The organism is Citrobacter sp. ANG330 (assembly GCF_047467925.1).
Classification (GTDB): Bacteria; Pseudomonadota; Gammaproteobacteria; order Enterobacterales; family Enterobacteriaceae; genus Citrobacter_A; species Citrobacter_A amalonaticus_G.
Window position 1 is genome coordinate 1 of the sequence record NZ_JASJUI010000010.1, and the last position, 115,343, is coordinate 115,343.

General features: G+C 54.7%; 108 protein-coding genes (1 of these 108 running past the window's edge). 42 read left to right on the top strand and 66 right to left on the bottom strand.

Translation table 11 applies throughout. The features are described 5' to 3' along the window. Positions 1-118 precede the first annotated feature (118 nt). The 26 genes from nikR to QNN88_RS18720 all read right to left on the bottom strand — a co-directional run bounded on the left by nikR (position 119) and on the right by QNN88_RS18720 (position 22,710). A complete protein-coding gene (nikR, locus tag QNN88_RS18595; RefSeq protein WP_042323093.1) occupies positions 119-520 on the bottom strand; it encodes a nickel-responsive transcriptional regulator NikR in 402 nt (133 codons plus the stop codon). Between the two features lie 12 nt (positions 521-532). Then, positions 533-1,333, bottom strand: a complete 801-nt coding sequence (gene nikE, locus QNN88_RS18600) for a nickel import ATP-binding protein NikE (RefSeq protein ID WP_414241521.1) — start codon at positions 1,331-1,333, stop codon at positions 533-535. Beyond that, positions 1,330-2,094: a nickel import ATP-binding protein NikD gene (gene nikD / locus QNN88_RS18605; protein ID WP_414241522.1), complete on the bottom strand. Its 765-nt coding sequence runs from the start codon at positions 2,092-2,094 to the stop codon at positions 1,330-1,332. Before nikD ends, nikE begins: the two co-directional genes overlap by 4 nt. After that, positions 2,094-2,927, bottom strand: a complete 834-nt coding sequence (gene nikC / locus QNN88_RS18610) for a nickel ABC transporter permease subunit NikC (protein WP_414241523.1) — start codon at positions 2,925-2,927, stop codon at positions 2,094-2,096. The genes nikD and nikC overlap by 1 nt, the downstream gene beginning before the upstream one ends. Continuing rightward, entirely contained in the window at positions 2,924-3,868 is a 945-nt protein-coding gene (gene nikB, locus QNN88_RS18615; protein WP_414241524.1) for a nickel ABC transporter permease subunit NikB, read from the bottom strand. The genes nikC and nikB overlap by 4 nt, the downstream gene beginning before the upstream one ends. Next, the gene (gene nikA / locus QNN88_RS18620; protein ID WP_414241635.1) at positions 3,868-5,442 is read right to left on the bottom strand and encodes a nickel ABC transporter substrate-binding protein; all 1,575 of its coding nucleotides are present in this window, start codon (positions 5,440-5,442) and stop codon (positions 3,868-3,870) included. The genes nikB and nikA overlap by 1 nt, the downstream gene beginning before the upstream one ends. 136 nt (positions 5,443-5,578) lie before the next feature. Further along, a complete protein-coding gene (acpT, locus tag QNN88_RS18625) occupies positions 5,579-6,163 on the bottom strand; it encodes a 4'-phosphopantetheinyl transferase AcpT (protein ID WP_414241525.1) in 585 nt (194 codons plus the stop codon). A gap of 1 nt (position 6,164) precedes the next feature. After that, a complete protein-coding gene (locus QNN88_RS18630; protein ID WP_414241526.1) occupies positions 6,165-7,394 on the bottom strand; it encodes a beta-ketoacyl-ACP synthase in 1,230 nt (409 codons plus the stop codon). Continuing rightward, positions 7,391-8,122 carry a 3-ketoacyl-ACP reductase FabG2 gene (locus tag QNN88_RS18635; protein ID WP_414241527.1) on the bottom strand — a complete coding sequence of 244 codons (732 nt, stop codon included), beginning with the start codon at positions 8,120-8,122 and terminating at the stop codon, positions 7,391-7,393. Before QNN88_RS18635 ends, QNN88_RS18630 begins: the two co-directional genes overlap by 4 nt. After that, complete coding sequence (locus tag QNN88_RS18640; RefSeq protein ID WP_414241528.1) at positions 8,119-8,595, bottom strand: 3-hydroxy-fatty acyl-ACP dehydratase; 477 nt, start codon at positions 8,593-8,595, stop codon at positions 8,119-8,121. Before QNN88_RS18640 ends, QNN88_RS18635 begins: the two co-directional genes overlap by 4 nt. Beyond that, a complete protein-coding gene (locus QNN88_RS18645; RefSeq protein WP_414241529.1) occupies positions 8,592-9,761 on the bottom strand; it encodes a beta-ketoacyl-[acyl-carrier-protein] synthase family protein in 1,170 nt (389 codons plus the stop codon). The genes QNN88_RS18640 and QNN88_RS18645 overlap by 4 nt, the downstream gene beginning before the upstream one ends. A gap of 1 nt (position 9,762) precedes the next feature. Next, positions 9,763-10,419: a DUF3261 domain-containing protein gene (locus tag QNN88_RS18650; protein ID WP_414241636.1), complete on the bottom strand. Its 657-nt coding sequence runs from the start codon at positions 10,417-10,419 to the stop codon at positions 9,763-9,765. Continuing rightward, the gene (locus QNN88_RS18655) at positions 10,419-12,737 is read right to left on the bottom strand and encodes an MMPL family transporter (protein ID WP_414241530.1); all 2,319 of its coding nucleotides are present in this window, start codon (positions 12,735-12,737) and stop codon (positions 10,419-10,421) included. Before QNN88_RS18655 ends, QNN88_RS18650 begins: the two co-directional genes overlap by 1 nt. After that, on the bottom strand, positions 12,706-13,311 hold the full coding sequence (locus QNN88_RS18660) for a LolA family protein (RefSeq protein WP_414241531.1): 606 nt from the start codon (positions 13,309-13,311) through the stop codon (positions 12,706-12,708). Before QNN88_RS18660 ends, QNN88_RS18655 begins: the two co-directional genes overlap by 32 nt. Then, on the bottom strand, positions 13,308-13,730 hold the full coding sequence (locus QNN88_RS18665) for an acyl-CoA thioesterase (RefSeq protein WP_042998503.1): 423 nt from the start codon (positions 13,728-13,730) through the stop codon (positions 13,308-13,310). The genes QNN88_RS18660 and QNN88_RS18665 overlap by 4 nt, the downstream gene beginning before the upstream one ends. Positions 13,731-13,733: 3 nt before the next feature. Continuing rightward, entirely contained in the window at positions 13,734-15,425 is a 1,692-nt protein-coding gene (locus tag QNN88_RS18670; protein ID WP_414241532.1) for a glycosyltransferase family 2 protein, read from the bottom strand. Then, positions 15,416-15,769 carry a hydroxymyristoyl-ACP dehydratase gene (locus QNN88_RS18675; protein WP_414241533.1) on the bottom strand — a complete coding sequence of 118 codons (354 nt, stop codon included), beginning with the start codon at positions 15,767-15,769 and terminating at the stop codon, positions 15,416-15,418. Before QNN88_RS18675 ends, QNN88_RS18670 begins: the two co-directional genes overlap by 10 nt. After that, positions 15,756-17,117: an AMP-binding protein gene (locus QNN88_RS18680; protein ID WP_414241534.1), complete on the bottom strand. Its 1,362-nt coding sequence runs from the start codon at positions 17,115-17,117 to the stop codon at positions 15,756-15,758. The genes QNN88_RS18675 and QNN88_RS18680 overlap by 14 nt, the downstream gene beginning before the upstream one ends. Next, positions 17,114-17,686 (bottom strand): hypothetical protein, encoded by a 573-nt coding sequence (locus QNN88_RS18685; protein ID WP_414241535.1) that lies wholly within the window; start codon positions 17,684-17,686, stop codon positions 17,114-17,116. Before QNN88_RS18685 ends, QNN88_RS18680 begins: the two co-directional genes overlap by 4 nt. Positions 17,687-17,692: 6 nt before the next feature. Continuing rightward, the gene (locus tag QNN88_RS18690; RefSeq protein WP_195296128.1) at positions 17,693-17,944 is read right to left on the bottom strand and encodes an acyl carrier protein; all 252 of its coding nucleotides are present in this window, start codon (positions 17,942-17,944) and stop codon (positions 17,693-17,695) included. A gap of 12 nt (positions 17,945-17,956) precedes the next feature. Then, on the bottom strand, positions 17,957-18,214 hold the full coding sequence (locus QNN88_RS18695) for a phosphopantetheine-binding protein (protein ID WP_206164044.1): 258 nt from the start codon (positions 18,212-18,214) through the stop codon (positions 17,957-17,959). Then, complete coding sequence (locus QNN88_RS18700; protein WP_414241536.1) at positions 18,195-19,028, bottom strand: lysophospholipid acyltransferase family protein; 834 nt, start codon at positions 19,026-19,028, stop codon at positions 18,195-18,197. Before QNN88_RS18700 ends, QNN88_RS18695 begins: the two co-directional genes overlap by 20 nt. Beyond that, the gene (locus tag QNN88_RS18705; RefSeq protein ID WP_414241537.1) at positions 19,007-19,729 is read right to left on the bottom strand and encodes a beta-ketoacyl synthase chain length factor; all 723 of its coding nucleotides are present in this window, start codon (positions 19,727-19,729) and stop codon (positions 19,007-19,009) included. Before QNN88_RS18705 ends, QNN88_RS18700 begins: the two co-directional genes overlap by 22 nt. A 54-nt stretch (positions 19,730-19,783) precedes the next feature. Then, positions 19,784-20,845, bottom strand: a complete 1,062-nt coding sequence (locus QNN88_RS18710) for a methyltransferase (RefSeq protein WP_414241538.1) — start codon at positions 20,843-20,845, stop codon at positions 19,784-19,786. 68 nt (positions 20,846-20,913) lie between these two features. After that, on the bottom strand, positions 20,914-21,291 hold the full coding sequence (locus QNN88_RS18715) for a hypothetical protein (RefSeq protein ID WP_156595093.1): 378 nt from the start codon (positions 21,289-21,291) through the stop codon (positions 20,914-20,916). A gap of 369 nt (positions 21,292-21,660) precedes the next feature. After that, positions 21,661-22,710 (bottom strand): AI-2E family transporter, encoded by a 1,050-nt coding sequence (locus QNN88_RS18720; protein WP_414241539.1) that lies wholly within the window; start codon positions 22,708-22,710, stop codon positions 21,661-21,663. Between the two features lie 98 nt (positions 22,711-22,808). On the opposite strand from QNN88_RS18720, the gene QNN88_RS18725 reads away from it, so the two are divergent. Beyond that, positions 22,809-24,059 carry an MFS transporter gene (locus tag QNN88_RS18725; RefSeq protein WP_414241540.1) on the top strand — a complete coding sequence of 417 codons (1,251 nt, stop codon included), beginning with the start codon at positions 22,809-22,811 and terminating at the stop codon, positions 24,057-24,059. A gap of 3 nt (positions 24,060-24,062) precedes the next feature. Here the strand turns inward: QNN88_RS18725 and QNN88_RS18730 are convergent, their stop codons facing one another. Then, a complete protein-coding gene (locus QNN88_RS18730) occupies positions 24,063-24,620 on the bottom strand; it encodes a DcrB family lipoprotein (RefSeq protein WP_414241541.1) in 558 nt (185 codons plus the stop codon). A 77-nt stretch (positions 24,621-24,697) separates the two neighbouring features. After that, the gene (locus QNN88_RS18735) at positions 24,698-25,363 is read right to left on the bottom strand and encodes a 7-cyano-7-deazaguanine/7-aminomethyl-7-deazaguanine transporter (protein WP_414241542.1); all 666 of its coding nucleotides are present in this window, start codon (positions 25,361-25,363) and stop codon (positions 24,698-24,700) included. Between the two features lie 304 nt (positions 25,364-25,667). Between QNN88_RS18735 and tusA the strand changes: the two genes are divergently transcribed. Continuing rightward, on the top strand, positions 25,668-25,913 hold the full coding sequence (tusA, locus tag QNN88_RS18740) for a sulfurtransferase TusA (protein WP_414241543.1): 246 nt from the start codon (positions 25,668-25,670) through the stop codon (positions 25,911-25,913). Positions 25,914-26,011: 98 nt separating this feature from the next. Here the strand turns inward: tusA and zntA are convergent, their stop codons facing one another. Both zntA and QNN88_RS18750 read right to left on the bottom strand, forming a co-directional pair. Then, positions 26,012-28,210, bottom strand: coding sequence for a Zn(II)/Cd(II)/Pb(II) translocating P-type ATPase ZntA (gene zntA, locus QNN88_RS18745; protein ID WP_414241544.1), 2,199 nt, complete (start codon positions 28,208-28,210; stop codon positions 26,012-26,014). 76 nt (positions 28,211-28,286) lie between these two features. Then, positions 28,287-28,913 carry a lysoplasmalogenase gene (locus QNN88_RS18750; protein WP_414241545.1) on the bottom strand — a complete coding sequence of 209 codons (627 nt, stop codon included), beginning with the start codon at positions 28,911-28,913 and terminating at the stop codon, positions 28,287-28,289. A 141-nt stretch (positions 28,914-29,054) separates the two neighbouring features. Here QNN88_RS18750 and QNN88_RS18755 point away from each other — a divergent pair, with 141 nt between their 5' ends. Further along, a complete protein-coding gene (locus QNN88_RS18755) occupies positions 29,055-29,414 on the top strand; it encodes a DUF2500 domain-containing protein (RefSeq protein ID WP_044327803.1) in 360 nt (119 codons plus the stop codon). Between the two features lie 61 nt (positions 29,415-29,475). Here the strand turns inward: QNN88_RS18755 and QNN88_RS18760 are convergent, their stop codons facing one another. Then, positions 29,476-29,745 carry a DUF1145 family protein gene (locus QNN88_RS18760; protein ID WP_042998484.1) on the bottom strand — a complete coding sequence of 90 codons (270 nt, stop codon included), beginning with the start codon at positions 29,743-29,745 and terminating at the stop codon, positions 29,476-29,478. Further along, positions 29,735-30,331: a 16S rRNA (guanine(966)-N(2))-methyltransferase gene (gene rsmD, locus QNN88_RS18765; protein WP_414241546.1), complete on the bottom strand. Its 597-nt coding sequence runs from the start codon at positions 30,329-30,331 to the stop codon at positions 29,735-29,737. The genes QNN88_RS18760 and rsmD overlap by 11 nt, the downstream gene beginning before the upstream one ends. A 125-nt stretch (positions 30,332-30,456) precedes the next feature. On the opposite strand from rsmD, the gene ftsY reads away from it, so the two are divergent. From ftsY to livJ, 6 genes are all read left to right on the top strand, one after another. Further along, positions 30,457-31,932 (top strand): signal recognition particle-docking protein FtsY, encoded by a 1,476-nt coding sequence (gene ftsY, locus QNN88_RS18770; RefSeq protein WP_414241547.1) that lies wholly within the window; start codon positions 30,457-30,459, stop codon positions 31,930-31,932. Positions 31,933-31,934: 2 nt separating this feature from the next. Further along, positions 31,935-32,603 (top strand): cell division ATP-binding protein FtsE, encoded by a 669-nt coding sequence (gene ftsE, locus QNN88_RS18775; protein WP_042998481.1) that lies wholly within the window; start codon positions 31,935-31,937, stop codon positions 32,601-32,603. Then, complete coding sequence (gene ftsX / locus QNN88_RS18780) at positions 32,596-33,654, top strand: permease-like cell division protein FtsX (RefSeq protein ID WP_414241548.1); 1,059 nt, start codon at positions 32,596-32,598, stop codon at positions 33,652-33,654. The genes ftsE and ftsX overlap by 8 nt, the downstream gene beginning before the upstream one ends. A 253-nt stretch (positions 33,655-33,907) precedes the next feature. Continuing rightward, a complete protein-coding gene (rpoH, locus tag QNN88_RS18785; protein WP_044327806.1) occupies positions 33,908-34,762 on the top strand; it encodes an RNA polymerase sigma factor RpoH in 855 nt (284 codons plus the stop codon). Positions 34,763-34,892: 130 nt separating this feature from the next. Then, entirely contained in the window at positions 34,893-36,158 is a 1,266-nt protein-coding gene (locus tag QNN88_RS18790; RefSeq protein ID WP_414241549.1) for a 4-aminobutyrate--2-oxoglutarate transaminase, read from the top strand. Positions 36,159-36,366: 208 nt separating this feature from the next. Then, positions 36,367-37,467 (top strand): branched chain amino acid ABC transporter substrate-binding protein LivJ, encoded by a 1,101-nt coding sequence (livJ, locus tag QNN88_RS18795; protein ID WP_142764811.1) that lies wholly within the window; start codon positions 36,367-36,369, stop codon positions 37,465-37,467. A gap of 97 nt (positions 37,468-37,564) precedes the next feature. On the opposite strand, the gene panM is transcribed toward livJ, so the two are convergent. After that, a complete protein-coding gene (panM, locus tag QNN88_RS18800; RefSeq protein ID WP_414241550.1) occupies positions 37,565-37,948 on the bottom strand; it encodes an aspartate 1-decarboxylase autocleavage activator PanM in 384 nt (127 codons plus the stop codon). A gap of 420 nt (positions 37,949-38,368) precedes the next feature. Between panM and livK the strand changes: the two genes are divergently transcribed. The 10 genes from livK (at position 38,369) to ugpQ (ending at position 48,554) form a co-directional block, all read left to right on the top strand. Next, positions 38,369-39,478: a high-affinity branched-chain amino acid ABC transporter substrate-binding protein LivK gene (gene livK, locus QNN88_RS18805; protein ID WP_414241551.1), complete on the top strand. Its 1,110-nt coding sequence runs from the start codon at positions 38,369-38,371 to the stop codon at positions 39,476-39,478. 170 nt (positions 39,479-39,648) lie between these two features. Beyond that, complete coding sequence (gene livH / locus QNN88_RS18810) at positions 39,649-40,575, top strand: high-affinity branched-chain amino acid ABC transporter permease LivH (protein WP_414241552.1); 927 nt, start codon at positions 39,649-39,651, stop codon at positions 40,573-40,575. Further along, complete coding sequence (livM, locus tag QNN88_RS18815; protein ID WP_414241553.1) at positions 40,572-41,849, top strand: branched chain amino acid ABC transporter permease LivM; 1,278 nt, start codon at positions 40,572-40,574, stop codon at positions 41,847-41,849. Before livH ends, livM begins: the two co-directional genes overlap by 4 nt. Next, positions 41,846-42,613 carry a high-affinity branched-chain amino acid ABC transporter ATP-binding protein LivG gene (gene livG / locus QNN88_RS18820; protein ID WP_042323002.1) on the top strand — a complete coding sequence of 256 codons (768 nt, stop codon included), beginning with the start codon at positions 41,846-41,848 and terminating at the stop codon, positions 42,611-42,613. The genes livM and livG overlap by 4 nt, the downstream gene beginning before the upstream one ends. Before the next feature lies 1 nt (position 42,614). Next, complete coding sequence (livF, locus tag QNN88_RS18825) at positions 42,615-43,328, top strand: high-affinity branched-chain amino acid ABC transporter ATP-binding protein LivF (RefSeq protein WP_414241554.1); 714 nt, start codon at positions 42,615-42,617, stop codon at positions 43,326-43,328. Between the two features lie 265 nt (positions 43,329-43,593). After that, on the top strand, positions 43,594-44,910 hold the full coding sequence (gene ugpB / locus QNN88_RS18830; RefSeq protein WP_414241555.1) for a sn-glycerol-3-phosphate ABC transporter substrate-binding protein UgpB: 1,317 nt from the start codon (positions 43,594-43,596) through the stop codon (positions 44,908-44,910). Between the two features lie 99 nt (positions 44,911-45,009). Continuing rightward, the gene (ugpA, locus tag QNN88_RS18835) at positions 45,010-45,897 is read left to right on the top strand and encodes a sn-glycerol-3-phosphate ABC transporter permease UgpA (protein WP_414241556.1); all 888 of its coding nucleotides are present in this window, start codon (positions 45,010-45,012) and stop codon (positions 45,895-45,897) included. Continuing rightward, entirely contained in the window at positions 45,894-46,739 is an 846-nt protein-coding gene (gene ugpE / locus QNN88_RS18840; RefSeq protein ID WP_414241557.1) for a sn-glycerol-3-phosphate ABC transporter permease UgpE, read from the top strand. Before ugpA ends, ugpE begins: the two co-directional genes overlap by 4 nt. 1 nt (position 46,740) lies before the next feature. Beyond that, positions 46,741-47,811, top strand: a complete 1,071-nt coding sequence (locus QNN88_RS18845) for a sn-glycerol-3-phosphate import ATP-binding protein UgpC (protein ID WP_414241558.1) — start codon at positions 46,741-46,743, stop codon at positions 47,809-47,811. Further along, positions 47,808-48,554, top strand: coding sequence for a glycerophosphodiester phosphodiesterase (ugpQ, locus tag QNN88_RS18850; RefSeq protein WP_414241559.1), 747 nt, complete (start codon positions 47,808-47,810; stop codon positions 48,552-48,554). Before QNN88_RS18845 ends, ugpQ begins: the two co-directional genes overlap by 4 nt. On the opposite strand, the gene QNN88_RS18855 is transcribed toward ugpQ, so the two are convergent. Then, the gene (locus tag QNN88_RS18855; RefSeq protein ID WP_414241637.1) at positions 48,538-48,915 is read right to left on the bottom strand and encodes a DUF2756 family protein; all 378 of its coding nucleotides are present in this window, start codon (positions 48,913-48,915) and stop codon (positions 48,538-48,540) included. The genes ugpQ and QNN88_RS18855 overlap by 17 nt on opposite strands. Positions 48,916-49,035: 120 nt before the next feature. Between QNN88_RS18855 and ggt the strand changes: the two genes are divergently transcribed. After that, positions 49,036-50,781, top strand: coding sequence for a gamma-glutamyltransferase (gene ggt, locus QNN88_RS18860; protein ID WP_414241560.1), 1,746 nt, complete (start codon positions 49,036-49,038; stop codon positions 50,779-50,781). Positions 50,782-50,863: 82 nt separating this feature from the next. Here ggt and yhhY read toward each other — a convergent pair whose 3' ends face one another. Next, positions 50,864-51,352, bottom strand: coding sequence for an N-acetyltransferase (gene yhhY / locus QNN88_RS18865; protein WP_414241561.1), 489 nt, complete (start codon positions 51,350-51,352; stop codon positions 50,864-50,866). 446 nt (positions 51,353-51,798) lie between these two features. On the opposite strand from yhhY, the gene QNN88_RS18870 reads away from it, so the two are divergent. From QNN88_RS18870 to gntU, 5 genes are all read left to right on the top strand, one after another. Further along, entirely contained in the window at positions 51,799-52,836 is a 1,038-nt protein-coding gene (locus QNN88_RS18870) for an oxidoreductase (RefSeq protein ID WP_414241562.1), read from the top strand. Positions 52,837-52,959: 123 nt separating this feature from the next. Next, on the top strand, positions 52,960-53,655 hold the full coding sequence (locus QNN88_RS18875) for a pirin family protein (protein ID WP_046498377.1): 696 nt from the start codon (positions 52,960-52,962) through the stop codon (positions 53,653-53,655). Positions 53,656-53,745: 90 nt separating this feature from the next. Further along, a complete protein-coding gene (gene gntR, locus QNN88_RS18880; RefSeq protein ID WP_414241563.1) occupies positions 53,746-54,741 on the top strand; it encodes a gluconate operon transcriptional repressor GntR in 996 nt (331 codons plus the stop codon). A gap of 139 nt (positions 54,742-54,880) precedes the next feature. Next, positions 54,881-55,408: a gluconokinase gene (gene gntK, locus QNN88_RS18885; RefSeq protein ID WP_042322982.1), complete on the top strand. Its 528-nt coding sequence runs from the start codon at positions 54,881-54,883 to the stop codon at positions 55,406-55,408. Between the two features lie 3 nt (positions 55,409-55,411). Then, positions 55,412-56,752, top strand: a complete 1,341-nt coding sequence (gene gntU, locus QNN88_RS18890) for a gluconate transporter (RefSeq protein ID WP_042998460.1) — start codon at positions 55,412-55,414, stop codon at positions 56,750-56,752. A 37-nt stretch (positions 56,753-56,789) separates the two neighbouring features. Here the strand turns inward: gntU and yhgN are convergent, their stop codons facing one another. Further along, complete coding sequence (yhgN, locus tag QNN88_RS18895) at positions 56,790-57,383, bottom strand: NAAT family transporter YhgN (RefSeq protein ID WP_414241564.1); 594 nt, start codon at positions 57,381-57,383, stop codon at positions 56,790-56,792. Between the two features lie 190 nt (positions 57,384-57,573). Here yhgN and asd point away from each other — a divergent pair, with 190 nt between their 5' ends. The 7 genes from asd to QNN88_RS18930 all read left to right on the top strand — a co-directional run bounded on the left by asd (position 57,574) and on the right by QNN88_RS18930 (position 69,202). After that, positions 57,574-58,680: an aspartate-semialdehyde dehydrogenase gene (asd, locus tag QNN88_RS18900; protein ID WP_414241565.1), complete on the top strand. Its 1,107-nt coding sequence runs from the start codon at positions 57,574-57,576 to the stop codon at positions 58,678-58,680. Positions 58,681-58,948: 268 nt separating this feature from the next. Continuing rightward, positions 58,949-61,135: a 1,4-alpha-glucan branching enzyme gene (gene glgB / locus QNN88_RS18905; RefSeq protein ID WP_414241566.1), complete on the top strand. Its 2,187-nt coding sequence runs from the start codon at positions 58,949-58,951 to the stop codon at positions 61,133-61,135. Then, the gene (glgX, locus tag QNN88_RS18910; RefSeq protein WP_414241567.1) at positions 61,132-63,105 is read left to right on the top strand and encodes a glycogen debranching protein GlgX; all 1,974 of its coding nucleotides are present in this window, start codon (positions 61,132-61,134) and stop codon (positions 63,103-63,105) included. The genes glgB and glgX overlap by 4 nt, the downstream gene beginning before the upstream one ends. A 17-nt stretch (positions 63,106-63,122) precedes the next feature. Next, positions 63,123-64,415 carry a glucose-1-phosphate adenylyltransferase gene (glgC, locus tag QNN88_RS18915; protein ID WP_414241568.1) on the top strand — a complete coding sequence of 431 codons (1,293 nt, stop codon included), beginning with the start codon at positions 63,123-63,125 and terminating at the stop codon, positions 64,413-64,415. A 2-nt stretch (positions 64,416-64,417) separates the two neighbouring features. Then, positions 64,418-65,851 (top strand): glycogen synthase GlgA, encoded by a 1,434-nt coding sequence (gene glgA, locus QNN88_RS18920; protein ID WP_414241569.1) that lies wholly within the window; start codon positions 64,418-64,420, stop codon positions 65,849-65,851. 19 nt (positions 65,852-65,870) lie between these two features. Further along, on the top strand, positions 65,871-68,318 hold the full coding sequence (gene glgP, locus QNN88_RS18925; protein ID WP_414241570.1) for a glycogen phosphorylase: 2,448 nt from the start codon (positions 65,871-65,873) through the stop codon (positions 68,316-68,318). Between the two features lie 128 nt (positions 68,319-68,446). After that, on the top strand, positions 68,447-69,202 hold the full coding sequence (locus QNN88_RS18930; RefSeq protein ID WP_414241571.1) for an IclR family transcriptional regulator: 756 nt from the start codon (positions 68,447-68,449) through the stop codon (positions 69,200-69,202). A gap of 51 nt (positions 69,203-69,253) precedes the next feature. On the opposite strand, the gene QNN88_RS18935 is transcribed toward QNN88_RS18930, so the two are convergent. The 4 genes from QNN88_RS18935 to glpD form a co-directional block, all read right to left on the bottom strand. Further along, on the bottom strand, positions 69,254-70,159 hold the full coding sequence (locus tag QNN88_RS18935; protein ID WP_414241638.1) for a dihydrodipicolinate synthase family protein: 906 nt from the start codon (positions 70,157-70,159) through the stop codon (positions 69,254-69,256). Positions 70,160-70,212: 53 nt separating this feature from the next. Then, on the bottom strand, positions 70,213-71,928 hold the full coding sequence (gene ilvD / locus QNN88_RS18940) for a dihydroxy-acid dehydratase (RefSeq protein WP_061076063.1): 1,716 nt from the start codon (positions 71,926-71,928) through the stop codon (positions 70,213-70,215). Further along, a complete protein-coding gene (locus tag QNN88_RS18945; RefSeq protein ID WP_414241572.1) occupies positions 71,925-73,256 on the bottom strand; it encodes an MFS transporter in 1,332 nt (443 codons plus the stop codon). Before QNN88_RS18945 ends, ilvD begins: the two co-directional genes overlap by 4 nt. A 408-nt stretch (positions 73,257-73,664) precedes the next feature. Next, the gene (glpD, locus tag QNN88_RS18950; RefSeq protein WP_414241573.1) at positions 73,665-75,173 is read right to left on the bottom strand and encodes a glycerol-3-phosphate dehydrogenase; all 1,509 of its coding nucleotides are present in this window, start codon (positions 75,171-75,173) and stop codon (positions 73,665-73,667) included. Positions 75,174-75,370: 197 nt separating this feature from the next. On the opposite strand from glpD, the gene glpE reads away from it, so the two are divergent. From glpE to QNN88_RS18965, 3 genes are read left to right on the top strand one after another with little or no spacing between them, the layout of a single operon-like run. Next, positions 75,371-75,697 carry a thiosulfate sulfurtransferase GlpE gene (gene glpE / locus QNN88_RS18955; protein WP_414241574.1) on the top strand — a complete coding sequence of 109 codons (327 nt, stop codon included), beginning with the start codon at positions 75,371-75,373 and terminating at the stop codon, positions 75,695-75,697. Positions 75,698-75,741: 44 nt separating this feature from the next. Then, the gene (glpG, locus tag QNN88_RS18960; protein ID WP_414241575.1) at positions 75,742-76,572 is read left to right on the top strand and encodes a rhomboid family intramembrane serine protease GlpG; all 831 of its coding nucleotides are present in this window, start codon (positions 75,742-75,744) and stop codon (positions 76,570-76,572) included. Positions 76,573-76,587: 15 nt separating this feature from the next. After that, positions 76,588-77,346 carry a DeoR/GlpR family transcriptional regulator gene (locus tag QNN88_RS18965; RefSeq protein WP_414241576.1) on the top strand — a complete coding sequence of 253 codons (759 nt, stop codon included), beginning with the start codon at positions 76,588-76,590 and terminating at the stop codon, positions 77,344-77,346. A gap of 46 nt (positions 77,347-77,392) precedes the next feature. Here the strand turns inward: QNN88_RS18965 and QNN88_RS18970 are convergent, their stop codons facing one another. The 6 genes from QNN88_RS18970 to QNN88_RS18995 form a co-directional block, all read right to left on the bottom strand. After that, positions 77,393-78,571 carry an acetyl-CoA C-acetyltransferase gene (locus tag QNN88_RS18970; protein ID WP_414241577.1) on the bottom strand — a complete coding sequence of 393 codons (1,179 nt, stop codon included), beginning with the start codon at positions 78,569-78,571 and terminating at the stop codon, positions 77,393-77,395. Continuing rightward, entirely contained in the window at positions 78,568-79,227 is a 660-nt protein-coding gene (locus QNN88_RS18975; protein ID WP_061069311.1) for a 3-oxoacid CoA-transferase subunit B, read from the bottom strand. Before QNN88_RS18975 ends, QNN88_RS18970 begins: the two co-directional genes overlap by 4 nt. Continuing rightward, a complete protein-coding gene (atoD, locus tag QNN88_RS18980) occupies positions 79,227-79,883 on the bottom strand; it encodes an acetate CoA-transferase subunit alpha (protein WP_414241578.1) in 657 nt (218 codons plus the stop codon). Before atoD ends, QNN88_RS18975 begins: the two co-directional genes overlap by 1 nt. A 90-nt stretch (positions 79,884-79,973) precedes the next feature. Continuing rightward, complete coding sequence (locus QNN88_RS18985; protein ID WP_414241579.1) at positions 79,974-80,273, bottom strand: hypothetical protein; 300 nt, start codon at positions 80,271-80,273, stop codon at positions 79,974-79,976. Next, positions 80,273-81,613, bottom strand: coding sequence for an acyclic terpene utilization AtuA family protein (locus QNN88_RS18990; protein ID WP_414241580.1), 1,341 nt, complete (start codon positions 81,611-81,613; stop codon positions 80,273-80,275). Before QNN88_RS18990 ends, QNN88_RS18985 begins: the two co-directional genes overlap by 1 nt. Positions 81,614-81,647: 34 nt before the next feature. Next, a complete protein-coding gene (locus QNN88_RS18995) occupies positions 81,648-82,952 on the bottom strand; it encodes a CitMHS family transporter (RefSeq protein ID WP_042998441.1) in 1,305 nt (434 codons plus the stop codon). Positions 82,953-83,368: 416 nt separating this feature from the next. Here QNN88_RS18995 and QNN88_RS19000 point away from each other — a divergent pair, with 416 nt between their 5' ends. Further along, positions 83,369-84,277: a LysR family transcriptional regulator gene (locus QNN88_RS19000; RefSeq protein ID WP_042998440.1), complete on the top strand. Its 909-nt coding sequence runs from the start codon at positions 83,369-83,371 to the stop codon at positions 84,275-84,277. Positions 84,278-84,304: 27 nt separating this feature from the next. Here QNN88_RS19000 and malT read toward each other — a convergent pair whose 3' ends face one another. The 6 genes from malT to QNN88_RS19030 all read right to left on the bottom strand — a co-directional run bounded on the left by malT (position 84,305) and on the right by QNN88_RS19030 (position 90,113). Continuing rightward, the gene (gene malT / locus QNN88_RS19005; RefSeq protein ID WP_414241581.1) at positions 84,305-87,010 is read right to left on the bottom strand and encodes an HTH-type transcriptional regulator MalT; all 2,706 of its coding nucleotides are present in this window, start codon (positions 87,008-87,010) and stop codon (positions 84,305-84,307) included. A 374-nt stretch (positions 87,011-87,384) separates the two neighbouring features. Then, on the bottom strand, positions 87,385-87,816 hold the full coding sequence (locus QNN88_RS19010; protein WP_414241582.1) for a DUF1240 domain-containing protein: 432 nt from the start codon (positions 87,814-87,816) through the stop codon (positions 87,385-87,387). A 27-nt stretch (positions 87,817-87,843) separates the two neighbouring features. Continuing rightward, the gene (locus QNN88_RS19015) at positions 87,844-88,275 is read right to left on the bottom strand and encodes a hypothetical protein (RefSeq protein ID WP_414241583.1); all 432 of its coding nucleotides are present in this window, start codon (positions 88,273-88,275) and stop codon (positions 87,844-87,846) included. 22 nt (positions 88,276-88,297) lie between these two features. Next, positions 88,298-88,729 carry a hypothetical protein gene (locus tag QNN88_RS19020; RefSeq protein WP_414241584.1) on the bottom strand — a complete coding sequence of 144 codons (432 nt, stop codon included), beginning with the start codon at positions 88,727-88,729 and terminating at the stop codon, positions 88,298-88,300. A gap of 9 nt (positions 88,730-88,738) precedes the next feature. Further along, positions 88,739-89,605: a hypothetical protein gene (locus tag QNN88_RS19025; RefSeq protein WP_414241585.1), complete on the bottom strand. Its 867-nt coding sequence runs from the start codon at positions 89,603-89,605 to the stop codon at positions 88,739-88,741. A 28-nt stretch (positions 89,606-89,633) separates the two neighbouring features. After that, positions 89,634-90,113 (bottom strand): Hcp family type VI secretion system effector, encoded by a 480-nt coding sequence (locus tag QNN88_RS19030; protein ID WP_414241586.1) that lies wholly within the window; start codon positions 90,111-90,113, stop codon positions 89,634-89,636. A 374-nt stretch (positions 90,114-90,487) separates the two neighbouring features. Between QNN88_RS19030 and malP the strand changes: the two genes are divergently transcribed. Next, a complete protein-coding gene (gene malP / locus QNN88_RS19035; protein ID WP_414241587.1) occupies positions 90,488-92,881 on the top strand; it encodes a maltodextrin phosphorylase in 2,394 nt (797 codons plus the stop codon). 9 nt (positions 92,882-92,890) lie between these two features. Next, a complete protein-coding gene (gene malQ / locus QNN88_RS19040) occupies positions 92,891-94,978 on the top strand; it encodes a 4-alpha-glucanotransferase (protein WP_414241588.1) in 2,088 nt (695 codons plus the stop codon). Between the two features lie 39 nt (positions 94,979-95,017). On the opposite strand, the gene gntT is transcribed toward malQ, so the two are convergent. From gntT to gntX, 3 genes are all read right to left on the bottom strand, one after another. Further along, positions 95,018-96,334, bottom strand: a complete 1,317-nt coding sequence (gene gntT / locus QNN88_RS19045) for a gluconate transporter (protein WP_414241589.1) — start codon at positions 96,332-96,334, stop codon at positions 95,018-95,020. A 334-nt stretch (positions 96,335-96,668) separates the two neighbouring features. Beyond that, positions 96,669-97,244: a Fe-S biogenesis protein NfuA gene (gene nfuA / locus QNN88_RS19050; protein WP_046491516.1), complete on the bottom strand. Its 576-nt coding sequence runs from the start codon at positions 97,242-97,244 to the stop codon at positions 96,669-96,671. 58 nt (positions 97,245-97,302) lie between these two features. Next, positions 97,303-97,986 (bottom strand): DNA utilization protein GntX, encoded by a 684-nt coding sequence (gene gntX / locus QNN88_RS19055; RefSeq protein ID WP_414241590.1) that lies wholly within the window; start codon positions 97,984-97,986, stop codon positions 97,303-97,305. 36 nt (positions 97,987-98,022) lie between these two features. Here gntX and bioH point away from each other — a divergent pair, with 36 nt between their 5' ends. Then, positions 98,023-98,793 carry a pimeloyl-ACP methyl ester esterase BioH gene (gene bioH / locus QNN88_RS19060; protein WP_414241591.1) on the top strand — a complete coding sequence of 257 codons (771 nt, stop codon included), beginning with the start codon at positions 98,023-98,025 and terminating at the stop codon, positions 98,791-98,793. A gap of 48 nt (positions 98,794-98,841) precedes the next feature. On the opposite strand, the gene QNN88_RS19065 is transcribed toward bioH, so the two are convergent. The 6 genes from QNN88_RS19065 to greB form a co-directional block, all read right to left on the bottom strand. Next, on the bottom strand, positions 98,842-99,804 hold the full coding sequence (locus QNN88_RS19065; RefSeq protein WP_414241592.1) for an Rpn family recombination-promoting nuclease/putative transposase: 963 nt from the start codon (positions 99,802-99,804) through the stop codon (positions 98,842-98,844). 188 nt (positions 99,805-99,992) lie between these two features. Continuing rightward, positions 99,993-100,229: a [Fe-S]-dependent transcriptional repressor FeoC gene (gene feoC / locus QNN88_RS19070; RefSeq protein WP_414241593.1), complete on the bottom strand. Its 237-nt coding sequence runs from the start codon at positions 100,227-100,229 to the stop codon at positions 99,993-99,995. 8 nt (positions 100,230-100,237) lie between these two features. Continuing rightward, entirely contained in the window at positions 100,238-102,559 is a 2,322-nt protein-coding gene (gene feoB, locus QNN88_RS19075) for a Fe(2+) transporter permease subunit FeoB (protein WP_414241594.1), read from the bottom strand. Between the two features lie 18 nt (positions 102,560-102,577). Further along, positions 102,578-102,805 (bottom strand): ferrous iron transporter A, encoded by a 228-nt coding sequence (gene feoA, locus QNN88_RS19080; protein WP_042998427.1) that lies wholly within the window; start codon positions 102,803-102,805, stop codon positions 102,578-102,580. Positions 102,806-103,178: 373 nt separating this feature from the next. After that, a complete protein-coding gene (locus tag QNN88_RS19085; protein ID WP_414241595.1) occupies positions 103,179-105,497 on the bottom strand; it encodes a Tex family protein in 2,319 nt (772 codons plus the stop codon). Between the two features lie 98 nt (positions 105,498-105,595). Continuing rightward, entirely contained in the window at positions 105,596-106,069 is a 474-nt protein-coding gene (gene greB / locus QNN88_RS19090) for a transcription elongation factor GreB (protein ID WP_414241596.1), read from the bottom strand. Between the two features lie 230 nt (positions 106,070-106,299). On the opposite strand from greB, the gene ompR reads away from it, so the two are divergent. Then, positions 106,300-107,019 carry a two-component system response regulator OmpR gene (gene ompR, locus QNN88_RS19095; protein ID WP_001157751.1) on the top strand — a complete coding sequence of 240 codons (720 nt, stop codon included), beginning with the start codon at positions 106,300-106,302 and terminating at the stop codon, positions 107,017-107,019. Next, entirely contained in the window at positions 107,016-108,368 is a 1,353-nt protein-coding gene (envZ, locus tag QNN88_RS19100; protein ID WP_414241597.1) for a two-component system sensor histidine kinase EnvZ, read from the top strand. The genes ompR and envZ overlap by 4 nt, the downstream gene beginning before the upstream one ends. A 48-nt stretch (positions 108,369-108,416) precedes the next feature. On the opposite strand, the gene pckA is transcribed toward envZ, so the two are convergent. The 5 genes from pckA to igaA all read right to left on the bottom strand — a co-directional run bounded on the left by pckA (position 108,417) and on the right by igaA (position 114,590). Then, positions 108,417-110,036 (bottom strand): phosphoenolpyruvate carboxykinase (ATP), encoded by a 1,620-nt coding sequence (gene pckA, locus QNN88_RS19105; RefSeq protein WP_414241598.1) that lies wholly within the window; start codon positions 110,034-110,036, stop codon positions 108,417-108,419. A 372-nt stretch (positions 110,037-110,408) separates the two neighbouring features. Next, a complete protein-coding gene (hslO, locus tag QNN88_RS19110; protein ID WP_414241599.1) occupies positions 110,409-111,287 on the bottom strand; it encodes an Hsp33 family molecular chaperone HslO in 879 nt (292 codons plus the stop codon). A gap of 24 nt (positions 111,288-111,311) precedes the next feature. Beyond that, complete coding sequence (gene hslR / locus QNN88_RS19115) at positions 111,312-111,713, bottom strand: ribosome-associated heat shock protein Hsp15 (RefSeq protein WP_058587475.1); 402 nt, start codon at positions 111,711-111,713, stop codon at positions 111,312-111,314. Between the two features lie 10 nt (positions 111,714-111,723). After that, complete coding sequence (yrfG, locus tag QNN88_RS19120) at positions 111,724-112,392, bottom strand: GMP/IMP nucleotidase (RefSeq protein WP_414241600.1); 669 nt, start codon at positions 112,390-112,392, stop codon at positions 111,724-111,726. A 65-nt stretch (positions 112,393-112,457) separates the two neighbouring features. Continuing rightward, complete coding sequence (gene igaA / locus QNN88_RS19125) at positions 112,458-114,590, bottom strand: intracellular growth attenuator protein IgaA (RefSeq protein WP_414241601.1); 2,133 nt, start codon at positions 114,588-114,590, stop codon at positions 112,458-112,460. A gap of 323 nt (positions 114,591-114,913) precedes the next feature. On the opposite strand from igaA, the gene nudE reads away from it, so the two are divergent. After that, positions 114,914-115,343, top strand: the 5' portion of a protein-coding gene (gene nudE / locus QNN88_RS19130) for an ADP compounds hydrolase NudE (protein WP_414241602.1). 131 nt of this gene lie beyond the right edge of the window; 430 of the gene's 561 nt are visible here — the first part of the coding sequence; its start codon is at positions 114,914-114,916; its stop codon lies beyond the right edge, outside the window.

The following is a 115,343-nucleotide window of genomic DNA, read 5'->3' on the forward strand; positions in this document are numbered from 1 at the left end:
CGGGCAAGCGAAGCGCCCCCGGCAGTGGTAAGCCGGATGACGGCTACACCTTATCCGGCCTACGGGAGTGCAAATCCAGCCCGGGCAAGCGAAGGGCCCCCGGCTGCATCGTTGGCGCTTACTCTTCTTTCGGCAAACACTGCAAATGACCGTGGCGCACGCCGCGCTGGGCGATAACATCATCGGCAAAATGCTGCACATCGCCCATATCGCCTTTCAGAACGGCAATTTCCAGGCAGTCATCATGGTTGATATGGACGTGCAGTGTGGCGACCGATAAATCATGGTGATGATGCTGCGTTGAGACAATGCGGCTGGCTAAATCACGCTTTTCATGTTCATACACATAGGAGAGCACCGCAAAGCCCTGGGTGCCGTGCTCTTGCGTGGTTTCCTGCGCCAGCGCGCCGCGCAGAATGTCACGAATCGCCTCAGAGCGGTTGTTGTAACCACGACGCTGGCTCAGGCTATCCAGCGTTTCCAGTAAATCGTCATCAAGCGTGATGGTGACTCGTTGCATCAGATATCAACCTTACGAAATGGCGCGACGGCGCACGGGGAATGCGGGGAGTACCGCCTGTTGTAGCACACGACCGGCCTCGGAGGAAAAGGTTAATGCCTCGCCGACTTCCTGTGTCTCCACGATTTGTCCTTCTTCCATCACCATGACGCGATGGCAAAAACGTTCGACCAGCCGCAGATCGTGGGTGATAAACAGACAGGCGGTACCAAACTGCTGTTGCAGTTTCTTGAGCAGACGAATAACGCCTGCCTGCAACACCAGATCGAGATTCGACACCGCTTCATCCAGGATTAGCAGTTTCGGTTCCACCACCAGCGCACGGGCCAGGCAGACACGCTGGAGCTGACCGCCGCTGAGCTGCGGCGGTCGTTTGTCGAGAAGGCTATCGTCCAGATCCACGGCGTGGAGCATTTCACGAACCCGCGTCATCTGTTCGGCTTTGGACAACGAGAGTAAATGGCGCATCGGCTCTCGCAGGATCTCGCATACGGTTTTACGCGGATTCACCGCGCTGATGGAATCCTGAAACACCATCTGGATATCGCGGCGAAACGCCTTTTGTTTAGCCCGGTTCAGTTTTGCCAGCGGTTCACCGCGCCAGCTTACGCTTCCCTGACTGGGCGATTCCAGACCGACCAGCAGACGTGCCAGCGTGCTTTTCCCGCAGCCGCTGCGCCCCAGAAGCGCAACGGTTTCGCCGCTTTTCAGAGTCAAAGAGACCGTTTTAAGCACCTGCTGATGTTGATGTTTTCCACTGACGCCGGAATGCGCATACTGGTGTGAGAGGCTGGAAACACTGAGTAACGTCATGAGGTTAACTCCATTCCGTACAGGGCGAGGTGGGCTGATACCAGATTGCGGGTGACGGTGTGTTTTGGTGAATGGAACAGGGTTTCCACGTCGCCCTGCTCAACGATATTACCGTTATCCATCACCGCCACGTCATCAGCCAGTCGCGCAACAACGCCCATGTCGTGAGTCACCAGTAGCATCCCCGGCGCCCGGCTGTGCATAATGCTCTCCAGCAGATCGAGGATGCGCGCCTGCGCCACCACGTCCAGATCGGTGGTTGGCTCGTCGGCGACGATAAACGGCGCATCGGACAGTACCGCCATCGCGATCATCATGCGTTGCAGCATGCCGCCGCTCATCTCGAATGGGTAAAGCTTCAGCACGCGTGCGGGGTGTTCCAGTCCAACCGCCTCTAAGGCGTGCATAATCGTGGCGTCGTCTGCCGGTTTACCCAGCGCCTGACAGGTTTCCCGCGCGTGCGTCGCCATCGTATGCAGCGGATTAAACGCACTGCGGGGGTTTTGCATAATGGTGGCGATTTTGTATCCGCGCAGGGAGCATGGCGAAACCGGCTTACCGTCAGCAAGAATCGCTCCCGACGTCTGGCGCACGCCAGCAGGTAAAATCCCAAGCGCCGCCGCGCAGGTCAGCGATTTTCCGCTCCCGCTACCGCCAACCAGTGCCAGTACGCGTCCGCGTTTGAGCGTTAACGACACGCCGTGCACCAGTGGGCGATCGGCCTGTAAGGCGATATTTTGCAATTCAATGTGCTGTGGCATCAGTGAGCATGCTCCGTGACCAGATGAGGATCAAGGTGATCGCGCAGGGCGTCGCCCACCATATTGAAGGCCATCACCGTGATAAACAGCGCCAGCCCCGGCCAGAACATTTGCAGCGGCTGGGTCCAGATATACTGGCGGGCGTCGTTAATCATCACCCCCCATTCCGCCGTCGGTGCCGTCACGCCCAGGCCGAGGAACGACATCCCGGCGACGTGCAGCATCATATGACCAATATCCAGCGTGGCCAGCACCAGCAGCGAGGGGATTACAGCACCAGCCAGATGATCGATAAACACCCGGACATGGCCCGCGCCGGAAAGCCGCGAAGCGAGAACAAACTCGCGCTGGCGCAGGGAAATCACCAGACTGCGCACCATGCGCGCATACCACGCCCAGTGTGACAGGGCGATGGCGATAATCACGTTAGTCAGCCCCGTACCCAGCACACCGACCATAAAGAACGACAGAATGGAGGTCGGGAAGGTCATAAACATATCGGCGACGCGCATAGTAGCCTGGTCGACACGCCCACCCAGCAGCCCGGCGCTGCCGCCGACAATCAGCCCCAGCGCCAGTACCAGCAGCAGACAGGCCATTACCGAGCCCAGCGACACGCGGGTCGCCGCCAGCAGGCGGGAGAAAATGTCGCGCCCCAGATGGTCCGTTCCCAGCCAATGCTGGCTGTCCGGCGCCAGCAGGCGCGAGGGTAAATCGATCGCTTGCGGATCATACGGCAGCCACCACTGGCTGGTCAGCGCAATCAACGCCAGCAGGGCGATGACAATCATGGCCAGACGAACCGACCAGCGTGAAGAGAGGAAAAAGTTCACGAGTGCGCTCCTTCATGACGACGAATGCGCGGGTCCAGCGCGGCGTTCAGTAGATCAACAATCAGATTACAGACCACGAAGACCACCACCATCATCAACGTAAAGCACTGAATCACCGGGTAGTCGCGGTTAAATATCGCTGAAACGGCGTAACGTCCGACGCCCGGCCAGGCAAAGATGTTTTCGATAATCATCGTCCCGCCAATTAACTCGCCAATGTGCATCCCGACAGCGGTGACGACCGGCAGCGAGGCGTTACGTAAAATATGGCGGCGCTCTGTTTGTTTGTCGTTCAGCCCGCGCAGGCGCGCCCAGGTGACGTGACGCTGCCCGGCGACTTCCAGCATGCTGGCGCGTAGCAGTCGGGCGTTGATCGCCAGCGACATAAAGGCTATCGACACCGCCGGCAAAATGAGGTGCTGCCAGCCGCCGTAGCCCATTGCGGGCAGCCATTGCAGCGACACGGAAAAGAACATCACCAGCAGGAAAGCCAGCCAGAAGTTGGGCATCGATACGCCGAGAAAAGCGATCAACCGCACGACATAATCCGGCAGACGGTCGCGGTGACGCGCCGCCCAGATACCGAGCGGCACGGAGGTCAGCAGGATCAGCACCAGCGCGGCACCCGCCAGTTCCAGCGTGGCGGGCAGGAAGTTCAGCATGTCATCCAGCACCGGGCGCTGGGTCGCAAACGAGATGCCAAAGTCCAGATGCAGCGCCTTCCACAGCCAGGTGCCGTACTGCACGACAAGCGGCTGATCGAGGCCCAGCATCACGCGGGTCGACGCTACCATTTCTGGCGTTGGTGGTAGGTTAGACAGGCGCAGATAATCGAGCGCCGGGTCGCCGGTGCCCAGGCGCAGCATCAGAAAGATGATCACCGAGGCGGCGAATATCATCGGAATCAGCAGCAGAATGCGCCGCAGTATATAACGCAACATCAGGGTTTCACCGGTTTAATCTGGTCAAATGGAATTTCAGAAGCGATCGGCGCGTAAGGGATCTCACCCAGTTCAGGTCTGGCGACCACCATCATTGAGACATAGCTGATGGGCAGATAGACCGCGTCGTTGTGCAGACGGGTCAGGATGTCTTTATAGAGCGCCCGACGCTGCGTGTTGTCGGTGGTTTCCAGCACTTCGCCAATCTCTTTATCGATGATCGGCTTATCCGCCAGACCCTGCTGTGCCTGGTAATCCGCATGCGACGGAACGCGCATCGAACTCATAAAGGCGTGCGGATCGTACGGCGCCCCCCAGGTGCGGTTGAAAATCATGCCGAAGCGTCCGTCACGCTGTCGGGCATAAATACTGCTTTCTTCTTCGCCGACCAGTGCGACATCGACGCCAATCTGGCGCATATCGGCCTGAATAATTTCCGCCATCGATTTGCTCAGCGCGTCGGTGCCAATGAACGACAGCTCAATACGCAGCGGTTGACCGTTTTTCTCGCGAATGTCTTTACCTGCGGGGAGCGTCCAGCCTGCTTTTTCCAGTAATGCTTTCGCCTGTTGCGGGTCGTACTGGCGCGGTTTCAGGCCAATATTGGCATAAGGAACGGTAGGCGCAAACAGCGTATCGGCGACCTGCTGCGTGCCGTATAGCGCGTTGTCGATCAGCGATTTTTTGTTCACCGCATAGTTCAGCGCTTCACGTACCGCCAGCTCATTGGTCGGTGCTTTTGCTGAGTTAAGCGCCAGCATCACCGTTTCAATCGGCTGAGAAAGCTGGGTGCGGTAGTTCGGGTTCTGGCTGAAACGGGCAAAAGTATCGAGCGGCAACAACCCTTCGTTACCGTACAACAGGTCGATGTCACCCGTTTCAAACGCCACGGCGCGGGTCGTCGGGTCCGGGATCACCTTCACGGTAATTTTTTGAATTTGTGGCTTTTCTCCCCAGTAGCGATCGTTGCGCACCAGCACATCGTACTGATTGAGCTTTGACGCTTTCAGCACCCACGGCCCGGTGCCAATCGGCGCTTTAATGCCGCGCATCGTTTCGTTGTCTTTAAATTGTGACGGCGCAATAAAGCGGAACGGGCGTGGCAGCGCCAGCTCTTGCAAGAAAGGGTAATAGGCGCTTTTCAGGGTGATTTGTAGCTGGTTTTTGTCGAGCGCTTTCACGTCGACGATCTGATTGACCAGTTCCAGCCAGGCGTGACGCTGACGGTTATCAAGCACCACGCGGAAGTTTTCCGCCGCCGCATGGGCGTCAAACGCTTCACCATTCGAGAAGGTCACATCGTCGCGCAGGGTGAATGTCCAGGTTTTGCCATCCGCCGAGTGGGTCCAGCTTTTCGCCAGCCACGGAATGACCGAACCATCAGCCTGATACTTTACCAGCGGCTCATAAACCATGCTCTGGGCAAACATCTGGTTTGGGGTATACAGATGCGGATTCAGTGGCCCAACGTTGACCGGCCATGCGGTCGTAATTTCGTCAGTGGCAGCGGCGTGCGTAAGGAATGACGCACAGGCCAGCAGCGCAAAAAGTGTGCGGCGTAGTCTGGACAAAATGGTGATCCCGAATGATGTAGAGGTACGACTTAATGAGTATGACGATTCTAAGGAATCATCATACTTTTGACGTGTTCTGGATCAAGAGAAGGGCGGTCAAACACACGAATTATACGAAAATCGTATGTTTGTGATGTCAGACCGTTTCCAGCCACTGCAGCGCGTCTGCGGTCAGGGTAAAGGGCGTGGGGGTACAGACGGCCAGGCTCAGGTTATCGACCTGACAATGGCTGACGGAAAGCCCGGAATCAAATGTACTGTCGACGCTGACGATTTGCCACGCACTGCCGCCGCGCTGTTTCACGATCGCCTCTTTTTGCGTCCAGATGCGCCAGAACGCGGCGAGCTGCCGATCCGGATGTTCCGCTTCTACTTCGGCATGTTCGCCGAGGCTGAACACCGCGTTCGCCAGCGAACGCCAGTTGGCGCGCGGGCGAATGACTTCAAGATCGCAGCCCACTTCACCTTCATCGCTCAGCAGCAGGGCGATGTCGTCCCCGCTGTGGCTCAGGTTAAACCACAGTGGCGTATCCGGCGAAAACGTCGGTTTTCCCTGTTCGCCGTAGACGATCTCTGGCAGCGGCGAGAGGGTGTGGGAAAGCAGAACGCGCCCCGCCAGCCAGCGTGCGCGACGCGGGCCTTGCGGCGCCTGTGCGATTAACGCAGACGGCAGTGCGCCTGCGCTGAGTGTCGAAACTTTTCCCAGTACGATCCGATACATATCAGGACCAACGTTTAATAATGATGGAGGTATTGATGCCGCCGAACGCAAAATTGTTGCTCTGCAAAAACTCACAATCAATCTTACGGGCTTCACCCATAATGTAATCCAGCGCGCCGCAGTTGGCGTCGGGCTGTTTTAAGTTTAGCGTAGGCGCAAACCAGCCTTCGCGCATCATTTGCAGACTCATCCAGGCTTCCAGCGCGCCACAGGCACCAAGGGTATGCCCAAAATAACTTTTCAGCGAGGAGATGGGTACGTTATCGCCATAAATGGCGGCGGTTGCCTGACTTTCCGCAATATCGCCACGATCCGTTGCGGTGCCGTGTGCGGAAATATAGCCGATATCCAGCGCGTTTAACCCTGCCATTTTCAGCGACTGCTCCATGCAAATTTGCATGGTCTCCCGCTGAGGCTGGGTGATATGGGCGGCGTCGCAGTTGGTGGCAAACCCGATGATTTCGCCGTAAATGGTTGCGCCGCGCGCTTTGGCGTGTTCGAGTTCTTCCAGGATCAACGTCCCGGCGCCTTCGCCAATCACCAGCCCATCACGCTGTTCATCGAACGGCGACGGCGTGGTTTTCGGTTGATCGTTACGCTGGCTGGTGGCGAACAGGGTGTCAAACACCGCCGCTTCCGACGGACACAGCTCTTCCGCACCGCCTGCTACCATCACGGTTTGATAGCCGTGGCGAATCGCTTCCCACGCATAGCCAATCGCCTGGCTGCCGGAGGTACAGGCGCTGGAGGTGGGGATCACCCGTCCGCGCAGGCCGAAAAACAAGCCGGTGTTGACAGCGGTGGTGTGCGGCATCATCTGCACATAGGTGGTGCCGGTAATGTTATTGGTGTGCTTTTCGGTCAGCATGGTGGCAAATTCGCTCACCGGGCCAGTACTGCCGGTGGAGGAACCATACGCAATACCCGTTTCCCCGCTGGTGAGCACGTCGTCGCCAATCAGTCCAGCCTGTTCGAGCGCCAGTTCGGTGGCGCGGGTGGACATCAACGACACGCGACCCATCGCGCGGATGCGCTTACGGGTGTAATGCTCAGGTAGCGTGAAATCATCGATCGGCGCGCCCAGCAGGGTATGTAGCCCGTCATAAACCTGCCATTCCGGCATTTTCCTCACCGCATTTTCATAAGCAAGCAATCGTGCGGAGACGTGCTGCCAGTCTTCGCCGAACGCGGTGACGCCGCCCATCCCTGTAATCACTACACGCCGAGTCATAACATCCCTCCGTTGATGGAAATCACCTGCCGGGTAACGTAGCCCGCGATATCCGACATTAAATAGCTGGCAAGCCCGGCGACTTCGTCCGCCTGACCCATGCGTTTCATCGGAATCATCGCCATCGCTTCCTTCAGTGCGGCGTCTTCCATTTCGATCATACCGGTGTCGATTAGCCCCGGCGCGATGCAGTTAACGGTAATTTTACGTTTCGCGAGTTCAATCGCCAGCGCTTTGGTGGCGCCAATAATCCCGGCTTTAGCGGCGCTGTAGTTAACCTGGCCACGGTTTCCCATCACGCCGGAGACAGATGACAACGTAATGATGCGACCGCCCTGGCGCGCGCCGATCATCGGCATGATGCACGGCTGAATGACGTTATAAAAACTGTCGAGGTTAGTGTGAATCACGGTGTCCCAGTCGCTGTCGCTGAGTGCCGGGAAGGCCGCGTCGCGGGCGATTCCCGCATTATTGACCACGCCGTACCACGGACCGTGCGCCTCGATATCCTGTTCCAGCACCTCGCGGCATTGTTCGCGGTTTGCCACATCAAAACTGAGCAAACGCCCCGCGCCGCCGACGGCGAGGATGGCGTCCAGCGTCTCCTGTGCGCCCAGCGCATCACGGTGATAGTGCACGCCGACCACAAAGCCGTCCGCTGCCAGCTGGCGGGCGATAGCGCGACCGATACCCTTACTGGCGCCGGTAACCAAAACTGAACGACTCATGCGGACGCTCCTTGTTGAAATAGAGAATGAAGTTCTTCTGCCGATGGCTGGAAGGTATTGATGCGGCCTGTTGCCAGCGTCTCCTCGCCTGCCGTAATCGCGCATTCGAAGCTGCCGAAACGGTCGTCCTGCATCAGCAACTTAACGGTAATCGATAAAGCGGTTTCTGCGGGCAACACGCCTGCCGCGCAAATCAGTTCGCGGGCGCCGAGTACCATGCCCAGCGAAATCGCCCCCTGGCCCTGCTGATGGCGATGCCAACCGGACCAGACGCCGACGGTCTGCGCCATCAGTTCCAGTGCGAACCAGCCGGGTAAATTACCCTGCGGGTCAAGAAATGGCCCCAGCACGCCGTCGCTTGTTACGGTGACGCGGCAGACAGCGGTTTCTTCGCGCACACAGGCTACCTCGTCAAGCAGTAGCATGGGAGCGTCGTGCGGCAGGTATTCGCCAGGTGATAAATAGTGGCTCATGACATCCTCCCGAGCAGAATACTGGCGTTATTGCCGCCAAAAGCGAACGAATTTGACAAGATAACCGGGCGTTCAAGGGGCTGCGGCTGTTCAATAATGCCGCAGGATGGCAGCGAGGGATCGCGTGGCGACAGGCTGAAATCCTGCGCCGGCAACGGCAGATTGCGCTGTAAAATCAGCATGCTGAGCGCGGCTTCGGTAATTCCGGCCGCCCCCAGCGTGTGGCCGGTCAGGTGTTTGGTCGAGCTGCACGGGACGCGCTCGTCAAACAGCGCGTTCACCACCCTGGATTCGATCTGATCGTTCAGCGGCGTGGCGGTGCCGTGCAGATTGATGTAGCCCACCTGTTCGGGTGTGAGACCGGCATCGTCCAGCGCCTGCTGGATGGCGCGAATGGCCCCAACGCCCTCGGGATGAGGTGCAGAGATATGGTGCGCGTCACTGGATTCTCCCACGCCAAGCAGTGCGATGGGCTGCGGTTCGCGGGTCAGCAACATCAGCGCCGCGCCTTCGCCAATCGTAATGCCGCTGCGGTCACGGGCAAACGGCAGGCACCGCGTCGTGGAAAGCGATTCGAGACTGTGGAAGCCGTTGATCGGCATCCGGCTCAGGGTATCCGCGCCGCCGACAATAGCGACATCCGCCAGACCGGACTCAATCAAACGCCGTCCGCTGATGATAGCGCGGGCACTGGAAGAGCAGGCGGTAGAAAGGGTAAACGCCGGGCCGTCCAGCTTCAGCCAGTGGCTGAGAAAGCGCGAGGGGTCGCCCAGTTCCTGCTGCGGATACTGCCAGTGGGGGCTTTCCTCGCCGTTGAGCGTCAGGTTAACGTGTTTGTCACCTTCATCGAGACCCGAGGTGCTGGTCCCGAGTACAACGGCGACTCGCTCGCGACCGTAACGCGCAATGGCTTCATCCACCTGCGGTTGCATCTGTTGGAGCGCCGCCAGCAGCAACTGATTATTGCGCGAACGATGGGCGCAATAATCATCAGGAATCGCAGGCAGTTCGCCCTCCACACCGGCGAGTACCGCGTGAGGATGGCCCTGTAGCCAGCCGGTGCGCGGGCGCATGCCGGGGGCAACGCCGCGCGTGAGGTTAGCGGCAATCTCATCGGCATCGTTGCCGAGTGCGTTAATCATGCCAACCGCAGAAATGTAGATCATCTCAGTCACCCAGATATTGAATGGTGATGTGGTATTTAAAGACGTGCTGTTCGATGCTGATCGGTTCGCGCTTGCCTTTGCGGTTCAGGTAGGTGATTTCCGTCACCAGCGTGCCGCGGGCATTACGCAGTTCACGCCTGTCGCCACGGTCCGTCAGCGTCCAGCCTTTCGGCAACTGCGGCTGCCAGGCGCTAACCGGCCAGTGGCTAAGCATCACGTCCGCCAGCACCTGACTGGCGGGCGGCAATTGTGGAACCACGATGGACTGCTCGGTGTGTAACCCTTTGTCATCGTAAGTGACGAGGAACAGACGAATACCCACTGACGACAGCCCCGCCAGCGTGATTTTTTTGTCATCGGCATTCAGCATCACCAGTAATGACTGGGTTTTGCCCTTGAAGCTGCCGGTAAGCAGCTGTTGAGAATTGACTGCCGGAGAAATACCCGGCGCAGGCAGCGTCACGCGAGTCCCCGGTTCCAGCCATGCCTGTGGGCGACCTTGCTGATCTTTTGGCGAGTGGCTGCAGCCGGCGAGTGACAGCGCGAAGAGGCACAGTGCTAACTGCCGGATGGCGCTACGCTTATCAGGCCTACGCCAACCTGTTGTCCCGCCAGGTCGGATAAGGCGTAACCGCCATCCGGTAAAAAGACGTTTCATCATTTTCGTTTTTTCTCTCTTTTCATCGGCATCGCCAGAGGGGAAAGCAGGAACGCGGTGAAAATGCCGCTCACCAGTACAATGCCAAAACTGCTGATCGCCTGGGTGGCGCTAAAGACCAGCATGCCGAGCGTCAACAGAGTGGTCATCATCGCCAGCGTGATGGCCAGCAGGGAAGTCAGCGGTGTTCCGCGTGGGTTACTGAAAAACAGCGTATAGTTAATGCCGATCCCCAGCACCAGCACCAGCGCCAACAGCGAGAACAGATTGACCGCATGCCCGCTCAATGCCAGCACCGCCAGACCGCAGCCCAAAGAGAGCACCGACGGCACGAGGCTGATTAACCCTTTGCGCCAGCCCAGTCGTGCGATTGCCCCGCAGGCAATGACCGCCAGCGCGATAAACAGTAAACCGGTCAGTACGTTGCGATACAACGCAAACAGACTGTCAAAAGTGCTTTTACGATCCACCCACGCGACGCCGGGATATTTTTCGCTGAGCGCGTTGAGCGCAGCGCTCTGTTTGACGCCTTCCACCGGCACCAGTACGCCGCTTTCGCCGTGAGGCAGGCTCAACCACAACAGTCGCCAGCCTTCGCTCGCCGGGCTGGCAAGCCAGGCATCGACGGTAACCGGCATAGGACTGAGTTCAGGATTGACCGTCGTCAGACCGGCGTTGTTCAGGGTCTGAATGACCGTGGGCGCAGCGTTTTGCAGCAAAGTGAGATCCTGCTGCTGACGAGCCAGTGAATTGAGCGGGATGGTGCGATAACCGCGAAGCAGCCCCTCTTTTTTCGCCTGCGCCAGCGCGGGGACAAAAGCTTCCAGCCGTTCCAGCGTCTGCTGTGCGGAGTCGCCGTATACCACAAACCATTTCTGATCGACGCTTTGTCCGGTCAGCGCAGTAATGGCCTTTTCCTGCGCCAGAATGTGCTGCGGCAGCGCCTGCAACTGCGAGATGTCGTCATCCACGCGCAGCGTCGCCACGCCAGCCAGTGAGAAGAGAGCCAGTGCGACGGGTAGGCCAACAGAGAGTTTTTTATTCCGTCGCCAGGCGGCAAGCCAGCGCAACATCAGTACCATCGCCGGAACCGGGCGCACGGGTAATCCACGGCATAACCACGGATGCCAGAAAATCACCGTCAGGCACGAGGCGCTCAGCCCTGCTGCCGCAAATACCGCCATCTGGCGAATGCCGGGGAAGGGGGCGAGCATCATAATCAGGTAGGCCGCGACGGTGGTTAGCAGCGCCAGAAGCAGTGCATTTCGCACTTTTGCCAGGCTTTGCCAGGGCGAGGTTTCCGCGCCGTGAACCATCCGTTCAGTCAGGTAATACAGCGTGTAATCGGCGGAGATGCCGATAATGCTCATACTCATCACCAGCGTCATCAGATGCAGTTCGCCGAAGAGCAGGAGTGTAACGACGGTTCCTGCCAGCGCGCCGATACTGATCGATAACAGACACAGCAGCAGTGGGCGAAGTGAGCGGAACACCGCGACAATCAGCAGCAATACGCCCAACACCGTAGCTACCCCGAGCGTGGAGACATCCTGCTTTGCCTGCTGACTGGCGTAGTCACTGTAAAATACCGTGCCACGCGACAGGAGCTGCGCCTGCGGATGGCGGGTCTTCAGCTCGCCTTCCAGCGTCGCGAGCGTCGTGACCAGCCGGTGTGTCTGTTGCATATCGAACGACGAACCGGCCAGTTCGCCATGCAGCAGATACCAGTCGTTTCCCTCGCGGTCCTGCGCCACCAGCCAGCCGTCCATCAGTCGCAGACGCTGACCGTTTTCGGCCATCGCCAGCTGTGAGCCGCGCATCAGCATCAACGGGTCGTTTTGCAGCTCTTTACCGCTGACGCCGGAAAACGCGGAATAGAGTTGAGACAGGATCCATTGCGCCTGCGCCTCGCCGCCGTTTTGCAGACGGGCACGAGTCTGTGCGTCGATTAAACCGTTGCGGTGCTGCCAGAAGAACGCGCCCCAGGCCTGTTGGCTGTCGGCGTCCATCGGGCCTTTCACCTCTGCCAGCGCCTGCGACTGTTGCAGCATTGCCAGCCAGTCGCGGGCGATTGCCGGGTCCGCCTTTTTACCGGGACTGACCAGCCAGACAAGTTGGCGGTCAAGACGCTGCATAAAGCCGTCGTTCAGGGCAGGCGGAATCGCCCCCAGCGCCTGTTTTGGCAGCATCGCCAGCACGCTGCTATTGAGTCGCGCCTGGGGCAGCAGCGTCAGCAACACGCCCAGCATGATAATGCAGGCGACTCCCCATAACAGCGCGGGGCGTTTACTGGGCGGCAAAACGTTGGCGTTCGTCATCAGTCAGTTGCGCAGGCGTCAGTTGGTGTTGTGAAAGTACGATATCCGTGCGGTCGCCCTGTTTATCGTTAAGCTCTATGCGCTCCAGATAGTCTTTTCCGGCTAAATCGATGGTGGCGAAGATCTTATCCAGCGGCGTGGTGACAGGCGTCAGGCGCAGCGTCCAGCGGCCTTCACCACTATCGGCAAACTCAACGCGGAAATTTTGCTCCAGTACCTTACGGTCGGCCTGAAACAGCCCGCGCAGCAGATGGTTAAACTGGAACATCTGCGGGTTGTTGTCGGCGGTGATAATTTGCGGCGGCTGGCCGTTGATGGCTTGCACCATTCGTTTGTCATCCAGCAGCAGTTGCATCGGGAATGGATGGGTTTGATCCCACAGCAGTCCCTGGTCGCGGGCGATCAACATCGTCCCCGCGGATCGCAGCGGCTGCGGCAGATCCTTAATGGTCCGGGTTTGATCGAAATGGGCGCGGATCACCGGCTGTTCGGTAAAGCGCTGTTGCAGTTCATCCAGTGTCAGGGCGCTGACGAACGGGCTGACGAGCAGCGCCAGCAGCGGCAGAAACCTCATGGCGTTACCCCCATGCGTTCAAACAGGATATCCGGGCAAACGAAGCACATTTCGCGGCTTTTCTCTTCCACTGCTACCTGAATGGTATAGCCCGTCGTCGCACGTTTCCCGCTTTCAGCATCGAAAATTTCATAGCCAATGCGCAGGCGGTTTTCGAACTCTTCCAGACGTGCCCGCACGCGAATGCGCTGCTCAAAGGTCAGCGGATGGCGGTATTTCACACGGGTATCGACCACCGGCCACAGGTAGCCGGAGGCTTTCATCTGGCGATAGCCGTAGTCGAACTGGTTAAGCAGCGCTTCGCGGGCGATCTCGAAGTAACGGAAATAGTTGCCGTGCCACGCCACGCCCATCATGTCGACGTCGTGAAACGGAATGGTCAGCTCAACTTCAGCCGTAAAGCGGGGATCGTTCAGCACCCTTTACTCCTTGTCTTTGGGTTCCGGCAACTGCCAGAAATCGAAAAAGTTAAACCAGTCGAGCGGCGACTGTAACGCGTAATGTTCAAGACGCTCGGCATAGCGATCGACGGTGTGCTGTAGCGCCTGCTGGCGTTCGGCGCGCGGCAGAACCAGCGGATCGGCGAACGGCTCGCAGTGAATGCACAGTTTTCCGCGCTGGCGCAGGGCAAACAGCAGATCCACCGGGCAGCGCAAAATCGAGGCGAGGATAAACGGCCCCTGCGGGAACGGGGCGCCTTGCCCCATGAAACGGCTCCAGCAGACGCGCCATTCGCCGCCACGCTGTGGATTTACCGCAATGCGATCGCCGACGATGGCAATCCACTCGCCGCGCTCCAGCTTCTCTTTGAGCGCAATGGCGGTGTCCGGACCGATATCGGTGACCGGCATCAGGTTGAGTCCGGCCTGCGGGGCCATCTCTTCCATAATCTGCTTAAAACGGCGGGCGTTGTCGCTGAACACCAGCGCGTTGATGGTTTTGCTGCCCTGCAACTGCGCCAGTGCACGACAGGCCTCAACATCGCCCAGATGCGAGGCCAGCAGCAGCTTGCCGCGAGGATCGCTCACATTCAGCGCCGCTTCAGCCCCTGGCGCAAACACCACGTCGCGGCCAAAATGTAGCTCGCCGCGCCAGCTGGCGATTTTATCGAGCATCGCGTTGCCAAAACGCAGGAAGTGTTGATAACTGGTGAGTTTTTTCGGCACCGGCATGGCGCGCAGGATCAACTGCTCACGCACGCGAGCGATCCAGTTCTGTGAGGCCTGGCGAGCGGTGGACGCCGTCAGCCAGTACACACCGACCACCGGATACAACAGCAAGGTGAACGCTTTACGTCCCAGCAGTCGCCAGACCAGCAGCATCAGGCGCATCCCCCACAGTCCTTTTACCTCATGCTGGCGCGCCCAGTGCGACGATGAGCGGCGCAGCAGCAGTGACGGAATGCGCGGCAACATGCCGAAGAACAGTCGGGTGTGCATCAGCGAAATGCGGCAGTTATCTTTCAACGCATCGAAATGTGATAACCCGTCTTCGGGATAGGTCACGCGGGTCGGGACAAAATGGCTGGAGGTGCCCTGCCACCAGAGACGCACCATCACTTCCGTATCGAAGTCCATCCGCTTGCCGAGCGTTACCCGTTGCGCCAGTTCGAGCGTGGGGGCGACGGGGTAGACGCGAAAGCCGCACATGCTGTCTTTTATCTGCAGCGAAAGGGTTTCAATCCACACCCACACATGCGTTATCCAGCGACCGTACAAACGCGAGCGGGGAATAGAATCGTCGTAAATCGGCTGTCCGGAGATCAGCGCGTCAGGATGCTGCTGCGCCAGTTTCAGCAGTTCTGGAATGTCTTCAATGGCATGTTGACCGTCAGCATCGACCTGGACGGCATGGGTAAATCCGGCGTCTGCCGCCGCCTGTAATCCCCGAATCACCGCTGCGCCCTTTCCGGCATTTTCCGCCAGACGAATCAGCGTCAGGTTGTCTGTCTGCGCGGCGAGTTTATCCAGTTCCTGCCGGGTCGCTGCATCGCTGCCGTCATCCACTACAATACACGGCAGGTCAAACGGCTGCAGGCGCGTCAGCACACGCGACATCATAGCGCCGTGGTTATAGCAGGGGATCAGCACGCAGGGGGAAAAGGTCAACGGCATAACCGGATCTTCCCGCTGCTGGCGGTTTGGCGTGCGTCACCGTCGTGGCGTTGATAACTGAACGTCAGGATTTGACGCGCTTCCTGCCAGCTCAGCGTCAGCGTGACGGTGTTTTCCGGCAGCAGCGGCGCCTGGAACTTCACATTCTGAATGCTGTGAAAACGCCAGCCGGGGGCGAGCAGGGTGGTGGCATAGTGCATCACCCAGTCCATCTGCGCGACGCCCGGCAGCAGCGGCTGCACGGCAAAATGGCCGCTGAACCAGAACAGGGAAGGATCGAGATGCAGGACGATCTCGACCTGTTGGGGCTGTGCCTGATGGCGCTCAATTTCATGGGGTATCATGAAACAACTCCTGTAATTGCGCATAGACACGCTTATTCATACTGTTGACCGGGATTTCGTCGATCACCCGCCAGTAACGCGGTACGGCGACCGGCTCCAGCCATGGTAGCAGCGCCCGTCGCCACGTCAGCTCCTGGGTTTTTCCGCCGCCGTTTTGCCAGCGGCGATACGCCTCGTCATCCAGTACCAGCAGTACGCCCACGCCCTGGCGACCGCCACGAGTTATTGGCAGGGCGGCGACCTCGCGGATGCCCTTTAGCTCCAGCAAACGTTGCTCAACTTCGCTGAGCGAAATGCGCTTTTCTTCAATTTTGACCACTCGCCCACGGCGTCCCATCAGGCGAAACTGACCGTTTGGCTCAAACTGCAGGATATCGTCGAGCAGCAAACCGTTAGCGTCGGCAATCAGCGGAGAGAAGACGCGGAATGCTTCCTCTTCTGCGATAAATGATACGCCGGGGAAGGGCAGCCAGGTGACATTCTCCTGCTGACGATAGCGCCAGGCCAGAATACCGGTCTCGGTGCTGCCGTAGATTTCATCCGGCCAGACGTTCAGCCAGGCGGCGGTTTGCGTGACGTCCTGCCACGGCAGCATGCCGCCAGCAGAGAGAATCATTGCCACCGGCGGCGGAGTAAGCTGGTGGTCGAGGCGTTTTAAAAACGCCGGGCTGCTGATAAATACGTAGCGATGTTCGTGACCCAGCGCGGCAAGCTGCTCGGCGTAGTAAAGCATGGCCGCATGCAGCGGCAGGCCGAGCGCCATCGGCAGGAAAATGCGGAACGTCAGGCCGTACAGATGCTGCGGCACGACGGAGGCTACCACCCGGCACCCCGCCAGGCGGTCGGCAAAGCGCGCGGCCAGCATTTCGGCTTCATGGTCCAGACGGGCAATGGGTTTGACGATGCGCTTCGGTTGTCCCGTTGAGCCAGAGGTAAACAACTCGATATATGCATCAGGGCGAAGGGGCGGGAAAAGGCAGACCTCGTCACTCTCCATCATGACTGAACTGACCACCCACAGCGGCCCCTGCCAGCCGAGCGTTTTATCACTCAGTACGCCGTCAAATAGCGCCCGCTGTTCATCCAGCAACGAGACACGACTGTGTCCCGGAATCACCGGCGTTTTCCCTGCATGCAGGGTAGCCAGCAGTGCCACGATAAACAGATAGCTGTTTTCAAAGCACAGCGCCCAGCGATCGCCTTCCTGCTGCTGCAACGTTGTCATCAGTTGGGCGACATCATAGCGTAAGTGGCCGAGTGTCCAGGTCCGTTCGTCCAGCCAGGCGATGGGCGTATTTGCCGGACGAGGAGAAGTAAGCCATTCGGCAAGCATCAGGGTCTGCTTCATTGCGGATCTCGTTTAATCATCTGGCGGCGTACCAGCCATTCACTGCCCATCAGTAGCCCCATCAACAAATAGGCGATCATGCCGTTCCACGCGGTCCACATTGCCATATCACCGTGGAGGGCGGTAAACAGGGCCACGCCGCCATTAAAGATGAAAAAGGCGCACCAGATCTGCGTCACCCGGCGGGTGTAACGCACCGCCACATCCGGGAGTTGGGGATCGCGCAGTCGCGCCAGTCGTTCAACGATGGGCATCGCTGACCAGAGCGAACCGCCAAAAACGGCAAGCATGACGGCGTTTACCACCACCGGATAAAACAGCAGTAACTGGTGGGTTTTAAGCAGATAGCTTGCGGCGCACAGTGTGATGCCCGTGACGGCGACGACCTGAGTGACCACGCACAGCGGACCCGCCTGTCGCCGGGTCTGGCGAAAGCGCAGGAACAACAGCAGCGCCATAATCGGCAGAATCCATTGCAGGCTGTGATGCGCCAGGCCAAACCAAATCAGGAAAGGCCAGGCAAGCAACAGCACGCCGGTCAGCACAGGCAACGCGCGAACGCCAGACACGGCGTATTACGCTTCTTTAAGCAGGCGTTCTACCGCATCAACGACATCCTGCACGGTGCGTACGGCTTTGAACTCTTCCGGTTTGATCTTCTTACCGGTTTTCTTTTGCAGGTGGACTATCATGTCGACGGCGTCGATGCTGTCCAGCTCAAGATCTTCGTACAGACGCGCCTCAGGTTTAATGTCCTGCGGGTCGATTTCAAACAGCTTTACCAGCAGTGCGGAGACTTCGTTGTAGATAGCGTGTTGATCGGTCATTACGGACTCTCCTCAGGCACGTTGCGCATGAATGAAAGACGCCAGCGTGGCGACGGAGAAGAAGTGCTGACGCATCTCTTCGCTTTCCGCTGAAAGCACCACGCCGTACTGATTTTTAACCGCCAGTCCCAGCTCCAGGGCATCAATTGAGTCCAGACCCAGTCCATCGCCAAACAGCGCCGCCTCGGTATCAATGTCGTCTGTCGACAGTTCGTCCAGATTCAATGTTGTTATGATGAGATTTTTAATTTCAAGATAAAGCGCTTGCATCATTAATTCCTGAGAAAGGTAACGTACCTGGTTGTAATTGAAGCAAAAGATGCCGGTTTAGCTGTCTTGCCGCCAGCGCCGGTTCTTGTAAATTTGCGTCGTAAAAATGGTCGATTTTAACCCGCTCGCGTACCTCAACGGTAAACAGCGGTTTTTTCGGTGGCACCTGATACCATTTGCTTTCTTTATCCAGCATGCGCTGGCTGCAATGGATGGTCACCACGCGGATATCGCTGCCGCAGCGCACGGCGATATTCGCCGCGCCACGCTGCAGCGTCATGGTCTCGCCGGGCGTGGTGCGAGTGCCTTCGGGGAAAATCAAAATCGTATCGCCCTGCGCCAGACGCTGCTGGCAGGCGGGTAATAGCGCATCCGCCTGGCTGTTGACCAGATAATCCGCGGCACGGACGACGCCGCTGAGGAACGGATTCTTCAGCAGTGCGCTTTTCACCAGACAGTCTGTTTCGGGCATCACTGACGCCAGTAGGACATAATCGATCAGCGTGGGGTGATTGGCGACCACCAGACATCCGCGTTCCTGACGCAAAATATCGACCCCTTCCATGCGGTAATCCAGTACGCCTAATACGCGGGTGACCGCTAAAAAAAGACGGAAACTGGCAGCTATACTGCGTCGCGCAATGCGGCGACGCCGGGGATTATCCCACACAAAAACTAACAGAACGTTAAACCAGATGACCGAAAGCAGCAGTCCGCCGAGTCCGAAGAGGGCAAAGCAAAAGCCGGTCATGGCGATCCGCCACAGGCGGTTCAGCGTGGAGAACCCCCCTTTCATGACCGACTCCAGTGCCATTGCACACGCTCGCCCGGAAGAGAAAATGCGTCGGCATTCAGTAAATAGTGCTGTAAAAACAGCAGACTTTGTGGAAGTGGCGTTTCAGAGCCTGCCTGAGCCGGTTCGCTCTGACACACCCAGTCGTTGCCGGCTTCACAGACCAGTGCGGTGGCGTACGGCCAGGTTGGCATATTTTCCGGGAGGCGCGGGTGGTAAAACTCGGGAAGAAAACCGTCGAAATCGACCATCAGCACGCGCTGATAACCCGCCTGTAGCAGGCAGATGACTTCGCATAACCCCTGCTGGAAGGTATCGCGCCCGGCGGAAAGTGATGACGAGACGATAGGGTGTTTAGCCGCGATGGTCAGGTTGCCCACCGCGGAATTGTGTACCGACAGAGCGAAATCGGTCGGCGAGAGTGCTTGTTCTGTCGCCAGCGCATGCAGAATGCGGTAGTTACGTTCGAGTTCGCCATGACGACTGGTGTACAGCACCGCGTCGATAGCATGGCGGCGTAGCATCGCCAGACCACATTCCACCGCCAGTTTGCTGCCTGAGCTGAGGCGACGGGCGGTCATCATCGGCAGTTCGCTCAGTTTGCCTTGCGCTGCCGTGGGATCGATGGCGTGCGGATGCCGTGACCACTGCTGCCACTGTATCGATTCGCTCAGACCAGGCGCCATCGCCCGCCAGTCAGTTATGTTTAGTGAGAATTTCATCAACGCGCGTCCGCGGTAAACCGGTGATTCCAGGAGCGTTAAGTCGCTACCTTGTTATTTTTTCTTCTGACATATCAATAAAGTATGTCCAACGCCCAGATTGTCGTGGCGTTCTTCTACCTGGAACCCTGCCTTGTCCAGATAGCCATAAAATTTCTCTGCGCTGTAGAATCGGCTGTTACCGTTCGCCATGCAGGTAAAATAGAGCGAAGACGCATTCAAACTGAATGAGGCGGCTTCAAAGCGCTGTGCATCCCAGAACAGCTCCATAATGCACAGCCTTGCGCCCGGTTTCATCACACGGGCAACCTTGCTGAGCATGGTGACAATTTGCTCCGGTGAAAAACAGTCAAGAAATTGACTCATCCACCAGATATCGGCTTCTGTGGGTAAAGGCGCATCGCCAAGCATATCCACCGCATGAAAATCGATACGATGAGATAATCCTGCATTTTCGATATTTTCGCGGGCAAGTGCAATTTGTTGTGGCAAATCTAATAACGTCACCGCGATATTTTCGTCGAACTGGCTACAGCGTATTGCCCATTTCCCCGTATTTCCGCCGACATCGTACAGGGTTGCAGGACAACTGGCGAATATATACGGTAATGCGGCATCAAACGCACCGTCAGAATAGTAATGATCGAAGGCGAACCAGCTTTCACGTGCGGACGGTGGTAATTGCGACAATGCCGGATAGATCGTTGGCCAGTCCCCAAACACTTTTAACCCGGACGGTTTTCCTTCTTTCAGGGCATTCTCTAAAAAGAACAATCCCTGATAACAGACGTCGTGGGTGAAATCCATATTCACGCGAGTCATCGTGTCATGCAAAAGGAAATGTCCGATTTTCGCCAGATAATAGCGTCCCGCGCGATGGGTAATAATGCGTCCGCTTAATCCCATATCCAGCAAGACACTGACCGCATATTCGTTGACGTGGCTGTTTTCGGTAATCTCTTCCAGTGTTGCACCCTGCTTACCCTGGCGGTCAAGATACGCCAGCACATCAGCATTTCGCAGGCAAAGTGCGGTTTGAAACAGCATGGGGGCGAAGGCGATACGCTGCGCTTCCGCGATCGCATCCAGTGCGCTGAGGGAGTCCTGTTCGTACATAGCGAGTACAACCTGTTAAGAGATAAAAAGAGGTTATCGGGCCGAAAACGACCCGACTTTAGGCGTAATTACAGACCTGCACCCGCAGACAGGTTCAACTGAATATCTTTATCCAGGTTACGTACCCAACGGTTGTAGTTTTTATGAATTTTGCCGCCAGAGGCCTGCAGGTTGAGGCTGCTGTCGTATTTGATATCGTAGCTGGAGGCGGTATAGGTGATACGCACTTCTGCTACGTGGTCGCGAGACTGCTGGCGCGCTTTGATCACCCCAGGACCGGCTTCGGTCATAATCCATTTACGCTGTACACCCGCTTTCAGGATCGCGTTTTTCACCTGATCCTGCGTGTGGCCCGCAGTCACAGAAGAGTGCACCTGATCGATTGGCGCTGTTCGCGCACAGCCAGCCAGCGCACCGACAACCGCAATTGCCGCAAACCACTTAATGTATTGTTTCATGAAAACTCCCTATCAAAATTACTATTTATATTAACGTCGAATGCATTTCTGAATTGCGTTTTAGTTACAATGATACCGACTTTTTTTAATGTTAACTTTGACGGGGCACCGTGAAAATTCTGAAATTAATTCATGTACACGGAAGACATTTATCCTCCGGATTATCATGGTATTAGTTAATTCTCACTTAAATTAAATCGTCGATATCATTTAATTTGAATTAAATGCAATGCGGAAAAACCTGGCATTCATTTCGCGAAGGAAACCGCGCGCTTATTGAAACAGCCAGGTAACAAAAGCGCGCCATATAATACTTTCATCTGTCAATGGGGAAAACTACCCTGGTTAGTAGGGGTGTTATCCCGGTAATCGGCTTTTTGGCCGGCCGGGGCCGAGTAATATGGCCAGTTTGCTACCGCCGGTTGTAGTTTCCATCCAGATTTTACAGACGCTGGTCAGTGGAACGGAGAGCAGCATTCCCACCGGGCCGAGCAGCCAGCCCCAAATTAATAATGAGAGGAAGACGACCAGCGTCGACATCCCCAGACGATGCCCCATCATTCGGGGTTCAACGATATTGCCTAACACCATATGAACAACCAGAAACAGCGCGCCCACCAGCACGCATTCATATATGCCATTGAACAACAGCGCCTGGATCATCGGCGGGACGGCAGAAATCACCGAGCCAATATTCGGTACGTAGTTCAGCAGGAACGCCAGAACGCCCCACATCAGGGCAAACTGAATATCCATCAGCGCCAGCCCCAGCCAGACAATGACCCCAGTCCACAGACTGAGCAGCGTTTTTAATGCCAGATAATGGGAAACACCCTTCAGTGCCCGATGCAGTCCGGCGATGTGGATTTGCGGATTGTGCAGCGCAAAGCGCATTTTGTAGGGCACATGCCGTACTTCAAACAGCATAAAGACAACCGTCATCACCAACAGCACGACGCTGGCCATTGCCCCCGAGAGGCCGGTCATCAGCGTGGTGGTGAAGGTGACAATTTTCTCCGAATCCATGCGTTGCAGCATGCGCTCTGGCGACATATGCAGGTTCAGAAAGGGCATCATATCTTGTAGATACAAAAGCTTACGTGTCAGCTCCTTATTGTACTTTGGCAGCATGGCTATAAATTCGTTAATCGAGGCGGCCAGTACGCCAATCAGCGCGGTGAGCACGATCAGCATCACGACGACCACAAGAGTGATCGCCACCGGACGTCTCACTCCCCGGCGGACAAACCAGGTCACCAGCGGGTTGAGGACAATGGCGAAAAAGAGCGCCAGTAAGAGCTGCACAATGATATCTGCGGCGGCGTGGATCCCGGCGAGGATCACGACCAGTGCGGCCAGTTTGAGCAAAATATGTAAACCCGCTTTGTCGGGCTGAGGGGTCGTCATGATGACATCCTTTTTATGATTTTCATTAAGTGTAGCGGCTGGCTTGCTACCGATTATCCTAATCTGCTTACTGATTTTCGCGTCGCGACATGATAGAAATGAAACACTGTTGTAAAAACGTGGTGATCCCCATGCCCGAACCCGTCGCTGAACCGGCGTTTAACGGATTGCGCCTTAATCTGCGCATTGTTTCTGTTGTCATGTTTAACTTCGCCAGTTACCTGACCATCGGCCTGCCGCTCGCGGTCTTGCCGGGCTATGTCCATGATGTGATGGGCTTTAGCGCCTTCTGGGCGGGGTTGGTGATCAGCCTGCAATACTTCGCCACGTTGCTCAGCCGCCCACACGCCGGTCGTTACGCGGATTTACTCGGCCCGAAAAAAATTGTGGTGTTTGGCCTGTGCGGCTGTTTTCTCAGCGGTGCGGGTTACTTCCTGGCGGGAAGTGTCAGCGGTTTGCCGATGGTCAGTTTGCTGCTGCTGTGTCTGGGACGGGTGATCCTCGGGATCGGTCAGAGTTTCGCCGGCACGGGGTCGACGTTGTGGGGCGTCGGTGTGGTGGGATCGCTGCATATCGGACGGGTGATTTCCTGGAACGGCATTGTCACCTACGGCGCGATGGCGATGGGGGCTCCGCTCGGCGTGCTGTGCTATCACTGGGCCGGGCTGCAGGGACTGGCACTGATTATCATGGGTATCGCGCTGTTGGCCATTTTGCTGGCGATCCCGCGACCCGCGGTGAAAGCCAGCAAAGGCAAGCCCCTGCCGTTTCGCGCCGTGCTTGGGCGTGTCTGGCTGTACGGCATGGCGCTGGCGCTGGGTTCTGCCGGATTTGGGGTGATTGCCACCTTTATCACCCTGTTTTATGAGGCGAAAGGCTGGGACGGCGCGGCGTTTGCGCTCACCCTGTTTAGCTGTGCGTTTGTCGGAACGCGTTTGCTGTTTCCCAACGGCATCAACCGTCTGGGCGGCCTGAACGTGGCAATGATTTGCTTTAGCGTGGAGATTGTCGGACTGCTGCTGGTGGGCGTGGCAATGATGCCGTGGATGGCAAAAATGGGTGTATTGCTGGCGGGAATGGGCTTTTCGCTGGTCTTCCCGGCGCTGGGCGTGGTGGCGGTCAAAGCCGTGCCGCAGCAGAATCAGGGCTCGGCGCTGGCGACGTATACGGTGTTTATGGATTTGTCGCTGGGAATAACCGGGCCATTGGCCGGGCTGGTAATGAGTTGGGCGGGCGTGTCGGTGATTTATCTGGCGGCGGCGGGGCTGGTGGCGATTGCGCTGCTGTTAACCTGGCGGTTAAAAAAACGGCCTCTGCAGGATTCGCCAGAGGCCGTCTCATCATCCTGACGGTTACTGAATATTCAGCGTATTGATGATGTTTTCTGCGGCCGTTTGCGCTTTCTGCTGGTCGTCAGCGGGCAGCGTAATTTGCAGGGTCAGCAGTTGGTTATCTACTTTACCCAGCACCACGGAAGAGTAAGCGGTCTGGCCTTTCGCCGAGATGATGCTGTCTAACTGTTGCAGCGTGTGGCCTTTCAGCTCGATGGATTTGTTGGTCACCACCTGCAACTGCGGGTCGCGGCTGCGCTGCTGATCTTCCAGACGTTTCGCCAGCACAGACAGCTCTTCACTGGTGTTATCACCGACAATGACGATGACCGCTTTCTGGCCAGTTGCGTCAGAGTAGACGTGCATATTGTTGGCCTGCGTACCCAGCTTACCGCTCTGGTCAGTCATATCCGCCGGCAGTGAGAAACTCAGTTTGCCATCCAGCAGAGAAACCGGCTGACCGGTTGCGTTACTTTCTGCCGCCGAGCCTTCTGTCGGCGCTTTCGTATCACTATTATCACAGGCCGCCAGCCCCATAACCAGCAGGCCAATACCGACATATTTAACCAGATTACGCATTGACTTCTTCCTTTCGATAAACGGCCATAACGGCGCATTCATTCATCTTATCACAACCCGGAAAAGGAACCTTTAGCTCAACTTGTCTGCATCGCCGGGATTTCAGATTTATCTGCCAGCTTTTTCAGCAACATATTCAGCAATACGCCGTACATCGGCAGGAAGAAAAGGATGCTGATCAGCACCTTGAAACAGTAATCGACGATGGCGATTTCCATCCAGTGTTCGGCCATAAACGCATCCGGGCTGCGCCAGAAGGCAATGAAGAAAAAGGCGAGGGTATCGCTGACGTTGCCAAACAGCGTCGAGGCGGTTGGCGCCAGCCACCAGCGGCGGTTCTGGCGCAGGCGGTTAAAAACGTGGACATCAAGAATTTGTCCCAGCGCATAGGCCATAAAGCTGGCGGTCGCGATACGGGCGACAAACAGATTGAAGTGCATCAGCGCACCGAATCCCTGCCAGGACCCCATATAGAACAGCGATGAAATCACATAGGAGATCAACAGCGCGGGGAGCATCACCGCAAAGATAATTCGACGAGCCAGCGGCGCGCCAAAAATGCGCACGGTCAGGTCGGTAGCAAGGAAAATAAACGGAAAGCTAAACGCGCCCCAGGTGGTGTGAAAACCAAAAATGGAGACCGGAAGTTGTACCAGATAGTTACTGGAGGTGATCACCAGCAGATGGAATAGCGATAGCCAGAACAACGCTTTTACGCGCTGCGAGTGTGTAAATGCATTCATGTTGTACCTTTTTAATTGATGATTGGGGTGAGGGAACCCAATTCGTGCTACACGCTATTTCACTTGCCATTTTGCTCTCGGGCAGTGCTCGCGCTCCTCACGTACTTCGTGTACGCTCCGGGCGCTGTGCGCTGGCCTCAAACAAACTGGCTGCGCCAATAACGCGTCTTCGTTTTTTCAGCCGCCGCATAATACTGCTTTGCGGTGGCATTGCAATGGCTATTTTTCACGCAATCGTTAACCTGATTGGCTTACAGTACAACAGAGCGTAAAATAGCGTCGTTTTTGAATGAACGAGACTACGATGAGCGATCTGTTTACCTCTCCCGACCATACTCTTGATGCCCTGGGGCTGCGCTGCCCGGAACCGGTAATGATGGTGCGTAAAACCGTACGCAACATGCAGACCGGCGAAACGCTGCTGATTGTGGCGGACGATCCGGCGACCACCCGCGACATTCCCGGCTTCTGTACTTTTATGGAGCATGAACTGGTGGCAAAAGAGACCGACACGTTGCCGTACCGCTATCTGGTGCGTAAAGGCCAGTAATCTTGTTTTGCCGGATGGCGCTAACGCTTATCCGGCCTACAAAAGAGGATGTGGCTCGTAGGCCGGATAAGGCAACGCCGCCATCCGGCAAAAACACGTTACCCTTTACGTAACAACCGCAGCGCGTTGGCGGTAACCAGCACCGTTGCCCCGGTATCCGCCAGCACGGCCAGCCACAGACCAGTCATCCCGAGCAGCGTGGTGACGAGAAAAATCCCTTTCAGCCCCAGCGCAATGGCGATGTTCTGACGAATATTGGCGTGGGTTGCGCGCGCCAGTTGAATCATCTGCACCAGCCCTGTGAGACGGTTATGCGTCAGTGCGGCATCCGCCGTTTCCAGCGCCACGTCGGTGCCGCTACCCATTGCGATACCAATGGCGGCGGCCTTCATCGCCGGCGCATCGTTGATGCCGTCACCCACCATCGCCAGCGGCGACTGTTGATTCAGCATGGTGACCGCCTTCACTTTATCTTCCGGCAGCAAGCCAGCCCTGAACTCAAGACCCAGTTCTCCGGCAATAGCCGCCGCCGCGCGTGGATTATCGCCGGTCAGAATCACACCCTTCACGCCCAGCGCGTTCAGTTCGCGGATGGCGGTGCGAGCATCGTCGCGCAGCGTATCCTGCAGGGCGATCACCCCGATTACCGTCTCGTTGCGCAGCACCACAACGACCGTTTGTCCGGCGCTTTCAAGCCGGTTAATCTCTCCGGCAAACGCCCCGGCAGGTCGTTTCCCGGCGGCGCAAATCAGCACGTTCTCGCCGTTCACCAGTGCTTCAATCCCTGACCCCACCAGCGCCCGTTGCCCCTCGGCTGAGGGGAGAGCCAGCCCTTTGGTTTGCGCTTCGCGCACAATGGCCTGCGCCAGCGGGTGCGTTGCGCCTTGCTCGACAGCCGCTGCCAGCGCCAGCAGTTCAGACTCACTGACGCCGGTAGCCGGATGAATCGCTGTGACGCGTGGTTTCCCGACGGTCAGCGTCCCGGTTTTATCAAAGGCGACCTGATTAATGCGCCCCAGTTGTTCCAGCGCTGCGCCGCCTTTAATCAAGGCTCCGCGACGGGCTGCCGCCGCCAGCCCGGACGTGATCGCCGCCGGCGTGGAGATCACCAGCGCACACGGACAGCCGATCAGCAGCAGCGTTAGCCCTTTATAAATCCACTCCTGCCAGGCACCAGCAAACAGCAGCGGCGGGACGAGCGTCACCAGCAGGGCGATGGCCATGATCGCCGGCGTATAAATTCGGCTGAAGCGATCGATAAAACGCTCGATTGGCGCACGGCGCTCCTCGGCCTCTTCGATTAACTTCAGAATGCGGTCAATCGCACTGGCGCCCGGTTCAGAGAGCACTTCCAGCGTGACGAGGCGGTCCACGCTGGTCGCCCCCGCCGGGACTTTTTCGCCGGTGGCGCGTTCCACTGGAATGGATTCTCCCGTCAACGCACTCTCATCAAAACTGGCAAAACCAGAGACCAGTTTACCGTCGGCGGGCAGACGTCCCCCGGCGGCGACTTCAATGATGTCACCCGGTCGCAGCGTGTTGATCGCCACCTCTTCGCGTACGCCGTCGCGCAGACGCGTCGCGGTTTCCGGTTTCAGCGCCATCAGCGCGCTGACCCCCTGGCGGGCGCGACTGGCGGCCCAGCCTTCGAGGCGTTCGCCAATCAGGAACAGCAGCAACACCATCGCCGCTTCTGCCGTGGCGCCGATGAACAGCGCCCCGATAGCCGCAACACTCATTAGCGTTTCAATAGCAAACCAACTGCCGGTTTTTATCAGCCGTAGCGCCTGGCGGGCAATCGGGAACAGGCCGACCAGCGTCGTGGCGATAAATGCCAGTTGGCCGAACGGGTGGTTGAACTGCTCCAGTCCCCAACTCAGCGCCATCATGATGAGAAGCGTCAGCAGCGGCAGATTCTCTTTAAAGCGGGATTCAGGCGTTTCTTCCTTCGCCTGTTCATCACGCAAGGTGTAGCCCGCGTTTTGCACCGCATTCTCGATTTGCGCACGAAGATCGCCGTTGCTGTCGACGACCAGTTTCTCGGTAGCAAACAGTACCTGCACCTGGTTGACGCCGCTGACCTGGCGCACCGCGTTCTCCACTTTGCGGGCGCAGGCGGCGCAGTCCATCCCGGCCACTTTCCAGCTGTAGCGGGTGCCTTTTACCGTTTCAACAACAGGTTGAGCGGAAGAGCATGCGCCTTCGCAGCAGCAGTCTTCGGTCTTCTGTGGTCCTGGCGCGGGCTTGAAAGATGAAAATTGTGGGGCTTTTTTGCCATCGTGAGCAGGCGTCGACATGGCATCCTCCGGTTGATGATAATTTTCTCATTAACCGGAGGATACACTCTGGAGTCGACTCCAGAGTCAAGCGTTATTAAAGATAAAGCGAACGGACGATCAGGAAATGCCCGGCAAAGTAGCAGGCGGCGGCGATGGCGTTGTCGGCGCGGAAGCGACAGCGGTAGTGACTGCCCAGCCAGACGATGTTGCCAATGAACAGCAGCGACGCGCCCATAAACGCCGACAGCGCAGGCGCGGTGGGGCGGAAAAACCACAATTCACCCGCCAGCCAGACCATCACCAGCGTCATGGCGATAAAGGTACACACTGGCCAGCGCAGTTCTTCGAGGCGCGCCCAGATCACCGCAATCAGCAGTGCGCCCAGTACCATTAGCACCAGCGGCAGCGGCCAGAAGAAAGAGAGCGTCATCTGGCTGGCAAAATAGATGGTGTACAACAGATGCGAGAGGAAAAAGGCGCCAATCGCGTAGAGCAGGCGCTGACGCGGCAATAATGTCAGCGCATCGCCAACCAGTGAGGCGCAAAGACCGGCCAGTACCAGATAGCTCACGGCGTTGAACATCGGCGCCTGCCAGGCCAGTAACAGCAGGAGTAATAAGGTGACGGGTTTAAAGACCCAGCGTTGCCAGGCGGGTCCACGGTAGGAGGCATCCACAAATAACCATGCGGAAAGGCAGACAGCGATAAACGACCAAAGCATCTTAGTTCCTTGAATTCGTTATTTTTTCGTAAGCGGTATGCTCACAACCCTGATGTTCAGTGTAGAGGCCGCGACCACCTGATGACAACACCATAACGGGCAAGGTATGCTTATTTCCGCATTTTCTGATGGGTTATCAATATGAGTAAGCCGCCACTTTTCTTCATCATTATCATTGTGTTAATTATCGTCGCCGCCTCGTTTCGCTTTATGCAGCAGCGGCGGGAAAAAGCCGATAACGATGCGGCGCCGCTCCGGCAGGCGCAGATGGTAGTCAGCAATAAGCGTGAAAAACCCATCAACGATCGACGCTCGCGACAGCAGCAGGTCACGCCGGCAGGAACCAGTATGCGCTATGAGGTGAGTTTTAAACCGCAAAACGGCGGGCTGGAAAAGACCTTTCGCCTGGAGGCACGTCAGTACCATGCGCTGACGGTGGGGGATAAAGGAACGCTTAGCTACAAAGGATCGCGCTTTGTCGAGTTTGTTGCACAGCACTAAGACGGGAAACCGCTCGCGTTTCCAGGCCGGATAAGCGAAGTGCTATCCGGCACCTTCTGTATTACTTTTTAACGTTAAACTTCTTCTGCCAGACCAGCAGCTCAAACACGCCAAACAGAAAAATACGTACTTTTTCGCCAGTGGTCATTTGCGGTCCGTCTTTGGGCAGCGTGGATTTCAGCAGCGCCAACTGCATGCCGTGCATCAGTACCATGAACACGAGGGCGACGTTAACAAAGATGTTGAGCGGTCGCGGGAAGGGTTGCACCAGATTTAACAATAAAAATGCCCACACGCCGAGCATCAGTAGTCGACCAAGATTAATCAGCATCGCTTTCTCCTTGTGCTTCGCGTTGATACAGGCGGTACGCAACCTGCCCGGCGATTTTTTCCCGGTACAGCGACCAGTTCGTCGGTACGGGCGGCAGACCGTTTTCCACTTCGCTTTCCACGTAAATCCAGGCAACATCCGCCAGCCAGCCGTGAGTTTCCAGCAGGTTTAAGGTTTCTTCCAGTAACCCTTTACGAAACGGCGGATCGACGAACACCACGTTATGCGGCGTGCCCGGCTGCGCCAGGAATGCCAGGGTATTCGTGTTAACGACTTTTGCATTCCCTGCTTTCAGCGTAGTCAGGTTCTTTTGTAACTGCTGAGAGACCGCTCTGTCCATCTCCAGCAGCGTGGCGTTGGCGGCATAGCGTGACAGCGCTTCTAACCCCAGCGCACCGCTACCGGCGAAACAGTCCAGACAGTGGGCATCTGGCATCACCGGCGCCAGCCAGTTAAATAGGGTTTCACGCACGCGATCCGTTGTCGGGCGTAGACCGGGGCTGTCGGGGACCGGGAGTTTTCGGCCGCGCCATTGTCCGCCAATAATGCGGATTTGGCCGCTACCAGAGTGATTTGGTTTTTTCATTTCTGTTGCTCAAACCGCCGCTTGCAGATGATTCCAGGCGGTGATGTGGATTAAGTAAAGTGATAGACTATTTCATCATTTTTTTAGCTTCCATGTATATAGCGCCGCGAGGAGTGTAGTCGCAGATGGCAAAACAGAAAAAACGTGGCTTCTTTTCCTGGCTGGGCTTTGGTGAAAAAGAGCAGGAACAAGAACAAAAAACCGAAGAGCAGCAGGGTGTTGAAGCGCAGTTACCGTCAGAAACAGCGGTTGACGTAGAAGCACAAGCGCCGGTTCACAGCAAAGAAGAGACTGAAGCCTTTGCTGAGGAAGTGGTTGAGGTGACGGAACAGGTTCAGGAAATCGAAACCTTCCCGTCAGAAGAACCCGCTGTCGCGAAAGAACATATCGACACGCCCATTGAGCCGCAGATTGCCGTCGAGCGCGAAGAACTGCCGCTACCGGAAGAGGTGAAAGCCGAAGAGGAAACCTCCGCCGAAGAGTGGCAGGCCGAAGCGGAAACCGTTGAGATTGTGGAAGCGGTGGAAGAAGAGGCGCAACACGAGCCGGAACTGACCGACGAAGAGTTGGAAGCACAAGCGCTGGCGGCGGAAGCGGCGGAAGAAGCGCAGATGGTCGTGCCGCTGGCGGAAGAAGGCGCGCCGGTCGAAGAGATCGCTCAGGAACAGGAAAAACCGACCAAAGAAGGTTTTTTCGCGCGCCTGAAACGCAGCTTACTGAAAACTAAAGAAAACCTCGGTTCCGGATTTATCAGTCTGTTCCGTGGTAAAAAAATCGACGATGATCTGTTTGAAGAACTGGAAGAACAACTGCTGATTGCTGATGTGGGCGTGGAAACAACGCGCAAAATCATCACTAATCTGACGGAAGGCGCCAGCCGTAAACAGCTTAAAGATGCTGAGGCGCTGTACGGTCTGCTGAAAGACGAGATGGGCGAGATTCTGGCGAAAGTCGATGAGCCGCTGAAAGTTGAAGGCAAAACACCGTTTGTTATTCTGATGGTCGGCGTGAACGGGGTGGGGAAAACCACCACCATCGGTAAGCTGGCGCGTCAGTTTGAACAGCAGGGGAAATCTGTGATGCTGGCGGCGGGCGATACGTTCCGCGCCGCAGCGGTCGAACAGTTGCAGGTATGGGGTCAGCGTAACAATATTCCGGTGATCGCCCAGCATACCGGCGCGGATTCTGCCTCCGTTATCTTCGACGCCATTCAGGCCGCGAAGGCGCGCCACATCGATGTGCTGATTGCCGATACCGCAGGTCGTCTGCAAAACAAATCGCACCTGATGGAAGAACTGAAAAAAATCGTTCGTGTGATGAAGAAACTGGATGAAGACGCGCCGCATGAAGTTATGCTGACGCTTGACGCCAGCACCGGGCAGAATGCGATAAGCCAGGCCAAACTGTTCCATGAAGCGGTGGGCCTGACCGGTATTACTCTGACTAAGCTTGACGGTACGGCGAAAGGTGGGGTGATCTTCTCGGTGGCCGATCAGTTTGGCATCCCTATCCGCTATATTGGTGTGGGCGAACGTATCGAGGATTTACGTCCGTTTAAGGCGGACGATTTTATAGAGGCACTTTTTGCCCGAGAGGATTAACAATGATTCGCTTTGAACATGTCAGCAAGGCCTATCTCGGTGGGAGACAAGCGCTGCAGGGAGTCACCTTCCATATGCAGCCGGGCGAGATGGCGTTTCTGACCGGCCACTCCGGCGCGGGGAAAAGTACCCTGCTGAAGCTTATCTGTGGGATTGAGCGGCCCAGCGCCGGGAAAATCCTCTTCAGTGGGCACGACATCACGCGTCTTAAAAACCGTGAAGTGCCGTTTTTGCGTCGTCAGATCGGCATGATTTTCCAGGATCACCACCTGTTGATGGACCGAACGGTCTTCGACAACGTGGCGATTCCGCTGATTATCGCCGGTGCCAGCGGGGATGATATTCGTCGTCGCGTGTCGGCGGCGCTGGACAAGGTTGGACTGCTGGACAAAGCGAAAAATTTCCCAATTCAACTCTCCGGGGGTGAGCAGCAGCGTGTCGGTATCGCTCGTGCGGTAGTGAACAAGCCTGCGGTACTGCTGGCGGATGAACCGACCGGTAACCTGGACGACGCGCTGTCGGAAGGGATCCTGCGTCTGTTCGAAGAGTTTAACCGCGTCGGGGTGACGGTGCTGATGGCGACGCATGACATCGGGCTCATTTCCCGTCGGTCGTACCGTATGCTTACCCTGAGCGATGGCCATTTGCATGGAGGCGAAGCCCGTGAATAAGCGCGACGCGATGAATCAAATCAAGCAGTTCGGCGGGCGACTGGACCGTTTCCGTCGTTCCGGCGGCTCCACCGGCGACGGTGGCCGCAATGCGCCGAAGCGGGCGAAACCGTCGCCAAAGCCGAACTCGCGTAAAACTAACGTCTTTAACGAGCAGGTGCGCTATGCGTTCCAGGGCGCGTTACAGGATCTGAAAAGCAAACCGCTGGCGACGTTTCTGACGGTGATGGTGATTGCCATCTCTCTGACCCTGCCGAGCGTCTGCTATATGGTCTACAAAAACGTTAATCAGGCGGCGACGCAGTATTACCCGTCTCCGCAGATCACCGTGTATCTGCAAAAAACGCTGGATGATGATGCGGCGGCAGGCGTTGTCGCTCAACTACAGGCTGAGCAAGGTGTGGAGAAGGTGAATTACCTTTCTCGTGAAGATGCCCTTGGCGAATTCCGCAACTGGTCCGGTTTCGGCGGCGCGCTGGATATGCTGGAAGAGAACCCCTTGCCTGCAGTGGCGGTGGTGATCCCGAAAATCGACTTCCAGAGCACCGATTCGCTGAACACGCTGCGCGATCGGGTCTCCCGCATTAACGGGATTGATGAAGTGCGGATGGACGACAGCTGGTTTGCCCGTCTGGCGGCGCTAACCGGTCTGGTCGGGCGCGTATCGGCGATGATTGGCGTGCTGATGGTTGCCGCCGTCTTCCTCGTCATTGGTAACAGCGTCCGTCTGAGCATCTTTGCCCGTCGCGATACGATTAACGTACAAAAACTGATTGGTGCGACGGATGGATTTATCCTGCGTCCGTTCCTTTACGGCGGCGCATTGCTCGGTTTTTCCGGCGCATTTCTTTCACTGATTTTGTCAGAAATTTTGGTGTTGCGGCTGTCGTCTGCAGTCACGGAAGTGGCGCAGGTTTTCGGAACGAAGTTTGATCTCAATGGCTTATCGTTCGATGAGTGCCTGTTACTGCTGCTGGTGTGCTCGATGATCGGCTGGGTGGCGGCGTGGTTGGCGACGGTTCAACATTTACGTCACTTTACTCCCGATTAATAAAACCGTGGTATAATCTTTCCCTGCAATGGGTTTCCGTTCGCAGGGAAAGAGTTCCTGTTGTCTCTTCCCCGCTTTTCATCTTCATGTCACAATATGTGCGTAATTTATACACAGTGTTGCATTGAACTTGTGGATAAAATCACGGTCTGATAAAAGAGTGAATGCTAATCTCGTTGCTCATTAACGCTGGCACGGTTGTTGCTGATGTCTATCGCTGTGGTGCCAGACGATAAAAATTGAGAGGATTTGAATGACCAAAGAAATGCAAAATTTAGCTTTAGCCCCTGTTGGTAACCTGGAGTCTTACATCCGGGCTGCGAACGCGTGGCCGATGTTGTCGGCTGACGAGGAACGGGCACTGGCTGAAAAGCTGCATTACCAGGGCGATCTGGAAGCAGCTAAGACGCTGATCCTGTCTCACCTGCGCTTTGTTGTTCATGTTGCTCGTAACTATGCGGGCTATGGCCTGCCGCAGGCGGATCTGATTCAGGAAGGGAATATCGGCCTGATGAAAGCCGTGCGCCGTTTCAACCCGGAAGTGGGTGTGCGCCTGGTATCCTTCGCCGTGCACTGGATCAAAGCTGAGATCCACGAATATGTCCTGCGTAACTGGCGTATCGTGAAAGTGGCGACCACCAAAGCACAGCGTAAGCTGTTCTTTAATCTGCGTAAAACCAAGCAGCGTCTGGGCTGGTTTAATCAGGATGAAGTAGAGATGGTGGCGCGTGAGCTGGGTGTTTCCAGTAAAGACGTCCGCGAAATGGAATCTCGTATGGCGGCGCAGGACATGACGTTTGATATGTCTTCGGACGACGAGTCCGACAGCCAGCCGATGGCACCGGTGCTGTATCTGCAGGATAAAACCTCTAACTTTGCCGACGGCATTGAAGAGGATAACTGGGAAGATCAGGCAGCCAACAAACTGACCCATGCGATGGAAGGCCTCGACGAGCGTAGCCAGGATATCATCCGCGCCCGCTGGCTGGACGAAGATAACAAGTCCACCTTGCAGGAACTGGCCGACCGCTACGGCGTTTCCGCAGAACGTGTGCGTCAGCTTGAAAAGAACGCCATGAAAAAACTTCGCGCCGCTATCGAAGCGTAACTCCCGCGAAGTTCCCGCTAAAACCCTGGATAACTGTCCGGGGTTTTTGTTTTTTTAGCGCCTTCTCTGGCGAATTTCTCCCCCCTGGCAAACACTTACCGATGGGTTGTGCGCATCTTAGGGGATGAAAATGAAAAATAATGAACTGAATGAACGGCGTTTACAGGCGACGCCGCGTGGGATCGGCGTGATGTGTGGCTTTTACGCTGAAAGGGCGGAAAACGCCACGTTGTGGGATGTGGAAGGCCGTGAAGTGATCGATTTTGCCGCCGGGATTGCGGTACTGAATACCGGGCATCGTCACCCAAAAGTCATCGCCGCCATCGAAAAACAGCTCCAGTCTTTTACTCATACGGCGTACCAGATTGTTCCCTACGAAAGCTATGTCCGGCTTGCGGAACGTATCAATAAACGCGTGCCGATTGACGGCCCGGTGAAGACGGCATTCTTCTCCACCGGCGCAGAAGCGGTGGAAAACGCGGTGAAGATTGCCCGCGCCTATACCAAGCGGCCTGGGCTCATCACTTTCGGCGGCGCTTTCCACGGGCGGACGTTCATGACGATGGCGCTGACCGGTAAAGTCGCGCCCTACAAAATCGGTTTTGGCCCGTTCCCTGGTTCGGTTTACCACGCTCAGTACCCTAATGCGTTACACGGTGTGAGCACAGCTGATGCGCTGCAAAGTCTGGATCGCATTTTCAAAGCGGATATCGCGGCGGATCAGGTCGCTGCCATCATCCTTGAACCGGTTCAGGGAGAAGGGGGCTTTAATGTTGCGCCAACAGAGTTCATGCAAGCGCTGCGTACGTTGTGCGATACCCACGGTATCTTGTTGATCGCCGATGAGGTACAAACCGGCTTTGCCCGTACCGGCAAGCTGTTTGCGATGGAGCACCACGGCGTACAGCCCGATCTCATCACGATGGCGAAAAGCCTGGCGGGCGGCATGCCGCTCTCTGCGGTGGCAGGACGTGCAGACGTAATGGATGCGCCTGCGCCTGGCGGCCTGGGGGGAACCTATGCCGGTAACCCGCTGGCGATTGCGGCGGCACACGCGGTGCTGGATGTGATTGATGAAGAACAGCTTTGCGCCCGCGCAGCTGCGTTAGGCACGACGCTGGTTGGGGCGCTGAACCAGGCAAAAGCGGACTGCCCGTTTATTGCCGGGATTCGCGCGCAGGGGTCGATGGTGGCGGTGGAATTTAACGATCCGCGCACCGGTAAACCCTCCCCAGAATTCACACGACAGGTGCAGGATCGCGCCTTGCAGGATGGCCTGTTGTTGCTGAGTTGCGGCGTGTATGGCAACGTCATCCGTTTTCTCTATCCACTCACCATCCCTGACGTGCAGTTTCGCCAGGCGCTCGACATCATCACCCGCTCGCTGACACGATAAACCTCTGCCGCCTGTCACCGGGCGGCAGAGCCTGATGTCACTAAGTTGTTATCTGACTGTCAAATTAGCTATTCCAAAATCATAAAAATGGGGTATGTTTTAGCAGAGTGTGCTGAAAAAGCGCGAGCCGCACACCTATAATTGAAATAAAGCGCTACATAACAACATCACAACAATCGTAATAACCATAAGAATGGGGAAAGTCAGGATGAATATGAAGGGTAAAGCGTTACTGGCAGGATGTATCGCGCTGGCATTCAGCACCATGGCTCAGGCCGATATTAAAGTCGCTGTTGTCGGTGCGATGTCCGGTCCGGTAGCCCAGTACGGCGACCAGGAGTTTACTGGCGCAGAACAAGCGGTTGCAGACATTAATGCCAAAGGCGGAATCAAAGGCGAAAAACTGCAGATCGTAAAATATGATGATGCCTGTGACCCGAAACAAGCGGTCGCTGTCGCCAACAAAGTGATCAATGACGGCATCAAATACGTTATCGGTCACCTGTGCTCCTCTTCGACTCAGCCCGCGTCTGACATCTACGAAGACGAAGGCATTCTGATGATCACCCCGGCAGCAACGGCACCGGAGCTGACCTCTCGTGGCTACAAGCTGGTGCTGCGCACCACGGGCCTCGACTCAGACCAGGGCCCGACCGCCGCGAAATACATTCTGGAAAAAGTGAAGCCGCAGCGCATCGCGATCGTTCACGACAAACAACAGTACGGTGAAGGTCTGGCGCGTGCCGTGCAGGAAAACCTGAAGAAGGGCAACGCTAACGTGGTGTTCTTTGACGGTATCACCGCCGGTGAGAAAGACTTCTCCACGCTGGTGGCGCGTCTGAAGAAAGAGAATATCGACTTCGTTTACTACGGCGGTTATCACCCGGAAATGGGCCAGATCCTGCGTCAGGCGCGTGCTGCGGGTCTGAAAACGCAGTTCATGGGTCCGGAAGGGGTGGCCAACGTTTCCCTGTCTAACATCGCCGGTGAATCGGCTGAAGGTCTGCTGGTGACCAAACCGAAGAACTACGACCAGGTACCTGCGAACAAACCTATCGTCGATGCGATCAAGGCGAAAAAACAAGATCCGAGCGGTGCGTTCGTGTGGACCACCTACGCCGCGCTGCAGTCTCTGCAGGCGGGCCTGAACCAGTCAGCCGATCCGGCTGAAATCGCCACCTGGCTGAAAGCGAACTCCGTGGATACCGTAATGGGGCCGCTGTCGTGGGATGAGAAGGGCGACCTGAAGGGCTTTGAATTCGGCGTCTTCGACTGGCATGCCAACGGTACAGCGACCGACGCGAAGTAATGGAATGCCGGATGGCGCTGGCGCTTATCCGGCCTACCGTCCTGGGAAAATACGCTAGCGAATGTAGCCGGGTAAGGCAAGCCGCCACCCGGCTTTTTTAACGCTTTTCCCAGCCGTTTTGCTGTGCGGTGAAGCCCAGGACCTGCATAAACGCCGCCATGACGCCCCGGTCTTCCACGCCGACATCCGCCATCCACCAGGAGGAGACGTTCGGATTATCATGGATCACTTCTTCTACCAGATATTTTCCCACCCCCCGACGCCGCGTGACGTCACGGATGCGCAGCGAATCCAGCGCGCCCTGAGTGCCGCTCAGCGTGACCCTAACGGCACCTAACAACCGCTCATTAAAGCGCGCAGCGTAGATTCGGTGCGTTTCATCTACGCTTAATGAGGCGGCGGAATACTCCGGCCAGATTTTGCCCAGGTCGATCAGATCCTGATCGCTAAAGTGTTCTAAACGAAGGATGGTCAGCTTCATCGACAGCATGTCCAAATCACAAAAGAGAGTGCAAGTGTACCGAAATAATTCATCCGGACGCTTTCTCTTTTTTTAATCATTTGGCAGGTGATTAATTTTATGACGGTCAGAACCTCAGTTCGAAACATCAGAGAATGAAAAACAGGCAGGATAATACCCTGGAAGGTAGTGTTTTATTCGGCTCATTGTCCCGTTATTTTATGCTGACAACTGCGCTTTTTTTTGTTTATCTATGGTGAAAAGCAGAATATTATCTGTTCTTAATAGACTGAAAAATAGAGGTTTTACGCTGTATTTGCGGAAAATACTGCGCTAAACCATTAATCAGACTGGTAAAAATAGAGTAGTGCAAAAAAAGCACAGTCTGCTTTTTAACCATATAAATACAAAATAAGTACATCACGAATGGGGATTCAGTAAATGAAACGGAATGCGAAAACGATCATCGCAGGGGTGATTGCACTGGCGATGTCACAGGCGGCAATGGCAGAGGATATTAAAGTTGCCGTAGTGGGCGCGATGTCGGGCCCGGTGGCTCAGTGGGGCGACATGGAATTTAACGGCGCGCGTCAGGCCATTAAAGACATCAACGCGAAAGGCGGCATCAAAGGTGACAAACTGGTAGGCGTGGAATATGACGACGCCTGCGATCCCAAACAGGCCGTCGCGGTGGCGAATAAAATCGTCAACGACGGTATTCAGTATGTCATTGGTCACCTCTGCTCTTCTTCCACTCAGCCAGCGTCAGACATTTACGAAGACGAAGGCATTCTGATGATCTCGCCTGGCGCGACCAACCCGGAACTGACGCAGCGTGGCTATGCGCACATTATGCGAACCGCCGGGCTGGACTCCTCCCAGGGACCAACCGCGGCAAAATATATTCTTGAGAGCGTGAAGCCGCAGCGCATCGCGATCATTCATGACAAACAGCAGTACGGTGAAGGCCTGGCGCGCTCTGTTCAGGATGCGCTGAAAGCGGCAAATGCCAATATCGTCTTTTTTGACGGCATTACTGCAGGCGAGAAAGACTTTTCTGCCCTGATTGCCCGTCTGAAAAAAGAGAACATCGATTTTGTCTATTACGGCGGCTACTACCCGGAAATGGGTCAGATGCTGCGCCAGGCGCGTTCCGTCGGCCTGAAAACCACGTTCATGGGGCCGGAAGGCGTAGGTAATGCGTCGCTGTCGAATATCGCCGGTGAAGCAGCTGAAGGCATGCTGGTTACCATGCCTAAACGCTATGACCAGGATCCCGCTAACAAAGCGATTGTTGATGCGCTGAAAGCCGATAAAAAAGATCCGACCGGTCCTTACGTGTGGATCACCTACGCCGCCGTGCAGTCACTGGCCACGGCAATGGATCGTTCAGGCAGCAACGCGCCGCTGGATCTGGTGAAAGATTTAAAAACAAACGGTGCTGATACCGTCATTGGGCCGCTGAAATGGGATGAAAAAGGCGATCTAAAGGGATTTGAATTTGGTGTCTTCCAGTGGCACGCCGATGGGTCATCCACGGCCGCCAAATAAGGCAACCACTCGTCATACTTCGAGCCGCAGATGCGTTGGCTGCGTTCACCCACCCCAGTCACGTACGATGTGTACGCTCCTGGGGATGGGCAAACTTGCCGCCTTTCTGCAACTCGAATTATTTAGAGTGGGTTCAACATCCCGGTATGTCGGGTTTAAAAGGTTATTTTATGTCCGAGCAGTTTCTCTACTTTTTGCAGCAGATGTTTAACGGCGTCACGCTGGGAAGCACCTACGCGCTGATCGCTATCGGCTACACCATGGTGTACGGCATTATCGGCATGATCAACTTCGCCCACGGCGAGGTATACATGATCAGTAGCTATGTCTCTTTTATGATTATCGCGGCACTCATGATGATGGGGATTGATACCAGTTGGTTGCTGGTGGCGGCCGGATTCATTGGGGCGATTATCATTGCCAGCGCCTACGGCTGGAGCATTGAGCGGGTGGCCTATCGGCCCGTCCGCAGTTCCAAACGTTTGATTGCGCTGATTTCCGCCATTGGGATGTCTATCTTCCTGCAAAACTACGTTAGCCTGACGGAAGGTTCGCGCGACGTGGCGCTGCCCAGCCTGTTCAACGGGCAATGGGTGATAGGGGCCAGCGAAAACTTCTCCGCCTCGATCACCACCATGCAACTGGTTATCTGGATTGTGACCTTCCTGGCGATGCTGGCACTGACCATTTTTATCCGTTACTCCCGCATGGGGCGCGCCTGCCGCGCCTGTGCGGAAGACCTGAAAATGGCCAGCCTGCTTGGGATTAACACGGATCGCGTGATTGCGCTGACCTTTGTGATTGGCGCAGCGATGGCAGCGGTGGCCGGCGTGCTGCTCGGGCAATTCTACGGAGTGATCAACCCCTATATCGGCTTTATGGCCGGGATGAAAGCCTTTACCGCAGCGGTGCTTGGCGGGATCGGCAGCATTCCAGGCGCGATGATCGGCGGCCTGATTCTGGGCGTCGCGGAAGCGCTTTCTTCTGCTTATCTGAGTACGGAATACAAAGACGTGGTGTCATTCGCTCTGCTGATTCTGGTACTGCTGGTGATGCCGACCGGGATTCTGGGTCGTCCGGAGGTAGAGAAAGTATGAAACCGATGCATTTTGCGATGGCGCTGCTCTCTGCCGCGATGTTCTTCGTGCTGGCGGGCGTCTTTATGGGCGTACAACTGGAGCTGGATGGCACCAAACTGGTGGTGGATACCGCTGCTGACATCCGCTGGCAGTGGGTATTTATCGGCACTGCCGTGGTCTTTTTCTTCCAGATGCTGCGTCCGGTATTCCAGAAGAGCCTGAAGAGCGTCTCCGGACCGAAGTTTATTCTGCCTGCGATTGATGGCTCAACTGTAAAACAGAAGTTGTTCCTGATTGCCCTGCTGGTGATTGCCGTCGCGTGGCCGTTTATGGTTTCTCGCGGCACGGTGGATATCGCCACGCTGACCATGATTTATATCATTCTCGGCCTGGGGCTGAACGTCGTCGTCGGGCTTTCCGGCCTGCTGGTGCTGGGCTACGGCGGCTTCTACGCGATTGGCGCGTACACGTTTGCACTGCTGAACCACTATTACGGTCTCGGCTTCTGGACCTGCCTGCCGCTGGCGGGACTGGTCGCAGCGGCGGCGGGCTTCCTGCTGGGCTTTCCGGTGCTGCGTCTGCGCGGCGACTACCTGGCGATTGTGACCCTGGGATTCGGTGAGATCGTCCGTATTCTGCTGCTCAACAATACTGAAATCACCGGCGGTCCGAACGGGATCAGCCAGATCCCGAAACCGACGCTGTTTGGTCTCGAGTTCAGCCGTACGGCGCGTGAAGGCGGCTGGGATACTTTCAGTAACTTCTTTGACGTCAAATACGACCCGTCCGACCGGGTGATTTTCCTCTACCTGGTCGCGCTGCTGTTGGTGGTGCTGAGCCTGTTTGTGATAAACCGTCTGCTGCGCATGCCGCTGGGACGGGCGTGGGAAGCGCTGCGTGAAGATGAGATTGCCTGCCGCTCGTTAGGCTTAAGCCCCACGCGCATCAAGCTGACCGCCTTCACCATCAGCGCCGCGTTTGCCGGTTTCGCCGGTACGCTGTTCGCCGCGCGTCAGGGATTTGTCAGCCCTGAGTCGTTCACCTTTGCTGAATCGGCGTTTGTACTGGCGATTGTGGTACTCGGCGGGATGGGCTCGCAGTTTGCGGTGATCCTTGCGGCTATCCTGCTGGTGGTGTCGCGGGAACTGATGCGTGACTTCAATGAATACAGCATGCTGATGCTGGGTGGTTTGATGGTACTGATGATGATCTGGCGTCCGCAGGGCTTGCTGCCGATGACCCGTCCACAGTTGAAGCTGAAAAACGGGGAAGCGAAAGGAGAGCAGGCATGAGTCAGCCCTTATTATCGGTTAACGGCCTGATGATGCGCTTCGGCGGTCTGCTGGCGGTAAACAATGTTGAACTGGAACTGCATCCGCAGGAAATCGTCTCGCTAATAGGCCCAAACGGGGCGGGCAAAACGACGGTATTTAACTGCCTGACTGGTTTTTATAAGCCAACGGGTGGCACCATTAAGCTTCGCGATCAGCACCTTGAAGGGCTGCCGGGCCAGCAAATTGCCCGGATGGGTGTGGTGCGAACCTTCCAGCACGTGCGTTTGTTTCGCGAAATGACGGTGATTGAAAACCTGCTGGTGGCACAGCATCAGCAACTGAAAAGCGGTGTGTTTTCCGGTCTGCTGAAAACCCCGGCATTTCGTCGTGCGCAGAGCGAAGCGCTGGACAGAGCCGCCACCTGGCTTGAGCGTATCGGGCTGCTGGAACATGCGAACCGCCAGGCCAGCAACCTGGCCTATGGCGACCAGCGTCGTCTGGAGATTGCCCGCTGCATGGTGACGCAGCCAGAGATTCTGATGCTGGATGAACCGGCTGCGGGTCTTAACCCGAAAGAGACCAAAGAGCTGGACGAGCTGATTGCTGAACTGCGTAACCATCACAACACCACCATTCTGCTGATTGAGCACGATATGAAGCTGGTGATGGGAATTTCCGACCGTATTTACGTGGTGAACCAGGGCACGCCGCTGGCGAACGGGACGCCGGAGCAGATTCGTAATAACCCAGACGTGATCCGCGCATACCTTGGTGAGGCATAAGATGGAAAAAGTCATGTTGTCCTTTGACAAAGTCAGTGCCCACTACGGCAAAATTCAGGCGCTGCACGAGGTGAGCCTGCACATCAATCAGGGTGAGATTGTGACCCTGATTGGCGCGAACGGCGCGGGGAAAACCACGCTGCTCGGCACGCTGTGCGGCGATCCACGAGCAACCAGCGGTCGGATTGTGTTTGATGACAAAGACATTACTGACTGGCAAACAGCGAAAATCATGCGCGAAGCGGTGGCGATTGTGCCGGAAGGGCGTCGTGTGTTTTCCCGCATGACGGTGGAAGAGAATCTGGCAATGGGCGGTTTTTTCGCCGAGCGCGATCAGTTCCAGGAACGCATCAAGTGGGTATACGAATTGTTCCCGCGTCTGCATGAGCGTCGTATTCAGCGTGCGGGTACCATGTCCGGCGGTGAACAGCAGATGCTGGCGATTGGTCGTGCGCTGATGAGCGAACCGCGCCTGCTGCTGCTTGATGAGCCGTCGCTGGGGCTGGCGCCGATTATCATCCAGCAGATCTTCGACACCATCGAACAGCTACGCAAAGAGGGGATGACCATTTTCCTTGTTGAGCAGAACGCCAATCAGGCGCTGAAGCTGGCGGACCGTGGCTACGTGCTGGAGAACGGCCATGTCGTTCTCGAAGACACCGGCGACGCATTGCTGGCAAACGAAGCGGTACGCAGCGCGTATTTAGGCGGTTAAACGGTTTGTGATGCCTGATGGCGACGCATTGCGTCTTATCAGGCCTACACGACGTTCGATGTTTACATCCGATGCAGGCCGGGTAAGGCGAAGACGCCACCCGGCTTTTTTTTGTTTTCTTGCCACTGAAACGTCATTCACCTGAAGCCTGGTTGTCACCGCTTCGTCATCTAACGGTTATCTTTCTGTCATTCGCGCATGTCATGTTACCTCGCGAGCACAAAACGCGTGATATCGCGCATCCGGCATAATAAGAGAGATGACAATGACATCGTTACGACACACCGCTTTGGGTCTGGCTGTTGGTCTGGCTTTTGTGACGAACGCAATGGCTGTGACCACCATTCCGTTCTGGCATTCCATGGAAGGGGAGTTGGGTAAAGAGGTTGACTCCCTGGCGCAACGTTTCAATGACACCCACCCTGATTACAAAATTGTGCCGGTGTACAAAGGCAACTACGAGCAGAGCCTGAGCGCCGGTATCGCCGCCTTTCGTACCGGAAATGCACCGGCACTGCTGCAGGTTTATGAAGTCGGCACCGCGACCATGATGGCCTCCAAAGCCATCAAGCCGGTGTATGAAGTGTTCAAAGACGCGGGTATTCACTTCGACGAATCGCAGTTTGTGCCGACCGTTTCGGGTTATTACACCGATTCAAAAACCGGCCACCTGCTGTCTCAGCCGTTTAACAGCTCCACGCCGGTGCTGTACTACAACAAAGACGCCTTCAAAAAAGCGGGCTTAGATCCGGAGCAGCCGCCGAAAACCTGGCAGGATCTGGCGGACTATACCGCGAAGCTGAAAGCGGCGGGGATGAAGTGTGGCTACGCCAGCGGCTGGCAGGGCTGGATCCAGATTGAAAACTTCAGCGCCTGGCACGGCCTGCCGGTGGCGACTCAAAACAACGGATTCGACGGCACGGATGCGGTGCTGGAGTTCAACAAACCAGAACAGGTAAAACACATCGCGCTGCTGGAAGAACTGAACAAGAAGGGCGATTTCAGCTACTTCGGGCGTAAAGATGAATCCACCGAGAAGTTCTACAACGGCGACTGCGCCATTACCACCGCCTCGTCCGGCTCGCTGGCGGATATCCGCCACTATGCCAAATTCAACTACGGCGTGGGCATGATGCCGTACGATGCTGACGTGAAGGGCGCGCCGCAGAACGCCATCATCGGCGGGGCGAGCCTGTGGGTGATGCAGGGTAAAGACAAGGGCACCTACAAAGGCGTAGCCGAGTTCCTCGACTTCCTGGCGAAGCCTGAAAATGCCGCCGAATGGCACCAGAAGACCGGCTACCTGCCGATCACCAAAGCCGCGTACGACCTGACCCGCGAGCAGGGCTTCTACAGCAAGAACCCGGGCGCGGACATCGCAACGCGTCAGATGCTGAACAAGCCGCCGTTGCCGTTCACCAAAGGGCTGCGTCTGGGCAATATGCCGCAGATCCGCACCATCGTTGATGAAGAGCTGGAAAGCGTGTGGACCGGTAAGAAAACGCCACAGCAGGCGCTGGACTCTGCGGTAGAACGTGGTAATCAGCTGCTGCGCCGCTTTGAGCAGTCGACCAAATCGTAATATGAAATGCCGGGTGGCGGCTTCGCCTTGCCCGGCCTACGTGAACCTGTAGGCCGGATCAGCGTAGCGCCATCCGGCGCCGTTCAGGAATCACCCCTTATGTCATCATCCCGTCCGGTGTTCCGTTCCCGCTGGCTGCCATATTTGCTGGTTGCGCCACAGTTGGTCATCACCGTTATTTTCTTTATCTGGCCTGCAGGCGAAGCGCTGTGGTATTCGCTGCAAAGCGTCGATCCGTTTGGGCTTTCGAGCCAGTTTGTCGGGCTGGATAATTTCGCCACGCTGTTGCATGACCGCTACTACCTCGACGCCTTCTGGACGACGATCAAATTCAGCGCGCTGGTGACCTTCAGCGGCCTGCTGGTCTCGTTGTTCTTCGCGGCGCTGGTGGATTACGTCGTGCGCGGCAGCCGTCTGTATCAAACGCTGATGCTGCTGCCTTACGCCGTAGCCCCTGCGGTCGCCGCCGTATTATGGATTTTCCTGTTTAACCCAGGGCGTGGGCTAATTACCCATTTCCTTGAGCAGTTTGGTTATGACTGGAACCATGCACAGAACAGCGGACAGGCAATGTTCCTGGTCGTTTTTGCCTCTGTCTGGAAGCAGATTAGTTACAACTTCCTTTTCTTCTTTGCCGCGCTGCAATCGATCCCGCGTTCGTTGGTTGAAGCTGCTGCGATCGATGGCGCAGGGCCGGTCCGCCGCTTCTTCAGGCTGGCGTTACCCTTGATCGCGCCGGTGAGTTTCTTCCTGCTGGTGGTCAATCTGGTGTACGCCTTCTTCGATACGTTCCCGGTGATCGATGCCGCGACCGCTGGCGGCCCGGTGCAGGCCACCACCACGCTGATTTATAAGATCTACCGTGAAGGGTTTGCCGGGCTGGATCTCTCTGCGTCCGCCGCGCAGTCGGTGGTACTGATGTTCCTCGTCATCATCCTCACGGTGGTGCAGTTCCGCTATGTGGAAAGTAAGGTGCGTTACCAATGATTGAGAACCGTCGCGGGCTGACGCTTTTCAGCCACACCCTGTTGATACTGGGAATTGCGGTGATTTTGGTCCCGCTGTATGTCGCGTTCGTCGCCGCCACGCTGGACACGAAAGCGGTGTTTGAAACGCCGATGACGCTCATCCCCGGTACGCACCTGTTCGAGAACATGAAGACCATCTGGACCCAGGGCGTGGGCGCCAACAGCGCGCCGTTCTGGCTGATGATGCTCAACAGCTTCATCATGGCGTTCGGGATTACGGTCGGCAAAATCACGGTGTCGATGCTCTCGGCCTTCGCCATCGTCTGGTTCCGCTTTCCGCTGCGTAATCTGTTCTTCTGGATGATCTTCATCACTCTGATGCTGCCGGTAGAGGTGCGTATCTTCCCGACGGTAGAGGTCATTGCCAATCTTGGAATGCTCGACAGCTACACGGGTTTAACCCTGCCGCTGATGGCCTCGGCGACCGCGACCTTTCTGTTCCGCCAGTTCTTTATGACCCTGCCGGACGAGCTGATTGAAGCGGCGCGCATCGACGGCGCCTCGCCGATGCGCTTTTTCCGCGACATCGTGCTGCCGTTGTCGAAAACTAATCTGGCGGCGCTGTTTGTGATCACCTTTATCTACGGCTGGAATCAGTATTTGTGGCCGCTGCTGATTATTCAGGACGTCAACCTCGGTACCGCCGTGGCGGGCATCAAAGGCATGATCGCCACCGGCGAAGGCACCACCCTCTGGAACCAGGTGATGGCGGCGATGTTGCTCACCCTTATCCCACCCGTAGTCATTGTTTTAGCCATGCAGCGCGCATTTGTCCGCGGCCTGGTCGATAGCGAGAAATAAGATGGCAGGTTTAAAACTTCAGGCAGTCACCAAAAGCTGGGATGGCAAAACCCAAGTGATTCAACCGTTAACGCTCGACGTGGCGGACGGGGAATTTATCGTGATGGTTGGCCCGTCCGGCTGTGGGAAATCAACATTATTGCGTATGGTCGCCGGGCTGGAGCGCGTCACTTCCGGGGATATCTGGATTGACCGCCAACGCGTTACCGAAATGGAGCCGAAGGACAGGGGCATCGCGATGGTCTTCCAGAACTATGCGCTCTACCCGCACATGAGCGTGGAAGAAAACATGGCGTGGGGGCTGAAAATTCGCGGAATGGGCAAGGGCCACATCGAACAGCGGGTGAAAGAAGCGGCGCGGATTCTCGAACTGGACGGGCTACTCAAACGTCGTCCACGCGAACTCTCCGGCGGTCAGCGTCAGCGCGTGGCGATGGGACGCGCTATCGTGCGTGACCCGGCGGTGTTTCTTTTTGATGAGCCGCTGTCGAATCTGGATGCCAAACTGCGCGTGCAGATGCGCCTGGAGCTGCAACATTTGCACCGTCGTCTGAAAACCACCTCGCTGTACGTGACGCACGATCAGGTCGAAGCGATGACCCTCGCCCAGCGCGTGATGGTGATGAACAAAGGCATTGCCGAGCAGATTGGCACGCCGGTAGAGGTCTATGAAAAACCGGCCAGCCGCTTTGTGGCGAGCTTTATCGGTAGTCCGGCAATGAACCTGCTGGAAGGGCGTATCAGCCATACCGGCACCCACTTTGAACTGGATAGCGGTTTGGCATTGCCGATCAACGGGTATTATCGCGGTTACGCCGGGCGTAAGATGACGCTCGGTATCCGCCCGGAGCATATTGCATTAAGCTCGCAGGCGGCGGGTGGCGTACCGCTGGTGATGGACACGCTGGAGATGCTGGGCGCCGATAATCTGGCGCACGGTCGCTGGGGCGATCAGAAACTGGTGGTGCGTCTGGCCCATCAGGAGCGCCCAAAGGCAGGTAGTACGTTGTGGCTGCATCTGCCGGAAAATCATTTGCACCTTTTTGAGGGTGAAACAGGACAACGTATATGAGCAACTGGCCGTATCCTCGCATTGTCGCCCATCGTGGCGGCGGTAAACTGGCGCCGGAAAATACGCTGGCGGCGATCGACGTCGGCGCGCATTACGGGCACACCATGATCGAGTTCGACGCGAAGCTGTCGAAGGACGGGGAAATTTTCCTGCTGCACGACGATAACCTTGAGCGCACCAGCAACGGCTGGGGCGTGGCGGGAGAGCTCAACTGGCAGGATTTGCTGCGGGTGGATGCCGGTGGCTGGTACAGCGGCGAGTTTAAAGGCGAACCGCTGCCGCTGCTCTCGCAGGTGGCGGAGCGCTGTCGTCAACACGGGATGATGGCCAACATTGAAATTAAACCAACCACCGGCACCGGACCGCTGACGGGAAAAGTGATTGCGCTGGCCGCGCGCGATCTGTGGCAGGGGATGCCCGCGCCGCTATTGTCGTCGTTTGAAATTGACGCGCTGGAAGCGGCACAAGCCGCAGTGCCTGAGTTACCGCGGGGACTGCTGCTTGACGAGTGGCGTAATGACTGGCGCGAACTGACCACGCGCCTGGCGTGTGTGTCGATTCACCTGAACCATAAGCTGCTGGATGAAGCGCGGGTGAAAATGCTGAAAGACGCAGGGCTCCATATTCTGGTCTACACCGTCAACAAACCCCAGCGTGCGGCTGAACTGCTACGCTGGGGTGTGGACTGCATTTGTACTGATGCGATTGATGTGATTGGCCCGGACTTTACGGCTGCGGGTTAAGCATATCGCCATTCTGACGCGGCGGTAGCATGTGCTGCTGGCCGCTCTGCTGTTGCGCACCGCCACTCAACATGCCGCCATTGGTATTGGGCAGTGGCTGTTCGCGGACCTGACCCTGCTGGATGCGCTGCTGGTTGTTGTTCATCTGCGTTTGCAGGTGCTGCTGCTGGAGCTGCGTCTGCGTTTTTAATTGCTGATTTAACATCCCTTTCTGCTGGATCTGCTGCGTCTGCATTTGCGTTTGCATCCGCTGCTGGCTGGGGATTTGATAGCCCGGCTGGTTCGGGTTGTTCATTGTGTTAATTGGCTGTGCGAGACAGGCAAACGGCAGGAGCGCTGTCAAAATTAAATATCGTTTCATCATCTTTCCTCCTCTGAGGTCTCTCTTAAGTTTATCCCTTTCCCGGCAAAACGATGATTATTTCAGAGTTATGCACCAGGCTTAGTGGGGGGCTGACCCCGCATCCAACGGAGAATAACGATGATGAAACCGACGTTTTTGCGCCGGGTAGCCCTTGCTGCTCTGCTCTCAGGAAGCTGTTTCAGTGTGCTTGCTGCCCCCCCTCCGCCGCCTCCGGTCTCGTATGGTGTGGAAGAGGATGTGTTCCATCCCGTTCGTGCGAAGCAGGGGATGGTGGCCTCGGTGGATGCGCTGGCGACAGAAGTTGGGGTAGATATTCTTAAACAGGGTGGTAATGCGGTGGACGCCGCCGTTGCTGTCGGCTATGCGTTGGCAGTGACGCATCCACAGGCAGGGAATCTGGGTGGCGGTGGCTTTATGCTGCTGCGAACCAAAGATGGCAATACGACGGCTATCGACTTTCGCGAAATGGCCCCCGCTAACGCCACGCGCGATATGTTCCTTGACGATCAGGGCAATCCGGACAGTAAAAAATCGCTGACCTCGCACCTCGCCTCCGGCACGCCGGGCACCGTTGCAGGCTTTTCGCTGGCGCTGGAAAAATACGGCACTCTGCCGCTCAACAAGGTGGTGCGTCCGGCTATTAAACTGGCGGAAGAAGGCTTCGTGGTGAACGATGCGCTGGCGGACGATCTCAAAACCTACGGCAGTGAAGTCATTCCGAATCACGAAAACAGCAAAGCCATTTTCTGGAAGGACGGCGAGCCGCTGAAAAAGGGTGACAAACTGGTGCAGAAGAACCTGGCGAAAAGCCTTGAGCTGATTGCGGAAAAGGGGCCGGAGGCCTTCTATAAAGGGGCGATTGCCGACCAGATAGCGCAGGAGATGCAGAAAAACGGCGGGCTGATGACCAAAGAGGATTTGGCAGACTATAAAGCGGTAGAGCGCACGCCAATTAGCGGCGACTATCGTGGGTATCAGGTCTTCTCGATGCCGCCTCCGTCGTCTGGCGGTATTCACATCGTGCAGATCCTGAATATCCTCGAAAACTTCGATATGAAGAAATACGGTTTCGGCAGTGCGGATGCGATGCAGGTGATGGCGGAAGCGGAGAAACAGGCCTATGCCGATCGTTCGGAATATCTGGGCGACCCGGATTTTGTGAAGGTGCCATGGCAGGCGCTGACCAACAAAGATTACGCCAAATCCATTGCCGAACGGATTGATATCAACAAGGCGAAACCCTCCAGTGAAATTCGCCCAGGCAAGCTTGCGCCTTACGAGAGTAACCAGACTACCCACTTCTCGGTGGTGGATAAAGACGGTAACGCCGTGGCGGTGACGTATACCCTCAACACCACCTTCGGCACCGGCATTGTGGCGGGTAACACCGGTATTCTGCTGAATAATGAGATGGATGATTTCTCGGCGAAACCAGGCGTGCCTAACGTCTATGGTCTGGTGGGCGGCGATGCTAACGCCGTTGGGCCGAAGAAACGTCCGCTATCGTCCATGTCGCCCACCATTGTGGTGAAAGACGATAAAACCTGGCTGGTTACCGGCAGTCCGGGGGGGAGCCGGATTATCACCACTGTGCTGCAAATGGTCGTGAACAGCATCGATTTTGGTATGAATGTGGCGGAAGCCACCAACGCTCCGCGTTTCCATCATCAGTGGTTGCCGGATGAGCTGCGTGTGGAGAAAGGCTTCAGCCCCGATACCCTTAAATTGCTTGAGCAGAAAGGGCAAAAAGTGGTTCTGAAAGAGGCGATGGGCAGCACACAGAGCATTATGGTAGGGCCCGACGGCGCGCTGTACGGCGCATCTGACCCCCGTAGCGTGGACGATTTAACGGCGGGGTATTGATTTTGTTGCCGGGTGGCGGAGTCGCCTGACCGGGCCTGCCACTGTACAAACGTAGGCCCGGTAAGCGCCACCTGGCAATTTGTCACTTCATCCGCGCCATAAAATAGGCATCGACATATTCGCCGTTACGCAAGCCGTACTTCTTGCCGGTGCCTTCAATTTCAAAACCATATTTTTTATACACCGCGATGGCGGGCGCGTTATCGATAAACACCGTTAATTCAATGCGTTCAACGCGTAGCCAGTTGTCGCACATGTCGATCATGGTCCGCATTAACGCGCTGGCGACACCGCGGTTTTGCCAGTGTGTATCGACGCAAATGCCAAAATCTGCGACGTGACTCCGGCGCGGACGCTGAGCGACGGCAATGCACAAATGTCCAACCACGCGATCGCCAACGCAGGCGACAAGTTGTTTGATGCCAGGCTGTTCGGCGAGTCGCGCCTGCCACATCTCACTGGAAGGATGAGGAACCTGTAGCGTGTTGTGATACACCTCCGGCTGGGCGTGAATCTGACGAATCGCGTCGTAATCTTTGGTTTCAGCGTGGCGTATCACTATCTCAGTCATTCCTTATCTCCTTCAGGGTTAATGGCGTAGTTACAGTCGCTGAGATTTAAAACACCGTCAACGGCATTTTTTTGCAAAAAGTAATGGACAAGTGCAAATGAGAATGATTATTATTGCTTTGCGTTCAGGAAGACCCCTCGCGGAGAACCTGAAAGCACGACATTGCTCACATTGCTTCCAGTATTACTTTAGCCAGCCGGGTGCTGGCTTTTTTTTTGGTTTTTTTCAGCCTGGCTTACTTGTCATTTTGTCCCCGGCAGGTGCTCGTGCTCCTCACGTACATTAAGTACGCTCCGGGCCCTGTGCGCTTGCCGTGAACAAACTGACCGCGACGCCGACGGCCGATCGGTCTGCATCGGCATCCCCTTCTCCAGGGACGTCCCGCATTTAGTCTCTCTGCGCTTTGCGCTATGGTGTATGCATCGTTTTTCAAAAAGGACGCCACCATGACGTTACATTGCGCATTTATCGGATTCGGCAAGAGTGCGACTCGCTACCATCTTCCGTACGTTCTCAACCGTAAAGACACCTGGCATGTGGCGCATATCTTCCGCCGCCATGCGAAGCCGGAAGAGCAGGCGCCGATTTACTCGCACATCCATTTCACCAGCGATCTGAATGAAGTTCTCGATGATCCACAGGTCAAACTGGTCATCATCTGTACCCACGCCGACAGCCACTTTGACTACGCAAAACGGGCGCTGGAAGCCGGAAAGAACGTGCTGGTTGAGAAACCCTTCACCCCGACGATGATTGAAGCGAAAGTCCTGTTTGAACTGGCGCAAAGCAAAGGGCTGACCGTCACGCCGTACCAGAACCGTCGCTTTGATTCCTGTTTCCTGACCGCCAAAAAAGCCATTGAAAGCGGCAAACTCGGTGAGATCGTGGAAGTGGAAAGTCACTTCGATTACTACCGTCCGGTCGCTGAAAGCAAACCGGGTTTGCCGCAGGATGGATCGTTCTATGGCCTTGGCGTGCATACGATGGACCAAATCATCTCTCTGTTCGGGCGTCCGGACCACGTCACGTATGACATTCGCAGTCTGCGCAATAAAGCCAACCCGGACGACACGTTCGAAGCTCAGCTGTTTTACGGTGATTTAAAGGCTATCGTCAAAACCAGCCATCTGGTGAAAATCGACTACCCGAAGTTTATTGTTCACGGCACCAAAGGGTCGTTTATCAAGTACGGCATTGACCAGCAGGAAACCAGCCTGAAGGCTAATATCATGCCGGGCGAGCCAGGTTTCGCGGCGGATGATTCCGTGGGTGTGCTGGAGTACGTGAATGACGACGGCGTGACGGTGAAAGAAGAGCTAAAACCGGAAACCGGCGACTACGGTCGCGTCTATGATGCGTTGTTTAAAACCATCACCAGCGGCGCGCCAAATTATGTCAAGGAATCTGACGTTCTGACCAACCTTGAACTCCTTGAACGGGCATTCGAACAGGCCTCTCCATCCACCATTACCCTCGCCCGATAAGCCGAATTGACTCCTCAAGGGTTGTTCATAATTTTTGAACAGAGGAGTCAATTTTCACCCTCTATGATTGATGATGGATTCGGTCCACACTAACTCCATCGAAAACATCTGGGGGTGAACACAATGATCTACTTACGCAAAGCAAACGACCGTGGCCACGCGAATCATGGCTGGCTGGATTCCTGGCATACCTTCTCTTTTGCGGATTACTACGATCCCAACTTTATGGGCTTTTCGGCACTGCGCGTGATTAACGACGATGTGATCGACGCCGGTCAGGGATTCGGTACTCACCCGCATAAAGACATGGAAATCCTGACCTACGTGCTGGAAGGCGCGGTAGAACACCAGGACAGCATGGGCAATAAAGAGCAGGTGCCGGCGGGTGAGTTCCAGATTATGAGCGCGGGAACCGGGATCCGTCACTCTGAGTACAACCCGAGCAAAACGGATCGTCTGCGCCTGTATCAGATCTGGATCATTCCGGAAAAAAATGGCATCACGCCGCGTTACGAGCAGCGCCGCTTCGACGCCACACAGGGCAAACAGCTGGTACTTTCGCCGGATGCACGTGACGGTTCGCTGAAAGTGTATCAGGACATGGAACTGTATCGCTGGGCGCTGGTGAAAGGTGAGCAGTCCGTGCATCAGATTGCCGCAGAACGTCGCGTCTGGATCCAGGTGGTCAAAGGCGAGGTGAGCATTAACGGCACGAAAGCCACCACCAGCGACGGTCTGGCGATTTGGGATGAGCAGGCGCTCTCAATCCATGCCGACAGCGATAGTGAAATCCTGCTGTTTGATCTGCCGCCCGTATAAATAATTACGCAACCTTCCCTTTAAACGGGGAAGGTTGCGCTTTGTCCGTGATAAACTGAGCAAATCTCTCACTTACGATTTCTCAGGACGATGAAGAAGAAAAGACCCGTACTTCAGGATGTAGCTGACCGTGTTGGCGTGACCAAAATGACGGTCAGCCGTTTTTTGCGTAACCCGGAGCAAGTCTCCGTTGCCCTGCGGGGCAAGATCGCTGCTGCACTTGATGAACTGGGTTATATTCCCAATCGCGCGCCTGATATTCTCTCTAACGCCACCAGCCGGGCCATTGGCGTTCTGCTACCGTCATTAACCAATCAGGTTTTTTCTGAAGTCTTACGCGGCATTGAGGCCGTGACGGATGCGCATGGTTATCAAACTATGCTGGCGCACTACGGCTATAAGCCGGAGATGGAGCAGGAGCGGCTGGAATCGATGCTCTCCTGGAACATCGATGGACTGATCCTGACTGAGCGCACTCATACCCCGCGCACGTTAAAAATGATCGAGGTGGCGGGAATTCCGGTAGTGGAACTGATGGACAGCCAGTCACCTTGCCTCGATATTGCTGTGGGTTTTGACAACTTTGAAGCCGCGCGTCAGATGACCGCTGCGATTATCGCGCGCGGACATCGTCACGTCGCCTATCTTGGGGCACGTCTCGACGAACGTACTATCATCAAACAGAAGGGTTACGAACAGGCGATGCTGGATGCGGGTCTGGCGCCCTATAGTGTGATGGTGGAGCAGTCTTCTTCTTACTCCTCGGGTATTGAACTTATCCGTCAGGCGCGTCGCGAGTATCCGCAACTGGACGGTATCTTCTGTACTAACGACGACCTTGCAGTGGGCGCAGCCTTTGAATGCCAGCGTTTAGGGCTGAAAATCCCGGACGACATGGCCATCGCCGGTTTCCACGGTCATGATATCGGCCAGGTGATGGAGCCGCGTCTGGCCAGCGTGCTGACGCCGCGCGAGCGAATGGGCAGCATTGGCGCAGAACGTCTGCTGGCGCGTATCCGTGGAGAGAGCGTCACGCCAAAAATGTTAGATTTAGGTTTCACCTTGTCACCGGGTGGATCTATTTAAACCGACAAGTTTGAAGTAGCTCACACTTATTCACTTCTCGCACATTTGGATATTGCTTCTGTTTTAATCAGGTTGGACAATGTTACCGATAACTGTTACCCGTAACAATTTCTGAACCTTGTACTGTGGGGGCACTACTTTGAGCACGACTAACCATGATCACCACATTTACGTTCTGATGGGCGTATCGGGCAGTGGTAAATCCGCTGTCGCCAGCGAAGTGGCGCATCAACTGCATGCCGCGTTTCTTGATGGTGATTTTCTCCATCCGCGTCGCAACATTGAGAAAATGGCGTCCGGTGAGCCACTCAATGATGACGACCGTAAGCCGTGGTTGCAGGCGCTGAATGACGCTGCATTTGCGATGCAGCGTACCAATAAAGTGTCGCTGATCGTTTGTTCCGCGTTGAAAAAACACTACCGTGATCTGCTGCGTGACGGTAATCCAAACCTTTCTTTCATCTACCTGAAAGGCGATTTCGACGTGATCGAAAGCCGTCTGAAGGCGCGTAAAGGCCATTTCTTCAAAACCCAGATGCTGGTAACTCAGTTTGAAACGCTGCAGGAGCCAGGTGCTGACGAAAACGATGTACTGGTGGTGGATATCGATCAGCCGCTGGAAGGTGTTGTTGCCAGCACCATCGAGGTCATTAATAAAAGGCAGTAAGTTTTGAGTACATTAACGCTTGTTTTAACAGCAGTAGGCTCCGTTCTGCTGCTGTTGTTTTTAGTGATGAAGGCACGTATGCATGCCTTCGTTGCTTTGATGGTGGTGTCTATTGGTGCAGGTCTCTTTTCCGGTATGCCGCTCGATAAAATCGCGGCGACCATGGAAAAAGGGATGGGAGGAACGCTGGGCTTCCTGGCGATTGTGGTCGCTCTGGGGGCTATGTTCGGCAAGATTTTGCATGAAACGGGCGCGGTCGATCAGATTGCGGTCAAGATGCTGAAATCGTTCGGCCACAGTCGCGCGCACTATGCGATTGGGCTGGCGGGACTCATTTGCGCGTTACCGTTGTTCTTTGAAGTGGCCATTGTTCTGCTGATTAGCGTCGCATTCTCGATGGCGCGCCATACCGGTACGAACCTGGTGAAGCTGGTGATCCCGCTGTTTGCGGGCGTGGCGGCGGCCGCGGCATTTCTACTGCCGGGGCCCGCGCCGATGCTGCTCGCCTCGCAGATGCACGCCGACTTCGGCTGGATGATTCTGATTGGTCTGTGCGCCGCGATTCCGGGGATGATCATCGCCGGGCCGCTGTGGGGCAATTTTATCAGCCGCTACGTTGAGCTGAATATTCCTGACGATATTACCGAACCGCACCTGGGCGAGGGCAAAATGCCCTCCTTTGGCTTCAGCCTGTCGCTGATCCTGCTGCCGCTGGTGCTGGTGGGGCTGAAAACCATCGCCGCACGCTTTGTGCCGGTCGGTTCTACGGCTTACCAGTGGTTTGAATTTGTCGGACACCCGTTCACCGCGATTCTGGTGGCTTGTCTGGTGGCGATTTATGGCCTGGCGATGCGTCAGGGGATGCCGAAAGATAAGGTCATGGAGATCTGTGGTCATGCGCTGCAACCGGCGGGGATCATTCTGCTGGTGATTGGTGCTGGCGGTGTCTTCAAGCAGGTGCTGGTGGATTCTGGCGTGGGCCCGGCCCTCGGTGAAGCGCTGACCGGAATGGGCTTGCCGATTGCCATTACCTGCTTCGTGCTGGCGGCAGCGGTGCGTATCATTCAGGGCTCCGCGACTGTCGCCTGCTTAACGGCGGTGGGACTGGTGATGCCGGTAATTGAACAACTGAACTTCTCCGGGGCGCAGATGGCGGCATTGTCTATCTGTATCGCGGGCGGTTCGATCGTCGTCAGTCATGTGAACGATGCCGGTTTCTGGCTGTTCGGGAAATTCACCGGTGCGACAGAAGCACAAACGCTGAAGACCTGGACGATGATGGAAACCATCCTCGGCACTGTCGGCGCCATTGTGGGTATGGTGGCGTTTTCACTGCTCAGTTGAAAAAAGGTAGGCCGGGCGATTGCCCGGCCAAATTGTATTATCCCTTCATCCACATCCGAATGCCGTCCAGGAACATCTGGGTCGCCATCATCACCAGAATCAATCCCATCAGGCGTTCCAGCGCGTTCACCCCTTTTTCTCCCAGCAGACGCAGAAACAGCGACGACTGCAGCAGAATCACAAACGTGCCGCCCCAGGCCAGCAGCAGAGCAATGACCAGATGTCCCATCTGATTCGGGTACTGATGTGATAACAGCATCAGCGTGGCCAGAATCGTTGGACCGGCAACTAACGGGATCGCCAGCGGGACAATAAAAGGCTCTTCGCCTGCCGGCAGCCCGGCGCTGTTTCCGGTGGCGCTGGGGAAGATCATCTTGATAGCGATCAGGAACAGGATAATACCTCCGGATATTGAAACCGTTTCGGCTCGCAAATTCAGGAATGCGAGAATTTTCTCGCCCGCGAAAAGGAAAATCAGCATCAGCAACAGCGCAATAAACAGCTCGCGCACCATGATCGCCCGACGCCGTTTCGGTTCGGTATGTTTCAGTACGGACATGAAAATGGGCAAGTTACCGAGCGGATCCATAATCAGGATCAATAAAACGGTTGCAGAAATGATTTCATTCATAACTCAAATTCCCTGATAATTGCCGCGGACTTTCTGCTCGCTTAAGCAGCGGGATAAGTCGCATTACTGATGGCATCGCTATCATTGATTAAATTCACTTGCGACTTTGGCTGCTTTTTGTATGGTGAAGGATGAGCCAGTAGGACACTGGTCAGCATACACAGCACACATCTTTGCAGGAAAAAACGCTATGAAAAATGTTGGTTTTATCGGCTGGCGCGGTATGGTCGGCTCTGTTCTCATGCAACGCATGGTTGAAGAGCGCGACTTCGACGCCATTCGCCCTGTTTTCTTTTCGACTTCCCAGTTTGGGCAGGCAGCGCCGACATTCGGCGGTACCTCAACCGGCACACTTCAGGACGCTTTCGATCTGGACGCGCTGAAAGCGCTCGATATCATCGTGACCTGTCAGGGCGGCGATTATACCAACGAAATCTATCCAAAGCTTCGTGAAAGCGGATGGCAGGGTTACTGGATTGACGCGGCCTCTTCGCTGCGCATGAAAGATGACGCCATCATTATTCTCGACCCGGTTAACCAGGATGTCATCACCAGGGGTTTGAACAACGGGATTAAAACCTTTGTCGGCGGGAACTGTACCGTTAGCCTGATGTTGATGTCGTTGGGCGGTCTGTTTGCCAACGATTTGGTGGACTGGGTGTCAGTTGCGACTTACCAGGCGGCTTCCGGCGGCGGCGCACGCCATATGCGCGAACTGCTCAACCAGATGGGCCAGTTGCATAACTACGTCGCTGATGAACTGGCAACGCCGTCTTCCGCCATTCTCGATATCGAACGCAAAGTGACCCAACTGACCCGTAGCGGTGAACTGCCGGTGGATAATTTTGGCGTGCCGCTGGCGGGCAGCCTGATTCCGTGGATCGACAAACAGCTTGATAACGGCCAGAGCCGCGAAGAGTGGAAAGGTCAGGCGGAAACCAACAAGATCCTCGATACCTCCTCCGTCATTCCGGTCGATGGCCTGTGCGTGCGCGTTGGCGCGCTGCGCTGCCACAGTCAGGCATTCACCATTAAACTGAAAAAAGACGTATCCATTCCGACCGTGGAAGAACTGCTGGCGGCTCACAATCCGTGGGCGAAAGTGGTACCAAACGATCGGGATATCACCATGCGTGAGTTAACCCCAGCGGCCGTTACCGGCACGTTGACCACGCCGGTTGGCCGTCTGCGTAAGCTGAATATGGGACCGGAGTTCCTGTCAGCCTTTACGGTGGGCGACCAACTGCTCTGGGGGGCGGCTGAGCCGTTGCGACGCATGTTGCGCCATCTGGCGTAACCGCGTTGGTTTACATGGGGTGCTGAGTCACCCCTTTTTATGCGTAAAAAAGGAGTAAACGCAAATGTATAGTCTTTATGCAGGAGTTAATTAAAGTGTTGGCTATTCTTTAAGGGTGTCCTGATCTCAGTATCAGGGCTTTACCTGAAGGTAGGACGGGGCAGAGAGGATGCACAATTGTGCTGCGCCGTTCAGGTCACAAAAAAGTGTCGCTGACTGATGTCGAAAATCAGTTGGAGGAGTGACACCAAAAAACAGGATGAAAACCATGTCCGATCGTATCGATAGAGACGTGATTAATGCGCTAATCGCAGGCCATTTTGCGGATCCTTTTTCCGTACTCGGTATGCACCAGACCTCAGCCGGACTCGAAGTCCGCGCGCTTTTACCTGACGCCACAGAAGTGTGGGTGATTGAACCTAAAACCGGACGCAAAGTCGGCAAACTGGACTGCCTCGACTCACGCGGTTTTTTCAGTGGCGTATTACCTCGCCGTAAAAATCCTTTTCGCTACCAGCTCGCTGTTGTCTGGCATGGCCAGCAAAATCTGATTGATGATCCCTACCGTTTTGGTCCTCTTATTCAGGATATGGATGCCTGGCTGCTGTCGGAAGGCACGCATTTGCGTCCGTATGAAACCCTGGGCGCGCACGCGGACACGATGGATGGCGTCACGGGGACGCGTTTCTCCGTCTGGGCGCCGAACGCGCGTCGCGTTTCCGTGGTGGGGCAATTTAACTTCTGGGATGGTCGCCGTCACCCGATGCGTCTGCGCAAAGAAAGCGGCATCTGGGAACTGTTTATCCCCGGCGCACAGCATGGTCAGCTCTACAAATATGAGATGATCGACGCCAATGGCAACCTGCGGGTGAAAGCCGATCCTTACGCCTTTGAAGCGCAGATGCGTCCGGAAACGGCTTCGCTCATTTGCGGCCTGCCCGAAAAAGTTGTGCAAACCGAGGCGCGTAAAAAGGCCAATCAGTTTGATGCGCCGATCTCCATCTATGAAGTCCATCTGGGTTCGTGGCGTCGCCATACCGATAACAACTTCTGGCTGAGCTATCGCGAGCTGGCTGACCAGCTTATCCCGTACGTGAAATGGATGGGCTTTACCCATCTTGAACTGTTGCCGGTGAATGAGCATCCATTTGACGGAAGCTGGGGTTACCAGCCAACGGGTCTTTATGCGCCAACGCGTCGTTTCGGTACGCGCGATGATTTCCGTTATTTCGTGAACGCCGCGCATCAGGCAGGTTTGAATGTGATCCTTGACTGGGTGCCGGGCCACTTCCCGTCGGATGACTTTGCTCTCGCCGAATTCGATGGCACCAAACTGTACGAGCATAGCGATCCACGCGAAGGGTATCACCAGGACTGGAACACGCTGATCTACAACTACGGTCGTCGTGAAGTCAGTAACTATCTGGTGGGGAACGCCCTGTACTGGATTGAGCGCTTTGGTATTGACGCCCTGCGCGTGGATGCCGTGGCGTCGATGATTTATCGCGATTACAGCCGCAAAGAGGGCGAGTGGATCCCAAATGAGTTCGGCGGCCGCGAAAACCTGGAAGCGATCGAGTTTTTACGCAATACCAACCGTATTCTCGGTGAACAGGTTTCGGGCGCGGTGAGTATGGCGGAAGAGTCAACGGACTTCCCGGGCGTTTCCCGACCGCAGGATATGGGCGGTCTGGGTTTCTGGTACAAGTGGAACCTCGGCTGGATGCACGACACTCTCGATTACATGAAGCTGGATCCGGTTTACCGCCAGTATCACCATGACAAGCTGACCTTCGGCATGCTCTACAACTACACCGAAAACTTCGTTCTGCCGTTGTCGCATGACGAAGTGGTCCACGGTAAGAAATCGATTCTTGACCGCATGCCGGGCGACGCGTGGCAGAAATTTGCCAACCTGCGCGCTTACTATGGCTGGATGTGGGCCTTCCCGGGCAAGAAACTGCTGTTCATGGGCAACGAGTTTGCTCAGGGGCGCGAATGGAACCACGACGCCAGCCTTGACTGGCATCTGCTGGAAGGCGGCGACAACTGGCACCACGGTGTGCAGCGGCTGGTACGCGATCTCAACCTGACCTATCGGCACCACAAAGCGTTACATGAACTCGACTTTGATTCTTACGGTTTCGAATGGCTGGTGGTTGATGACCACGAACGTTCAGTTCTGATCTTTGTCCGTCGCGATAAGGTCGGAAATGAAATTATCGTCGCCAGCAACTTCACGCCGGTGCCGCGTCACGGTTACCGCTTTGGGGTCAATCAGCCGGGCAAATGGCGCGAAATTCTCAATACCGACTCGATGCACTACCACGGCAGCAATGCCGGGAACGGCGGGGCGGTCCATACTGATGAGATTTCCAGCCACGGACGTCCGCAATCGCTGAGTCTGACTCTGCCGCCGTTGTCGACAATCTGGCTGGTCCGGGAGGGCGAATGACGCAACTGGTTGCCGGTAACGCCGCACCGCATGGCGCAACGTATGACGGACAGGGGGTGAATTTCACGCTCTTTTCCGCGCATGCTGAACGCGTTGAGCTGTGCGTGTTTGACGCGTCAGGCAATGAGTTGCGCTATGACCTGCCGGCGCGTACCGGAGATGTCTGGCACGGCTATCTGGCTGATGCCCGTCCTGGTCTGCGTTATGGCTACCGCGTGCATGGGCCGTGGCAGCCCGCGCAGGGGCACTGGTTTAACCCGGCGAAGCTGCTGATTGATCCCTGTGCGCGTCGTGTAGAGGGCGACCTGAAAGATGATCCGCTGATGCATGCGGGTTATGACCAGCCAGATCATCGCGATAACGTTGTCATTGCGCCGAAGTGCGTGGTGACCGTTGATCGCTATGACTGGGAAGACGATGCCCCACCGCGCACGCCGTGGGGCAACACCGTCATCTATGAAGCGCATGTCAAAGGCTTAACGTATCTGCATCCGCAGATCCCGGCGGAGATTCGCGGCACGTACAAAGCGCTCGGTCATCCGGTGATGATCGATTACCTGAAGCATTTGGGGATTACCGCGCTGGAATTGCTGCCGGTGGTGCATTTTGTCAGCGAGCCGCGTCTGCAACGGCTGGGGCTGTCCAACTATTGGGGCTACAACCCGGTCGCGTTGTTTGCGCTGCATCCGGCTTATGCCTGCTCACCAGAGACAGCGCTGGATGAGTTCCGTGACGCCATAAAGGCGCTGCACAAAGCGGGAATCGAGGTCATTCTCGACATTGTTCTCAACCACAGCGCCGAGCTGGATCGCGACGGGCCGCTCATCTCTCTGCGCGGAATCGACAACCGTAGCTATTATTGGATCAGAGAGGATGGCGATTATCACAACTGGACCGGTTGCGGCAACACGCTCAATCTTAGCCATCCTGGCGTGGCGGAATATGCCCTGGAATGCCTGCGTTACTGGGTTGAAACCTGCCATGTCGATGGTTTTCGTTTTGACCTGGCATCGGTGATGGGGCGTACGCCAGCGTTTCGCCAGGATGCGCCGCTGTTCACCGCCATCAAACAGTGCCCGGTGCTGTCTGCCGTTAAGCTTATCGCTGAACCGTGGGATATCGGGGCCGGCGGGTATCAGGTGGGGAATTTCCCCGCGCCGTTCGCGGAGTGGAACGATCATTTTCGCGATGCGACACGCCGCTTCTGGCTACAGCGTAATCTGTCGCTCGGCGAGTTTGCCGGGCGCTTTGCGGCTTCCAGTGACGTGTTTAAGCGCGATGGGCGCAAACCCTCCGCTTCCGTCAATCTGGTGACCGCGCATGACGGTTTTACGCTCAGAGACTGCGTTTGTTTCAATCAGAAACACAATGAGGCAAACGGAGAGGAAAATCGGGACGGAACCGACAATAACCATAGCAATAATCATGGTAAAGAAGGATTAGGTGGCACTCTGGAGGTCGTCGAACGTCGACGCGACAGCATTCATGCCTTGCTGACGACGCTTTTACTTTCTCAGGGAACGCCGATGTTGCTGGCCGGTGATGAACACGGACATAGCCAGCATGGCAACAATAACGCCTACTGCCAGGACAATGCGTTGACCTGGCTGGACTGGTCGCAGGCGAGCGGGGGATTAATCGATTTTACCGCCGCATTGATAAAACTGCGCCAGCAAATCCCGGCTCTGGTGGGAGACCACTGGTGGGAAGAGGGAGATGGCAACGTGTGCTGGCTTAACCGCCACGCACAACCACTGAGTGCGGATGAGTGGCAAAACGGGCCAATGCAGATGCAAATCCTGCTGTCGGGCCGTTTTCTGATTGCCATCAATGCCGCATCGGATACCGCTGAAATTGTTTTACCTGAAGGGGAATGGCGCGCTGTTCCTCCGTTTGCCGGAGAGGATAATCCGGTAATTACGGCTGTCTGGCCGGGACCTGCGCACGGACTGTGTGTGTTCCAGAGATGATCAAAAAGGAGTTAGTCATGGTGAATTTAGAGAAGAACAACCGTTTAATGTTGGCGCGCCAGTTGCCGTTGAAATCTGTTGCCCTGATTCTGGCGGGGGGGCGTGGCACCCGTCTGAAAGATTTAACCAACAAGCGCGCAAAACCGGCCGTTCACTTTGGTGGTAAGTTTCGTATTATCGATTTTGCTTTATCTAACTGTCTTAACTCCGGGATCCGCCGTATTGGCGTCATCACGCAATATCAGTCCCACACTCTGGTACAGCATATTCAGCGTGGCTGGTCGTTCTTTAGCGAGGAGATGAATGAGTTCGTCGATTTGCTACCTGCCCAACAAAGAATGCAGGGCGAAAACTGGTATCGCGGCACGGCAGATGCTGTGACGCAGAACCTCGATATTATCCGTCGTTATAAGGCGGAATATGTGGTGATCCTGGCGGGTGACCATATCTATAAGCAAGACTACTCGCGCATGCTGATCGACCACGTCGAGAAGGGCGCGCGCTGCACTGTGGCCTGTATGCCAGTGCCTATCGAAGAGGCCAGCGCGTTTGGCGTAATGGCGGTCGATGAAAACGATAAGATTATTGAGTTCGTTGAAAAACCGGCGAACCCACCCGCGATGCCAGGCGATGCTACGAAATCTCTTGCCAGCATGGGGATCTACATTTTTGATGCTGATTACCTTTATGAGTTGCTGGAAAAGGATGACAGCGACGAAGGATCAAGCCATGACTTCGGCAAAGATATCATTCCGACAGTCACCAAAGCTGGCATGGCTTATGCACATCCTTTCCCATTGTCGTGCGTCCAGTCTGATCCGGAGTCTGAGCCGTACTGGCGTGATGTCGGAACGCTGGAAGCATACTGGAAAGCGAACCTTGATCTGGCATCCGTGACGCCAGAACTGGATATGTACGACCAGAACTGGCCGATTCGCACCCATATGGAATCACTTCCGCCAGCGAAATTTGTGCAGGACCGCTCGGGCAGCCACGGTATGACGCTGAACTCGTTGGTTTCCGGCGGCTGTATTATTTCGGGTTCTGTGGTGGTGCAGTCTGTTCTGTTCCCGCGCGTGCGGGTGAATTCATTCTGTAATATTGATTCGGCAGTGTTGCTACCCGAAGTCTGGGTAGGACGCTCATGCCGCCTGCGTCGCTGCATTATTGATCGTGCCTGCGTTATCCCTGAAGGCATGGTGATTGGCGAAAATGCGGAAGAAGATGCTCGTCGCTTCTACCGTTCCGAGGAAGGCATTGTGCTGGTGACGCGCGAAATGTTGCGCAAACTGCAGGTCAAACAGGAGTGAGAATGCAGGTTTTACATGTATGTTCGGAGATGTTTCCCCTGTTGAAAACAGGTGGTTTGGCCGATGTGATTGGCGCGTTGCCGGCGGCGCAAATCGCGGATGGTGTGGATGCCCGCGTTCTGCTGCCCGCGTTTCCCGACATCCGTCGGGGTGTTACGGATGCGCAAGTGGTCAGCCGCCGCGACACATTCGCAGGCAGAATTAGCCTGCTGTTTGGTCATTACAACGGGGTGGGAATTTACCTGATTGATGCCCCGCATCTCTACGATCGTCCGGGGAGTCCGTATCACGATACAAACCTGTTTGCCTACACCGATAACGTGCTGCGTTTTGCGCTACTGGGGTGGGTGGGATGTGAAATGGCCTGCGGGCTTGATCCATTCTGGCGCCCGGATGTCGTGCATGCGCACGACTGGCATGCAGGTCTGGCACCTGCGTATCTGGCCGCACGTGGGCGTCCGGCGAAATCGGTATTTACCGTGCACAATCTGGCGTATCAGGGCATGTTTTATGCCCAGCACATGAATGACATCCAGTTGCCATGGTCGTTCTTTAACATGCACGGTCTGGAGTTTAATGGTCAGATTTCATTTCTGAAGGCTGGGTTGTACTACGCCGACCATATCACGGCGGTCAGCCCGACCTATGCGCGTGAGATAACTGAGCCGCAGTTTGCCTACGGTATGGAAGGCTTGCTGCAACAGCGCCACCGGGAGGGCCGTCTTTCCGGCATCCTGAACGGGGTGGATGAGAAAATCTGGAGCCCGGAAACGGATCTGTTGCTGGCGGCGCGCTACACGCGGGATTCGCTGGAAGAGAAGGCGGAAAACAAACGCCAGTTGCAGATAGCAATGGGGCTGAAGGTGAATGACAAAGTTCCGCTGTTTGCTGTCGTCAGTCGCCTGACCAGCCAGAAGGGGCTGGATCTGGTGCTGGAGGCGCTGCCGGGCCTGCTGGAGCAGGGCGGACAACTGGCGCTGCTGGGGGCGGGCGATCCGGTGTTGCAGGAAGGTTTCCTTGCCGCCGCCGCCGAATATCCCGGCCAGGTCGGTGTGCAGATTGGCTACCACGAAGCGTTTTCGCACCGCATCATGGGCGGATCGGACGTCATTCTGGTGCCGAGCCGCTTTGAGCCGTGCGGCTTAACGCAACTCTACGGGCTGAAGTACGGCACGTTGCCGCTGGTACGGCGTACCGGTGGACTGGCTGACACGGTGTCCGACAGCTCGCTGGAAAACCTTGCCGATGGCATCGCCAGCGGGTTTGTGTTTGAGGACAGTAATGCCTGGTCTTTGCTGCGCGCTATTCGCCGCGCTTTCGTGCTGTGGTCTCGACCTTCGCTCTGGCGGTTTGTACAACGGCAAGCGATGGCGATGGATTTTAGCTGGCAAGTCGCGGCGAAGTCGTACCGCGAGCTTTACTATCGCTTGAAATAGATATTCAGGAATCATCATTATGAATGCTCCATTTACCTATGCATCGCCGACGCTGAGCGTAGAAGCCCTTAAGCACTCTATCGCTTACAAGCTGATGTTCACGATTGGTAAAGACCCGGTAATTGCCAATAAGCATGAATGGCTGAACGCAACGCTGTTTGCGGTGCGCGATCGTCTTGTGGAGCGCTGGCTGCGTTCTAACCGTGCCCAACTGTCACAAGAAACCCGTCAGGTTTATTACCTGTCGATGGAATTCCTGATTGGACGTACTCTTTCCAATGCGCTGTTATCGTTAGGTATTTATGACGATGTCCAGGGCGCGCTGGAAGCGATGGGGTTAGATCTTGAAGAGCTCATCGATGAAGAAAACGACCCGGGTCTTGGTAACGGTGGCCTCGGGCGACTGGCAGCCTGTTTCCTGGATTCGCTGGCAACCTTAGGGCTGCCGGGACGCGGTTACGGCATCCGCTACGACTACGGGATGTTCAAGCAGAACATCGTTGATGGGCGGCAGAAAGAATCTCCCGATTACTGGCTGGAATACGGCAACCCGTGGGAATTCAAACGGCATAACACGCGGTACAAAGTTCGCTTTGGCGGACGTATTCAGCAGGAAGGCAAGAAAACACGCTGGCTTGAAACCGAAGAGATCCTCGCGGTCGCCTACGACCAGATTATCCCCGGTTATGATACAGACGCCACCAACACGCTGCGTCTGTGGAATGCGCAGGCCAGTAGCGAAATCAACCTCGGTAAATTCAACCAGGGCGATTACTTCGCGGCAGTGGAAGATAAAAACCACTCCGAGAACGTGTCGCGCGTGCTGTATCCGGATGACTCCACCTATTCCGGACGCGAACTGCGTCTGCGTCAGGAGTATTTCCTGGTCTCGGCAACGGTGCAGGATATCCTGAGCCGTCACTATCAGTTGCACAAAACTTACGACAACCTCGCGGATAAGATTGCCATTCACCTGAATGACACGCATCCGGTGCTGTCGATCCCGGAACTGATGCGGCTGTTGATCGATGAGCATCAGTTCACCTGGGACGACGCGTTTGAAGTGTGCTGTCAGGTCTTTTCCTACACCAACCACACGCTGATGAGCGAAGCGCTGGAAACCTGGCCGGTGGATATGCTGGGTAAAATCCTGCCGCGCCATCTGCAGATCATCTTTGAAATTAACGACTATTTCCTGAAAACGTTGCAGGAGCAATACCCGAATGATACGGGTCTGCTGGGGCGCGCGTCGATCATTGACGAGTCCAACGGTCGTCGCGTACGTATGGCTTGGCTGGCAGTCGTGGTGAGCCATAAGGTGAACGGGGTTTCCGAACTGCACTCGAACCTGATGGTGCAATCGCTGTTTGCGGATTTTGCGACCATCTTCCCGACCCGTTTCTGTAACGTGACGAATGGTGTGACGCCGCGACGCTGGCTGGCGCTGGCAAACCCGTCGCTTTCCGGCGTTCTGGACGAGAATATTGGCCGCACATGGCGTACCGATCTGAGCCAACTCCATGAACTTGAACAGCACTGCGATTTCCCGCTGGTCAATCATGCGGTACGTCAGGCGAAGCTGGAAAACAAAAAGCGGCTGGCAAATTATATCGCGCAGCAGCTTAACGTGGTGGTGAATCCGAAATCGTTGTTTGATGTCCAGATTAAGCGCATTCATGAATACAAGCGTCAGCTAATGAATGTGCTGCACGTGATAACGCGCTACAACCGCATTAAGGCCGATCCTGATGCGCAGTGGGTGCCGCGGGTGAATATTTTTGCCGGTAAGGCTGCTTCAGCCTATTACATGGCGAAGCACATCATTCATCTGATTAATGACGTCGCGAAAGTCATCAATAACGATCCGCAGATTGGCGATAAGCTGAAAGTGGTGTTTATCCCAAACTACAGCGTGAGCCTGGCGCAGTTAATCATTCCGGCAGCCGATTTGTCTGAGCAGATTTCGCTGGCGGGGACAGAGGCCTCCGGTACCAGCAACATGAAGTTTGCACTGAACGGCGCGTTGACTATCGGTACGCTGGACGGGGCGAACGTTGAGATGCTGGAACACGTTGGTGACGAGAACATCTTTATCTTTGGTAACACGGCGGAAGAGGTGGAAGCGCTGCGCAGGCAGGGTTACAAACCGCGTGAATATTATGAAAAAGATGAAGAACTGCATCAGGTGCTGACGCAAATCGGCAGCGGCATGTTCAGTCCGGAAGAGCCCGGGCGTTATCGTGATCTGGTGGATTCGCTGATCAACTTTGGCGATCATTATCAGGTGCTGGCGGACTACCGCAGCTATGTAGATTGTCAGGACAAGGTGGATGCGTTGTATGGTCGCCCGGAAGAGTGGACGGCAAAAGCGATGCTCAACATCGCCAACATGGGCTACTTCTCTTCTGACAGAACCATCAAAGAGTATGCTGACCACATCTGGCATATTGATCCGGTACGGTTGTAAGTCGTCATGTTAAAAAAGGAGCCTGCGGGCTCCTTTTTTGTGCGTAGTGATTGCGCATTGATATGGAATAATAACCGTCTGCTGGTGTATAGTGTCCGAGGAATTAATTATAATTAATTGATAAATTTATGAAAAAAATCACAACATCGATTCCCGCCCTCGACAAAATTATGCGCGTCTTCGCTTATCTGATGGAATGCGATGGCGCGACGTTCACGCAAATTCATCAAAATTCAGGAATCGCAAAAAGCAGTACCTCCTCTTTACTGACGGGCATGGTTGCGCATGGCTTATTGCGTCAGGAAAAAGACAAATATTATCTGGGGCTACGTCTCTACGAATTAGGGAATAAAGCCGCTGAACAGTACGATATTAAAAAAATAGCGCTGCCCATACTGGAAGAAATTCGCAATGCGACGGGTTTAACCTGTCATCTTGGCGTACTTGAAGGCGACTCTCCTATTTATCTTCTCAAGCTGGAAAGCCCACAGGCAATTGTGATCCGTAGTTGGGAGGGCAAGCGCCTTTCGCTGCATAGTTCTGGACTGGGAAAAGTGCTGATTGCCTGGCTTAATTCGGAGGAGCTGGATGAGTTGCTGCCGCCCGATCAGGTTCTGACGCGCTATACCGAAACGACGATTACCGATGTGAATATCCTCAAGCAGGAATTAGCCGGGATCCGTCAGCGCGGCTGGGGCTATGACAACGAAGAAGATTCTTTAGGCGTGCGTTGCATCGCGGTGCCCATATTTAATGCTGAAGGGAAGGTGGTGGCGGCCTTGAGCGTGTCAGGCGTCGCGTTCCAGATCCCGGATGATAAACGAGAAGCGCTTGCCATGCAGATGATGGATGCCAGTCGTCGTCTGTCGTCGATGTTGCGCTAATCTTTTGCCATCTCAACGCTGAAAGGCGGGCGCTAAGCCCGCTGATGAGAGTTACAACCCGGCGCGCTGTAGAACCTTTTTCAGGCTGGTGATATGTGCCTCGCTTGCCGGTTGCACTGGCGGCATGACTTCAACCGAGATATCAATGCCACTGAGTTGGATGGCTTTTTTGATAATCCCGAAGAAGGGCGTATCCAGACTGTAAATAGTTGATAACGCAGACAGTCGACGTTGCAGGCGAAACAAGGTCTCATACTCTTTTTCGCGCCAGGCACGATAAATTCCACAGGTTAACTGCGGAGCAAAATTAGCGGTCGCAGGGATCCCGCCATTTCCCCCCATGATCAACGTGTCCATCATGTATTCATCGTAACCAGAGAAAATAACAAAATCAGGGCGAACCGGTCGTACGGTATTGATGATTTCGCGAATATGGCTAATGTTATCCACGGTATCTTTTATACCAATGATATTGGGAATGTCATGTGCCAGCCGGGTAATTAAATCAATGCTGAGATCCTGGCCGGTAAGCGCCGGAAAGTTATAGAGAATAACCGGTGTATTGATACTTTCGGCGACAGTTTTAAAATGGTGATAAATATAATCATCGGTCAGCCGTGCATAATAAGGATTGAGGACCAGTACGGCATCGACTTCCAGACTGTCAGCATGTCGACCGTAATCAATGACGTCTTGCGTGCTGGTACTGCTGATCCCTAACAACACGGGAATGCGATGATTGATATGTTGAACGCAAAACTCAGCGGCTTCCAGACGCTGTTCTTTTGTCATATGGCAGAACTCACCGCCGCTGCCAAGCAATAATACACCGTTAACCTCGTTCGCAATAAGATGGTCAAGCAAGGTCGCCATCCCTTTCTTATCTAATTTCCCCTGGGCATTAACAATGGTCGGAACAGGCGGAAAGACACCGTTAAATTTTTCAGTTTGCATAATGATTTTATCCTTAAAAGCAGGTGGGCTGGCGATAATGCCGCCCACCAGGGACGTTATTTAATCCAGGCTCCCGCCATTAATGAGGTTGCGTTGGTCGTAAATTGCTTAAAGACGCCGCGTCGGTTTGAATAATCCGGTTTTGTCCAGTTTGTCCGACGGCGTTCAAGACAGTGCTGAATTTCTTCTTCTGTTTTGTACTCCCCGTGAATACCAACAATGTTGAGCTTGCGCCCTTTGACATCCATTTCGATGAGGTCGCCATCTTCGACAAGCGCAATAGGACCGCCATCTGCCGCTTCAGGGGAAACATGGCCGACGCAAGGACCGCTGGTCGCGCCAGAGAAACGACCATCGGTAATCAGGGCGACTTTGCCATCAAGACGTTTGTCGTAAACAATCGCGTCTGTGGTCATGAGCATTTCCGGCGCTCCCGAACCTTTAGCCCCTTCATAACGGATAAAAATGACATCACCCGGTTCGATGTGGTTATGAATAATGGCTTGCTGGGCATCCTCTTCCGAATTGAAGACGCGCGCAGGGCCGGTATGGTGGTGCATATCTGGCGCGCAGGCGGCATATTTAATGACTGCGCCTTCTGGTGCGATATTGCCTTTTAACACGGCAATCGACCCTTTCTTGGTGGCGTTTTCCGGCTTACGAATCACCTCTTCCGGGCTGACACGATAATTACTCAGGTAACCGTGGTTGCGGGTAAAGAACCCGGACTGATGGAGCATTTCCAGGTTTTCACCCAGCGTCCGGCCAGTCACCGTCAGGACATCCAGATCCAGATAGTCGCGAAGATACCATTGCACCATCGGTACGCCGCCTGCGAACCACATCATTTCAGTCACATACTGGCCGCTGGGTTGAATATTAGTGAGGTAAGGGATTTCATTATTTATCTGGTCAAACAGTTCAGGTTTCAGTTCCCAACCCAGTTCATGGGCGATCGCCGGGAGATGGATCATGGCATTGGTGCTGCCACCGATGGCGGCATGGACCTTAATGGCGTTTTCAAAGGCGGCAGGTGTGAGAATCTTATGTGTCGTGATATTTTTCTCTGCCAGGTATAACGCCTGATGACCGGCGCTTCGCGCGATGCGACGAATTTCCGCCAGTGTCGAGGGCAGCAATGCGCTTCCCGGTAAGGCAAGGCCCAGCGCTTCAGACATGCACTGCATCGTGCTGGCGGTGCCCATAAACTGACAAGCGCCTGCTGTCGGGCAACCGCACTGCTGCATGGCCTCCACCTGCTGAATGCCTATCTCGCCTTTTTTGAGTTTGGCGGTAATGCCACCGAGATCGGATGTGCTCATATTCGGCGCCGGACGCATTGAGCCGCCGGGGATATGCAGCATCGGTAGATTCAGGCGCGCAGCGGCAATCAGATGCGCCGGGATCGACTTATCACAACTGGAGATCAAGATACCGGCATCGTATGGCACGACGGAAGCATGAATTTCGACCATGTTCGCGATAGCCTCGCGGGAGGCCAGGATATAGTTCATCCCGTCATGACCCTGACCCCAGCCATCACAAATATCGGTCACGTGGTGACGAACGGCACGGCCGCCGCTTTCGTGAATGCCTAAGACGGCTTCATCGCCCAGATGATTAAGATGAAAACTACCGGGATGACTTTCGCCATAGCAGTCATCCACCAGAACCTGCAGTTTATTGACATCTTCTTTGGTGTAATTCATCCCCAGACGCAGGGCGTCCAGTTGTGACCACAGGTCACGGGCGTGTTGGCATTTCTGACTCATTTGGCGATTCCTTCTTGTTTGAGCGACGTCTCAGGCGCCGATGCATGATGAGGGGTGCTACTGCCTGCAGGACGGGCAGTAACCGAAGGTAAACTGAACAGCAGCGCGACGGCGATGAGGAGTGCGGCCACCAGCACCGTCATCCCCGCCGTTTGTGAGAACGTGACGGTTAGCAGGCCCACCAGATAAGGACCAATAAAACCGCCAATGTTACCTAATGCGTTGATGGTGCCGCGTACGCCACCCAGCACGTTGGGAGCGAAGAGTAATGGCGGTAATGTCCAGAACGGCCCCGCATAGGCCTGCAGGAAGAAGCCGCAGATGACCATCATGCCGTACGCCAGCCAGACGTTATCTTTCAACAGCAGGGAAAGCGCGAGACAGGCGGCAAAGCCCAGCAACGGAATTGCCGTGTAGAGGCGGCGATTCATGGTTTTGTCGCACCATTTGGCAATGTAGTATTGACCGACGATGCACAAAATGTACGGTGCCGCAGTCAGCAAGCCGACAATAGTCATTCCGCTACCGGTCAGGTGTTTAATCAGGTTTGGCATCCAGAGGGCGAAGCCGTAGAAACCAACCTGCACAAAGAAATAGATGCCGATCAGCTTCCATAAGTTAATGCTTCTTAGAACATTACGGATGCTGCTTACCTCACCTCCAATCGTTAGCGCGCGATCGGCCTGCAGTTTCTGTTCGATCCAGGCGCGTTCTTTCGGATCCAGCCATTTGGCCTGATGAGGATGGTCAGAAACCAAAGGCAACCAGACGAACAGCAGGCCGAGAGAAAGTAACCCTTCGATGATGAACATTTCTCGCCAGCCATAGGTTTCGATAAGCCAGCCGGAAAGTGGCCCGGTGATGATCGACGCGACAGCGAGGTTCATCTGGAAATAGGCAATCGCTCTCGCGCGTTCTTCATTGGGGAACCAGTGACCGATCAGCGCCAGAATAGCGGGATAGACCGCACCCTCAGCGACGCCAAGGATAAAGCGGATAATCAGCAGTTGGGTAGGCGTCTGGACGAAGCCAGTCAGCAGTGCGAACCCGCCCCATGCGACGATGGTCCAGGCGATTAATTTCTTGGCGCTGTATCGTTCCGCAATTTGACCGCCGGGAATTTGCAAAAAGATATAACCAATAAAGAAAATACCGGCGACCAGACCGGCAAATGAGGCGGTCATCCCCAGGTCTTCGTCCATCCCGCCCGCAATTCCAATCGCGATGTTCGTTCTGTCCATGTAAGCCACGATATAAACGAGGATGGTGGCTGGTATGATGTGTAGCCAGCGTCCTCGCGTAGTCGGTTTATCGAGTTCAATGCTCATTAGCGCATCCCTTAATAGTAGAGGTATCTTGGTTCTGTATATGGAACTACTGTTCTGTATACAAATACTATGAGGGGATAAATTTTGAGCGTCAATTCCATATTGTCAGCAAGGTTATGTTTTGTGATTTGCTTCATATCCTGTTGCAAAACCCACAGAAAAGCGTCCTGACGCGAAACAGGAGGGAAAATCAAAACAGAGGAATAGCTGACGTAATGGCTCTGGCTAACCCAGTCTGCCGGAAGGGCGCACAGGTATACGGGCAGGATATTCCGTACAGAAAATCAGGGATCTTTTAGAAGTGTTGGGGAAAGGGGAGAACGTGTTTCGCCATGGCGGTATGCTCATAGCCGAGTAGCACAGGATAAAACGCCCGGCAGCGTGTCGCTACCGGGCGTGTGGAGATTATTATGACGCTAACGAAAGCTGATGTTTCTCGACGTATTCCGCCAGCCACTGGGTCATGCGGGACTGCTGTTCGGCGTTGAGCCACATGCCTTCTTTCGTACGACGCCACAGCGCATCGTCTGCGCGGCGAACCCATTCGTGGTCTACCAGATATTTCAGCTCTGCTTCGTAGAATTCATGGCCGAAATCTTCGCCCAGATCGGCGACAGAGGTGGCTTCACCCAGAATCCACTCCGTGTTGCTGCCGTAGGTACGCGAGTAGTGGCGCGCCAGTGATTCGGTCAGGAACGGATAACGACGGCGCAGTTTTGCCGCGTAATCTTCGCGATCGCCACCGATTTCACCGCCAGGCAGCACGCAGTCTTTGGTCCAGGCCGGGCCAATGCCCTGATAATATGAAGACAGTTTCTCCATCGCGTGCTCGGCGAGTTTACGATAAGTGGTTAGCTTACCGCCGAAGACGGAAAGCAGCGGCGCTTTGCCATTTTCGTCATGAATATCCAGCGTGTAATCGCGGGTTATGGCCTGCGGTGAATCAGATTCGTCGTCGCACAGCGGACGCACGCCGGAATAGGTCCAGACGATATCATCGCGACCAAGCTGTTTCTTGAAGTGAGCGTTGTACACCTTCAGCAGGTAATTGATCTCGCTTTCATCGATTTTCACCGCTTTTGGATCGCCTTTGTACTCGACGTCGGTGGTCCCAATGATGGAGAACTCATCCATCCACGGGATAACAAACACAATACGCTTGTCTTCGTTTTGCAGAATGTAAGCCTGCTTCTGGGTATGGACGCGGGGCACAACGATGTGGCTGCCTTTGATCAGGCGAATGCCGTACGGCGAAGGCAGGTGCATCCCTTCGTCAAAAAATTCTTTCACCCATGGGCCAGTGGCGTTAACCAGTCCACGCGCCTGCCAGGTGAATTTTTTACCTGTGTCGATATCTTCGGCTTCGACGATCCACAGACCGTTTTCGCGGCGCGCCGAGGTTGCCCGGGTGCGGGTTAATACTTCCCCACCTTTACGCACCACCATTTGCGCATTGGCCAGTACCAGGCGCGCATCGTCAACCCAACAGTCAGAATATTCGAAACCGCGCACGATTTCGGGTTTCAGCACCGATTCTGCGCCAAAACGCAAACCGGTCGATCCCGGCAGACTGGTGCGTTTGCCCAGATGATCGTACATAAACAGACCAATGCGGATCATCCATGCCGGACGCAGATGAGGGCGATGCGGCAAACGAAAGCGCATCGGGAAGGCGATGTGCGGTGCCATTTTCAGCAATACTTCACGTTCGGCCAGCGCTTCGCTCACCAGACGGAATTCGTAGTGTTCCAGGTAGCGCAAGCCACCGTGAATCAATTTAGAACTGGCGGAAGAGGTGGCGCATGCAAGATCTTGCGCTTCCAGCATCAGCACGGATAAACCGCGTCCGGCGGCATCTGCCGCGATACCGGCACCGTTGATGCCTCCCCCTATCACAATCAGATCTTTGGTTTCCATGCTGCCCTCTTGCACTTTCGTTATAGCTCATAAATGTTCGTTATCGAACATAATAGCAAAGAAACGCGCCATTGGTAACATCGAATAAACAATTTACAGTGATACATATAACATTATGGCGTTTCACTCCCGTGGGAACGTACACTAGGGAGTAACATGCCTGAAAAGCATCACCTGCGATATAAAGAAGAGAATGTATGGATCAGTTTGAATGTATTAATGTCGAAGAAGCCCATCAGAAACTACAGCAGGGCGCGGCGGTGCTCGTCGATATCCGCGATCCGCAAAGCTATGCAATGGGACACGCGCCCGAGGCGTTTCACCTGACGAACGACACGCTGGGCGCGTTTATGCGCGATCATGATTTCGATACCGTGGTGATGGTCATGTGCTACCACGGCAATAGCAGCAAAGGCGCGGCGCAATATTTGCTCCAGCAGGGCTATGATACTGTCTACAGCGTGGACGGGGGTTTTGACGGCTGGCATCGCCATTTTCCAGCAGAAGTGGCATACGGTTCGTAACCCTTTATACTGTCCTCTTTTGTATGGATTAAGCGACAGCAACCATGTTGATGATTACCTCTTTTGCTAACCCCCGCGTGGCGCAGGCTTTTGTTGATTACATGGCGACGCAGGGCGTTATCCTGACCATTCAACAACATCAGCAAAGCGATGTCTGGCTGGCGGACGAAACGCAGGCCGACCGCGTCCATGCGGAGCTGGCGCGTTTTATGGAGAACCCTGGCGATCCGCGCTATCTCGCCGCCAGTTGGCAATCCGGACATACCGGCAGCGGGCTGCATTACCGTCGTTTCCCGTTCCTTGCCACATTGCGTGAGCGTGCAGGTCCGGTCACCTGGGTGATTATGGCCGCCTGTATTCTGGTGTTTATCGTCATGAATGTCGTTGGTGACCAGACTGTGATGATGTGGCTGGCCTGGCCGTTTGATCCGTCATTACAGTTTGATGTCTGGCGCTACTTCACTCACGCCTTCATGCACTTTTCACTGATGCACATCCTCTTCAACCTGCTCTGGTGGTGGTATCTTGGCGGTGCGGTTGAAAAACGTTTAGGCAGCGGCAAACTGATTGTGATTACCGTCATCAGCGCCCTGCTGAGTGGCTACGTGCAGCACAAGTTTAGCGGCCCGTGGTTTGGCGGGCTTTCCGGTGTCGTCTATGCGCTGATGGGTTACGTCTGGCTGCGTGGCGAGCGCGATCCGCAAAGCGGAATCTATCTGCAGCGCGGGTTGATTATTTTTGCGCTGATTTGGATCGTCGCCGGATGGTTTGATTTGTTTGGGATGTCGATGGCCAATGGCGCACATATCGCCGGGCTGGCAGTTGGGTTGGCAATGGCGTTCGCGGATACGTTAAATGCGCGAAAACGAACATAGTTCCAGGGAATAACAATGAAACAAACACAACGACATGATGCAATCATTGAGCTGGTAAAAAAACAGGGATACGTCAGTACTGAAGAGCTGGTGGAGCATTTCTCCGTCAGCCCACAAACGATTCGCCGGGATCTCAATGACCTGGCCGATCAAAACATGATTCTGCGTCATCACGGTGGCGCGGCGCTACCGTCCAGTTCAGTCAACACACCGTGGCACGATCGTAAAGCCACGCAGACGGCGGAAAAAGAGCGCATTGCGCGCAAAGTTGCCACGCAGATCCCTAACGGTTCAACGCTGTTTATTGATATCGGGACCACGCCCGAGGCCGTGGCGTACGCGCTGCTCGACCACAGCAATTTACGTATTGTGACCAACAACCTCAACGTAGCTAACACGTTGATGGTAAAAGAGGATTTCCGCATTATTCTCGCGGGTGGCGAACTTCGCAGCCGTGACGGCGGTATCATTGGCGAAGCGACGCTCGACTTTATTTCTCAGTTCCGCCTGGACTTCGGCATTCTGGGGATCAGCGGCATCGACAGTGACGGCTCGCTGTTGGAGTTTGACTATCACGAGGTGCGTACCAAGCGCGCAATAATTGAGAATTCCCGCCACGTCATACTGGTGACGGATCATTCGAAGTTTGGCCGTAATGCGATGGTGAATATGGGCAGTATCAGTCTGGTGGATGCGGTATATACCGACGCTCTGCCGCCAGCAGGGGTAATGCAGGTGATCACCGATAACCATATTCAACTGGAACTGTGTTAAACGTACTGCTTGCCCCCGGCGTGCCGGAGACATGCAGACGACAGGCTCACAGACGTTCAACAATCACAGCGATCCCCTGACCACCGCCGATGCACAGCGTTGCCAGCCCGGTGGTTTTATTGCGCTGCTGCAACGCGTGAACCAGCGTTACCAGAATTCGTGCGCCGCTTGCGCCAATTGGATGCCCCAGCGCGATCGCTCCGCCATTGACGTTCACTTTCTCTTCCGGGAAGTTGAGCTCACGAGCAACCGCCAGATACTGTGCGGCAAAGGCTTCGTTGGCTTCGATTAAATCCAGATCGCTGACGGTCATTTTGGCTTTTTCCAACGCCCGTTTTGTCGCCGGGATCGGCCCAAGTCCCATCATACTGGCATCCACCCCAGCCGAAGCCCAGCTCTTCAGGCGTGCCAACGGCGTAATCCCACGCGCACGCGCAGCGCGTTCTGACATCAGGACCAGCGTTGCTGCCGCATCATTGATACCGGAGGCATTGCCTGCAGTTACTGTCCCCGTACTTTCAAAGGCCGGGCGCAGTTTCGCCAGCGAACTGGCATCGGTCTGTGGACGTGGAAACTCATCGGTATCAAACAGACAGACCTCATTTTTACGCTTCAGGGCCACCGGTACGATTTCCTGTCTGAAATAACCGGCGTTAATCGCGGCTATCGCTTTTTGCTGCGATGCCAGCGCCACGTGGTCCTGCTCTTCACGGCTTAAATGATAGCGTTTAGCAATGTTTTCTGCCGTGACCCCCATGTGGTAATCATTGAAGGCGCACCAGAGACCGTCGTGGATCATCACGTCTGTCAGCTCACCGTTGCCCATCCGGTATCCCTGGCGCGCGCGGGCCAGCAGGTAGGGGGCGGCGCTCATGTTTTCCATCCCGCCAACAATACAGGTCTGATTATCACCACTCAGAATGGACTGCGCCCCCAGCACAACGGTTTTCAGGCCGGAACCGCAGACTTTATTAATCGTGAATGACGGAACGCTCTCCGCCAGGCCCGCGTGATGCGTCACCTGGTGTGCCGGGTTTTGCCCTAATCCGGCCTGCAACACGTTGCCGAGGATCACTTCGTTAATGTTGATGTCTGACGGAAGGTCCAGCAGGTTTGCCCGAACACAGGTCGCGCCCAGCATTGCCGCCGGGACGTCAGCCAGGCTGCCAGCAAATTTACCGATAGGGGTGCGTTTCGCACTCACAATCACAATAGAGTCGTTCATGCCAGAGTCCCCGCGGGCTGCAATGTTTTCAGGTGTGCACAAAGATGGAAGTTCGCTTCCGTGCGCGCACGAAGTTCATCAAGCGTGATGGTGTCGCTGATTTCATCGAGGATCATTTCGCCGTTCACAAAACTAAATACGGCGAGTTCGGTGATGACTTTGCTGACCTTGCCGACCGCCGTTAAGGGGTAACTGCACTGATGCAACAGCTTCGGTTCACCATTTTTTGCGCAGTGTTCCATCGCAATAATGACTTTTTTCGCTCCTGCCACGAGGTCCATCGCCCCACCCATACCGGGCACCATTTTGCCAGGAACCATCCAGTTGGCGAGGTTCCCGCGTTCATCGACCTGCAAACCGCCGAGCACGCAGACATCAACATGTCCCCCGCGAATAAGGGCGAAAGAGAAGCAACTGTCGAACATCGCCGCACCAGGGATCATGCCGCAAGGCTGACCGCCTGCATTGACAAGGCTGGCATTCACCTCGTCCAGTGGGCCGAGGCCAAGAAAACCATTTTCTGACTGCAACGTGACCTGAATATCCTCGGCCAGGTAGTTCGCGACCTGCGTTGGCAGGCCAATGCCCAGATTGACGACGTCGCCATCGTGTAATTCCTGCGCCACGCGGCGGGCAATACGTTCTTTTGCATTCATCACTGGGCCTCCACGAACAGATAATCCACCAGAGCACCGGGGGTGATGACGTGCACGGGAGGAATGCTTCCCAACGCGCCGATTTCCCGGATTTCGGCCACAACCACATCGGCGGCCAGCGCCATTACCGGGTTGAAGTTTCGGGCGGTCAGGTCATAGGTGAGATTGCCAGCCTCATCGGCATGACTGGCGAGAAGAATGGCGAGGTCGGCACGCAGAGGTTGTTCCAGCAGCCATTTCTCACCGTTGACCAGTAGCGTTTGTTTATTTTCTTCCACCACCGTGCCCAGCCCCGTTTGCGTAAGGAATCCCCCCAGCCCGGCGCCGCCAGCGCGGATCTGCTCGGCGAGCGTCCCTTGCGGCACTAACTGAACATCGAGCTCTCCGGAAATCATCTTCTTACCGGTTTCCGGGTTGGTACCAATATGAGAGGCGATCACTTTTTTGACCTGGCCATTAGAAATCAGCGGACCAATGCCTTTATCGACAAAAGCGGTGTCATTGCCGATGAGCGTCAACGCTTTCACACCGGAGCGCATAATCTCTGTTACCAGATATTCCGGCGTCCCGACGCCCATAAAGCCGCCAAACATAATGCTCATGCCGTCATGTAATAGTTCGCGGAATTTATCCGCCGTTATTCTTTTTTTTTGCATAATGGTGTACTTGCTGTTTTGAGGACAAGGATCCCCAGGCGGAGTAATGAAACTCTGCCGAAGATGGAGGATCCTCGTGTCCGAAAAGAATTAAATGGGCATATCCAGCAACGCGGAGCTTAGCCCTTTGCCGTGCATATCCAGCGCCAGCGAGCGAGTAACGCCACCTCCCAGCGCTTTATACATCACGAAATTCAGTGCGCCGAGTTCCGGTAATTCATAGCGAATCACCTCGCCCTGTACAATATCGCCAAACCAGGCTTTGACTCTTTCGGCGGTGACCTGTTCTGCCAGCGTGGAATAATCTTCCGGACGCCAGGCAATTAAGGAAATATTGGAAATATTTCCTTTATCTCCGGTACGGGAATGCGCTATTTCACGTAATTTCATTATTTATTCTCCAGTACGGTAACATGGTGTTGAACGCATTGACGCGGAATAAGGGTGGAGTCCATGGCCAGTATTTCTTTTACCGATTTCATGACACCACCACCGCCCGCAGGGCCGTTGGTATAAAGTGTTTCCACTTCGTTGCCGACGGTAACCGCCTGCGCACGAGTGGCGCAGCGGGCAGCAACACGAGCGCGAACTTCATAGGGCTCGCTGTGCTGACCGCGCGTTTCACCATGCAGCGCATTGACACCAATGAGGTCGTAACGTGTTTCCTGCGCGTTAAAGTGACAAATCGCGAAGCGCTCACGCACGATGTCGAGAGCGAGACGTCCACGATTTACCGCACCCGGACCGGCGTAGGAGATTTCGCCTTCACCGATAAAACCGTCCTGATAACCGACAGAAACCTTCAGCGTTTCGGTACGTGGTGCACCCGTCGCACCGGTAATCCGCACCTCATCCGGGCCGCATTGGCTAAAACGCACATGGCTGAAGTCAGCAACAACGTCAGGGGTGAGATAACAATCCGGCCGGTGGATCTCGTACAGTAGCTGCTCTTTGCAGGTGTCTTCAGTAATCAGTCCGCCAGAGCCGGCCACTTTGGTTATGGTGGCGTTGCCATCTTCACTGACCTCAGCCAGTGGGAAACCGAGGTGTGCCAGATGAGGAACATCCTTCACCCCCGGATCGGCGTAATATCCGCCGGTGATTTGCCCGGCGCACTCCAGAAGATGACCGATACAGGTCCCCATGCCCAGGTAATGCCAGTCATCAGCGGCCCAGTTGAACTCATGCATCATCGGTGCAAGAAAAAGCGACGGGTCGGCGACGCGTCCGGCAATCACCACATCTGCATCGGACTCAAGTGCTTCCAGTAACCCCGTCGCGCCTAAATACGCGTTTGCGGAAAGTAAGGTTTTTTCAAAGCGAGAAACGGGAACACCGGCTTCGTCCAGCGTCAGGTCCATCGACTGTATGAGCGACAACACGTCATCACCCGTGACTACAGCGACTTTAAGGCCATGCAAACCCAGTTCCTGGGCAATTTTCAGTACCGCTTTTCCAGCGGCGAGCGGGTTGGCGGAACCCATGTTAGAGATGATTCGCACACTTTTGGCGTGACAGGTCGGTAACACCGCGCGCATCCGCGCTTCGAGCAGTTCGTTATAGCCTTTGTTCGGATCCTGCTGCTTCTGTTTTTGTCCAATGGCGATGGTGCGTTCTGCCAGACATTCAAACACCAGGTAATCCAGTTGCCCTTTTTCGGCCAGTTCAACCGCAGGCTCAATACGGTCGCCTGCGTAGCCTGCTCCGGAACCAATTCGAATGGTTTTCATTTTATTTCCTTAATTCTTAACAAGAAATGTGCTATTAAATCGGGAAGACGCCGGTGAGGGCGGCGGCAAAGGTCATAATGACGCTGGCTGCCCACAGGACCGGGATGGAGAATTTTTGGTGATCCGCGAGGTCGACACCGGCAAGACTGACCAACAGGAAGGTCGCGGGAGTCAGTGGACTGACCGGGAAGCCGGTGGTCATCTGACCGAGCACCGATGCCTGAGCAACCTGAATGGCAGGGATACCCATAATGTCCACGGTATGCGCGACGACAGGCATAATGCCGAAGTAGTAAGAGTCTGGATCGAAAATCAACGACAACGGCATCGAGATCAGGCCGACGATGAACGGAATATGGGATGCCAGTGCCGCAGGCATAAACTCAACCGCCGCATGAGACATGGCTTTCAGCATGCCTGCACCGCCCATGATCCCGGTAAATGCTCCCGCCGCGAACAGGATACTGGCCATCATCAGCGCCGCTTTTGCGTGGGCGTTGATCCGTTCTTTCTGCATTTCAACATTTGGATAGTTGATCATCAACGCCAGCGTCAGGGCGATCATGAAGGCAACGGTGGGGGAGATGCGGGTGAACACCATTGTGCCGATCACGGCAATAACCAGTGCGATATTTACCCAGAAAAGATGTGGGCGACGCAGGACTTTTTCCTGCTCGGTCAGTTCCTTATGATGCGAAAAATCACCTGCGGCCGCAGCAAAGTGGGCTGCGCCAAGGCGTTTCTCTTCACGTTTACCCCAGTACCAGCCCATGATGACCATAAAGGTCAGGCCCGCGAGCTGTGCTGGAATTAACGGAATAAAGAGATCATGGGTGGTGACGTTCAATGCGGCCGAGGCGCGAATCATCGGCCCGGTCCAGGGTAAAAAGTTGACCCCGGCGCTGAGCGCAACAATACCAAGTAAGATCCGTTTGTCCATACCGAGGCGATTGAACAGCGGCAGCATGGTGGGGACAGTGATTAAGAAGGTCACCGCGCCATTACCGTCAAGGTGGGCGATGAGTGCCAGAAGGCCCGTGCCGATGATGATTTTAACCGGGTTGGTCCCTACGAATCGCAATATACCGCGTACGATAGGGTCAAACATCCCGGCATCCGTCACAACGCCAAAAAAAGCGATCGCAAAGACGAACATCGCCGCCATCGGGGCCAGTTTTGTGATGCCTTCGACCACATATTTTGCGGTATCTGTTCCGCAACCTGCAGCCAGCGCGCCAATCACCGGAATAACGATCAGGGCAACCAGAGGTGACATCCTTTTGGACATGATAAAAAATAATAAGGTGGCTATAGTAAGCACACCTATTAGCGCCAGCATGAGTTTCTCCTTAATATTTTTATAAACTTATATGCTTCGAAAGTATAAAAGTAAATACAATGTTAATTGTGTGCAGAGGGATATATGTTTGATCAGTGCATTAGTTTTTATCACAGAGCGCCGGATGGTACTAATTTGTAAATCCAATGAAGTCATTCATTGTAAGGGTTAATGCGACTATTTGAGATAAAAATAACGCTATAGCTAATTTGTTTAAATATAGAAATTACTTAATAAACATAGGGTTGTTCTGTGTGTTGGGTATATTCAGCTTAAATAACTTTAGTGGCGACAGAGCAGTGCGTAGAAATTAAAATGCGGTTATTGTGGGGTGGGTCATAAAAAGAAATTAACTGCCTTTTATTCATTTTGAAAACCGATAAGATAATTAATGATTTCGATGGCAGGAGCAGGAAATGAATCTTTCGATTAAACAACTCAGGGCATTTTTAATATTAAGCGAGGCTGATAGTTTTACTCAGGCGGCCCGGCGGTTTAATCTATCTCAGCCCGCGTTTAGTACCCTGATTGCATCACTGGAAGAGGAGATTGGCTATCGGCTATTCGACAGGGATACGCGACGCGTGTTGCTGAATGCAGATGGCATTCATTTTCTCGATCTGGCACGCAAGATAGTGCAGAGCCATGATGATGCCGTGGGCGAAATCAAAGACCGGGTAGCAGGTAATAATAACGATATCACCCTCGCGGTGTTACCTTCGCTGGCGGTGGAATGGCTACCTGAAATACTGGTGAAATACAGTAAGAGGGTGCCGCAAAGTAATGTGAAACTGATCGACACCCAGTGGGATCGCTGTCTGAAGGCATTACTTGATGGTCAGGCGGATATGGCATTAACCGCCGGGCAACCCTCGTTGACCACGTTTGATTCAACGTTATTGTTCTCGGATAAATTTTATCTGCTCTGTCATCGCGAACATCCACTGGCACAACAATCTTCGGTATCGCTCAGTCAGGTTTGTGATTATCCCTTTATTGGTTTCAGCGTCGGCACCAGCATTCGGCAGTACACCGATAAGCTCTGCGAAAATCTGGCCATGAGCTTTAATTATCAACTGGAAGTGCGCCAGCTCACCACGATGATGGGCCTGATTGCCGCCAACTACGGGATCAGCATTACGACCGGATTAACGCTGTTCCAGTTCAACCATAAAGATATCGTGATTTTACCGTTTGAAGATTTGGCGCTGGAGCGGGCAATCTATCTGGTGACGCCGAAGGGGCGACATCTCGCGCCTGGCGTCGCGTCGTTTGCGGAATTCATTACCTGCCAGGCGCACCAGTTCGCGTCAGAACATATGTGATGTTTACTCCCGCGAAAGACCGGCGTGCTACACCCCATAACCCATCATTTTCAGCAGCCGCTGCGCGTGTTGTACCGCATCCTGACGGTGCGCCACGCCAAGTTTCTGATACAGATTACGGATATGCGTCTTGATGGTGGTCGCCGCCACCGCCAGTTCACCCGCGATCTGCTCGTTGCTGTAGCCGGAGTAAATCAGCCCCAGCACCTGCCACTCGCGCTGCGTCAGCGGACTGGTGCGGATAAGCTCTGGTACTTCCGGGTGGTTCAGCAGGCGTTCAACAAAGCCTTCGTCAAAGTGGGCGTACTTGTGGCGGTGATGCTGGTTGATCTCACGCAGAATGCGCTGAGCGCGGTGTTGGTCCAGTTCCGGCAGCGTATTCAGTTGAATAAGCTGGCGTAGTTGTTGCGCCATCGGCTCGCCTTCAATCACAAAGTGACTGATGAATCCGGTGCGATTGGCTAATTGCAGGGCATCAAGCAGCACGCGCTGCGCGTCATTTTTGCGCCCGGCCTGCCAGTAAAGTTGGTTGAGCAGCAGCAGGTTACGGTTAAGGTCGCTCATCAGGCGCAGGCTGCGCGCATTTTCATTCAGCTCTTCGAGTACGATTTCAGCGGGTTCAAATTCGCCGAGCAGAATTTGCGCTCTGGCGATATTACGCCACTGGCCTTGCAGGAAGTGGTTATTGGCAAACTCCGGTTTCGGCGTCTGGCGCAGCCAGTTGGCGGCCGACTTTTTATCGCCGACCATTTGCCAGTAGATCACCCGAACTTTATCGGCGTTTGAGATCCAGTCGCTATGGTAGTGACCGTTGCCCAGCAGATTCTCCAGGCGGTTGAGATGGCTGCGGGCATTGTCCAGATCGCCACGGGCCAGCGAGCACTGCACCAGCAGCGCCAGACACTGTAATTGTTGCTGTGGCTGAAAGGCGGAGAGGACTTCGATACCGCTACGCGCTGAGGCTTCCGCTTCATCCAGTCGCGCCCACGCCCACAGCAGTTGGGCACGAATGCGCACCAGAAATTCGTGCATGGGCAACTGTTCCAGATGCTGATCTTTAATTAACTGGAATGCTTTCTCCTGAGTTTCCCAGGCGGCCTGCAAAAAGCCCTGAGCAAAGAGAATTTCACTTTGCTGGATCAAACTCCAGAGCGCGTAGTGCCAGACATCATGATGACGCGCCATCTGTTCGGTCTGCTGCATCAGCGTTAAGGAGCGAGAGAGATCGCCCTTACAGTGCAGCACTTCGCCGTGCACCGAGGTGGCAACAATGCGGCTGTAATACAAGGCGATAGGTAGCTCGTCCAGTGCCAGTTTCGCCAGCCGTTCAGCCTCATCGGGATTGCCGTCGTTGATAGCCACCTGAGCGCGGAGCGCGTTAAACTCGGCATGCAGCGTGCTGTCCATCACACCCTGAATCTCTTGTTCGGCACGGGCCAGCAGGGTGTTTACTTCGCTGTAGCGATGCTGGCTTTGCATCAGCCAGGCCTGTAACAGCACCAGACGCGGGTTTTCCAGCAGGCTTTCCCACGGCAGCGCTTTTAGTGACTCTTCCAGTAGCGCCAGTTCGCTGTGGTTAAACAATCCCCACGCGTGGTTAAGCAAAATATCGCGCAGCATATGTGCATCGCCGGCCGCCAGCGCATGGTGGATGGCTTCGCTGGGGAAACCCTGCGCCATCCAGCTTTCCGCGGCGGCGCGGTGGATATCGGGTAACTCGGTCGCCAGTTCCCACTGGCAGCGCTGGCGCAGGAAACTGCCAAACAGCGGGTGATAACTGAACCATTCGCCGGAGTCATCCATCCGTTGCAGGAACAGTCCCTGGCGCTCGATCTCTTCCAGTCGCATCTGACCGTTTTCTTCACCGGTTACACGTACGATCAGCGCATCGTTCATTGATCGTAAGACTGCACTTTTCAGCAGGAAAAGGCGGGTGCTGACATCGACGCTGTCCAGCACCTCATCGACCAGATAATCCGAGAGATGGCTGGCGTTAATTCCCGCCAGACGGCGAGCCGACTGATGCGCAGAGTGGTTGTTCTGCCGCGCAGAGAGGGCGATGAGCTGTAATGCGGTTGCCCAGCCTGCCACATCGTCACACATCCGGCTGCTTTCGGCGGCTTCGATGGGGGAAGTTAAACGACGGTCAAAAAACTGTTTTGCTTCCTGATGATTAAAGGCCAGTTGCTGACTGCCTATCTCCAGAAGCTGGTCGCGCACGCGCAGATTGGCAATTCCGAGCTGCGGTAAATTACGCGACAGCACTACCAGCGTGAGATTTTCAGGCTGATGACGAAGGAAAAAGCGCATGGACTCATGAATCACCGGATTGGTGATCAGATGGTAATCGTCGATGACCAGATACAGCGGGCGATGCCACTCCGCCAGCTCAATAAAGAGCTGTGCAAAAAGTGAGGTCAGACTGACATACTGCCGTTTTTGCACCATCACTTCGCTGGTGGCGCAATGACCGTTGGTGGCCTGCTGTACCGCGGCAATCAGATAGCTGGCAAAACGCTCCTGCTGGTTGTCGCCCTCATCCAGTGAGTACCAGCCGAGTTCACTTTTCCCGGCGGCCCATTGCGAAATGAGCGTGGTTTTCCCATAACCAGCAGGACTTGTGATCAGGACCAGCCTGAAATTGTTCGCGCCGGAAAGTTTAGCCAACAGGCGCTCACGGACCACTGTATGGTCGAGACGAACCGGACGACTTAGTTTAGACGGAATCAACATAGTTAGCACTTCACTGTGGAAAATGGGGGATGGCGATTTTTTTTGCGCTTCGTAATTAATAGATATAAGGTCGGCCAGATTAGGAATTTTTGCAAGGTATGTCCGGTAATGAACCCCCTTAATTTGCACTACATCACAAATTTATCTGGAGCATAGCCTGAGCTGGTATGGGCTGGCAGATGGGATGCCCGGATATTTACTTTTGCTGAAGAATCATGACAGTTTGTATAGGCTTACGACTCTGTCAGTGACAGACGAAATTGTAACTTACCGTGATAAATTATTAACCGAAAAAGGTCATCAGAGGTAAGGATGTTATCGATATAAAAAAGTAATGTCGTTCTCACTATTAGTGGCAATCTCTTTGAATGCGACTACCAGAAACTACGATTATCAACAATAGTTTCGCAAAGTTTGATATCGATGACATGATAATCATGAAGGCTATCCTGCGGGCAGGAGTGGTAGGAAAGTGCCAGCAATAGAAAGGGTACAATACAGTTTGCAATGAAACCGATAATAAAGAATAAGATGATAGCGGCGAGAACCCATCCTTCAAAAGGATCAGGAAGTGCTTTGTATTGCAAATCATCACTGAATAAAACACGAACCATAGCAACCACAACATACATGACCAGAGGTATAGCTCCTATAAGTGCGCAAGTTTGATTATAAGAAATAACGTCTCCCATCCTCATTAAGGATAAAAAATCCGTCATAACCAGTCCAAATAATAAGAAATCCAAAAAGCCAAAGCAAAACATGATAAAAAAAATAATTATGATTTGGAGTCGTAATTTTCGCATGCCTGTTTGCCTGTACATAAATGAGAGTTAAAAAATACTACGATTATCAACAAGGGTTTCGCAAAGTTTGATATCGATGACATGATAATCATGAAGACTATCCTGCGAGCAGTAGTGGTATGGCGAGACCAGAAATAAAAACAGGACAATAAAGTTTGCAATAAAGCCGATAGCAAAAAGGATCGCACCAGTGCCTAGCACCCATCCTTCAAAAGGATCAGGAAGGGCTTTGTATTGCAAATCATTGCTGAATAAAACCCGTACCATAGCAAAGGTTGTATACAACATTAACGGTATTCCACTTATCAGTAAGCACGTATGGTGATAAGTGATTACATCACCCATTCTTATCAATGATAAAAAATCAGTCATAACAAAACCAAATATTTGTAAATCAAGAATGCCAAGGAGAAAGATAATCAGCAAAAAATACATTAGACGCATAAATAATTTTTTCATAAATCCTCTTTAAAATGAGCGATTAAAAAAAACTACGATTATCAACAAGGGTTTCGCAAAGTTTGATATCGATGACATGATAATCATGAAGGCTATCCTGCGGGCAGGAGTGGTAGGACGATACCAGAAATAAAAACAGGACAATAAAGTTTGCAATAAAGCCGATAGCAAAAAAGAGCGCGCCAGTGCCCAGCACCCAGACTTCAAAAGGATCAGGAAGGGCTTTGTATTGCAAATCATTGCTGAATAAAACCCGTACCATAGCAAAGGTTGTATATAACATCATCGGTATTCCACTTATCAGTATGCACGTATGGTGATAAGTGATTACGTCACCCCTTCTTATCAAAGATAAGAAATCGGTCATAACATTACCAAATATTAATGCATAAAGCATGCTAAGGAGTAAGGTAATTAATAAAAGGCACATTAACCGCTTAAATAATTTTTTCATAAGACCTCCTTAATATGAGTCAAAGTAGGGAGAGTCGAATCCATAATCGTAATTTTTATGATGATGTATATAATCACGAAGCTTTTCTTTTAACGCATTTGATAGCCCTGTTTTTTCATCAATTATATTTAGTTCATAATTAAGATATATTCCTGCCAAAACAATAATGCCGATAGTAACAATTACGGGGGCACTAAACATAGTTGCCAGGCCCGCGACCACCCCAATCACAACCCCCGATACTACCGCTTTAGCCATATCCATTGAAATATCGACCAGAAAATCGACCATCTGATAATCTGATTTAAAAATCAGTTCGATGGCTCGCCAGGCCAGCGAAAAATAGAGGCAATATCTGACACCACTCCTGATACTGTTGTAAAGCCCACGTTTACCGATGGCCATTTCCAGTATTTGCGGATGCCTGGCACCGTAGCGGGTCCCGTTAAGAATACGGCGTAACGCAGGGTATCCCGTAATTTTTATATAGGCTTTGCCGCCCACGTTGTACTCGATCGCTTTTATTTTTAAAACAGTAAAGTTAAAAACCAATTCGTTAGCCGGGTTGTAATACGTTGTGAGCTTAGACAGACTGCGAAAGGCATCCAGTCCGTCTTTTATATTACCCGGTCCCGCGCGATACGAGAAAAATTGGTCAATTCCTCCCATTAAGTCATCCACGACTTGCTGTGCTTCTTTTATTGTCAACAGGAGGATGTGGTGGTGTTGAGTGATGAATGATCCATCCATAAAAGCCATATCGCGCTGCACAGGGTTCATTGAACTCCAGTGGATGTCAGCTGAGCCGCGCAGCGGATCGTCATCGGGATGACGTGAGGTGTTCTCGTACAACGAAGAAGATGGACGATGACGCATGCTATTTCCTTATATACGTGTTTCAGACTCAGAAGAGCCGGTCGCTCCAAAAGCTAAAGGCGCTGGTGCTCGCCATACAATGTTCCCAACTAATGGACTCATATGTAAAACAAACACGTTCCTGTGCTTCGTTACTATTTTCAATAATATTATGTGGTACAATTATTTTGATGTTAGAAATATGAGCTTTGAATAGTTTAATTTTATAGTAGATCTCCTGTTGACCTCCTGGATTAACGCGATACAGGTCGAGTTCACATTCAAGCGTTTCGTTATCGTTGATGGCTTTGCTGAGTAACGGCGAAGAACGGTCTACGGGCTTAATTATTTGCAATTCATGATGGCAAACATTTTGTTGCCGCGATGTTTCGTGTTCAAGTGCGTAAATCATTATCTGATCAATATGACGGGTTTGAGATTTATTACCTATTGAACTCCGGGAGCCGCACTGCGCTGATATATCTCCCTGAATCTCTCCTGTCAGCGTGAGCCAGGATAAATGGGACATATTATTTCCTTTTAATTTATTAGTGGTGATAATATATTAAAATGCAATAAATTTAGTGTGCGCTTGTATTATTGTCATTTCAACTGGTTTTGTTTTTATATGGACCTGAAACCAGGGGGGCTTCATACCCGCGTTATATCGTTTCATCCCTGATTTTGTGATTAGGGTCAGGCAAAATATAAAAATGGATTAAAATAAGAGTATGACTGTGATCTGAACAGTCGGGTGCGGTACGCGAAAGTGGCATCGATCACACTTTTACGCTCATCCCCACTACTCCTCCCCGCCTAATCAAGTGTGGGATGAGGAAGGTCAACATTGAGCCTGGCAAACTAGCGATAACGTTGTTTTTTACCAAAGGACCCGGAATTCCTATGTCACAGCCTACCTTCAATCAAGAGCAATTTCAGGCAGCCCTGACACGTCAGTGGCAGCGTTTCGGTTTACTGTCAGCTCACGAGATGACGTCGCGCCAATGGTGGCACGCCGTGAGCGGCGCGCTGGCGGAACTTCTCAGTGCCCAACCTGTGGCGAAACCGGCGAAAAACCAGCGCCACGTGAACTACATCTCGATGGAGTTCCTGATTGGTCGTCTGACGGGGAATAACCTGCTTAACCTGGGCTGGTATCAGGCGGTGAGCGATGCGCTGAAAGCGCACGACGTTAATCTGACGGACCTGCTGGAAGAAGAGATCGACCCGGCGCTGGGTAACGGCGGGCTGGGCCGCCTCGCGGCATGCTTCCTGGACTCGATGGCGACCGTCGGCCAGTCTGCTACCGGCTATGGTCTGAATTACCAGTACGGTCTGTTCCGTCAGTCCTTTGCCGATGGTCAGCAAATGGAAGCGCCGGATGACTGGCATCGCGGCAGCTACCCGTGGTTCCGTCATAATGAGCAGCTTGATGTGCAGGTGGGTATTGGCGGTAAGGTGGCAAAGGATGGCCGCTGGGAACCCGGTTTTGTGATTACCGGGCAGGCGTGGGATCTGCCAGTGCTGGGCTACCGTAACGGCGTGGCGCAACCGCTGCGTCTTTGGCAGGCCACTCACGCTCATCCGTTTAACCTGACCAAATTTAATGACGGTGATTTCCTGCGTGCAGAACAGCAGGGGATCGACGCCGAAAAACTGACCAAAGTGCTTTACCCGAACGACAACCACACGGCGGGTAAGAAGCTGCGTCTGATGCAGCAATACTTCCAGTGTGCCTGTTCGGTGGCTGATATTCTGCGTCGCCATCATCTGGCGGGCCGCAAACTGCATGAGCTGGCGGATTACGAAGTCATTCAACTGAACGATACCCATCCGACCATTGCGATTCCGGAACTGTTGCGCGTGCTGCTTGACGAGCATCAAATGAGCTGGGATGACGCCTGGGCCATCACCAGCAAAACCTTCGCTTATACCAACCATACCCTGATGCCAGAAGCGCTGGAGTGCTGGGATGAGAAGCTGGTGAAAGCGCTGCTGCCGCGTCATATGCAGATCATCAAAGAGATTAACGATCGCTTTAAGAAGCTGGTCGATAAAACCTGGCCTGGCGACAAGCAGGTTTGGGCAAAGCTGGCGGTGGTTCACGACAAGCAGGTGCGCATGGCGAACATGTGCGTCGTCAGCGGCTTTGCGGTCAATGGTGTGGCGGCGCTGCACTCCGATCTGGTGGTGAAGGACCTGTTCCCGGAATATCACCAACTGTGGCCGAACAAGTTCCATAACGTGACCAACGGCATCACGCCGCGTCGCTGGATCAAACAGTGCAACCCGGAGCTGGCTGCGCTGTTTGATAAAACGCTGAAAAAAGAGTGGGCGAACGATCTCGATCAGTTGATAAACCTTGAGAAGTACGCCGACGATGCCAAATTCCGCAAGACCTGGCGTGATATCAAGCAGGCGAATAAAGTGCGTCTGGCTGAATTTGTGAAGGTCCGTACCGGGATTGAAATTAACCCGCAGGCGATTTTCGATATTCAGATTAAGCGTTTGCACGAATACAAACGTCAGCACCTGAACCTGCTGCATATTCTGGCGTTGTATAAAGAGATTCGCGAGAACCCGCAGGCCGATCGCGTACCGCGCGTCTTCCTGTTCGGCGCGAAGGCGGCACCGGGTTACTACCTGGCGAAAAACATCATTTTTGCCATCAATAAGGTGGCGGAAACCATTAATAATGACCCGAACGTCGGCGATAAGCTGAAAGTCGTGTTCCTGCCGGATTACTGCGTGTCGGCGGCAGAAATGCTGATCCCGGCGGCAGATATCTCTGAGCAGATCTCCACGGCGGGGAAAGAAGCTTCCGGTACGGGCAACATGAAGCTGGCGCTCAACGGCGCACTGACGGTCGGCACCCTGGATGGCGCGAACGTGGAAATTGCCGAGAAAGTTGGTGACGAGAATATCTTTATCTTTGGTCATACCGTGGAACAGGTGAAGACGCTGAAAGCCAAAGGCTACGATCCGCTGAAATGGCGTAAGAAAGATAAAGTGCTCGATGCCGTGCTGAAGGAACTGGAAAGCGGAAAGTTCAGCGCCGGCGATAAGCATGCCTTTGATCAGATGCTGCATAGTCTCGGCAAGCAAGGGGGCGACCCCTATCTGGTGATGGCGGACTTTGCGGCCTACGTTGAGGCGCAGAAACAGGTGGATGTGTTGTATCGTGACCAGGAGGCCTGGACGCGTGCGGCGATCCTGAACTCCGCACGCTGCGGTATGTTCAGCTCGGATCGCTCCATTTGCGATTATCAGACCCGAATCTGGCAGGCAAAACGCTAAGGAAGCGCGATGGTGAGCAAACGTCTTGATAATGCCGCGCTGGCGGCGGGGATCAGTCCCAATTACATCAATGCCCACGGTAAGCCGCAGTCAATTGGTGCCGAAACCAAGCGACGTTTGTTGGACGCGATGCACCGCACCACCGCCGCCACTCCGGTGGCGGTGACGCCAGTGCCAAATGTCATGGTCTATACCGCAGGCAAAAAAATGCCACTGGCGGTAGAAGGCAGCGGAGAATTCAACTGGCTGTTGACTACCGAAGAGGGAGAGCAATTTAAGGGGCACGTCACCGGCGGAAAATCTTTTAACCTGCCGACAAAGCTGCCGCTGGGCTATCACACGTTGACCCTGACGCAGGGCGAACAGCGACATTACTGCCGCGTCATCGTGGCGCCAAAACGCTGCTACGAGCCGCAGGCGCTGCTGACCGGGCAGAAACTCTGGGGTGCCTGCGTACAGCTCTATACGCTGCGCTCAGAGCATAACTGGGGAATCGGTGATTTCGGCGATCTCCGGTCAATGCTGGTGGATATTGCAAAACGGGGAGGCGCATTTATCGGTCTTAACCCGATCCATGCGCTCTATCCGGCAAACCCGGAGAGCGCCAGCCCGTACAGCCCTTCTTCACGTCGCTGGCTGAACGTCATTTATATTGACGTAAATGCTGTCGATGATTTTCGCCTGAGTCAAGAAGCACAGGCCTGGTGGCAGATGCCCGATACGCAGAAAATACTGCAACAAGCGCGGGATGCTCAATGGGTGGATTACTCGGCGGTAACCACGCTGAAGATGACAGCGCTGCGCATGGCGTGGAAAGGGTTTGCCGCGCGCGATGATGAGCAGATGACGGCATTCCGGGCGTTCGTGGCTCAGGAAGGCGACAGCCTGTACTGGCAGGCGGCGTTTGATGCGCTGCATGCCTGGCAGGTGAAAGAGGATGAACTGCGCTGGGGATGGCCGGCCTGGCCGGAAGCGTACCAGTCTGTTGATTCGCCGGAGGTGGAAAAATTCTGTCACGAACATCGTGATGAAGTGGATTTTTATCTCTGGTTACAGTGGCTGGCGTACACCCAGTTTGCCGCCTGCTGGGAAACCAGTCAGGGTTTTAACATGCCGATTGGCCTGTATCGCGATCTGGCGGTAGGCGTGGCGGAAGGCGGTGCGGAAACCTGGTGTGACCGCGAGCTGTATTGCCTGAAAGCTTCCGTCGGCGCACCGCCGGATATCCTCGGCCCGCTCGGACAGAACTGGGGCTTGCCGCCGATGGATCCGCATATCATCACCGCACGCGGCTACGAGCCGTTTATTGAACTCCTGCGGGCGAATATGCAAAACTGCGGCGCGCTGCGCATCGATCACGTCATGTCGATGCTGCGTCTGTGGTGGATCCCTTACGGCGAAACCGCCGATCACGGCGCCTATGTTCACTATCCGGTCGACGATCTGCTGTCGATTCTGGCGCTGGAAAGCCAGCGTCATCACTGCATGGTGATTGGCGAAGATTTGGGTACCGTTCCAGTGGGGATCGTTGGCAAGCTGCGAAGCAGCGGCGTGTACTCTTACAAAGTGCTCTACTTCGAGAACGACCATGAGAAGAACTACCGTGCGCCGAAAGCGTATCCGGAACAATCAATGGCTGTCGCGACGACGCATGATCTTCCTACGCTCAAAGGCTATTGGGACAGCGGCGATCTGACGCTTGGCAAAGCGCTGGGGTTATACCCTGATGAGGTGGTGTTGCGCGGGCTGTATCAGGACCGTGAGTTGGCGAAGCAGGAGTTGTTAGATGCGCTGCACAAATATGGCTGTCTGCCAAAACGCGCCGGGCACAAGGCTTCGTTGATGGCGATGACGCCGACGCTCAATCGCGCGATGCAGCGTTATATCGCTGGCAGCAACAGCGCGCTGTTAGGGTTACAGCCTGAGGACTGGCTGGATATGGCGGAGCCGGTCAACATCCCGGGGACCAGTTCGCAGTACAAAAACTGGCGTCGTAAGCTTTCCACTACGCTTGAAGCGATGTTTGCCGATGAACGGGTGAATAAGTTGATTAAGGATCTGGATAAGCGACGAAAAGCGGCAGCGAAGAAGAAGTAAAAATAAAGAACCCGCCAACTGGCGGGTTCTTTATTTCTGTTAAACCACCGTTCCCAGTAGCAGACAGCCAATCAGTCCGCAGACAGAGATAATGGTTTCCAGCATCGACCAGGACTTAATGGTCTCGCCGATGGTCAGGTTAAAGTACTCTTTAAACAGCCAGAAGCCGGGGTCGTTTACGTGAGAGAAGATAACGCTACCGGAACCAACGGCAATGACCATCAGCTCAGGGCTGACGCCGGTGGTGGCAATCAACGGTGCGACAATCCCACCCGCTGTGATAGCGGCAACGGTTGCAGAACCCAGCGCGATACGCAGAACGGCGGCGATAGACCATGCCATCAGCAGCGGAGAGATGTTGGTTTCGTGCATCATAGACGCAATGTATTTGTCTACGCCGCTGTCGACCAGCACCTGCTTGAACGCACCGCCGCCGCCGATGATTAACAGCATCATCGCGATAATTTTGATGGAAGAGGTCAGCGTATCGTTAATCTGATCCATCGAACGGCCACGGTTCAACCCGAAGGTGAACAGAGCGATCAGCACGGCAATCAACGTTGCCATCACCGGGTCACCAAAGAATTCCGCAACAGGCAGGAAGGCATGACCTTTCGGCAGGATCATTTCGGCAATGGCTCGCATCGCCATCAGCACTACCGGAACCAGTGAGGTCCAGACGCTGACGCCAAAGCTCGGCATCTCTTCTTCGGTAAAGGTTTTCGCACTGTACAGACCTTCCGGAATCGGCTTATCAATGCCTTTCAGGCAGCGAGCGAACACCGGACCCGCCAGAATAACGGTCGGAATGGCCAGAATCGTACCAAACAACAGAGTCTTACCCATATCGGCATGGAAAATGGTCGCGATAGCCGTTGGGCCCGGGTGCGGCGGCAGGAAGCCGTGCGTCACGGAGAGCGCGGCTGCCATTGGCACACCGACATACAGCAGCGGGATGTTAGCCGCGGCGGCAATGGTAAAGACCAGCGGCAGCATCAGCACAAAACCCACTTCGTAGAACAGGGCAAAACCGACGGTGAAACCGGTTAATACCACGGCCCACTGAATGTGCTTCTTACCAAATTTCGCAATCAGCGTGGTGGCGATACGCTGTGCGCCCCCGCAGTCTGCCAGCATTTTACCCAGCATGGCGCCAAAGCCCATGATCAGGGCGAGGCTTCCCAGGGTGCCGCCGACGCCAGCTTTGATGGAGCCAATAACTTTATCCAGCGGCATTCCTTGCATCAATCCAACAGCAAGCGCCACCAGGACGAGAGCGATGAAACCGTTCATTTTGAAGCGGATCATCAGGAGTAATAACATGATTACACCGATAGCAACGATGACTAATGGCATGATTTACCTGGCCTTTCGATTTGTTATGGGTAACGTCAGTGTGTTGACGACAAATTACGTTTATCCCAACGGGGAACAGAGACGTAACGGCACCTCGACGGATTACCCTTAAAACTGTCTAGTTTAGTCGGATGACATGTGTGTGTTTGGTGCCCATATGAATGATACGGGTAACATACGGTAATTGAGAATCACCCCAGCCGGCAAAATTTAAATTATGCGAGGCAGGTCAAATTATCGGAGTGGATGTTGCAGAAGACGCAAGAGTGGGGCGTGTGCCATTGCCAGGCCCGACAAGTGCAAGCATCATCGGGCCATACGCGAGCAGTGTACTTTAGTAGTAGGAGTGTTCGCCGCGCTGGTGTTCTGTCAGGTCGCGAACGCCTTTCAGTTCAGGGAACTCGTTCAGCAACTGCTTCTCGATCCCTTCTTTCAGGGTCACATCGACCATGGAGCAGCCGTTACAGCCGCCGCCAAACTGCAGAATGGCGTAGCCTTCGTCGGTTATCTCCATCAAAGAGACACGACCACCGTGACCGGCAAGCTGCGGGTTGATTTGCGATTGCAGCATGTATTCGACGCGCTCCATCAGCGGTGCATCGTCAGCCACTTTACGCATTTTGGCGTTCGGCGCTTTCAGCGTAAGCTGAGAACCTAACTGATCGGTGACGAAATCGATCTCTGCTTCTTCCAGATACGGTGCGCTCAGTTCATCAACATACGCAGTCAGCAGGTCAAATTTCAGGGCGGTGTCGGTTGCTTCCACGGCGTCCGGCGGACAATAAGAAACGCCACATTCAGCGTTAGGCGTACCGGGATTGATCACAAATACACGGATTTGTGTCCCTTCTTCCTGATTTGCCAGTAGTTTGGCAAAGTGCGCTTGTGCAGCATCGGAAATATGGATCATAGTAATGGCCTAATAGTTGACTATTTTAGTTGGTTATAATACGCCCATCATCGAGGCTCTACAAGGTTCGACACAGGCACCATACCTGGACAGTCGCTGCGCCGTTGCGTAATAGCAGCTGCGCAATCTCCGCGACGGTACTTCCGGTAGTAACGACATCATCCACAACAACCATATGGAGTCCCTTCACGGGCAATTCAAGATGAAAGGCGTTTTTCAGGTTGCGTTTGCGCAGTCTGGCGCTGAGGTGGTGCTGTGTCGCGGTAGGGCGAATGCGCGTGACGCTGCGGCTGTCCCAGGCGCAGTGTAACCAGCGGGATAGCGGGCGACACAGCAGATCGCTTTGATTAAACCCTCTGCGCCAGTGCCGGCGCTGCCACAGCGGCACGCTGACGAGTCGGTCTGGCAGGACAAGTCCGGTCCGACGATGAGCCTCAAGCACCTCCAGTAACAGGATGCGTGAGAGTGCGAGCGCAACTTCACTGCGGCGGGAAAACTTAAGCTGATGGATGAGCGTGCTGAGGGGCGGGGCATAGTCGCTGACCGTAATTAGTCGCTGCCAGGGCGGCGGTTTTTGCAAACAGCGTCCACAGGGAAGCGTGGTATGGGCGGACGGTAAACCGCAACGGGGGCACAGCGATTCGCGTTGCCGCGCTGCACGTGCGCAGACAGAACAGATCCCCCAATGACTGAGCGCCATCGGCATTCGGCATAGCCAGCATAATCCCGGTACTGTTAGCATAGGTTCATCCTTGTGAGTAAAAGAGAACAGTAACTGATGAATGACATCTGGTGGCAGACTCGTGGAACGGGAAATTGCCATCTTGTGCTGCTGCACGGATGGGGACTGAACGCTGAAGTGTGGCATTGCATTAGCGAGGAATTGAGCTCGCATTTCACGTTGCATCTGGTGGATTTGCCCGGCTTTGGCCGTAGCCAGGGTTTTGGCGCCATGACTCTCGGAGAAATGGCGGAGCGTGTGCTGGAACTGGCGCCTGAGAACGCTATCTGGCTCGGCTGGAGTCTTGGCGGGCTAGTGGCGAGCCAGGTGGCATTAACTCATCCCGAGCGCGTTCTGGCACTGGTGACGGTGGCATCATCACCCTGTTTCAGCGCGCGTGAAAATTGGCCGGGGATTAAACCGGAAGTTCTGGCGGGATTCCAGCAGCAGCTGAGCGAAGACTTCCAGCGGACGGTAGAGCGCTTTCTGGCATTGCAAACGATGGGAACGGAAACGGCGCGTCAGGATGCCCGCGCGTTGAAGAAGACCGTGCTGGCGCTGCCGATGCCGCCCGTTGATGTGCTTAACGGGGGGCTGGAGATCCTCAAGACGGTTGATCTGCGAGAGCCTTTGAGAGCGTTGACGGTGCCGTTCCTGCGTCTGTACGGCTATCTGGATGGTCTGGTTCCCCGCAAGGTGGTGCCGCTGCTTGATGAACTATGGCCTGCGAGCGAATCGCTAATCTTTGCCAGGGCAGCGCATGCCCCGTTTATTTCGCATCCTGATGAATTCTGTCAGACGCTGGTGGCGCTGAAACAAAGGCTGTAAGGCGAAAAGAAGCGCCCGGGAAGGGAAAAGAACCTTCCGGGCCGGAGATTAATGGTTCCGCGCGATGATGTCATCGGCGGTAATCCCGGTGATTCTGAGAATGGTCTGGCGGTCAATACCGTCAGCCTGCATGCTGGCTGCGATGCGCAGTGCTTCCTCACGTTTACCCTGCTGCAAACCCTTTTCCATTCCCCTTTCCAGTCCTTCCTGTAATCCACTGATGTGGCCTTCCTGAAGACCACGGTGATGCCCTTCCTGACGTAATCTTTCGGCGATAGTCATCAATCTCTCCTTGTGTTCAGGTAATCGGTCGGCCATGCCATGAATAAAATCGCGAAAGCGATCGGTGTCGCCCGCCTGCAACAGATAATTAAACAGGGCTTTTAGTTGGTTGTCATTAGCGTGCCCTGTAATAAGCAGGGTCGCCAGTTTTTCCACTAACCCCAGTAGATCCCGCTTGCGGATATGTTTTTGCACCAGTTCGAGGAGTGCCATGCGGCGGTGCTGCATAATCTCGTCATCGGGAATGACGGTAATATCCACCAGTGGCAACGCTGCGCCATACAGTCGTCGTGCGGCTTCCGGGTTGTCAAATTCGTCCAGCCAGCAGAGCGAGAAAGGGTAGGGGCTGACCGTACCGTGATAAAACAGCATGGGTATTACCAGGGGCAGTGTCAGGTGGCCGGCATCCAGATGTCGTTGCATTGCTGCAATCGCGTAGCGCATGAGACGAAACGCCATATGCGGATCGGCGGTGCTCTGATGTTCTATGACAACGTAGATGTATCCCTCTCCTTCGCGGGTTTTCAGTGACCACAGCACATCGCAATAGTACGCACGCAACTCCTCCTCAATAAAACTTGTCGGTTCCAGTTTCAGCGTTTGCAGGTCGCAAAGCGCACGTAAGGAGGCAGGAAGGTGGAGTAGAAGAAAATCCTGCGCGGTGGCCGGGTGGCTCAAAAATGTTTTGAAAATGGCATCATGCGGTGTCGCGCTGGAGGCTGTACTCATGGCGATCCCTCACCGGAATAAAAGATAGCGTGACTCTAGCGGGCAAGCGGCGGGAAAGCATCTCCCTGTTGTTAACGGTGCGAAGAGGGCTGGAGGAAATCGTGCCCTTGCAGAAAGTGATTTTGTGTTGTGGAACCGGGCACGCAAAATACCGGATGGCGGCGTTTATCCCACCATCCGGTATCCATCTAACGTAAAGCCCACCATTCACGCAGGCAGGCTTTGCCTTCCGGACAACTTTTACAGCTGCCGGAGAGGCAGCCGTCGGGCTCTTCCTGAATCCGCACGGCTTTCCCCATCGTCTCCAGTTGATTGAGCATGGCGTCAATCATCGGCTGCGGCGTATGCAATGTCCGGCTGATTTGTTCTGCCTCCATACGCCCCTGTAGGGCCAGTAAATCACGAACCTGAATGAGTGAAGCCATCGTAATACCTAGTGACAATCGCCGGTGGTGGTGCTGGCACAGCAGTCGCTGGCTTTTTTCCGTGTTGCCAGCAGATTGACATTCACCCGGCTGCGCGCCCGGCGCAACAGCCCCAGAACCACAACGTTAAACAGAATCACCGCCAGTATGCAGACCAGACTGTAACGCGGGTGCTCACTGTAGCTGGCAACCTGGTAGAATACGGTCGACAGTGAGTAGGCAATGTTCAGCCCCCACAAAATGGAGAAGCCCATCCATCCGCGGCTGGACTCACGGGCAATTGCCCCCATTACCGAGATACACGGCACGTACAGCAGGACGAAAATCAGGTAGCTGTAGGCTGCTGCCGCGCTGCCAAATTTCTCACCCATTACGCCCATCGCGCCGGTCGCCATTTCGCCATCGCCTTTACTGGCTTCGATCGGGTTCGCCAGTACGCTCAGGCTGAAGGTGTCTTTCAGGCTCTGCCAGGTTTCATCCAGTGCGCTCAGCAATTCATCGCTAAGATGAAATTCAGCCGGATTAAATTCCTCGTCCTGAATATTTTCTGCGGTATAGAGCGTGTTGAGCGTACCCACTACCACTTCTTTTGCCATTGCGCCCGTGAACAACCCGACCGTGGCCTGCCAGTTGTCTTCGTGAACGCCAATCGGTTTGAAGACTGGGGTAATCACGCGGCTGACGGAGGCCAGCGCTGAATCGTTGATGTTATCGACAATCTTGCCACTCAGCGAAAAACTGTTAAATGCACTCAGGAATATGCTGACAATGACAATCACTTTACCGGCGCGCAGGACAAATCCTTTCAGGCGCTGCCAGGTCTGGATGATCAGACTTTTGATATGCGGAACGTGGTAAACCGGAAGTTCCATTACAAACGGTGAGGCTTCGCCACGCATGATGGTGTGTTTGAGCATCAGACCGGTGAGTACCGCCATCACAATACCCAGTACGTACAGAGAGAACACCGCCAGCGCGCCGTTCTGCCCGAAGAAAGCCGCGGCAAACACGGCGAAAATCGCCAGTCGCGCCCCACAGGACATGAACGGTGCCATCATGATGGTCATCAGACGCTCGCGGGGCGCATCCAGGGTGCGGGCCCCCATCACCGATGGCACGTTGCAGCCAAAGCCGACAATCAGCGGGACGAACGATTTGCCCGGCAGTCCAAGCGCCTGCATCAGACGGTCCATCACAAACGCGGCCCGCGCCATGTAGCCGGAGTCTTCGAGGAACGAGAGGAACAGGTACATCATGCCGATCTGCGGAACCAGCGGCAGAACGGTGTTAATCCCGCCGCCAAGCCCCTGGGCGAGGAAGATAGTCAGCCAGTCCGGGAAGTGAAGGGTATAACCGATCCACTGGATACCGTGAATAAAGATCGCCACAGAGCCGGCGTCAAATATCGGGGTCAGCGCGCCGCCGATGTTAATGGCGAGCAGGAACATCAGGTACATCACAAACAGGAAGATCGGCAGGCCCAGAAAACGGTTGAGAATGATTTTGTCCACAGCCGTCGTAAAGCGGCTGGGTTCTGCGGTCAGCGTGTTGCTTACCACATCGCAAATCGCCGCAATGCACTGATAACGCGCATCGGCAATATGCAGCGCCGGGTCGTCCATCTCGTCGCTCAGATGCGCCAGAGAAATATCCAGTTGCGCCGCGGCGTCACCAGCATAAGCCCGGCTGTAGATGTCTCCTTCCAGCATTTGCAGACCGAGCCAACGACGCTGTTGCGCAGGCATCTCTTTTGCCATGGCGCCCGCCAGTTTATTGGCCTCACGTAGCAACGGCTGGGCGTAGTGTACCAGTTCGACGTTTTCATTTTTGCTGTGGCGGTCAATCGCCAGCTTCAGCGCTTCGATACCGCGTCCACGGGTGGAAACCAGCGGGACGACCGGGCAACCAAGACGGGCTGAAAGGGAGTCGATATCAATGCGGATTTTCTGTTTTTCCGCAATGTCGAGCATGTTAAGGGCGACAATGCAGGGAATGCCCAGCTCAAGCAGTTGCAGTGTCAGATAGAGGTTACGCTCAAGGTTTGAAGCATCCACCACGTTAATTAACAAATCGGCGTCGCCGCTCAGAATATAGTGGCAGGCGATCTGCTCATCCAGAGAGGTTTGTGAAGAGATGGTGGTAAGCGAATAGGTGCCGGGCAGATCGACCAGCGTGACCTGATGGTCCGTGGTCGCGAATTGCCCCTCTTTACGTTCAACGGTGACACCAGCCCAGTTGCCGACGCGCTGACGGGCGCCGGTCAGTTGGTTAAATAACGTTGTCTTGCCGGAATTTGGATTACCAATTAAACCAATGGTTAATTTTTTCATTGTTATAGACTCACTGTATTAACAGGAAACCGCTTCCACTTCTAATAACGCCAGGTCTTTTTTACGCAATACCAGGCTGACACGACGCGTCTCAATATGAACAGGATCGCCCAGGGGGGCGACGCGCACCACGTTAAATGAGGAACCCGGAAGCATGCCGAGGGAAAGCAGTTTCTGACGGTATGCAGGACTTATTTCTCGGGAAAAGCCGGTGATTTTCCACGCAGTATCTGGAGCAAATTGCATAAGAACCTACTTGTTTCTCGCTAACTGGATGTTTACCTCATGGGGCAAAGAGGCGCGGCATGAGACCAGATGATTAGCCAACGAAGGAAAGAGTAAATAATCAACAATGCAATGATAATGAGAATGGTTTTTATCTTCAACCGATTAAATGTGACGGAATGTTGGTTTGAATAATAATCTGCGTTATTTTTGATATGGCTCAAAAATAATAACTGTCAGGTAAAATGATTTGAATTATTAATAAATGAACGTTGTTAATGTTTAATTAAGGTTTCATCTGTTAACGAAGTGAAAAGTTTAATGCGGTGGCGAGAGAACAGCGTAAATATGCCGGACAGGATGTTTCCACCGCTATCCGGCACATGATCCAAACTTAACGTTTTTTACCCATTGCTGCTGCCAGCGCATCCATCATCGCGCTGTTACCAGCAGGCTGCGCTTCACGACTACGCGGTTTTGCTGCTTTCGCTGCCGGACGGTCGTTTCCGCCGCCGCCACGACGGGCATTGGTTTCACCAGGCTGTTCGTCCAGACGCATCGTCAGGGCAATACGCTTGCGCTGCAGATCAACTTCCAGCACTTTCACCTTCACGATATCGCCTGCTTTCACCACGGTGTGCGGATCGTCGACGAACTTGTTCGACAGCGATGAGATATGGACCAGTCCATCCTGATGTACGCCAATATCCACAAATGCGCCGAAGTTGGTGACGTTAGTCACCGCGCCTTCCAGAATCATCCCCGGCTGCAGGTCATTCATGGTTTCAACGCCATCGGCGAACTGGGCGGTTTTGAACTCCGGACGCGGGTCACGACCCGGTTTCTCCAGCTCTTTAATGATATCGCTGACGGTCGGAACACCGAACTTGTCGTCGGTGAAGTCGACGGCTTTCAGATTGCGTAGTTCGCTGCTGTTGCCCATCAGGTCTTTCAGGGCCTGTTGCGTTGCCGCCAGAATACGTTCCACAACCGGATACGCTTCCGGGTGAACGGTGGACGCATCCAGCGGGTTATCGCCGTGGTTAATACGCAGGAAGCCTGCGCACTGTTCGAAGGCTTTTGGCCCCAGACGGCTGACTTTCAGCAGTTGCTGACGATTCTGGAACTGCCCGTTCTCGTCGCGCCAGGCCACGATATTCTGCGCCATCATGCGGGTCAGACCGGCTACACGCGTCAACAGCGGAACCGATGCCGTATTCAAATCAACGCCAACGGCGTTCACGCAGTCTTCCACCACCGCGTCCAGCTTTCGGGCCAGCTGAGTCTGGCTGACATCATGCTGATACTGGCCAACCCCGATGGATTTCGGATCGATTTTCACCAGTTCGGCGAGGGGATCCTGCAGACGACGCGCGATGGATACCGCGCCGCGCAAAGAGACGTCAAGATCCGGAAATTCCTGTGCCGCCAGTTCAGACGCAGAATAGACCGATGCTCCGGCTTCACTGACAATCACTTTCTGCGCTGTGACTTTCGGGAACTGCTTCTGCACGTCGAGGAAGAAGCGTTCGGTTTCACGCGAGGCGGTGCCGTTACCAATCGCCACCAGTTCCACATTGTACTTTTCACACAGTGCAGCCACCGCCACGGCGGCTTTCGCTGCCTGGCCGGTATGAGGATAGATGGTATCAGTGGCGACCAGCTTACCGGTGCCGTCCACCACCGCAACTTTCACCCCGGTACGCAGACCTGGATCAAGACCCATAGTGGCGCGCAGGCCCGCTGGTGCCGCCATCAGCAGGTCGTGAAGGTTACGGGCGAATACATTAATCGCTTCGTCTTCCGCGCGTTCGCGGACGGTTCCCATCAACTCGGTTTCGAGATGCATCAACACCTTGATACGCCACGTCCAGCTCACCACGCCTTTGCGCCAGCTGTCTGCCGGTGCGTTGTTCAGACGCAGATCGAGGTGATCCATAATGATCTGCTCGCAATGGCTCTCTTTCGGCGGCTCATCGAACTGCGGATCGGCATTCAGCGAAAGCTGCAACACGCCTTCATTACGGCCCCGGAACATCGCCAGCGCACGGTGAGAAGGCACAGAGGCGATCGGTTCATGATGATCGAAATAATCGCGGAATTTCGCGCCTTCTTCTTCCTTGCCGCTGACAACGCTGGCAACCAGATGGGCATTTTTCCACAGATAGTCACGTACTTTTGCCAGCAGCGCGGCGTCTTCGGCAAAGCGTTCCATCAGGATATAGCGTGCGCCATCAAGCGCGGCTTTGCTGTCGGCAACCCCTTTCTCTGCATCGATATATTTTGCCGCTTCGGTGTCCGGATCGTGTGACGGGTCGTTCCACAACAGGTCGGCCAGCGGTTCCAGACCGGCTTCCATCGCGATCTGTCCACGGGTGCGGCGTTTGGGCTTATACGGGAGATAAAGGTCTTCGAGCTCGGTCTTACTTAACGTGCCGTTGATAGCGTTGGCCAGTTCATCGGTCAGTTTGCCTTGCTCGGAAATGGATTTCAGAATGGCCTGACGGCGCTCTTCCAGTTCACGCAAATAGCCCAGTCGGGTCTCCAGATTACGCAGTTGCGTATCATCCAGACCGCCGGTGATCTCCTTACGGTAACGTGCGATAAACGGCACGGTGTTCCCTTCGTCAAGCAGGCGAACGGCAGCGGTGACCTGGTCGGCCCGGGCCTGAATTTCACCCGCAATAATGCGGCAGAAAGAATCATTCATCATGGATTGGCTTCATCTACTGAGTAAAAAATCAGGGAACAGTTATACGGATTGACGGGCAAAAACGCCAGCCATAGAGCGGGGGTTCAGATTGTTCCTGCTCATTTTACGTATTCGATCGTATTGACGTACCAGCTTGCTTCCCCACCAGGCGTATTCACAACCGCGAGATCGCCGACCTCTTTTTTCAGCAGCGCGCGCGCCATGGGTGAGTCGATCGAGATGTAGTCTTTGCGGCCGAAAATTTCATCGTAGCCGACAATCCGAAAACGACGCGTGTCGCCATCATCATTCTCGATCTCAACCCATGCGCCGAAAAACACTTTGCCTTCCTGCTGCGGGGAGTAATCGACGATCTTCAAATTCTCCATGCATTTGGTCAGATAGCGGACGCGCCTGTCGATCTCACGTAGCCGCTTTTTATTATACTGGTAGTCGGCATTCTCACTGCGGTCACCCAGACTTGCCGCCCAGGTGACTTTCTTTGTGACTTCCGGGCGCTCTTCACGCCACAGGTAGTTGAGCTCGCTTTTGAGTTTTTCGTACCCTTCCCGGGTGATCAGGGGCGTTTTCATCTTATTGATTACCTTTAAGTCTGTGACGAAGCGCACAATTCGTATTACGTCATCCCGCTGACAGAATAAATAATGTGCTGCGCGTTTCATTGTATACTTAAGCTGCTGTTAAATATGCTTTGTAACAATTTAGCCTGGAATTCATACCAGAATTCACTGGTGGCGAACGTTAGCTTTTTTAAGAATACATACCATCAATTAATTGTTGCGAACCTTTGGGAGTACAAATAATGCAAGAGAACTATAAAATTCTGGTGGTCGATGACGACATGCGTCTGCGTGCGCTGCTTGAGCGTTATCTGACCGAGCAGGGCTTCCAGGTTCGAAGCGTCGCTAACGCTGAGCAAATGGATCGTCTGCTGACCCGCGAATCATTTCATCTTATGGTACTGGATCTGATGCTACCGGGTGAAGACGGCCTCTCTATTTGCCGCCGTCTGCGCAGCCAGAGTAACCCGATGCCAATTATTATGGTCACGGCGAAAGGGGAAGAAGTTGACCGTATTGTCGGCCTGGAAATCGGCGCCGATGACTATATCCCGAAACCCTTTAACCCACGCGAACTGCTGGCGCGTATTCGCGCGGTGCTGCGTCGCCAGGCGAACGAACTGCCGGGCGCGCCTTCTCAGGAAGAGGCCGTCATCGCCTTTGGTAAGTTCAAACTGAACCTCGGAACGCGTGAAATGTTTCGTGAAGACGAGCCGATGCCGCTCACCAGTGGTGAGTTTGCAGTACTGAAAGCGCTGGTAAGCCACCCGCGTGAGCCACTGTCCCGTGACAAGCTGATGAACCTGGCGCGTGGCCGTGAGTATTCGGCGATGGAACGTTCCATCGACGTACAGATTTCCCGCCTGCGTCGTATGGTCGAAGAAGATCCCGCTCATCCGCGCTACATTCAGACCGTGTGGGGCCTGGGCTACGTTTTCGTACCGGACGGTTCTAAAGCATGAGGCGAATGCGCTTCTCGCCACGAAGTTCATTTGCCCGCACGCTGTTGCTTATCGTCACTCTGCTGTTTGTCAGCCTGGTGACGACCTATCTGGTGGTGCTGAACTTTGCGATTTTGCCGAGTCTCCAGCAGTTTAATAAGGTCCTGGCCTACGAAGTGCGTATGCTGATGACTGATAAACTGCAACTGGAGGACGGTACGCAACTGGTGGTGCCTCCCGCTTTTCGCCGGGAAATTTACCGTGAGCTGGGGATTTCTCTTTATTCCAACGAGGCCGCCGAAGAAGCGGGGCTGCGTTGGGCGCAACACTATGAATTCTTAAGCCATCAGATGGCGCAGCAATTGGGTGGCCCGACGGAAGTGCGCGTTGAGGTCAACAAAAGCTCGCCGGTGGTCTGGCTGAAAACCTGGCTGTCGCCCAATATCTGGGTACGCGTTCCGTTAACGGAAATTCATCAGGGCGATTTCTCCCCGCTGTTCCGCTATACGCTGGCCATCATGCTGCTGGCGATAGGGGGAGCGTGGCTGTTTATTCGTATACAAAACCGACCCCTTGTGGATCTCGAACATGCCGCATTACAGGTAGGGAAAGGTATTATTCCGCCGCCGCTGCGTGAGTACGGCGCGTCTGAGGTCCGCTCAGTGACCCGCGCCTTCAACCATATGGCGGCTGGGGTGAAGCAGTTAGCGGATGACCGAACGCTGCTGATGGCGGGGGTCAGTCATGACCTTCGTACCCCGCTGACGCGTATTCGTCTGGCGACAGAGATGATGGGCGAGCAGGATGGGTATCTGGCGGAGTCCATCAATAAAGATATCGAAGAGTGCAACGCGATCATCGAACAATTCATCGACTACCTGCGCACCGGGCAGGAGATGCCGATGGAGATGGCCGATCTCAATGCCGTGCTGGGTGAAGTGGTGGCGGCAGAAAGCGGCTATGAGCGTGAAATTGAGACGGCGCTTCAGCCGGGTAGCATTCAGGTGAAGATGCACCCGCTATCTATCAAGCGTGCGGTCGCCAATATGGTGGTGAACGCTGCACGTTATGGCAATGGATGGATCAAAGTCAGCAGCGGAACGGAGCCGCATCGCGCCTGGTTCCAGGTCGAAGATGACGGTCCCGGCATTAAGCCTGAACAACGTAAACATCTGTTCCAGCCTTTTGTACGCGGCGACAGTGCGCGCAGTACCAGCGGAACCGGTCTGGGACTGGCAATTGTACAGCGTATAGTGGACAACCATAACGGGCTGCTGGAGATTGGCACCAGCGAGCGGGGCGGGCTCTCTATCCGTGCCTGGTTACCCGTTCCTGTCGTTCGGGTCCAGGGAACGGCAAAAGAGGCGTAAAAAAGGGGAGGCGAAATGCCTCCCCTTTTACTGCTCAGGAGCGTGACCTTACAGCTTTGGACCGGCGCTCACCAGCGCTGCGCCTGCTGGGGTATCCGTGTATTTCTCGAAGTTCTCGATAAACAGTTTCGCCAGGGCGGTGGCTTTTTCCTGCCACTGTTCCGGAGACGCGTAGGTATTACGCGGGTCGAGAATTCGGGTATCCACACCCGGCAGTTCGGTCGGGATCGCCAGATCAAACATCGGCAGACTGAAGGTTTCCGCGTCGTCCAGAGAGCCGTTCAGGATAGCATCGATAATCGCGCGGGTATCCTTGATGGAGATACGTTTGCCCGTACCGTTCCAGCCGGTATTGACCAGGTAGGCCTGTGCGCCGGCGGCCTGCATACGTTTCACCAGCACTTCAGCATACTGCGTCGGGTGCAGCGACAGGAAGGCCGCGCCGAAGCACGCGGAGAAGGTTGGCGTCGGCTCAGTGACGCCGCGTTCCGTGCCCGCCAGTTTAGCGGTGAACCCAGACAGGAAGTGATACTGCGTCTGGTTGGCTGTCAGGCGAGAAACCGGCGGCAGCACGCCAAAGGCGTCAGCGGTCAGGAAGATCACCTTCGTGGCATGCCCGGCTTTGGAAACCGGCTTAACGATGTTGTCGATGTGGTAGATCGGATAGGAGACGCGAGTGTTCTCGGTTTTCGAACCATCGTCAAAATCGATAGTGCCATCGGCACGCACGGTGACGTTTTCCAGCAGCGCATCACGACGAATCGCGTTGTAGATTTCCGGTTCTGCTTCTTTCGACAGCTTGATCGTTTTTGCGTAGCAACCGCCTTCAAAGTTGAACACGCCGTCATCGTCCCAGCCATGCTCATCATCGCCGATCAGGCGACGTTTCGGGTCGGTAGAGAGGGTGGTTTTCCCGGTGCCGGACAGGCCAAAGAACACCGCAACGTCTCCTTTCTCGCCCACGTTGGCGGAGCAGTGCATAGAGGCAATGCCTTTCAACGGCAGCAGATAGTTCATCACCGAGAACATGCCTTTCTTCATTTCGCCGCCGTACCAGGTCCCACCAATCAGCTGGATACGTTCGGTCAGGTTGAAGGCGACAAAGTTTTCGGAGTTCAGACCCTGCTCTTTCCACTGTGGGTTCGTGCACTTCGCACCGTTCATCACGATAAAGTCAGGCTCAAAGCCTTCCAGTTCGTCATCGTTTGGGCGGATGAACATGTTCTTCACGAAATGTGCCTGCCACGCCACTTCGGTAATGAAGCGAACAGAGAGGCGGGTGTCGGCGTTTGCGCCACAGAAAGCATCAACGATAAACAGACGTTTACCGGAAAGTTGTTTAGTGACTAATCCTTTCAGGTGCTGCCAGGTTTCCTGGGACAGCGGTTTGTTGTCGTTCTTACCTTTTCCTTTGTCGGACCACCACAGCGTGTCACGCGTGGTGTCATCACGAACAATGTACTTATCCTTCGGCGAACGTCCGGTGAAAATACCGGTATCAACTGCAACGGCACCCAGGTCCGTCAACACACCACGCTCGTAACCTTCCAGGCTCGGGTCTAGCTCTTCCTGGTAGAGGGTTTCATAGCTGGGGTTGTAGACGATATCCTGAACGTCGCTGATACCATAAGCCTTGAGATCTTGCGGGGTTAATCGTTTCACGCGCATATCACTGCTCCTTAGCCAATATGTATTACCTGAAATAGTAAGGTTTTTTTGGGTGTGTTAACCGCGACAAGGCTCATAGATTTACTTATCTGGACAAAATCACGATTGACTGAAAACGCTGTGACTCCGGTCACGAAGCGGGGCTTATTATGGCAGGAATGACTTTTTAGTTGTGGAAAATGTTCCTAAAACGTTAAATATTGGTATTTTTCACGGAAATGTTGTGAGTGTAATCGCATTCATGTAAGAAATTAACAAGCGACTTACATATAAAATATCGATTCATCACGAAAGAAATTTTTAGCAAAAAGTGCGGAATTTTAAAGGAGAAGGCTGGGCGCGTTACGCAGCCCGGCCTGATTCGATGGTCGATTAATGTACCTGCGGATCGGCAGGGGAGGCGTTATTGCGGATCTCGGCAATATCCATCGCATTGAACAGGTAGTGACTCCCGCAGTAATCGCAATGCATGTCGATTTCGCCTTCTTCCGCCAGAATGCTGTCTACCTCTTCGTCCGGCAGCGTCTTCAGTGCGCCAGCACAGCGTTCGCGTGAGCAGGTGCATTTGAACTCAACGTCCTGCGGATCGTAAAGGGTAACTTCTTCTTCGTGATACAGACGCCACAGCACCTCATTGGCCGGCAGAGTTAATAACTCTTCTGCCTTGATGGTTTCGGTCAGCGTGGCCAGATGATCAAAGTCATCCGCCTGCGCATCCTGTGCCGGCATTACCTGCAATAGCATCCCGCCTGCCGCGGCTTTCCCATCAACATCGCCAGTACGAATGAACAGACGGGTTGGCAACTGCTCAGAACGCAGGAAGTAATCTTCCAGACAGGCCGCCAGCGTATCGCCTTCCAGGCCGACCACACCCTGGTAACGCTCGCCTTCTTCCGGGGTAATGGTAATGACCAGATAACCATTACCGACCAGCGTTTTCAGGTCTGCCTCTTCCGGGATCTCGCCCTGCACACGCGCTACGCCACGCATCTGCTGATTGTTATTGCCGTTGATCACCGCGAGACTCAGCGGACCATCGCCCTGGAGTTGAACGGTAATATCACCGGCGAACTTCAGGGTCGCGGTGAGCAAACTGGTAGCCACCAGCAACTCAGCCAATATGGTTTTTACGGGTTGCGGATACGTATGGTTTTCGAGGATCTGTTGCAGGGTTTCCGATACGGTTACCAGTTCGCCGCGCACGGCAAAGTTTTCAAACAGATAGCGGTGTAATTGGTCATGTTGCGGCATAATCATCTCTCTTGCGGGTGACAGTTATTCACTGTCGCCGTGTTTAAATCGTAACAGGTCGCGGCGCTCTTTTTTGTCCGGTCGCCTGTCCGGGTGCGGCATGGTCAGGGCGTTAAGCTTACGTGCCAGCGCCATTTTTTCGCGTTTTTCGACGCTTTCCGTCGTCTCTTCATACAGAGTAACGGCTTCGCTGGCCGGTCGGCGCTGCTCGGTGATCGCTTTAATCACCACCGTTCGCTCGTCGTTGCCCTGGCGCAGCGTCAGCGTGGCGTTCAGCTCGACGATCTTGCTCGGCTTACTGCGCTGTCCGTTATAGTGAACCTTACCGCCGTCCACCATCTCACGGGCCAGAGCGCGGGTTTTATAAAACCGCGCAGCCCACAGCCATTTATCCAGTCTGACCTCAACAGAGGGCTTTTCTTTCATGGCGACTCCTTCACATCAGTGAGGGGATCAGTCGGCGGTAATCATTCAATGACGGATGGCGCGCATATTGTTTTTCCGCAATGCCAGAGTCGGGATTCGTCACACCGAGGCAATACCGAATACCAAATTTCGCCGCCGCGTCGAGAATGGGTTCACTATCATCAATAAATAGCGTTTTCTCCGCACTCATTCCCGTTTCTTCCGCTACGGCGCGCCATAACCGCTGATCCTCTTTGGGATAACCAAATGTGTGGGTAGAAAGTAATAAATCAAGGTGTGAGGCCAGACCGGTGTGCTCCAGCTTCACGGCCAGATTATGCGGGTGCGCGTTAGTCAGCAAAATGCGACGTTTGCCGCTGGCTTTTAACGCTTCTAAAAAAGGGACCGTATCATCACGCAATACGGCTCGTGGCCCCATTGCGGTGGTCATCGCGCAGATATCCAGGCCCAGACGGTCGCTCCAGTAATCAAGACAGTACCAGTTTAGCGTATGCTGCACGGCATGATATTCCTGGCGGATGCGTTCCTGCGCCTCTTGTGGCGAGATCCCGTTCTGCGCCCCATAGGTTTCAGGCACCAGTTTTTGCCAGAAGTAGTTATCAAACGCCAGATCGAGCAGCGTGCCGTCCATGTCTAACAGAACGGTATCCACGTTCTGCCAGGCAATATCAATATGCATGGGAACTCTCCAGAATAAAACGCGATGCGGCACAGGGTAGCACACCCGATGCCGCCGTCATGTTATCAGATGAGGCTTTCCGGAGAGCTGATGAGCTTCGGATTCAGGCAGCTTTCATAGTACTGCTGAATCTCCATCAGACGGGTGCGATGGCGCTGATAGCGGCGGAATGCCTGTACGCCATTATAGAGCGTACAGGCCAACATCGTCAGCATCAGCAGCGTGGTGCCGAGATAACGCCACAAACCGGAACGATCGGGAATGCGGTGCAGGCCAATATGCTGTGTGCCATTGGCATCAGTATAAATATTGGTCACAATCCCTTCGGCGCTAAACGGCGTGTTCATCAGCATTTGCGCCAGCCGCTGGAAGGCGCCCCATTGCTCTTGTGCCGGATAATCATACAGCGCCACGCTTGGCCACGGTTGATCGACCAGATCGCTGCCTTCATCGCTAACGATCAGGAATCCGCCAGGGGCGGGGCTGTTCAACGACTGAGCGGCGCGAGCCGTTTCGCGGGTAATAAAGGGCGCGGTGGAGGTCGTGACCAGATTATCGAGCGATTCGGCGCTGACGGGACGCAGTAGAACATTAACGCCGTCCAGTTTACCTGCGTTGGCTCGTTTCACCAGTGCGCTCCAGTCTTTGCTGTTCCCCAGGTTGACCAGCGCATTTTTGAGGCGCACGCATTCATCTTCTGCCGCACACAAATCAGCGGTTTTCAGAACGATATCGCCAAAGTCATCTAACAGCACCATGCCAGACTTCTGAATGGCGGAGCGCAAGGCTGCGCTGACGCGGGAGTCATCTTCCGGTTTTGGATGCAGCTGGCGGTTAACGGCCTGCGAGAGCGCGGTGGCTTTGTTCACCAGATCGGATTCTGGCAACGGCAGCGCAGGGGCGTCATTCCAGATAATTTGCGAGCAGTCAAACGGCATAAACGGTGAGCTGGTTTGCGCGCCCCAACTGCCCTGCGCATGAATATTACACATGCCAGTGCCGAGTAGGTTCAGCGTGTCGCCGACGCGCACACCGGATTGTTCGAGCTGTTTTACGCTGGTTGCTTCAATGGTTTGTGCGCCCTTCATCCACGACAGCGTGAACTTGATCGGCATATCGAGCGGGATCCAGAACAGTAGCATGAGCAATACCAGCAATGAACCGCCGGCAATAATCGAGCTGCGTACCCAGTGTTGCAGCGGGAAGTTTCTCACCTCGTCATGCAGGGATAAAAACCGCCCCTGACGCACAACGTGGCGATCGAGATAAATATCAATATCCGTTTGCTGACCGAGATCCTGCGCAATGTAAGGCTGCCAGTGGGTCGGATAAACCAGGTCTATAATCCCCAGCGAAATATTGTTGATCTGTTCCTGGTCATTTTCGCCAAAAAGACCCCAGCGACGGGGCGTTCCACGCAGACAGTGAATTTCGCGCAGTGCCGTTTTCGACGGCGGCGCGAATAAGCCCCACAATCCTGCTGCCAGTAATAGCACGGCACCGCCTGCCATCCAGGGCACAAAGACGTCCGGCGTCACCAGGCAGAAAAAGAACAACAGGAAGGCGGCGACAATCAACAACGCTTCGCGAAAACCTGCCGGGCGGCTGAGCGCGTATTCTTCATGCGTCTCCTGACGAATATTCAGCAGCTCAATTTGTTCGCTCTCTTCACCGCGAATCGACGCCTGTGTGGATGTGGTGGGCTGCAACAAATAACCGCGAGCCTCCTGCATGTACTCCTGCAGAGAGTGGCCATTCAGCGAGATCACCAGCGGCAGCGTATCGGTGTGGATCAGTTCAACGCTGTTTTCATCGTTAATGTATTGTTCCCAGAAGGGGGGCAGGTGAACTTCGACGGAATCGAGGTAGTAGCGCCACTTATTCGGGTCGTCCGTGTTGATACCGTAGCGGGTGATCGAATGGGTCAGAATGATGACGTTATTGCTTTCAGCATTCAGCGTCAGGGAAATGGGGGCTGCGCTGGCGCCCGTTGGACCGGGTACCTGCTGAATTTGACTCAGGCTATCAAGATAATTTTCAACGGCGCTGCGTTCTTCTGGCGTGAGTTTGCGCGTCGCCGCCTCTGAGAACGCGTGGGTCCACGGCAGCTTACGCCGCCTGGCCCGGACATTAAGTCGCCACCAGGCCAATAACGCGCAGGCCAGCAACGCCGCTAAAAAAATCAGAATGGTGCTCATGCTTTCCCCATCTTACTTAATCTGTCAGGCGTGGTCAGTCGCACCCTGTCACAATAAACGTGATTCCGTGGTTGGCTATCGGCAAGCATGGAGTTGAACTTGAGCATTTTCAGCGCATCCCAGTAAGTGCTGATGATAGCAAAACCTGCAAAAGCGGAATATCAGCAAATTCCTGGACCTATTTCAACCTATTGACTTTTAATTTGAAACAGGAATTATATTTTTATTAGGTTACATAAATGTAAATAAACGGCAATACACATTGCCGAAACCGTGTTGCGTATCGCACAATAACGACAGATTTCACGGCATAGATTCTCACGATGAGCAAATCATTACAAAAACCCACCATTCTGCATGTTGAAACTGTCGCACAGTCGCGGCTGTTTAGCGTAGAAAGCGTGGACCTCGAATTCAGCAACGGCGTACGTCGCGTCTATGAACGGATGCGTCCCTCTACTCGTGAAGCGGTAATGATTGTCCCGATCGTAGACGATCATCTGATCCTGATTCGTGAATACGCAGTGGGGACGGAGTCGTACGAACTGGGCTTTTCCAAAGGGTTGATCGATCCTGGCGAAAGCGTGTTTGAAGCGGCGAACCGGGAACTGAAAGAAGAGGTCGGTTTTGGGGCAAATGATCTGGTCTTTTTGAAAAAACTCAGCATGGCGCCCTCTTACTTCTCCAGCAAAATGAACATCGTGGTGGCTGAAGATCTCTATCCCGAATCACTGGAAGGTGATGAGCCAGAAC

Bases quoted from the DNA above. Each gene is read 5' to 3' on its own strand.
- nikR (WP_042323093.1), bottom strand. From the start codon at position 520: ATGCAACGAGTCACCATCACGCTTGATGACGATTTACTGGAAACGCTG.
- nikE (WP_414241521.1), bottom strand. From the start codon at position 1,333: ATGACGTTACTCAGTGTTTCCAGCCTCTCACACCAGTATGCGCATTCC.
- nikD (WP_414241522.1), bottom strand. From the start codon at position 2,094: ATGCCACAGCACATTGAATTGCAAAATATCGCCTTACAGGCCGATCGC.
- nikB (WP_414241524.1), bottom strand. From the start codon at position 3,868: ATGTTGCGTTATATACTGCGGCGCATTCTGCTGCTGATTCCGATGATA.
- acpT (WP_414241525.1), bottom strand. From the start codon at position 6,163: ATGTATCGGATCGTACTGGGAAAAGTTTCGACACTCAGCGCAGGCGCA.
- QNN88_RS18630 (WP_414241526.1), bottom strand. From the start codon at position 7,394: ATGACTCGGCGTGTAGTGATTACAGGGATGGGCGGCGTCACCGCGTTC.
- QNN88_RS18635 (WP_414241527.1), bottom strand. From the start codon at position 8,122: ATGAGTCGTTCAGTTTTGGTTACCGGCGCCAGTAAGGGTATCGGTCGC.
- QNN88_RS18640 (WP_414241528.1), bottom strand. From the start codon at position 8,595: ATGAGCCACTATTTATCACCTGGCGAATACCTGCCGCACGACGCTCCC.
- QNN88_RS18645 (WP_414241529.1), bottom strand. From the start codon at position 9,761: ATGATCTACATTTCTGCGGTTGGCATGATTAACGCACTCGGCAACGAT.
- QNN88_RS18650 (WP_414241636.1), bottom strand. From the start codon at position 10,419: ATGAAACGTCTTTTTACCGGATGGCGGTTACGCCTTATCCGACCTGGC.
- QNN88_RS18655 (WP_414241530.1), bottom strand. From the start codon at position 12,737: ATGACGAACGCCAACGTTTTGCCGCCCAGTAAACGCCCCGCGCTGTTA.
- QNN88_RS18660 (WP_414241531.1), bottom strand. From the start codon at position 13,311: ATGAGGTTTCTGCCGCTGCTGGCGCTGCTCGTCAGCCCGTTCGTCAGC.
- QNN88_RS18670 (WP_414241532.1), bottom strand. From the start codon at position 15,425: ATGCCGTTGACCTTTTCCCCCTGCGTGCTGATCCCCTGCTATAACCAC.
- QNN88_RS18675 (WP_414241533.1), bottom strand. From the start codon at position 15,769: ATGATACCCCATGAAATTGAGCGCCATCAGGCACAGCCCCAACAGGTC.
- QNN88_RS18680 (WP_414241534.1), bottom strand. From the start codon at position 17,117: ATGAAGCAGACCCTGATGCTTGCCGAATGGCTTACTTCTCCTCGTCCG.
- QNN88_RS18690 (WP_195296128.1), bottom strand. From the start codon at position 17,944: ATGACCGATCAACACGCTATCTACAACGAAGTCTCCGCACTGCTGGTA.
- QNN88_RS18695 (WP_206164044.1), bottom strand. From the start codon at position 18,214: ATGCAAGCGCTTTATCTTGAAATTAAAAATCTCATCATAACAACATTG.
- QNN88_RS18700 (WP_414241536.1), bottom strand. From the start codon at position 19,028: ATGGCACTGGAGTCGGTCATGAAAGGGGGGTTCTCCACGCTGAACCGC.
- QNN88_RS18705 (WP_414241537.1), bottom strand. From the start codon at position 19,729: ATGAAATTCTCACTAAACATAACTGACTGGCGGGCGATGGCGCCTGGT.
- QNN88_RS18710 (WP_414241538.1), bottom strand. From the start codon at position 20,845: ATGTACGAACAGGACTCCCTCAGCGCACTGGATGCGATCGCGGAAGCG.
- QNN88_RS18720 (WP_414241539.1), bottom strand. From the start codon at position 22,710: ATGACGACCCCTCAGCCCGACAAAGCGGGTTTACATATTTTGCTCAAA.
- QNN88_RS18725 (WP_414241540.1), top strand. From the start codon at position 22,809: ATGAAACACTGTTGTAAAAACGTGGTGATCCCCATGCCCGAACCCGTC.
- QNN88_RS18730 (WP_414241541.1), bottom strand. From the start codon at position 24,620: ATGCGTAATCTGGTTAAATATGTCGGTATTGGCCTGCTGGTTATGGGG.
- QNN88_RS18735 (WP_414241542.1), bottom strand. From the start codon at position 25,363: ATGAATGCATTTACACACTCGCAGCGCGTAAAAGCGTTGTTCTGGCTA.
- tusA (WP_414241543.1), top strand. From the start codon at position 25,668: ATGAGCGATCTGTTTACCTCTCCCGACCATACTCTTGATGCCCTGGGG.
- zntA (WP_414241544.1), bottom strand. From the start codon at position 28,210: ATGTCGACGCCTGCTCACGATGGCAAAAAAGCCCCACAATTTTCATCT.
- QNN88_RS18750 (WP_414241545.1), bottom strand. From the start codon at position 28,913: ATGCTTTGGTCGTTTATCGCTGTCTGCCTTTCCGCATGGTTATTTGTG.
- QNN88_RS18755 (WP_044327803.1), top strand. From the start codon at position 29,055: ATGAGTAAGCCGCCACTTTTCTTCATCATTATCATTGTGTTAATTATC.
- QNN88_RS18760 (WP_042998484.1), bottom strand. From the start codon at position 29,745: ATGCTGATTAATCTTGGTCGACTACTGATGCTCGGCGTGTGGGCATTT.
- rsmD (WP_414241546.1), bottom strand. From the start codon at position 30,331: ATGAAAAAACCAAATCACTCTGGTAGCGGCCAAATCCGCATTATTGGC.
- ftsY (WP_414241547.1), top strand. From the start codon at position 30,457: ATGGCAAAACAGAAAAAACGTGGCTTCTTTTCCTGGCTGGGCTTTGGT.
- ftsE (WP_042998481.1), top strand. From the start codon at position 31,935: ATGATTCGCTTTGAACATGTCAGCAAGGCCTATCTCGGTGGGAGACAA.
- rpoH (WP_044327806.1), top strand. From the start codon at position 33,908: ATGACCAAAGAAATGCAAAATTTAGCTTTAGCCCCTGTTGGTAACCTG.
- QNN88_RS18790 (WP_414241549.1), top strand. From the start codon at position 34,893: ATGAAAAATAATGAACTGAATGAACGGCGTTTACAGGCGACGCCGCGT.
- livJ (WP_142764811.1), top strand. From the start codon at position 36,367: ATGAATATGAAGGGTAAAGCGTTACTGGCAGGATGTATCGCGCTGGCA.
- panM (WP_414241550.1), bottom strand. From the start codon at position 37,948: ATGAAGCTGACCATCCTTCGTTTAGAACACTTTAGCGATCAGGATCTG.
- livK (WP_414241551.1), top strand. From the start codon at position 38,369: ATGAAACGGAATGCGAAAACGATCATCGCAGGGGTGATTGCACTGGCG.
- livH (WP_414241552.1), top strand. From the start codon at position 39,649: ATGTCCGAGCAGTTTCTCTACTTTTTGCAGCAGATGTTTAACGGCGTC.
- livM (WP_414241553.1), top strand. From the start codon at position 40,572: ATGAAACCGATGCATTTTGCGATGGCGCTGCTCTCTGCCGCGATGTTC.
- livG (WP_042323002.1), top strand. From the start codon at position 41,846: ATGAGTCAGCCCTTATTATCGGTTAACGGCCTGATGATGCGCTTCGGC.
- livF (WP_414241554.1), top strand. From the start codon at position 42,615: ATGGAAAAAGTCATGTTGTCCTTTGACAAAGTCAGTGCCCACTACGGC.
- ugpB (WP_414241555.1), top strand. From the start codon at position 43,594: ATGACATCGTTACGACACACCGCTTTGGGTCTGGCTGTTGGTCTGGCT.
- ugpA (WP_414241556.1), top strand. From the start codon at position 45,010: ATGTCATCATCCCGTCCGGTGTTCCGTTCCCGCTGGCTGCCATATTTG.
- ugpE (WP_414241557.1), top strand. From the start codon at position 45,894: ATGATTGAGAACCGTCGCGGGCTGACGCTTTTCAGCCACACCCTGTTG.
- QNN88_RS18845 (WP_414241558.1), top strand. From the start codon at position 46,741: ATGGCAGGTTTAAAACTTCAGGCAGTCACCAAAAGCTGGGATGGCAAA.
- ugpQ (WP_414241559.1), top strand. From the start codon at position 47,808: ATGAGCAACTGGCCGTATCCTCGCATTGTCGCCCATCGTGGCGGCGGT.
- QNN88_RS18855 (WP_414241637.1), bottom strand. From the start codon at position 48,915: ATGAAACGATATTTAATTTTGACAGCGCTCCTGCCGTTTGCCTGTCTC.
- ggt (WP_414241560.1), top strand. From the start codon at position 49,036: ATGATGAAACCGACGTTTTTGCGCCGGGTAGCCCTTGCTGCTCTGCTC.
- yhhY (WP_414241561.1), bottom strand. From the start codon at position 51,352: ATGACTGAGATAGTGATACGCCACGCTGAAACCAAAGATTACGACGCG.
- QNN88_RS18870 (WP_414241562.1), top strand. From the start codon at position 51,799: ATGACGTTACATTGCGCATTTATCGGATTCGGCAAGAGTGCGACTCGC.
- QNN88_RS18875 (WP_046498377.1), top strand. From the start codon at position 52,960: ATGATCTACTTACGCAAAGCAAACGACCGTGGCCACGCGAATCATGGC.
- gntR (WP_414241563.1), top strand. From the start codon at position 53,746: ATGAAGAAGAAAAGACCCGTACTTCAGGATGTAGCTGACCGTGTTGGC.
- yhgN (WP_414241564.1), bottom strand. From the start codon at position 57,383: ATGAATGAAATCATTTCTGCAACCGTTTTATTGATCCTGATTATGGAT.
- asd (WP_414241565.1), top strand. From the start codon at position 57,574: ATGAAAAATGTTGGTTTTATCGGCTGGCGCGGTATGGTCGGCTCTGTT.
- glgB (WP_414241566.1), top strand. From the start codon at position 58,949: ATGTCCGATCGTATCGATAGAGACGTGATTAATGCGCTAATCGCAGGC.
- glgX (WP_414241567.1), top strand. From the start codon at position 61,132: ATGACGCAACTGGTTGCCGGTAACGCCGCACCGCATGGCGCAACGTAT.
- glgC (WP_414241568.1), top strand. From the start codon at position 63,123: ATGGTGAATTTAGAGAAGAACAACCGTTTAATGTTGGCGCGCCAGTTG.
- glgA (WP_414241569.1), top strand. From the start codon at position 64,418: ATGCAGGTTTTACATGTATGTTCGGAGATGTTTCCCCTGTTGAAAACA.
- glgP (WP_414241570.1), top strand. From the start codon at position 65,871: ATGAATGCTCCATTTACCTATGCATCGCCGACGCTGAGCGTAGAAGCC.
- QNN88_RS18930 (WP_414241571.1), top strand. From the start codon at position 68,447: ATGAAAAAAATCACAACATCGATTCCCGCCCTCGACAAAATTATGCGC.
- ilvD (WP_061076063.1), bottom strand. From the start codon at position 71,928: ATGAGTCAGAAATGCCAACACGCCCGTGACCTGTGGTCACAACTGGAC.
- QNN88_RS18945 (WP_414241572.1), bottom strand. From the start codon at position 73,256: ATGAGCATTGAACTCGATAAACCGACTACGCGAGGACGCTGGCTACAC.
- glpD (WP_414241573.1), bottom strand. From the start codon at position 75,173: ATGGAAACCAAAGATCTGATTGTGATAGGGGGAGGCATCAACGGTGCC.
- glpE (WP_414241574.1), top strand. From the start codon at position 75,371: ATGGATCAGTTTGAATGTATTAATGTCGAAGAAGCCCATCAGAAACTA.
- glpG (WP_414241575.1), top strand. From the start codon at position 75,742: ATGTTGATGATTACCTCTTTTGCTAACCCCCGCGTGGCGCAGGCTTTT.
- QNN88_RS18965 (WP_414241576.1), top strand. From the start codon at position 76,588: ATGAAACAAACACAACGACATGATGCAATCATTGAGCTGGTAAAAAAA.
- QNN88_RS18970 (WP_414241577.1), bottom strand. From the start codon at position 78,571: ATGAACGACTCTATTGTGATTGTGAGTGCGAAACGCACCCCTATCGGT.
- QNN88_RS18975 (WP_061069311.1), bottom strand. From the start codon at position 79,227: ATGAATGCAAAAGAACGTATTGCCCGCCGCGTGGCGCAGGAATTACAC.
- atoD (WP_414241578.1), bottom strand. From the start codon at position 79,883: ATGCAAAAAAAAAGAATAACGGCGGATAAATTCCGCGAACTATTACAT.
- QNN88_RS18985 (WP_414241579.1), bottom strand. From the start codon at position 80,273: ATGAAATTACGTGAAATAGCGCATTCCCGTACCGGAGATAAAGGAAAT.
- QNN88_RS18990 (WP_414241580.1), bottom strand. From the start codon at position 81,613: ATGAAAACCATTCGAATTGGTTCCGGAGCAGGCTACGCAGGCGACCGT.
- QNN88_RS18995 (WP_042998441.1), bottom strand. From the start codon at position 82,952: ATGCTGGCGCTAATAGGTGTGCTTACTATAGCCACCTTATTATTTTTT.
- QNN88_RS19000 (WP_042998440.1), top strand. From the start codon at position 83,369: ATGAATCTTTCGATTAAACAACTCAGGGCATTTTTAATATTAAGCGAG.
- malT (WP_414241581.1), bottom strand. From the start codon at position 87,010: ATGTTGATTCCGTCTAAACTAAGTCGTCCGGTTCGTCTCGACCATACA.
- QNN88_RS19010 (WP_414241582.1), bottom strand. From the start codon at position 87,816: ATGCGAAAATTACGACTCCAAATCATAATTATTTTTTTTATCATGTTT.
- QNN88_RS19015 (WP_414241583.1), bottom strand. From the start codon at position 88,275: ATGAAAAAATTATTTATGCGTCTAATGTATTTTTTGCTGATTATCTTT.
- QNN88_RS19020 (WP_414241584.1), bottom strand. From the start codon at position 88,729: ATGAAAAAATTATTTAAGCGGTTAATGTGCCTTTTATTAATTACCTTA.
- QNN88_RS19025 (WP_414241585.1), bottom strand. From the start codon at position 89,605: ATGCGTCATCGTCCATCTTCTTCGTTGTACGAGAACACCTCACGTCAT.
- QNN88_RS19030 (WP_414241586.1), bottom strand. From the start codon at position 90,113: ATGTCCCATTTATCCTGGCTCACGCTGACAGGAGAGATTCAGGGAGAT.
- malP (WP_414241587.1), top strand. From the start codon at position 90,488: ATGTCACAGCCTACCTTCAATCAAGAGCAATTTCAGGCAGCCCTGACA.
- malQ (WP_414241588.1), top strand. From the start codon at position 92,891: ATGGTGAGCAAACGTCTTGATAATGCCGCGCTGGCGGCGGGGATCAGT.
- gntT (WP_414241589.1), bottom strand. From the start codon at position 96,334: ATGCCATTAGTCATCGTTGCTATCGGTGTAATCATGTTATTACTCCTG.
- nfuA (WP_046491516.1), bottom strand. From the start codon at position 97,244: ATGATCCATATTTCCGATGCTGCACAAGCGCACTTTGCCAAACTACTG.
- gntX (WP_414241590.1), bottom strand. From the start codon at position 97,986: ATGCTAACAGTACCGGGATTATGCTGGCTATGCCGAATGCCGATGGCG.
- bioH (WP_414241591.1), top strand. From the start codon at position 98,023: ATGAATGACATCTGGTGGCAGACTCGTGGAACGGGAAATTGCCATCTT.
- QNN88_RS19065 (WP_414241592.1), bottom strand. From the start codon at position 99,804: ATGAGTACAGCCTCCAGCGCGACACCGCATGATGCCATTTTCAAAACA.
- feoC (WP_414241593.1), bottom strand. From the start codon at position 100,229: ATGGCTTCACTCATTCAGGTTCGTGATTTACTGGCCCTACAGGGGCGT.
- feoB (WP_414241594.1), bottom strand. From the start codon at position 102,559: ATGAAAAAATTAACCATTGGTTTAATTGGTAATCCAAATTCCGGCAAG.
- feoA (WP_042998427.1), bottom strand. From the start codon at position 102,805: ATGCAATTTGCTCCAGATACTGCGTGGAAAATCACCGGCTTTTCCCGA.
- QNN88_RS19085 (WP_414241595.1), bottom strand. From the start codon at position 105,497: ATGATGAATGATTCTTTCTGCCGCATTATTGCGGGTGAAATTCAGGCC.
- greB (WP_414241596.1), bottom strand. From the start codon at position 106,069: ATGAAAACGCCCCTGATCACCCGGGAAGGGTACGAAAAACTCAAAAGC.
- ompR (WP_001157751.1), top strand. From the start codon at position 106,300: ATGCAAGAGAACTATAAAATTCTGGTGGTCGATGACGACATGCGTCTG.
- envZ (WP_414241597.1), top strand. From the start codon at position 107,016: ATGAGGCGAATGCGCTTCTCGCCACGAAGTTCATTTGCCCGCACGCTG.
- pckA (WP_414241598.1), bottom strand. From the start codon at position 110,036: ATGCGCGTGAAACGATTAACCCCGCAAGATCTCAAGGCTTATGGTATC.
- hslO (WP_414241599.1), bottom strand. From the start codon at position 111,287: ATGCCGCAACATGACCAATTACACCGCTATCTGTTTGAAAACTTTGCC.
- hslR (WP_058587475.1), bottom strand. From the start codon at position 111,713: ATGAAAGAAAAGCCCTCTGTTGAGGTCAGACTGGATAAATGGCTGTGG.
- yrfG (WP_414241600.1), bottom strand. From the start codon at position 112,392: ATGCATATTGATATTGCCTGGCAGAACGTGGATACCGTTCTGTTAGAC.
- igaA (WP_414241601.1), bottom strand. From the start codon at position 114,590: ATGAGCACCATTCTGATTTTTTTAGCGGCGTTGCTGGCCTGCGCGTTA.